Annotated in this window: 97 protein-coding genes, 12 pseudogenes and 2 riboswitches (1 of these 111 cut by a window edge); of the genes and pseudogenes, 49 read left to right on the top strand and 60 right to left on the bottom strand. The window is 58.5% G+C overall.

The genetic code is table 11. From position 1 onward, the window contains the following. From QO002_RS29150 to ehuR, 6 genes are all read right to left on the bottom strand, one after another. Positions 1-345 (bottom strand): aspartate/glutamate racemase family protein (locus QO002_RS29150; RefSeq protein WP_503128905.1); only part of this gene is annotated, 345 nt, incomplete at its 3' end. Beyond that, positions 342-1,004 (bottom strand): ectoine/hydroxyectoine ABC transporter permease subunit EhuD, encoded by a 663-nt coding sequence (ehuD, locus tag QO002_RS29145; protein WP_307236636.1) that lies wholly within the window; start codon positions 1,002-1,004, stop codon positions 342-344. The genes QO002_RS29150 and ehuD, both read right to left, overlap by 4 nt. A 2-nt stretch (positions 1,005-1,006) precedes the next feature. Continuing rightward, positions 1,007-1,666, bottom strand: a complete 660-nt coding sequence (gene ehuC, locus QO002_RS29140; protein ID WP_307236633.1) for an ectoine/hydroxyectoine ABC transporter permease subunit EhuC — start codon at positions 1,664-1,666, stop codon at positions 1,007-1,009. 268 nt (positions 1,667-1,934) lie between these two features. Then, on the bottom strand, positions 1,935-2,789 hold the full coding sequence (ehuB, locus tag QO002_RS29135; protein ID WP_307236629.1) for an ectoine/hydroxyectoine ABC transporter substrate-binding protein EhuB: 855 nt from the start codon (positions 2,787-2,789) through the stop codon (positions 1,935-1,937). A 61-nt stretch (positions 2,790-2,850) separates the two neighbouring features. Next, positions 2,851-3,636 carry an ectoine/hydroxyectoine ABC transporter ATP-binding protein EhuA gene (ehuA, locus tag QO002_RS29130; protein ID WP_307236625.1) on the bottom strand — a complete coding sequence of 262 codons (786 nt, stop codon included), beginning with the start codon at positions 3,634-3,636 and terminating at the stop codon, positions 2,851-2,853. A 122-nt stretch (positions 3,637-3,758) separates the two neighbouring features. Then, positions 3,759-5,144: a MocR-like ectoine utilization transcription factor EhuR gene (gene ehuR, locus QO002_RS29125; RefSeq protein WP_307236622.1), complete on the bottom strand. Its 1,386-nt coding sequence runs from the start codon at positions 5,142-5,144 to the stop codon at positions 3,759-3,761. A 106-nt stretch (positions 5,145-5,250) separates the two neighbouring features. On the opposite strand from ehuR, the gene QO002_RS29120 reads away from it, so the two are divergent. From QO002_RS29120 to QO002_RS29100, 5 genes and pseudogenes are all read left to right on the top strand, one after another. Continuing rightward, on the top strand, positions 5,251-5,745 hold the full coding sequence (locus QO002_RS29120) for an Lrp/AsnC family transcriptional regulator (protein ID WP_307236618.1): 495 nt from the start codon (positions 5,251-5,253) through the stop codon (positions 5,743-5,745). Between the two features lie 122 nt (positions 5,746-5,867). Further along, the gene (locus QO002_RS29115) at positions 5,868-7,364 is read left to right on the top strand and encodes an NAD-dependent succinate-semialdehyde dehydrogenase (RefSeq protein ID WP_307236615.1); all 1,497 of its coding nucleotides are present in this window, start codon (positions 5,868-5,870) and stop codon (positions 7,362-7,364) included. A gap of 42 nt (positions 7,365-7,406) precedes the next feature. Continuing rightward, on the top strand, positions 7,407-8,783 hold the full coding sequence (locus tag QO002_RS29110) for an aspartate aminotransferase family protein (RefSeq protein WP_307236612.1): 1,377 nt from the start codon (positions 7,407-7,409) through the stop codon (positions 8,781-8,783). Between the two features lie 16 nt (positions 8,784-8,799). Then, positions 8,800-9,298: pseudogene (locus QO002_RS29105) on the top strand (alcohol dehydrogenase catalytic domain-containing protein); the annotation flags it as partial. 449 nt (positions 9,299-9,747) lie between these two features. Continuing rightward, positions 9,748-10,233: a group III truncated hemoglobin gene (locus QO002_RS29100; RefSeq protein ID WP_370878624.1), complete on the top strand. Its 486-nt coding sequence runs from the start codon at positions 9,748-9,750 to the stop codon at positions 10,231-10,233. Between the two features lie 116 nt (positions 10,234-10,349). Here the strand turns inward: QO002_RS29100 and QO002_RS29095 are convergent, their stop codons facing one another. The 5 genes from QO002_RS29095 to QO002_RS29075 all read right to left on the bottom strand — a co-directional run bounded on the left by QO002_RS29095 (position 10,350) and on the right by QO002_RS29075 (position 15,922). Next, positions 10,350-10,958: a histidine phosphatase family protein gene (locus QO002_RS29095; protein WP_307236606.1), complete on the bottom strand. Its 609-nt coding sequence runs from the start codon at positions 10,956-10,958 to the stop codon at positions 10,350-10,352. Beyond that, the gene (locus tag QO002_RS29090) at positions 10,955-12,019 is read right to left on the bottom strand and encodes an ABC transporter ATP-binding protein (protein WP_307236603.1); all 1,065 of its coding nucleotides are present in this window, start codon (positions 12,017-12,019) and stop codon (positions 10,955-10,957) included. Before QO002_RS29090 ends, QO002_RS29095 begins: the two co-directional genes overlap by 4 nt. 10 nt (positions 12,020-12,029) lie before the next feature. Next, on the bottom strand, positions 12,030-13,775 hold the full coding sequence (locus tag QO002_RS29085) for an ABC transporter permease (protein ID WP_307236600.1): 1,746 nt from the start codon (positions 13,773-13,775) through the stop codon (positions 12,030-12,032). A 156-nt stretch (positions 13,776-13,931) separates the two neighbouring features. Next, entirely contained in the window at positions 13,932-15,050 is a 1,119-nt protein-coding gene (locus QO002_RS29080) for an ABC transporter substrate-binding protein (RefSeq protein WP_307236596.1), read from the bottom strand. 35 nt (positions 15,051-15,085) lie between these two features. After that, entirely contained in the window at positions 15,086-15,922 is an 837-nt protein-coding gene (locus QO002_RS29075; RefSeq protein ID WP_307236593.1) for a MurR/RpiR family transcriptional regulator, read from the bottom strand. Positions 15,923-16,026: 104 nt separating this feature from the next. Here QO002_RS29075 and QO002_RS29070 point away from each other — a divergent pair, with 104 nt between their 5' ends. The 3 genes from QO002_RS29070 to QO002_RS31060 are packed head-to-tail and all read left to right on the top strand — an operon-like array spanning position 16,027 to position 16,926. Further along, positions 16,027-16,368 carry a hypothetical protein gene (locus QO002_RS29070; protein ID WP_307236590.1) on the top strand — a complete coding sequence of 114 codons (342 nt, stop codon included), beginning with the start codon at positions 16,027-16,029 and terminating at the stop codon, positions 16,366-16,368. A gap of 14 nt (positions 16,369-16,382) precedes the next feature. Further along, positions 16,383-16,607, top strand: coding sequence for an ATP-binding protein (locus tag QO002_RS31065; protein WP_370878621.1), 225 nt, complete (start codon positions 16,383-16,385; stop codon positions 16,605-16,607). Further along, positions 16,582-16,926: an ATP-binding protein gene (locus tag QO002_RS31060; RefSeq protein ID WP_370878620.1), complete on the top strand. Its 345-nt coding sequence runs from the start codon at positions 16,582-16,584 to the stop codon at positions 16,924-16,926. Before QO002_RS31065 ends, QO002_RS31060 begins: the two co-directional genes overlap by 26 nt. Positions 16,927-16,930: 4 nt before the next feature. Here QO002_RS31060 and QO002_RS29060 read toward each other — a convergent pair. Both QO002_RS29060 and QO002_RS29055 read right to left on the bottom strand, forming a co-directional pair. Beyond that, positions 16,931-17,930 (bottom strand): annotated as a pseudogene (locus QO002_RS29060) (IS30 family transposase). A gap of 418 nt (positions 17,931-18,348) precedes the next feature. Further along, entirely contained in the window at positions 18,349-19,515 is a 1,167-nt protein-coding gene (locus QO002_RS29055; RefSeq protein ID WP_307236587.1) for a serine hydrolase domain-containing protein, read from the bottom strand. Positions 19,516-19,710: 195 nt separating this feature from the next. Here QO002_RS29055 and QO002_RS29050 point away from each other — a divergent pair. After that, positions 19,711-20,197 (top strand): annotated as a pseudogene (locus tag QO002_RS29050) (transposase); the annotation flags it as partial. Between the two features lie 58 nt (positions 20,198-20,255). On the opposite strand, the gene QO002_RS29045 reads toward QO002_RS29050, so the two are convergent. Then, positions 20,256-20,963, bottom strand: coding sequence for a GntR family transcriptional regulator (locus QO002_RS29045; protein WP_307236584.1), 708 nt, complete (start codon positions 20,961-20,963; stop codon positions 20,256-20,258). A gap of 174 nt (positions 20,964-21,137) precedes the next feature. Here QO002_RS29045 and QO002_RS29040 point away from each other — a divergent pair, with 174 nt between their 5' ends. The 14 genes and pseudogenes from QO002_RS29040 to purU all read left to right on the top strand — a co-directional run. After that, entirely contained in the window at positions 21,138-21,797 is a 660-nt protein-coding gene (locus QO002_RS29040; protein ID WP_307236581.1) for an aspartate/glutamate racemase family protein, read from the top strand. Continuing rightward, positions 21,797-23,173: a dihydroorotase gene (locus tag QO002_RS29035; protein WP_307236578.1), complete on the top strand. Its 1,377-nt coding sequence runs from the start codon at positions 21,797-21,799 to the stop codon at positions 23,171-23,173. The genes QO002_RS29040 and QO002_RS29035 overlap by 1 nt, the downstream gene beginning before the upstream one ends. Continuing rightward, complete coding sequence (locus QO002_RS29030; protein ID WP_307236576.1) at positions 23,170-23,568, top strand: VOC family protein; 399 nt, start codon at positions 23,170-23,172, stop codon at positions 23,566-23,568. Before QO002_RS29035 ends, QO002_RS29030 begins: the two co-directional genes overlap by 4 nt. Positions 23,569-23,613: 45 nt before the next feature. Continuing rightward, a complete protein-coding gene (locus QO002_RS29025; RefSeq protein WP_307236573.1) occupies positions 23,614-25,182 on the top strand; it encodes an ABC transporter substrate-binding protein in 1,569 nt (522 codons plus the stop codon). A gap of 75 nt (positions 25,183-25,257) precedes the next feature. After that, the gene (locus tag QO002_RS29020; protein WP_307236571.1) at positions 25,258-26,223 is read left to right on the top strand and encodes an ABC transporter permease; all 966 of its coding nucleotides are present in this window, start codon (positions 25,258-25,260) and stop codon (positions 26,221-26,223) included. A gap of 7 nt (positions 26,224-26,230) precedes the next feature. After that, on the top strand, positions 26,231-27,103 hold the full coding sequence (locus QO002_RS29015) for an ABC transporter permease (RefSeq protein ID WP_307236568.1): 873 nt from the start codon (positions 26,231-26,233) through the stop codon (positions 27,101-27,103). A gap of 21 nt (positions 27,104-27,124) precedes the next feature. Beyond that, positions 27,125-28,105 carry an ABC transporter ATP-binding protein gene (locus QO002_RS29010; protein ID WP_307236565.1) on the top strand — a complete coding sequence of 327 codons (981 nt, stop codon included), beginning with the start codon at positions 27,125-27,127 and terminating at the stop codon, positions 28,103-28,105. Continuing rightward, positions 28,102-29,130, top strand: a complete 1,029-nt coding sequence (locus QO002_RS29005; protein ID WP_307236563.1) for an ABC transporter ATP-binding protein — start codon at positions 28,102-28,104, stop codon at positions 29,128-29,130. The genes QO002_RS29010 and QO002_RS29005 overlap by 4 nt, the downstream gene beginning before the upstream one ends. Further along, positions 29,127-30,599: an ABC transporter substrate-binding protein gene (locus tag QO002_RS29000; protein ID WP_307236559.1), complete on the top strand. Its 1,473-nt coding sequence runs from the start codon at positions 29,127-29,129 to the stop codon at positions 30,597-30,599. Before QO002_RS29005 ends, QO002_RS29000 begins: the two co-directional genes overlap by 4 nt. Beyond that, complete coding sequence (locus QO002_RS28995; RefSeq protein WP_307236557.1) at positions 30,592-32,052, top strand: amidohydrolase family protein; 1,461 nt, start codon at positions 30,592-30,594, stop codon at positions 32,050-32,052. Before QO002_RS29000 ends, QO002_RS28995 begins: the two co-directional genes overlap by 8 nt. A gap of 8 nt (positions 32,053-32,060) precedes the next feature. Next, a complete protein-coding gene (locus QO002_RS28990) occupies positions 32,061-32,993 on the top strand; it encodes a dihydrodipicolinate synthase family protein (protein WP_307236553.1) in 933 nt (310 codons plus the stop codon). After that, a complete protein-coding gene (locus tag QO002_RS28985; RefSeq protein ID WP_307236550.1) occupies positions 32,990-33,772 on the top strand; it encodes an SDR family oxidoreductase in 783 nt (260 codons plus the stop codon). Before QO002_RS28990 ends, QO002_RS28985 begins: the two co-directional genes overlap by 4 nt. A gap of 71 nt (positions 33,773-33,843) precedes the next feature. Next, the gene (locus QO002_RS28980; RefSeq protein WP_307236547.1) at positions 33,844-34,635 is read left to right on the top strand and encodes a PhzF family phenazine biosynthesis protein; all 792 of its coding nucleotides are present in this window, start codon (positions 33,844-33,846) and stop codon (positions 34,633-34,635) included. A gap of 146 nt (positions 34,636-34,781) precedes the next feature. Further along, positions 34,782-34,958: pseudogene (gene purU, locus QO002_RS31055) on the top strand (formyltetrahydrofolate deformylase); the annotation flags it as partial. A gap of 344 nt (positions 34,959-35,302) precedes the next feature. Here purU and QO002_RS28970 read toward each other — a convergent pair. From QO002_RS28970 to QO002_RS28955, 4 genes are all read right to left on the bottom strand, one after another. Further along, positions 35,303-36,760 carry an amidohydrolase family protein gene (locus QO002_RS28970; protein WP_307236544.1) on the bottom strand — a complete coding sequence of 486 codons (1,458 nt, stop codon included), beginning with the start codon at positions 36,758-36,760 and terminating at the stop codon, positions 35,303-35,305. Next, the gene (locus QO002_RS28965; protein WP_307236540.1) at positions 36,753-37,847 is read right to left on the bottom strand and encodes an amino acid ABC transporter permease; all 1,095 of its coding nucleotides are present in this window, start codon (positions 37,845-37,847) and stop codon (positions 36,753-36,755) included. Before QO002_RS28965 ends, QO002_RS28970 begins: the two co-directional genes overlap by 8 nt. 3 nt (positions 37,848-37,850) lie before the next feature. Next, the gene (locus tag QO002_RS28960) at positions 37,851-38,999 is read right to left on the bottom strand and encodes an amino acid ABC transporter permease (RefSeq protein ID WP_307236538.1); all 1,149 of its coding nucleotides are present in this window, start codon (positions 38,997-38,999) and stop codon (positions 37,851-37,853) included. Between the two features lie 158 nt (positions 39,000-39,157). After that, positions 39,158-40,168 (bottom strand): amino acid ABC transporter substrate-binding protein, encoded by a 1,011-nt coding sequence (locus tag QO002_RS28955; protein WP_307236535.1) that lies wholly within the window; start codon positions 40,166-40,168, stop codon positions 39,158-39,160. A 287-nt stretch (positions 40,169-40,455) separates the two neighbouring features. Here QO002_RS28955 and QO002_RS28950 point away from each other — a divergent pair, with 287 nt between their 5' ends. Together QO002_RS28950 and QO002_RS28945 are read left to right on the top strand one after the other, a co-directional pair. After that, positions 40,456-41,148 (top strand): GntR family transcriptional regulator, encoded by a 693-nt coding sequence (locus tag QO002_RS28950; RefSeq protein ID WP_307236531.1) that lies wholly within the window; start codon positions 40,456-40,458, stop codon positions 41,146-41,148. Between the two features lie 177 nt (positions 41,149-41,325). Beyond that, positions 41,326-41,487, top strand: a pseudogene (locus tag QO002_RS28945) (class II aldolase/adducin family protein); the annotation flags it as partial. Here QO002_RS28945 and QO002_RS28940 read toward each other — a convergent pair. Next, positions 41,483-41,787: pseudogene (locus QO002_RS28940) on the bottom strand (PAS domain S-box protein); the annotation flags it as partial. The pseudogenes QO002_RS28945 and QO002_RS28940 overlap by 5 nt on opposite strands. Positions 41,788-42,063: 276 nt before the next feature. Between QO002_RS28940 and moaA the strand changes: the two are divergent. Next, positions 42,064-43,110, top strand: a complete 1,047-nt coding sequence (moaA, locus tag QO002_RS28935; RefSeq protein ID WP_307236527.1) for a GTP 3',8-cyclase MoaA — start codon at positions 42,064-42,066, stop codon at positions 43,108-43,110. 175 nt (positions 43,111-43,285) lie between these two features. On the opposite strand, the gene QO002_RS28930 is transcribed toward moaA, so the two are convergent. The 8 genes and pseudogenes from QO002_RS28930 to QO002_RS28895 form a co-directional block, all read right to left on the bottom strand. Continuing rightward, the gene (locus QO002_RS28930) at positions 43,286-43,999 is read right to left on the bottom strand and encodes a NapC/NirT family cytochrome c (protein WP_370878619.1); all 714 of its coding nucleotides are present in this window, start codon (positions 43,997-43,999) and stop codon (positions 43,286-43,288) included. Between the two features lie 4 nt (positions 44,000-44,003). After that, the gene (locus QO002_RS28925; protein WP_370878618.1) at positions 44,004-44,507 is read right to left on the bottom strand and encodes a nitrate reductase cytochrome c-type subunit; all 504 of its coding nucleotides are present in this window, start codon (positions 44,505-44,507) and stop codon (positions 44,004-44,006) included. Then, positions 44,474-46,981 (bottom strand): periplasmic nitrate reductase subunit alpha, encoded by a 2,508-nt coding sequence (napA, locus tag QO002_RS28920; RefSeq protein ID WP_307236525.1) that lies wholly within the window; start codon positions 46,979-46,981, stop codon positions 44,474-44,476. The genes QO002_RS28925 and napA overlap by 34 nt, the downstream gene beginning before the upstream one ends. After that, positions 46,959-47,235: pseudogene (locus tag QO002_RS28915) on the bottom strand (chaperone NapD); the annotation flags it as partial. The pseudogene QO002_RS28915 and the gene napA, both read right to left, overlap by 23 nt. Next, the gene (napF, locus tag QO002_RS28910) at positions 47,228-47,728 is read right to left on the bottom strand and encodes a ferredoxin-type protein NapF (RefSeq protein WP_307236519.1); all 501 of its coding nucleotides are present in this window, start codon (positions 47,726-47,728) and stop codon (positions 47,228-47,230) included. The pseudogene QO002_RS28915 and the gene napF, both read right to left, overlap by 8 nt. Positions 47,729-47,735: 7 nt before the next feature. Then, positions 47,736-47,927 carry a periplasmic nitrate reductase, NapE protein gene (gene napE / locus QO002_RS28905; protein WP_307236516.1) on the bottom strand — a complete coding sequence of 64 codons (192 nt, stop codon included), beginning with the start codon at positions 47,925-47,927 and terminating at the stop codon, positions 47,736-47,738. Positions 47,928-48,099: 172 nt separating this feature from the next. Then, positions 48,100-48,237, bottom strand: a pseudogene (locus QO002_RS28900) (NADP-specific glutamate dehydrogenase); the annotation flags it as partial. A 417-nt stretch (positions 48,238-48,654) separates the two neighbouring features. Next, the gene (locus QO002_RS28895; RefSeq protein WP_307236513.1) at positions 48,655-50,088 is read right to left on the bottom strand and encodes a CoA transferase; all 1,434 of its coding nucleotides are present in this window, start codon (positions 50,086-50,088) and stop codon (positions 48,655-48,657) included. 20 nt (positions 50,089-50,108) lie between these two features. Here QO002_RS28895 and QO002_RS28890 point away from each other — a divergent pair, with 20 nt between their 5' ends. The 4 genes and pseudogenes from QO002_RS28890 (at position 50,109) to ribB (ending at position 53,174) form a co-directional block, all read left to right on the top strand. Further along, positions 50,109-51,236: a citrate synthase gene (locus tag QO002_RS28890; RefSeq protein ID WP_307236511.1), complete on the top strand. Its 1,128-nt coding sequence runs from the start codon at positions 50,109-50,111 to the stop codon at positions 51,234-51,236. A gap of 58 nt (positions 51,237-51,294) precedes the next feature. Further along, a complete protein-coding gene (locus QO002_RS28885; RefSeq protein ID WP_370878617.1) occupies positions 51,295-51,729 on the top strand; it encodes an ATP-binding cassette domain-containing protein in 435 nt (144 codons plus the stop codon). 322 nt (positions 51,730-52,051) lie between these two features. Further along, positions 52,052-52,147: pseudogene (locus QO002_RS31050) on the top strand (cold-shock protein); the annotation flags it as partial. 122 nt (positions 52,148-52,269) lie between these two features. Further along, positions 52,270-52,416, top strand: a riboswitch (FMN riboswitch). Between the two features lie 113 nt (positions 52,417-52,529). After that, entirely contained in the window at positions 52,530-53,174 is a 645-nt protein-coding gene (gene ribB / locus QO002_RS28880; protein WP_307236508.1) for a 3,4-dihydroxy-2-butanone-4-phosphate synthase, read from the top strand. A 41-nt stretch (positions 53,175-53,215) separates the two neighbouring features. Here ribB and QO002_RS28875 read toward each other — a convergent pair whose 3' ends face one another. The 7 genes from QO002_RS28875 to QO002_RS28845 form a co-directional block, all read right to left on the bottom strand. Then, positions 53,216-54,196 carry an ABC transporter permease gene (locus QO002_RS28875; RefSeq protein WP_307236505.1) on the bottom strand — a complete coding sequence of 327 codons (981 nt, stop codon included), beginning with the start codon at positions 54,194-54,196 and terminating at the stop codon, positions 53,216-53,218. A 14-nt stretch (positions 54,197-54,210) separates the two neighbouring features. Continuing rightward, positions 54,211-55,698 (bottom strand): sugar ABC transporter ATP-binding protein, encoded by a 1,488-nt coding sequence (locus QO002_RS28870; RefSeq protein ID WP_307236502.1) that lies wholly within the window; start codon positions 55,696-55,698, stop codon positions 54,211-54,213. 50 nt (positions 55,699-55,748) lie between these two features. Then, entirely contained in the window at positions 55,749-56,777 is a 1,029-nt protein-coding gene (locus tag QO002_RS28865; protein WP_307236500.1) for a substrate-binding domain-containing protein, read from the bottom strand. 320 nt (positions 56,778-57,097) lie between these two features. Beyond that, positions 57,098-57,886 carry an SDR family oxidoreductase gene (locus QO002_RS28860; protein WP_307236497.1) on the bottom strand — a complete coding sequence of 263 codons (789 nt, stop codon included), beginning with the start codon at positions 57,884-57,886 and terminating at the stop codon, positions 57,098-57,100. A 16-nt stretch (positions 57,887-57,902) separates the two neighbouring features. Beyond that, a complete protein-coding gene (locus QO002_RS28855) occupies positions 57,903-59,390 on the bottom strand; it encodes a sugar ABC transporter ATP-binding protein (RefSeq protein WP_307236494.1) in 1,488 nt (495 codons plus the stop codon). Positions 59,391-59,420: 30 nt separating this feature from the next. Then, complete coding sequence (locus QO002_RS28850) at positions 59,421-60,359, bottom strand: substrate-binding domain-containing protein (protein ID WP_307236491.1); 939 nt, start codon at positions 60,357-60,359, stop codon at positions 59,421-59,423. A gap of 122 nt (positions 60,360-60,481) precedes the next feature. Further along, positions 60,482-61,459 carry an ABC transporter permease gene (locus tag QO002_RS28845; protein ID WP_307236487.1) on the bottom strand — a complete coding sequence of 326 codons (978 nt, stop codon included), beginning with the start codon at positions 61,457-61,459 and terminating at the stop codon, positions 60,482-60,484. Between the two features lie 201 nt (positions 61,460-61,660). On the opposite strand from QO002_RS28845, the gene QO002_RS28840 reads away from it, so the two are divergent. The 5 genes from QO002_RS28840 (at position 61,661) to QO002_RS28820 (ending at position 66,791) form a co-directional block, all read left to right on the top strand. After that, the gene (locus QO002_RS28840) at positions 61,661-62,470 is read left to right on the top strand and encodes a transketolase (protein WP_307236483.1); all 810 of its coding nucleotides are present in this window, start codon (positions 61,661-61,663) and stop codon (positions 62,468-62,470) included. Further along, positions 62,470-63,438: a transketolase family protein gene (locus tag QO002_RS28835; protein WP_307236479.1), complete on the top strand. Its 969-nt coding sequence runs from the start codon at positions 62,470-62,472 to the stop codon at positions 63,436-63,438. Before QO002_RS28840 ends, QO002_RS28835 begins: the two co-directional genes overlap by 1 nt. Before the next feature lie 79 nt (positions 63,439-63,517). Beyond that, a complete protein-coding gene (locus QO002_RS28830) occupies positions 63,518-64,987 on the top strand; it encodes an FGGY family carbohydrate kinase (protein WP_307236477.1) in 1,470 nt (489 codons plus the stop codon). A 22-nt stretch (positions 64,988-65,009) separates the two neighbouring features. Continuing rightward, a complete protein-coding gene (locus QO002_RS28825) occupies positions 65,010-65,960 on the top strand; it encodes a sugar-binding transcriptional regulator (protein WP_307236474.1) in 951 nt (316 codons plus the stop codon). A gap of 45 nt (positions 65,961-66,005) precedes the next feature. Continuing rightward, a complete protein-coding gene (locus QO002_RS28820; protein WP_307236470.1) occupies positions 66,006-66,791 on the top strand; it encodes an SDR family oxidoreductase in 786 nt (261 codons plus the stop codon). Between the two features lie 258 nt (positions 66,792-67,049). Here QO002_RS28820 and QO002_RS28815 read toward each other — a convergent pair whose 3' ends face one another. The 10 genes from QO002_RS28815 to QO002_RS28770 form a co-directional block, all read right to left on the bottom strand. Next, on the bottom strand, positions 67,050-67,232 hold the full coding sequence (locus QO002_RS28815) for a hypothetical protein (RefSeq protein WP_307236467.1): 183 nt from the start codon (positions 67,230-67,232) through the stop codon (positions 67,050-67,052). Between the two features lie 692 nt (positions 67,233-67,924). Continuing rightward, positions 67,925-68,152 carry a hypothetical protein gene (locus tag QO002_RS28810; RefSeq protein ID WP_307236464.1) on the bottom strand — a complete coding sequence of 76 codons (228 nt, stop codon included), beginning with the start codon at positions 68,150-68,152 and terminating at the stop codon, positions 67,925-67,927. Positions 68,153-68,255: 103 nt separating this feature from the next. Beyond that, positions 68,256-69,503, bottom strand: coding sequence for an enolase C-terminal domain-like protein (locus tag QO002_RS28805; RefSeq protein WP_307236461.1), 1,248 nt, complete (start codon positions 69,501-69,503; stop codon positions 68,256-68,258). Positions 69,504-69,554: 51 nt separating this feature from the next. Next, on the bottom strand, positions 69,555-70,289 hold the full coding sequence (locus QO002_RS28800) for an ATP-binding cassette domain-containing protein (protein WP_307236660.1): 735 nt from the start codon (positions 70,287-70,289) through the stop codon (positions 69,555-69,557). A 46-nt stretch (positions 70,290-70,335) separates the two neighbouring features. Continuing rightward, positions 70,336-71,307: an ABC transporter permease gene (locus QO002_RS28795; RefSeq protein ID WP_307236457.1), complete on the bottom strand. Its 972-nt coding sequence runs from the start codon at positions 71,305-71,307 to the stop codon at positions 70,336-70,338. Between the two features lie 59 nt (positions 71,308-71,366). Further along, entirely contained in the window at positions 71,367-72,347 is a 981-nt protein-coding gene (locus QO002_RS28790; protein WP_307236455.1) for a sugar ABC transporter substrate-binding protein, read from the bottom strand. 93 nt (positions 72,348-72,440) lie between these two features. Beyond that, positions 72,441-73,637 carry an AGE family epimerase/isomerase gene (locus QO002_RS28785; protein ID WP_307236453.1) on the bottom strand — a complete coding sequence of 399 codons (1,197 nt, stop codon included), beginning with the start codon at positions 73,635-73,637 and terminating at the stop codon, positions 72,441-72,443. A 13-nt stretch (positions 73,638-73,650) separates the two neighbouring features. After that, on the bottom strand, positions 73,651-74,436 hold the full coding sequence (locus tag QO002_RS28780) for an SDR family NAD(P)-dependent oxidoreductase (RefSeq protein WP_307236451.1): 786 nt from the start codon (positions 74,434-74,436) through the stop codon (positions 73,651-73,653). Beyond that, a complete protein-coding gene (locus tag QO002_RS28775) occupies positions 74,433-75,362 on the bottom strand; it encodes an SMP-30/gluconolactonase/LRE family protein (RefSeq protein WP_307236449.1) in 930 nt (309 codons plus the stop codon). Before QO002_RS28775 ends, QO002_RS28780 begins: the two co-directional genes overlap by 4 nt. After that, entirely contained in the window at positions 75,359-75,679 is a 321-nt protein-coding gene (locus QO002_RS28770) for a hypothetical protein (RefSeq protein WP_307236447.1), read from the bottom strand. Before QO002_RS28770 ends, QO002_RS28775 begins: the two co-directional genes overlap by 4 nt. A gap of 151 nt (positions 75,680-75,830) precedes the next feature. On the opposite strand from QO002_RS28770, the gene QO002_RS28765 reads away from it, so the two are divergent. Next, the gene (locus QO002_RS28765) at positions 75,831-76,523 is read left to right on the top strand and encodes a GntR family transcriptional regulator (protein WP_307236656.1); all 693 of its coding nucleotides are present in this window, start codon (positions 75,831-75,833) and stop codon (positions 76,521-76,523) included. An 882-nt stretch (positions 76,524-77,405) separates the two neighbouring features. On the opposite strand, the gene QO002_RS28760 is transcribed toward QO002_RS28765, so the two are convergent. Further along, positions 77,406-77,639, bottom strand: a complete 234-nt coding sequence (locus QO002_RS28760; protein WP_307236445.1) for a hypothetical protein — start codon at positions 77,637-77,639, stop codon at positions 77,406-77,408. A 296-nt stretch (positions 77,640-77,935) separates the two neighbouring features. Between QO002_RS28760 and QO002_RS28755 the strand changes: the two genes are divergently transcribed. The 3 genes and pseudogenes from QO002_RS28755 (at position 77,936) to QO002_RS31165 (ending at position 80,172) form a co-directional block, all read left to right on the top strand. Further along, positions 77,936-78,166, top strand: coding sequence for a hypothetical protein (locus tag QO002_RS28755; RefSeq protein ID WP_307236443.1), 231 nt, complete (start codon positions 77,936-77,938; stop codon positions 78,164-78,166). A gap of 425 nt (positions 78,167-78,591) precedes the next feature. Next, positions 78,592-78,758, top strand: a pseudogene (locus QO002_RS28750) (response regulator); the annotation flags it as partial. Between the two features lie 632 nt (positions 78,759-79,390). Next, positions 79,391-80,172, top strand: a pseudogene (locus QO002_RS31165) (IS5 family transposase). Here QO002_RS31165 and QO002_RS28735 read toward each other — a convergent pair. Genes QO002_RS28735 through QO002_RS28720 form a run of 4 tightly spaced genes read right to left on the bottom strand, consistent with a single transcriptional unit; the run spans position 80,169 to position 81,081 of the window. After that, positions 80,169-80,375, bottom strand: a complete 207-nt coding sequence (locus QO002_RS28735) for a hypothetical protein (protein WP_307236441.1) — start codon at positions 80,373-80,375, stop codon at positions 80,169-80,171. The pseudogene QO002_RS31165 and the gene QO002_RS28735 sit on opposite strands and share 4 nt — an antisense overlap. Next, complete coding sequence (locus QO002_RS28730) at positions 80,368-80,571, bottom strand: hypothetical protein (protein WP_307236439.1); 204 nt, start codon at positions 80,569-80,571, stop codon at positions 80,368-80,370. Before QO002_RS28730 ends, QO002_RS28735 begins: the two co-directional genes overlap by 8 nt. Positions 80,572-80,583: 12 nt before the next feature. Next, positions 80,584-80,892, bottom strand: coding sequence for a hypothetical protein (locus QO002_RS28725; RefSeq protein ID WP_307236437.1), 309 nt, complete (start codon positions 80,890-80,892; stop codon positions 80,584-80,586). Positions 80,893-80,928: 36 nt separating this feature from the next. Beyond that, positions 80,929-81,081, bottom strand: coding sequence for a hypothetical protein (locus tag QO002_RS28720; RefSeq protein ID WP_307236435.1), 153 nt, complete (start codon positions 81,079-81,081; stop codon positions 80,929-80,931). 511 nt (positions 81,082-81,592) lie between these two features. Here QO002_RS28720 and QO002_RS28715 point away from each other — a divergent pair. Further along, positions 81,593-83,368 (top strand): calcium-binding protein, encoded by a 1,776-nt coding sequence (locus tag QO002_RS28715; protein ID WP_307236433.1) that lies wholly within the window; start codon positions 81,593-81,595, stop codon positions 83,366-83,368. A 329-nt stretch (positions 83,369-83,697) separates the two neighbouring features. Here the strand turns inward: QO002_RS28715 and QO002_RS28710 are convergent, their stop codons facing one another. Then, positions 83,698-83,877, bottom strand: coding sequence for a hypothetical protein (locus QO002_RS28710; RefSeq protein WP_307236431.1), 180 nt, complete (start codon positions 83,875-83,877; stop codon positions 83,698-83,700). Positions 83,878-84,187: 310 nt separating this feature from the next. Beyond that, positions 84,188-84,463: a hypothetical protein gene (locus tag QO002_RS28705; RefSeq protein ID WP_307236429.1), complete on the bottom strand. Its 276-nt coding sequence runs from the start codon at positions 84,461-84,463 to the stop codon at positions 84,188-84,190. A gap of 44 nt (positions 84,464-84,507) precedes the next feature. Here QO002_RS28705 and QO002_RS28700 point away from each other — a divergent pair, with 44 nt between their 5' ends. The 5 genes from QO002_RS28700 (at position 84,508) to QO002_RS28680 (ending at position 91,885) form a co-directional block, all read left to right on the top strand. Beyond that, positions 84,508-86,202 carry a DUF6508 domain-containing protein gene (locus tag QO002_RS28700; protein ID WP_307236427.1) on the top strand — a complete coding sequence of 565 codons (1,695 nt, stop codon included), beginning with the start codon at positions 84,508-84,510 and terminating at the stop codon, positions 86,200-86,202. 427 nt (positions 86,203-86,629) lie between these two features. Next, positions 86,630-86,842, top strand: coding sequence for a phosphatase domain-containing protein (locus QO002_RS28695; RefSeq protein ID WP_307236426.1), 213 nt, complete (start codon positions 86,630-86,632; stop codon positions 86,840-86,842). Positions 86,843-86,859: 17 nt separating this feature from the next. Next, positions 86,860-87,873: a hypothetical protein gene (locus QO002_RS28690; protein WP_307236424.1), complete on the top strand. Its 1,014-nt coding sequence runs from the start codon at positions 86,860-86,862 to the stop codon at positions 87,871-87,873. 184 nt (positions 87,874-88,057) lie between these two features. After that, positions 88,058-88,160: riboswitch (SAM-I-IV-variant riboswitch) on the top strand. A gap of 231 nt (positions 88,161-88,391) precedes the next feature. Continuing rightward, on the top strand, positions 88,392-88,601 hold the full coding sequence (locus QO002_RS28685; protein WP_307236421.1) for a hypothetical protein: 210 nt from the start codon (positions 88,392-88,394) through the stop codon (positions 88,599-88,601). 419 nt (positions 88,602-89,020) lie between these two features. Beyond that, the gene (locus QO002_RS28680) at positions 89,021-91,885 is read left to right on the top strand and encodes a calcium-binding protein (protein WP_307236419.1); all 2,865 of its coding nucleotides are present in this window, start codon (positions 89,021-89,023) and stop codon (positions 91,883-91,885) included. A gap of 59 nt (positions 91,886-91,944) precedes the next feature. Here the strand turns inward: QO002_RS28680 and QO002_RS28675 are convergent. The 6 genes and pseudogenes from QO002_RS28675 to repA all read right to left on the bottom strand — a co-directional run. After that, positions 91,945-92,319 (bottom strand): annotated as a pseudogene (locus QO002_RS28675) (transposase); the annotation flags it as partial. Beyond that, positions 92,320-92,847 (bottom strand): hypothetical protein, encoded by a 528-nt coding sequence (locus QO002_RS28670; RefSeq protein WP_307236417.1) that lies wholly within the window; start codon positions 92,845-92,847, stop codon positions 92,320-92,322. 150 nt (positions 92,848-92,997) lie between these two features. Next, complete coding sequence (locus QO002_RS28665; protein WP_307236415.1) at positions 92,998-93,957, bottom strand: 3'-5' exonuclease; 960 nt, start codon at positions 93,955-93,957, stop codon at positions 92,998-93,000. Positions 93,958-94,003: 46 nt separating this feature from the next. Further along, the gene (gene repC, locus QO002_RS28660; RefSeq protein ID WP_307236413.1) at positions 94,004-95,218 is read right to left on the bottom strand and encodes a plasmid replication protein RepC; all 1,215 of its coding nucleotides are present in this window, start codon (positions 95,216-95,218) and stop codon (positions 94,004-94,006) included. 178 nt (positions 95,219-95,396) lie between these two features. After that, a complete protein-coding gene (gene repB, locus QO002_RS28655) occupies positions 95,397-96,398 on the bottom strand; it encodes a plasmid partitioning protein RepB (RefSeq protein ID WP_307236411.1) in 1,002 nt (333 codons plus the stop codon). Beyond that, the gene (gene repA / locus QO002_RS28650) at positions 96,380-97,597 is read right to left on the bottom strand and encodes a plasmid partitioning protein RepA (RefSeq protein ID WP_307236409.1); all 1,218 of its coding nucleotides are present in this window, start codon (positions 97,595-97,597) and stop codon (positions 96,380-96,382) included. The genes repB and repA overlap by 19 nt, the downstream gene beginning before the upstream one ends. 1,330 nt (positions 97,598-98,927) lie before the next feature. Between repA and QO002_RS28645 the strand changes: the two genes are divergently transcribed. The 4 genes from QO002_RS28645 (at position 98,928) to QO002_RS28630 (ending at position 101,255) form a co-directional block, all read left to right on the top strand. Further along, positions 98,928-99,134, top strand: coding sequence for a cold-shock protein (locus QO002_RS28645; RefSeq protein ID WP_307236406.1), 207 nt, complete (start codon positions 98,928-98,930; stop codon positions 99,132-99,134). A 319-nt stretch (positions 99,135-99,453) separates the two neighbouring features. Continuing rightward, positions 99,454-99,645, top strand: coding sequence for a hypothetical protein (locus QO002_RS28640; RefSeq protein ID WP_307236404.1), 192 nt, complete (start codon positions 99,454-99,456; stop codon positions 99,643-99,645). Between the two features lie 913 nt (positions 99,646-100,558). Then, the gene (locus QO002_RS28635; RefSeq protein ID WP_307236401.1) at positions 100,559-100,837 is read left to right on the top strand and encodes a type II toxin-antitoxin system Phd/YefM family antitoxin; all 279 of its coding nucleotides are present in this window, start codon (positions 100,559-100,561) and stop codon (positions 100,835-100,837) included. Next, positions 100,824-101,255 carry a plasmid maintenance toxin (PemK-like) gene (locus QO002_RS28630; RefSeq protein ID WP_307236399.1) on the top strand — a complete coding sequence of 144 codons (432 nt, stop codon included), beginning with the start codon at positions 100,824-100,826 and terminating at the stop codon, positions 101,253-101,255. The genes QO002_RS28635 and QO002_RS28630 overlap by 14 nt, the downstream gene beginning before the upstream one ends. A 292-nt stretch (positions 101,256-101,547) precedes the next feature. Here QO002_RS28630 and QO002_RS28625 read toward each other — a convergent pair whose 3' ends face one another. The 3 genes in view from QO002_RS28625 to QO002_RS28615 are tightly spaced (at most 35 nt apart) and all read right to left on the bottom strand, a layout consistent with a single transcriptional unit that may run on beyond the window. After that, positions 101,548-102,795 (bottom strand): hypothetical protein, encoded by a 1,248-nt coding sequence (locus tag QO002_RS28625; RefSeq protein WP_307236397.1) that lies wholly within the window; start codon positions 102,793-102,795, stop codon positions 101,548-101,550. A gap of 35 nt (positions 102,796-102,830) precedes the next feature. Then, positions 102,831-103,589, bottom strand: coding sequence for a histidine utilization transcriptional repressor HutC (hutC, locus tag QO002_RS28620; RefSeq protein ID WP_307236395.1), 759 nt, complete (start codon positions 103,587-103,589; stop codon positions 102,831-102,833). A gap of 29 nt (positions 103,590-103,618) precedes the next feature. After that, positions 103,619-103,815, bottom strand: the 3' portion of a protein-coding gene (locus QO002_RS28615) for a zinc-dependent alcohol dehydrogenase (RefSeq protein WP_307236393.1). The gene runs 832 nt beyond the window's last position; the window shows 197 of its 1,029 coding nt (coding positions 833-1,029); the start codon falls outside the window, past its right edge; it ends in the stop codon at positions 103,619-103,621.

Below are 103,815 nucleotides of genomic sequence, written 5' to 3'. Positions count from 1 at the left end.
GCTTGCCGCCTGCACCGACGCTTCGATACGCGCGTCGCCGATAACGACGGAAGCCGAGGTGCAGGAATACATGACCACGTCGAGGCTTTCATCGGGCAGGATCAGTTCTGCCGCCACAGTCAGCGACGGCTGCATCTTCATCAGGTTTTCCGGCGTGACCGGATTGGCATAGGAAATGCGCGTGACGTAGACGCCGATCCGCTCGCTCGCCACCAGACGCTGGAAATCGACTTCGGTCGTATGATCCGTCGCCAGGATGATCAGGCCAACCCGCTTGGCGAGCGGTCGATCATCGAGTTTTGGCGCACGCGTTGTCATGCCGATCCTGATATTTTTCCCGCTCATCGTTCGCCCACCTTGGCATAGCGTTCTTCGAGGAACCGCAGCGCCACCACGGAGATCAAGCTGATCACCAGGAAGAACACCCCAACCAGCGTCATCGGTTCGATATAGCGATAGCTGCTGTTGGCGACGCTCTTGGCCTGGTTCATCAGTTCCAGCACGGTGATGGCCGAGAGCAGCGGCGTTTCCTTGAACATGGCGATGAAATAGTTGGCGAGCGCCGGGATCATCGGCGGGATCGCCTGTGGCAGAACCACGTGGATCCAGGCCTGCCGGAGGCTGAGATTGGTGGCTCGCGCCGCCTCCCACTGGCCGCGCGGCACATTGTCGATGCCAGCGCGATAAACCTCGGCCGTATAGGTACCGTAATGGATGCCAAGCCCGATCACGCCGGCAACCAGCGGCGACAGGCGGATGCCGATATCAGGCAGTACATAAAAGATGAAATAAAGCTGGACCAGCAGCGGCGTGCCGCGAATGAAATCGGCGATGAAACCGACAGGTCGCGAAACCAGCTGGTTCGAAGATCGGCGGGTGATCGCCAGGACCAGGCCGACGACAGCGGCGACGATCGCGCCAAGTATGGTTGCGAGGATGGTAATCTTCAACCCTTCAAGAAGGGTCGGCATGATCTCCCGGACGAATGCCCAATCCCATTCCATGATTAGACCCTCAATCCGTCAAGACCGCGCGATGCACGGCGCTCCAGCCAGCGAACGACGGCGGTAATGGCCATAGCCATGGCGAAATAGAGAACCAGGATGATCGCGAATGGAATCAGTGTGCTGCCGGTCTGCGCCCGCACCACCTGCGCCTGGAAGGTCATGTCGGTCAGCGAAATCAGCGACACGACGGCGGTGCCTTTCAAAAGTTCGATGGCATTGTTGCCAAAGGTCGGCAACATCAGGGGCAGCGCCTGAGGCAGGATCACGTGCCGCATCCTGTGGTAGCGGCCGAGATTGAGAGCAACACAGGCCTCGTGCTGCTCACGGCCAATGGCCCGCACGGCGCCGCGCACCACCTCTGCGCCATAGGCACCAACATTCAATCCCAGCGCCAGAACACCAGCCTGCAGCGGCGTCAACGTGATGCCGGCGAAGGGCAGCACGAAATAGGCCCAGAACAACTGCACGAAGATCGAGGTGCCCCGAAAAAACTCGATATAGGTCGTCGCCAGCGCCCGAACCGCGACAAAGCGCGACAGGCGACCGAGACCGGCGGCAAAGGCCATGACCAGCGCCAGCGCCGAGCCCATGACGGTCAGCTCGATCGTCACCAGCGCGCCCTGCAATATCAGGCCTATATATCCGGACCAGTCGATCATCGTACTTTCTCTGTTGTTACCGCAGAAGCCTGGACACCGATTGAATCGTAGGGCGCCGCGCCTTACTCGTTCTCCGTCATCCTCGCCCGTTGGCGGGGATGCAGCAGCGGCGCGTCCGCGCCGCTAAAGGACTCGTCTCACGCGAAAGACGTCGCGTGGTTGGATTCCTGCGACATCCTCGGGTCAAGCCCGAGCACAGGAATGACGGAGGAGACTACGTGCTCCGTAAACAGGGAGAGCGGTGCACGCCGCTCTCCCTGTCCGCCTCTTACTTCGCAGCCGCGCAGAGCTTCTCGCGCGTCGTCGACATCGCGGCGGCCGCCGAGAAGCCGTAAGGTTCGATGATCTTGGCGAACTCGCCCGATTCCTTCAGCTTGGCCAGTTCGACGTCGAAGGCATCGCGCAGCGCCTCGTCGCCCTTCTTGAACGCCGCACCATCGCAATAGACCGGCGCGCCTTGGACCGGCGCAATCACCTCGAGTGTCGGGTCGTTGGCCTTCTTGACGAGATCATTGATCGACAGAACCGGCAGCGAATAGGCATCGATGCGGCCGTCCTGCAGCATCTTCAAACCGCTCTGGCCATCCGGCACGACGATGACTCGGTCGCGTGGCACGCCGGCTTCGAGCGCCAGCTTTTCTTCGGTGCCGCCACCCGGCGCCCCGATGGTTGCAGACTGGTCGTTGGCCACATCGGCATAGCTCTTGAAGCCCTTCGGATTGCCCTTCTTGACCAGCATGGCCTCGGCATCGCAGAGAACCGGCTCGGAATAGGCAACGGCCGCGCAGCGTTCCGGCTTCATAAACAGGCCGGCGGTGACGGCATCATGGCGGCCGGCCTGAAGGCCCGGGATCATCGCGCCATATTCGGAAATCGAGGCGACGACATCGGCAACGCCGAGGCGCTTGAAGATCTCGCGGGCAACGTCAGGCGCAGCCCCTGAAACCTTGCCATCGGCGCCGACAGCAGTGAACGGCGGCTCGTTGGCGATGGCGATGCGGGCGAAACCCTGCGCCTTCAGTTCGTCGAGTTTGGCATCGTCAGCGCTTGCCGACGCTGCAGCGAGTACCACCATCAGCGCCGTGGCGCCAGCTGCCATCGTCATGAAATACTTCAATGTCATCGTTCCAACTCCTCTGGATTTTTCCATTTTTATCGGAGGCATTGCCGGGTCGCTGCAGCGATCAGACGCGGTGCCCCGCCGCGATTATCTTGCGCAGGAAGCTCTGTGTGCGCTCCTGCCTGGGATTTCTGAAGATATCGTCCGGCTTGCCTTCCTCGATGATCCGTCCCTTGTCGAAGAACAGGACGCGATCGGCGAAGTCATGGGCAAAACCCATCTCGTGGGTGACCAGCAGCATGGTCATGTCGGTCTCGGCGGCGAGCTTGCGCATAACGTTCAGCACCTCTTCTACCAGTTCGGGGTCGAGCGCCGAGGTGACCTCGTCGAACAGCATGATCTTCGGCGACAGCGCCAATGCCCGGGCGATGGCCACGCGTTGCTTCTGTCCGCCGGATAACTGCGCGGGCATGCTTTTAGCCTTGTCGGCCATGCCCACCATGTGGAGAAGCTCCATCGCACGGGCCTCGGCCGCTGCCTTCGCCACGCCCTTGGTCAGCATCGGCGCCAGCGTGATGTTGTCGAGCACGCATTTGTGCGGAAAGAGATTGAAGTGCTGGAAGACCATGCCGATCTTCTCGCGCATCTTCTGCAGGTGCTTTTCATCGGCAGCGACAAGGCTGCCCGCCTTCTGCATGTGATAGAGCTGCTCACCGTCAACTTCGATATGTCCGCCATTAATCTTCTCGAGTGTCATCATGATGCGCAGGATGGTTGTCTTGCCGGAGCCGGACGGACCGATCAGCGCCAGTTTCTCGCCCGGCATGACATTCATCGACAGACCGTCGAGCACCGTTAGCGGCCCGTAGGTCTTCGTAATGTTGTCGATGCGAATGATCGGCGAAGGCATGCATGTCTCTCCCTGTTGAGACGAGCGATGCCCCAACGATGACCAGCTTCCGAAATCATGTCAATTATCAAAATAATATCATGACAATTATTCTGATTCTGCCCAAATGAAAGGCGAAATCATCAAATCGCGAGCAGAAGCGCTTCCGGGTTTCCCTGCGCCAGGGAGGCGACGATTCCGAGACCGGAACGCAATTCGGTCTCGGAGGTTGAGCCCAACGAAATACGCACGGCCGGCGCCCGGCCATGCTCGGCCGTCTGGAAGGATACCCCCGGCGCGATCGCTACGCCGCGCAACCGCGCCTGCGCCACGAAACCCTCCTCCGTATGCTGGGCGGTCAAGGGCAGCCACACATGCAGGCTCTGCGGGTGCGCATGGTAGGCAAGCCCCGAAAGGGTCTCGGCGGCGATCTCGTGACGACGGGCGAGCGCCTGCCTCTGCCAGTTGACCAGTTCCATCGCTGTCCCGTTGCTGACCCAGCGCGTGGCGATCTCGGCGATCGCCGGTGTCGCCATCCAGTTGGACACCAGATGGCGGTTGGCGACAGCCGCGACATAACGGTCAGGTGCCACGAGATAACCGATACGCAGACCCGGTACGGTGATCTTGGTGAAGCTGGTGACGTAGAGCGTACGTTCCGGCGCAAAGGCCTGCATCGGCGGTGGTCGATCTTCGACCAGTGGCCCCAGAATATCGTTCTCGATGATTGCGATATCGTGCTTTGCCGCCACGGCGGCCAGGTCCTGTCGGCGTTTCGCGCTCATCAGCGTGGCCGTGGGGTTGACCACCGACGGCTGGAGGAATACCGCCCGAACGGGGCCGTTGCGGCAGGCGGCGTCCAGGGCGTCCGGGATCATCCCATCAGCATCGATCGCCAGACCTTCCAGATGGATACCGAGATAGGTCGCGAGCGGCACCAGCGTATGATGGCTGATCGCCTCGGTCGCAACCGTCGATCCGGGTGGTGCGACGCTCATCAGTGCCACCGTCATGGCCGATGTGGCGCCATTGGTCAGGTTGATGTTGATCGGCGAGACATCCAGCCCGCACAGCGACAGCCATTCGGCCGCAACCGACCGATGGCGCGGGAAGACCATGTTCGGACGGAAGGACAGCGCCGAACTCGACGGCAGGTTTTCACCAAGCCAGGTGAAGGCTTCGCGCAGGCGGTCGAGATGGATCTGTTCACAGACCGGTTTCAGGATCGACAAGTCGATCACCTCGCCCAACCGTTCGGGCAAGTAGGGCGGTTCCGGCTCCTTCGGCCGTGTCTGAACGAAGGAACCGCGACCGATCTCGCCGGCGATCATGCCGCGCCGGATCAGTTCGTCATAGGCGCGGCTCACTGTCTGGATCGACAATTTTAGGTCTTCCGCCAACTTACGGTGCGTCGGCAACCGCGCGCCATTGGTGAGCTTGCCGTCGTGAATGGCACTGGCGATCTGCTCTGCGAGCGAGAGATAGGCCGGACGGCGAAGCTGATGCGGATCGGGGCGCCAATTTGTCATGATTTGACAGTGATAAAATTCAGGTCAATTGACAATGCAGAAATTGCATTCCGTCTGGCTTTTTCATAGTCTTTGACATGATTTCGATTTGGGGCACCCTTTCCGCATGAAACTGGACGCGATCGATCTGCGCATTCTCGAGTCTGTCCAGCGGGCTGGCCGCATCACCAAGGTGGCGCTCGCCGAAGAGGTCGGGCTGTCGCCGACGCCTTGCTGGATGCGCCTGCGCAAGCTGGAAAAGGCCGGAATCGTCTCGGGCTATCACGCCCGCGTCGCCGTGCGCCGCATCGCGAATGTCGCCATTGTCATGATGGAGGTTACCCTCGAAAACCACCGGCAGTCGGACTTCGACCGTTTCGAACGCGCGGTCGCCGCGATCCCGGAAATCGTCGCCTGCTGGTCGGTCGGCGGCGGCGTCGATTACATCCTCAAGATCATGGCAGCCGACATCGACGCCTATCAACGCCTGGTCGACGGACTGCTCGACCGGGAAATCGGCATCGCCCGCTACTTCACCTACATCGTCACCAAGACTGTGAAGGAGGAAACAGCGCTCCCGCTTTCGGTTCTGGTATCCAACCCGGAGACGCCGGGCAACTAGAGGATTCCTCTGCTGATGCCGCCATCTTTGGACCAATCCTCTCTTATCATCCGGCTCAACAGACCATTCCTCGCGTGAAAGCTGCCAGACTTCCGGCAACTTGCAAACACGAGGAGCCGGAGATGAACGCCGTATTCGCACGCCCCACCTGTCATGAGGCGCTGGAGCGCCTGAAGGACAAGCATCTCCTGAGATCGCTTGCCTATGTCGGTGGTCGCTGGATTGCCAATGGGGCGAACCGCACGATCGAGGTGCGCGATCCCGCCTCCGCCGCACCGCTCGCCTGGGTATCCGCCCTGGATGCGGACGAGACCACCACGGCCATCGGCGCGGCAGCGTCCGCGTTCCCGAAATGGCGGGCGCTGCTGCCGCAGGACCGTGCCAAAATTCTCCGCCGCTGGTACGAGTTGATGCTCGCCGCCAAGGATGACCTGGCGCTGATCATGACTCTGGAACAGGGAAAGCCGCTGACGGAATCCGAAGGCGAAATCGACTACGCCGCCTCCTTCGTCGAATGGTATGCCGAGGAAGGCAAGCGGCTGAATGCCGAGAGCGTCACCAGCCACCTGGCAGGAGCCGAAATGATCGTGCGCCGCGAGGCGCTCGGTGTCGTCGGCATCGTCACGCCCTGGAACTTTCCCTGCGCGATGATTACCCGCAAGGCAGCGGCGGCGCTGGCAGCCGGCTGCACGGTCGTCGTTCACCCCTCCTCCGAAACACCCTTGTCCGCGCTGGCACTGGCCGAGCTTGGCGAGCGGGCCGGCATTCCGGCCGGCGTGTTCAACGTCGCCACCGGCGACGCCGCAACCATCGTCGGCCGTATGAGCAGCGATGCCCGGGTACGTGCGATGAGCTTCACCGGGTCGACGGAGATCGGCAAGCTGATTGCCGGACAGTGCGCGCCGACACTGAAGCGGCTGGTGATGGAACTCGGCGGCCATGCGCCGCTGATCGTCTTTGCCGATGCCGATGTCGACAAGGCGGTGGATATCGCGGTCAATGCCAAGTTCGCGACCTCCGGCCAGGATTGCCTTGCCGCCAACCGCATCTATGTCGAGCGTCCTGCGCTGTCAGCCTTCAACGCCGCCTTCAAGACCCGTATCGAAGCCTTGAAAGTCGGCACGGGGCTGGAGGCAGGCATCGAGATCGGCCCATTGATGCATGAGCGGGCAATTGCCAAGGTCGAGGAACAGGTTTCCGACGCGCTTGCCCGCGGCGCCACACTCCTGACCGGCGGCGCGCGCCACAAGGCCGGGCCGTTGTTCTACACGCCGACACTTCTCGCCGACGTGCCCGCCGATGCGCTGATCATGCATGAGGAAACATTCGGGCCGGTCGCCGCAGTCACCGCCTTCGACAGCGAGGCCGAAGTCATCGCCCGCGCCAACGATACCGAATACGGCTTGGTCGCCTATGTCGTCACGGAGAATGGCGCGCGCCAGATGCGGCTCGGCCGGGCTCTCGAATATGGCATGGTGGCGATCAACCGGGTGAAGATCACCGGCGGCCCGATCCCCTTCGGCGGCTGGAAACAGTCCGGTATCGGCCGCGAAGGCTCCCGCCACGGCCTCGAGGCCTTCACCGAACTCAAATATCTCTGCATCGACACGGCCGCCTGAGGCTCGTCGACGCCCCCCGAACACCGAGCAAAGGAAAAGACCATGTCCGAACACAGCAACGAATTGACCGCCTGGGACCGCGACCACTTCTTCCACCCGTCCACCCACATGGGCATGCACGCGCGCGGCGAGACGCCGACGCGCATCATCGCCCGCGGCGAAGGTGTCTACATCACCGACACCAACGGCCGCACCAGCCTCGACGCTTTTGCGGGGCTCTACTGCGTCAATGTCGGCTACGGACGTCAGAAGATTTCGGACGCAATCGCCGCGCAGGCGAAAAACCTTGCTTATTATCACGCCTATGTCGGCCATGGCACGGAAGCCTCGATCACACTGTCGAATATGATTATCGACCGGGCGCCAAAGGGCATGTCCCGGGTCTATTTCGGTCTCTCCGGTTCGGACGCCAACGAGACCAACATCAAGCTGATCTGGTACTACAACAACATCCTCGGCCGCCCGGAAAAGAAGAAGATCATTTCGCGCTGGCGTGGCTACCACGGCTCCGGCGTCATGACCGGCTCGCTGACCGGGCTTGAACTCTTCCACAACCTGTTCGACCTGCCGCGCGCGCCGATCCTGCACACGGAAGCCCCTTATTATTTCCGCCGTCTGGACCGCTCGATGAGCGAGGAACAGTTCTCGCAATATTGTGCCGACAAGCTGGAGGAGATGATCCTGGCGGAAGGGCCGGACACGATAGCCGCTTTCATCGGCGAGCCGATCCTCGGCACCGGCGGCATCGTTCCGCCACCGGACGGCTACTGGCAGAAGATCCAGGCGGTGCTTGAAAAATACGACATCCTGCTGGTCGCCGACGAGGTCGTCACTGGTTTCGGCCGCCTTGGCTCGATGTTCGGCTCCGATCACTATGGCATCAAGCCGGACCTGATCACCATCGCCAAGGGCCTGACCTCGGCCTATGCGCCGCTGTCCGGTTCGATCGTCTCGCACAAAATGTGGCAGGTGCTGGTCGAAGGCTCCGACAAGATGGGCGCCATCGGCCATGGATGGACCTATTCCGCCCACCCGATCTGCGCTGCCGCCGGCGTGGCAAATCTGGAGCTGGTCGACGAACTTGGCCTTGTCGAGAATGCCGGCTCAACGGGCGCCTATTTCCGCGCCGAACTGACAAAGGCCGTGGCAGGTCACAGGCATGTCGGCGACGTGCGCGGCGACGGGTTGATGGCGGCCGTGGAATTTGTCGAGGACAAGGATGATCGCAGATTCTTCGATCCTTCCCGCAAGATCGGTCCCCAAGTCTCGGCGGCGCTTCTCGAGCGTGGCGTCATCGGCCGCGCCATGCCGCAGGGCGATATTCTCGGTTTCGCCCCGCCCCTTTGCCTGAGCCGGGAAGAGGCCGATATCGTCGTCAAGGCGGCGGCGGCGGCAATCGAATCGGTGCTCGGCAAATAAGCAAGAGGTGATCGTGATGAATGCTATCCCGGAAACGATGGCCGCCGTGCGGTTGATGGGTCACGGCGGCCTGGACAAGCTTGTCTATAGCCGCGATGTTCCGGTTCCACCGGTGGCTCCGGGCGAGGTCCTGATCAGGGTCACCGCCTGCGGCATGAACAGCACCGACGTCTGGGTGCGCCAGGGTGCCTATGGCACCGAGGACGATCCCTCCGCCATCTCCACATGGCGGCGGCAGGGCAACACGCTGGCCTTCCCGCGCATCCAGGGTACGGACACGGTCGGCCACATCGTTGCCGTCGGTGATGGCGTCGACAAGGCCCGGATCGGCTAGCGTGTCATGGTCGACTTTTCGATCTACAACCGTGAAGATGATAGTCTCGCCGACATCGACTACATCGGCCACGGTCGCGACGGTAGTTATGCGCAATACATGACGCTCCCGGCTGAAAACGCCCATGTCGTCTCAACCGACATGAGTGATCGAGCTTGCAACCTTCTGCTGCGCCTACCTTGAATACCGGATCAGACAGCCAGTCGGCGCCGATCTTGCGGATGAACGTTTCGATACGCCAGTTACCATGCAGCGCTTCGCCCTGCGCGGCACGCCGTCGTCGATTTTAATCGGTCGCGGTGGCTCCATAATGCATCAGACGTTCGGCGTAGAGGAAGACCTCGTGGTCGGGGCAAGGATTGCCATGGCGCTCTCCGCCCGCATACCGGAAGTCGCCACTGCCACGGCGGTGCAAGACCAGAACGAATGCGTCGACGGTCGATGCGAGGTACCTCGCGCGGCGGCACATTCATTTTGAAGGCCTTGGACCCCTGGCGAAGCCACTGGCTGCTGTTTATGGCCCGTTAACGGTCGAAGAATGGGCGCAGAGACGGAGCCGAAGATCGGCATGAACGAGAACCCGGCATTTAAGCGCTCGCCATTTAACTGTATAGCCTCAATAAACGCCCCATTCCTGACGGGACTGATAGGAGAGATGAATTGCAAAACCGAGCAGCGTCCGTTGCTGTAACGCCCGCGGGCGCGGGAACAGACATTAACGCAATGGCCATTGATGAGGCCTTCATCAGTAGGCTTGTAGAAACATTCTATAAACGGGCCTTAGCTCACCCCGAACTCGGGCCCCTCTTCGATGCCAAGCTGTCCGGGCGCTGGTCTGAGCATATGGAGAAGATGAAAAGCTTTTGGTCGGCCGTCGCATTTCGCAACGGCGCCTATGAGGGAAAGCCCGTGCAGGCACACCTTGGCGTCGCAAACATGACTCCACAACTCTTTTCAAATTGGCTGGAGCTTTTCGCCGCAACACTAAGCGACATCGCACCAAACAAAGACGTGGAGACATGGTTCATGACTACAGCCGAGCGCATCGCGCGAAGCCTGGCACTCTCCCTCTTCTACAACCCGGCGCTTGACGACCCCAAGTACAACAACCAATGACCCCATTTGCCTGCTCTTGAAACCGGTCCAACCGACGACCCGGGATTTCCTCGGCGAAAGGGATGATTTATGGAACCTGCCCTTTATCAAACCACTGTCGCACGGGGCGGCGGTACTTAATCAGGCGCGTCAAATTGTAGGTTGCCTGGGCTGTAGTTGAACAACTCGAGTTTTACTGGCTCCTCTTGTTTCGTTGAGAGCCGCAGAGCCGTCAGGCTGGCTGGACCGACCGGGATAATGTGGGCGGGTTGAAGTCCGATGTAGTGGTCGAGCAGCGCACGAATGACGCCGCCATGGCAGACGACAAGAAGATTGCGGCAATCGGGCTTGAGCCGCTCGTGCTCGATGACGGCGCGGGTGCGCGCGACGAATTGCACCCACGTTTCACCTTGCGGTGGCGTATGACTTCCCGCGCGCCAGCCGGAATAAAGTTGGGCGTCTTCGGCGATGATGTCCGGGATCGATCGACCAGTCCATTCTCCCACCGAAATCTCGCGGAGCCCTTCCAACGGCTCGGCGTCGGAAAAGCCCAGGATTGCGGCCGTGTGGCGCGCCCTGCGCAAATCAGAGGTAATGGTACGACAGGGGTTAATTGCGTCGATGACGGGCCGCAACGTCTCCGCTTGGCGAACTCCCTTCTCGGACAGGCCGATATCCGCCTGCCCTTGCAGCCTTTTTTCGGCATTCCACTCGGACTGGCCGTGTCGCACAAGTAGCACCCTCATGCCGGAATCCTCCGTCCCTGTGCATCGAACCAGCAGGCGGGTGCCGTGGGTAGTCGCATATGGACGCGTTCGGCGAGCCGCGCCTTTGGCGGCCTGTCGACGATTGCCGTCAATCGCAGCGCGCCGTCGCTTGCCGTTACCATGGTGCGACCGGCGATCACGGAAATCTCCACGAGTTCCATGGCAAACGAACCCGGGGTCATCTCGTCATGCACCGTCAGACATTCGGGCGGATACATGGCAAGGCTTGCCTGCGGCATCGGGGGGGCAAGATCGGTGACCTGGGTGTGGACTTTGTAGGCGGACCCGTGCCTCGTGATGGGCACGATATTATTCGGGGGCGTGCCGACAAAGGTCGCGACAAAAGCCGAGGCTGGCGAACGCACGAGATCCTCTGGCGATCCGAATTGCTCGATCCTGCCCCTGTTGATCACGGCCACATGGGTCGCCATTGTCATCGCCTCGATCTGGTCGTGCGTGACGTAGACGGATGTCGCGCCGATCGTGCGATGAAGCCGCATCAGTTCAGAGCGCATTTCCACTCTCAGCTTCGCATCGAGATTGGACAGCGGTTCGTCAAAGAGGAGCACCCCGGGCCGTGGCGCGATCGTTCGCGCGATGGCGACCCGTTGCTGCTGGCCACCGGAAATCTCGTTTGGATACCGGGCTTGCAGTTCACCGATACCGAGCAACGCCATCACCTCTTCGACGCGGCCTTTTCGTTCCGCCTTGCCCATCCCGGCGACCTTCAGCGGCCATTCGACATTGCCGCGGACGGTCATGTGCGGCCACAGTGCATACGATTGGAAGACCAGCCCGGAATTGCGATTAGCTGGATCGACGTTCCAGTTCCGGTCGCCATCGGACACCACCACGCCGTCGAACTCAATCTGTCCCGCAGTCGGCTGTTCGAGCCCCGCCAGCATACGGAGCAGCGTGGTCTTGCCACAACCGGACGGGCCGAGCAGGACCAGAAAGGCGCCATCCGGGACGGACAGGTTGATATCGTCGACGGCGGTAAAGGCGCCGAAACGTTTGGTGAGATTGCGGATATCGAGCATGGAACGGTCCTTAAACCTTCAGCCAGGGCTGTGACTTTGCCTGAAGCCGGTTGGCGGCAAGCGTCACCGCCACGGAAATCAGCAGAATGACGACGGTGATGGCGTTGGCGAATTGGGTGAAGCCTTCGGAGGCATAGCGGTAGGCAAGCACGGAGAGCACCGGCATCGTCGGTGTGAACAGAAGCATGACCAGTGAGAGATCGCGAATGATCTTGACGAAGATCAACAACGATCCAGCCGCCAGGCCACGGATTGCGAGCGGGATGAGGATCGCCGTCATGCGGCGCAGGAATCCAGCACCCGTGAGCCGCGCGCTCTCCTCCAGTTCGCCGCTGATCTGCTGGATCACCGCCCGCCCCGTCTGCACCGAGAAGGGCAGCAGATAGGCCGTGCCGGCAATCACCAGCAGGGCGAAGGTTCCGTAAAGCGCTGGCAGCGGTCCGATCGGCGCGCCGAGATAGGCGATATAGGCCGCGCCGAACGCGATGCCCGGGACAAGCAGGGGTAGATTGCTGACCTGTGTGATCACGGCACTTGCCCAGCCAGTGCGATACCGAGCCGCCGCGTAGGCGGTGAGCAGGCCGATGACGAGGCCCAGGGCCGCAACCGAGGTGCCAAGCCCGATGGTCACCACCATGGCGAACGAGATATCAGGATTGAGAAGAATGCCAGCGGTGCCCTGTGCGATGCGGGCGTCGGATGCACCGGACCAGTAGTGCAGCGTCCAGTTGGAAAAGAGGTCGGCCGAGGCCGGCGCCAGGCTGGAGGCGATCAGCACGAGAACGGGGATGATGGTGGACACCGCCATGATCAGCACGCAAACGGCGAAAAGCGGCCAGCGCGCCTGACGCAGATCGAAGCGTTTGGTCCGCCCGCCCTTCCCTGTCATCGTCGCGTAGGATCGGCGGCCCGACACCACCCGGTTGCCGAACCAGAGCAGGAGGGCCGAGACCAGTACCAGCAGGATACCGATGACATAACCGCGCGCCACCTGCCCAACTTCGATCATGCCGAAAAGCCGGGTGGAAAGGGTCTGCAACCGCACTGGAAGGCCAAGAAGTGCGGGGGCGGCGAAATTCGAGACCGCACCGGCAAAGCAGAGCGAACCTGCGGCCAGTAGCGCCGGGGTCGCCACTGGCAGAATGATGCCGCTGACGATCCTCCAACTCTTCGCCCCGGCGATCTGCGCAGCTTCGACCAAGTCTGAATTTACAGTGGCAAGTGCCGCCGCAATTATGGTGAAAGCGAGGGAGAAATAATGCAGGATCAGCACGATCAGGGTCGGCGTCATGCCCCATGCGAGCATATCTGGAATGTCGAGCCCCAACCCCTGGAAGTAACCGACCTGTCCGCCGACGCGGGCGTTTTTGAACAGCGCCTGCCAGGCGAGCGCATTGGCGAAACTCGGGATCATGAAGGGTAAGGTCGCCATCAACCCGATCGTTCGCCGGAACGGCACGTTGGTCATCACCACGAGCCAGGCAAGAAAACCGCCGAGGATAACGCAGCCGATGGCGACGCCCACGCCGAGGATCATCGTGTTGAACAGCGGCACATAGAATAGATTGCGCGACAGCCGCCCAACGAGAACATCCGACCACGCAGAAATCGTGTCCGGCTGCAAGGTAGATGTGACGGTCTTGGTCAAGGGCAGGACAATCAGGAAAGTCAGAAGCACAAGCACGACGGCCTTTAGCGACGTCCCTTGGGCAAAGTTCACGCGGCGCCCGGTTTTCAACAAAACGGCGTTGTTCATGGCAGTAATCCGTGGCTTTTGAACGTTTGGCCGTCATCACATGATGTCGAATGTCGTTCATATCATCAGGTTGTAGTACAAGCGTCGCGCATCTACAGAACGCGCAACGCCCTATGCAGTGGCGAGCGGGCCGGCTCGCTTTACCGTTTTACCGGGTCATTGCAACGTCAGGATCAGATCACCGACGTCGTTGCGTATCTTTGCGGTAGCGGCCGAATCGACGTGCCAGGCGGTGAGCTTGTCGAGGGCGACTGCATCCGGATGCGCCACGATATCCGTTCGTGTCGCGTAGTCGCCAGCAACGTAGAAGGGTTTGAAGCCTTCGCCGCCGGTGTTGCTATCGTCGCCCATGAAAAAGTCGATGGCGAGGCGCGCCGCGGCAGGGTTTTTGGAGCCTTTGACGATGCCCAGCACCACCGGAAAGAGGATGCCGGACGACGGCACCGTCTCGTTGGATACCTGCAGCGCCCAGCCCTCGTCTTTGTTGTCGCGACGATCCGAGTAGCTGGTGAAGCCGACGGGCGGGTTCTTTTGGCCAAGCTTGCCGATGGCGGCATTTACGTCATCGGTTGATTTGACCAGGATGAGATCGTTGGCGAACAGGTCGATGATGAACTTGCGGCCGGCATCTTCGGCATCGCCAAGCTCTATTGGTTTGCCGAATTGCGCCTCGTAAGCCTTGGCCATTGTGTCGGCCTGCAGCACAAACTCGGTCATTAGATCGAGATAGTCGCCGCGCTGCAGCGGATCGACCATGACGACGCGGCCCTTCCAGTCCGGCGTGGTCAACTGCCAGAGGTTCGTGATCGGCGAGCCATTCGGATTAGCCTCCTCATTGTACATCAGAACTTTTGTGGAAAGACGCTGCGCCAGGATAGGCGCCTTGTTCTCGGCCGACAGCCGCTCGGCAATACGGGGCGGTACATAGTTTTCGAGAATGCCCGGGGCGACGAGTTCGTTGAGGACAACCGGGGCGTCCGAAATATAGGCGAGGTCGGCATTAGCAACGCCCGCGCCGGCTTCGGCTTTCAACCGCGCGATCTGCTCTGTCGATGAGATGTCGTAGCCCTGCAAATCGATGCCCGGATAGGCCGCCTCGAATGCCTTTTCGAGCCGGGCGATGCGGCTGGTGAAGGAGTAAACCGTCACCTTACCCTCTGCTTTGGCCCTCTCCAGCAGTTCGCTTGCCGATAGTCCATCAAGATCGTTGGCGAGCACGGGCGTGAACAGCCCGAGAATGATGGCGGCAGTCGTTAGATATGTCTTGCGTTTCATAGTGTCTTCCTCCCTAGAAGCGATGTGGCCGGCGGTTACTCAAACCGCCTGATAAGCGTTCCGAGTCGGTCGAGCATGCGCAACGATTCCTCCTTGTGCTGCGCGCCGGCCGCCAGAACGATGGCATTACAGACCGTCATTGGAACAGTCAGAGTTTGAAAGGCGTCCTGCTCGCCCGAGCGTGGCACCCCAATCAGTCGGTCTGGAGACGGAGTTAAAAGCGCTCCCGATGCCCCCGAAATGACGATCGATTTGGCGCCCACCTCGCGGATGGACTCGATCAGCGGCGCATAACCACGGGGGGCGCGGCGAAAGGCGAAGATCAACACTACATCCCCGCGACCAAAGGACAGAGCTTGCTCGGCGAGCTCGCGCGGATCACCAGACAGTTGGCTGGTGTCGCGCCCGAAGCGCCGCAGCCGTTTTAACATCATCAGGGACAGGGTCTCGGCATTGCCGCGTCCAAACAGGAATATCCGCCGTGCGCCCATGAGTTCACGGGCGATGTCATTGATGACGCCCATGCCGATATTGTCCTCAATCATCGACAGGGCTGAGATTTCCTGGGTGACCAGCATTGACAAGAGTGAAACGTCGGATGCTCGGGCAAGTGAGTTGCCCATGCGGGTAGCGGGCTCTTGGCTTGGAATGAACTCCGACTGCATGGCGCTGCGAAAACTGGAATAGCTCTCGAAGCCGAGCTTTCTCACCAGACGCGAAACCGTCGCTTCATGAACATCAACACCATGGGCAAGATCCGCCGCCGTACCGAGGGCAACCGCCTTTGGCTTCTGGAAAATCGCCTCGACGACCTTTTTTTCTGCCCGCGTGAGCGTTGCGGCTAGTTCCTGGACTTTCTCGCTTATCGCCATTTCCGTTCTCCCTGCGCAATTCTTATTGCATAGTTTTCACATTATGCAAGACATATTGCAGAGATTTTGAGAGAGAAATGCGCGTTGGCTTGGCAGAGCCCTGATTGCCCTCGTCGACCGCGCGCGTCAGACAAATTGAGCCAGAGCGCTTTCGACGATGGGGCGCATCCATCGGGCCGCAGACCGAAGGACTAATCATCGCCATTCTCGCCAGCCGTCCGCATCCGGAACAGGGCTTTAGAACGTGCCTGGGGATTCTGCGCCTCTATCGCGATATCGGTCATGACCGCGCCGAGGCCGTATCAGCACGCGCTGTCGAGATCGGCGGCTTGAACAGCAAGACCATCGCCTCGCTCATCGCCACCTACAAAGGCAAAAAGCCTTCCACCGAACCTGCCGCCGTTATGGAACACGCCAACTTGCGTGGTCCCGGTTACTTTCATTGAGGAGACATTCCATCATGCTGACCAACCCCACCATCGACATGCTGCGCGATCTCGGCCTTTCCGGTCTGGCAAGCGCCTATCAGGAACTCGACACGCAACCGGAAGCCCGCAACCTCGAGCACGGTGAATGGCTCGCTCTTTTTCTTGAGCGAGAGACCACCTCACGTCGCCAGAAGCGTTTCGAGGCCAGGGCTCGGGCCGCAAACCTTCGCCATGACGCCCAGGGTGGAGAACATTGACTTTCGCGCCACCCGCGGCCTCGATCGCAATCTCTTCCTGAAGCTCGCCGGATGCGACTGGATCCGGCAGCGCCATAGCATACTGATGATCGGACCTGCCGGCGTCGGCAAGACGCTGGCTATCTTGCGCTCTTGGGCACAAGGCGTGCCGCGAGGACTTCGCTGTCGCCTATCATCGGCTTCCGAGGCTCTTCGCAGGCACCAAGCCGGGCGAGCGCATCCTTATTCAAACCAACCGACGATGGAGTGGGATCGGGGTTCATTGAGGTGCTTACTGGAGAAGCTAACCCAAGTGCATCATGCCTGTTTTGCAGGATAGGGGATCACCTATCTCCGCGCAAATGCGCCATAAACACTTCGGTAGGTGTCCTGTATGCGAGGCATTTGCGCGGTTGGTCGTTGATATGGCGCGTCAGTTGGAGAAGGTCGCGTTGCGACACAACTGCCAAGTCTGTGGTGCCCGGTAGGTAGCGTCGGATGCGCTTGTTGGTGTTCTCGACGGTTCCTTTTTGCCAGGGCGCGCTTGGGTCGCAAAACCAACTGTGCACCGATCCCTTCTTCCAAAGCCCTGAACCCAGCAAACTCGGTACCGCGGTCAAATGTGAAGCTTTGACGCGCGAATGCCGGCAGAGGCGAAAAAGCTCTGATGATCTTGTCCATGATCGGGCGCGAGTGCCGGCTGGGATTCTTGATGAGAACGGTATAGCGGCTCTTGCGCTCGACGAGGGAGGTGACATTGGCATGGCCGAATGGACGTTCGAAGATGAGGAGGTCGCCCTCCCAATGGCCAAACTGCGATCGATCTCCAATAAAATCGGGTCGTTGAGATATGCGGTGCGGGGCTGGAAACGCACCGTCTCGCGGCTTCCTGGAGCGCAGCGGACGACGTTTGCGGCGTGCTTCCGGTAGATACTGATAGAGACCAAGGCCATAATCTTCCTTGCTGTAGATAAAGCGATAGATTGTCTCCTTGCAAACGCGAACCCGACTGAGGCCGTCCGACAGCAGGCGTCCGGCAATCTGTTCGGGAGACCAGCGAGCCTCCAACTGCTTGATAATCTCTGTTCGCAAATTTGGGTGACGCCGGAGCTTTTTCAGCCGGCGACGTCGGTCCTGCGCAATGTCGTTCGCAACCGTGCTGTAGTAGCCGTCGTAGTCCGGCAACTCACGATCGCGAAACGTGTTGCGCTTGATCTCGCGATAGATCGTCGAGCGATGACGGCCAAGCCGACGTGCCATCTCATTTACCGGAACTTTTGCCGCCACCAGATGATGCAGGCATCGGCGATCGGCAAGGGTGATCTGGGTATAGCATCGAGACATGCCAAAATCTCCAAGTGAAGCCATTGTAATCATTGGCATGTCGCACTTGGAAATAGAATGTACCTTTATATCAAAATTGGCGGCATAACGACCAATTATGGAACTCCGAGGCGGTTATGAGAGTGTGGCCAGGACCGAGAAGCATTTGAACCAATTAGTCCCTGTATATTCCCGTAACGACCGGATCATTGGCGATAACCGCAATGCGGCCCAGCTCGGATGCATACCGACAACCAACAGTGATCCAGATCAACGAGGTGCGGGCGCTTCTAGTGTTCCACACCTGACGTAAGGTTCCCGCCCTTCCTAAGGTGCGCCCTTGCTGCCGAGACGAAGGTCCGAGGTCAGCTATGCGGACCTTCCGGCTGCCAGGTTGTCAGCGGAAACCTATGCTTCCACAAACTCCTTCGTCCCTTTGTTAGGCGTCGACCGCCGCGAGCGCGAGGTCGTTGATGCGTTGCACACGTTCGATATGGCGCAGCCCTTCAATGAAGCCGGCAGACAGGAAGATGACCGTGAGATCACGCTCGGGGTCGATCATCCATGCCGTGGAGGCACCACCGACCGCCGCGATACTTTGCGGTGATGCGGTGTGCCCGGTCGCGTTCAGGATGTGCCCCTTCCCGCGGACATAACCACCGAGCAAGGTGAAGTGCGCCGGGAAATCGTCGAGGCCGCGCTCTTCGACCTCGAAGACGGTCGCATCGTTAATCAAGCCTGTTGCGTGGTCTTGCCGGGCGTAGTCGAAGAGCGCGGGCGAGAGAACGCGCTGACCGTGCGCCGTCCCGCGCCCGCGGAAGACTTCTGTGAATCGAAAGACATCATTGATCGTAGAATACGCATTTCCGCTCGGCATTTCCGCTTCGCCGTCAAGGAATTCGTTAAAAAAGCGCAGAAGCATCGGTGTGGTAGGTCCCACGTTCGCTTCAGTAAACGACACTGGAACTCGCCGAGGATCGTCGATCGCGCACGCGAAGCTGCTGTCCGCCATGCCCAACGGTGCAAACAAATCCTCTTGGGCAATGTGATTGAAGCTGCGCTTTTTCGGATCGGTATTGACGAGGATCTGGCCAAGCAGATCGTAGCCCAAGCCGGAGGTATAGAGGCATCTGGTGCCGGGACTGTAGGCCGCAGGCAATGCACTCATCGCGGCGGCTTTGACGGCCAGGTTGCCGACCTTGTCTAGGCCCAACGGAGGGGGGACGAGACCGAACGGCAGTCCCGCGGTGTGCGCCAGCAACTGTCGCAGGGTCGCCCGCTGCTTGCCCAGTGCGCCAAAGCCGGGAACGAGGTCCGCGATGCGTGTATCGAGGCCGAAACGGCCTTCATCAATTGCTTTGAGGACGAGCGTTGCGGTGTATGCCTTCGACATCGACATGAGCAGGTATCGGTCGTCACCTGATGGAGCGCGACCCGGGGCCACCTTTCCGAAGCTCGCTTGATAAGCCACATGACCGTGGCGAGCGACAAGGATCGACGCACCAAAGTGCTTCCCGCTGTCGATGTCGGCCTGAATAGAGGCACCAAGCCGGGCGAGCGCATCCTTATTCAAACCAACCGACGATGGAGTGGGATCGGGGTTCATTGAGGTGCTTACCTTTGATTATTGCAGGCCATAACTGTTGATTTCACCCAGAACTGAGCCACCTCTGATTATAGATTTCGTCTCATGTTGAGGTCAAGGCTGGGTTTGTCTCCTTCTTTTTCTTGGCTGCTGACCTGAGACCCTGAACTTCCTCCAAATTTTGGTAGAGTCCGTTACTCTGAGGAGACGGACAGGATGAAGCATTCACGGTTCACGGATGAGCAGATCATCGGGATATTGAAAGAGCAGGAGAGCGGCATTCGGACGGCCGATGTCTGCCGCAGGCACGGAATATCCGAAGCGACCTTCTACAAATACAAGTCGAAGTTCGGCGGCATGGAGGTGTCCGATGCCCGCAAGCTGAAGGCTTTGGAGGACGAGAACGCCAAGCGGAAGAAGCTGCTGGCCGAGACCATGTTGGATAATGCCATTTTGAAGGATGTCGCCTCAAAAAAATGGTGACGCCCGAGGTGAAGCGGGACGCTGTGGCTCATGTCTGCAAGCAGCATGGGGTGAGCCACCGCGTCGGGCGTGCGAGGTTTTGTCCATTGATCGGTCGAGTATGCGATACCGCAGCATTCGACCGGATGACGCTGATATCCGTGAGGCAATGAAGCTGGTGGCATCCGTACGTCGCCGTTTCGGGTATCGACGCATTCATGTCATGCTGGATCGGCAGGGCATTTTGGAGCGCAGTCAGCGATTCAGCCAAAGGTCGTCGTTGTCTCGCTCTTAGGCCGTCAGATGCTCAGGTCGCTGACGTCACTCGATATCAGCGCCCTTAGCACGCCCTGGCGGGTATGCTCGTTGTGCTCGACCATCGCCGTCCTCGCCTTTTCGCTGTCTCTCAGGCGCAGCACGCCAACAATATGCCGATGATCGTTGTTCGTTTCGGGGTTCACGTCCCGACTGCGGGCACCCAGGTAAAAAAGCCGCGCGCATTCGTCGAGAAGCGTCGATACCATCGCGACCAGCCTTGGATTGACCGAGCCCCGCGCGATAGCCATATGGAATTCACCATTCGTCCTGACGAAAGTATGGATGGTTGGCCCCTCCGACGGCTCGTACCGTGCGTTTGCAAGCACGTCGAGATGATCGAGATCGTCGGCACTGAGATTGAGCGCAGCCATGCTAGCCGCCGTCCCCTCGGCCATAGACCTTATGGCAAAGAGGTCGTTGATGTCTTTTACTGTCACTGGCGTGACTCGGTAGCCGCGCCGGGGAAAGGCTTCGATCAAACCTTCCGCTGCCATTCTGCCAAGCGCTTCCCGAACGGGCGTCTTGCTCATCGCCAGCCGCTCTGCAAGCTCGAGCTCTGAAAACTCCGCCCCTGGCCGAAGCACACCCAGGACTATCTGTTCGCGGACGGACGCGTAGGCCGTCTCCGTCAGCGACTGTTTGCGGGGCTTGCGGGTCGCATCTTCGACATTCGCCAATGTACCCTCCAAATTCGTCTCCTACCAAGTTCGCGCCCGTGCGTTCAAACAGCACCCGTTGTCATTCCGTTGTGGTCGATGATTGGCAAACAATCAACCACATTGGCCTTTGACATGAAATATTTCGTAGTATACTACGTGAAATATCACAAAGGCCGAACCTTTCGTCCGGTCCCTGGAGGCAGCGTGGGCGACATTCTCGTTATCAATCCGAACAGCTCGGCAGCCGTCACGCAATCAATGGAGGCGTGCCTCGATCCGTTCTTCGACCAACGTCACACCATACGCTGTATCGAGCTCCCCAAATCTCCGCCGGGTATCGAAACCGACGCGCATGTGGCTGAAGTCATTCCACATCTCGTTGAAGCGGTGCGCGATGCGGCAGCCGACGCGATCGTCCTGAGCTGTTTCTCAGATCCGGGTATCGATGTGGTGCGTGCTGCATCACATGTTCCCGTGACCGGGATTGCGGAGGCCGCCTACCTTGCGGCTCTTGGCCTTGGTAATCGCTTCGGAATCGTTTCGCTCGGCCCGTCATCGATCGCAAGACATCGCCGCTACCTCGAAAAACTCAAGCTGGATGCGCGCCTTGCCGGTGACCGCTCTATCGACATGACGATCGTCGAACTTGTCGCAACCGATGTCGTCGAGCGCGTATCCTCGATCGCTGCGCAACTGCGCGACAAGGACGGTGCCGACGTTGTCATCCTCGGCTGCGCCGGTCTTGGCTCCTACCGTGAAGCACTGCAGGCCAGTCTCGGTCTGCCTGTAATCGATCCCGTCCAGGCTGGCGTCGCGCTTGCCTGCACCCACGCAGATCTTCGTTATGTCGGGAGGGCCCGCTAATGCTGGACCTTATCGTCCGCGGCCGTGTCGTTACGCCTGAAGGTATCCTTGAGGACGGGTGGGTTGCCGTCAGCGGTGGCCGCATCGACGCTGTCGGCACTGGCCAGGCGCCTGACGCTGCCCAAATCCATGATGCAGGCCAAAGCTACGTGATGCCCGGTGTGGTCGATGGGCAAACCCATGCCGGCAGTTATCTGGGCCTGCCGGGTATAGAGCCGACCACCCGTTCTGCAATTGCCGGCGGCGTCACGACGATCGTCGACATGCCCTATGACAATCCCGAGCCCCTGAGCACGCCGGCGCATCTAGCGGCCAAGGTTGAGGCGATCGGTCGGTACGCCCATGCCAATGTCGCCCTTTACGCCACCGTCATGCCAGGCCAGCCGCTGGACGACATCAAAGCGCTGGCGAATAGTGGCGTGGTCGCTTTCAAGATCTCCGCATTCGAAAGCAGCCCCACGCGGTTCCCGCGCATCAATGCCGCGCTCACGCTCGATCTTCTCGACGCGCTTTCCGACACGGACCTGCCGCTTGGCCTTCACAATGAAGACCAGGAGATCGTCAGGTCCCGTGTCGAGCGTGCGCGTGCCGCCGGCCTAGATGGTATAGCGGTTCATTCGCAGAGCCGCCCGCCAGCTGCCGAACTCGCCTCGACGGCTCATTTCCTCGAGCTTGCAGCCGCCGTGGGCACCCATGCCCACATCGTTCACATCAGCCTGCCGCGCGGGTTCCGGCTGGTCGAAAACTATCGCGATGACGGCTACAGGGCCACCGGCGAAACCTGCGTGCATTATTTCTGGTTCGACCCGGAGCGCGACGGCGCGGAACTCGGCGCGCGCATGAAGGTGAACCCACCGATCCGGCCGGGAATGATCGATGCCATGTGGAGGGAGGTCATGTCCGGCCGTGTCGCCTTCGTCAGCTCCGACCACTCGAGTTGGCCGATCGACAACAAGTTCACCGACACCATCTTTGATGCGGGAGCAGGCGTGCCCGGCATCGAAACGCTCCTGCCGGCCTTCTACACCGTCGCCAAGGCGAAGGGTGCAGACGCAATCCGGTTGACGGTCGAGCAGCTCTGCGAGCGGCCTGCCCGCTTCTTCGGCCTTTCGCCGCGCAAGGGTGCGATCGTTGCCGGCGCAGATGCGGACCTTACCATCTTCGAGGAGGCCGACGTCGTCTGGGATTCGGCGAACGCCGAGGATGGGCTGCGCTGGAGCCCCTATGACGGGCGCCGCTTCACCGGCCGGGTCGCCGGGACCTTTCTTGCCGGACGCCTCGCCTACGACGGCACCCGCGTCCTCAATCGACCGGGCGACGGGCACTATGCCGCGCGCGGTCCCATCAGCTGGTTTACCGGAGAAACGGACCAATGAGCACTGCAGATACCGCCCGCCCTGATAGCGGACAGGTCGAAAAGGCCATAACCTTTCTTTACTACAAGGACCTGCCGAGAGCCTTTGCTTTTTATACCGAGGTCATGGGGTTCCCGCTAGAGATCGACCAGGTCTGGTCTAAGATTTTGCGCATGGCCGAAAATGCCTATGTTGGGCTCGTGGATGAAACACGCGGCATGCACCGCGCCCATCCGGTCAAGCCAGTGCAGCTGTGCATCCGCGTGCCCGATGTCGACAAGTGGCACGCCTATCTCGCCAGCCACCAGGCGTCCTGCCTGACGGAACCTCGCGACAGCACATCGCTCGGCATCCGCGCCTTCGTCCTTGACGATCCGGAAGGTTACCAGATCGAGGTCCAGTCCGTCCTACGATAACCGCTCCGCACGCTTCTCATCACCAAACCAAAAAAGGGGAACACGATGATGAATCTACGCATGATAGCCACGAAAGGCACTCTGTTTGCAGGCGCGCTCTTTCTAGCCTCCACCGCCTTGACCGGTCTTGTCGACGCCAAGTCGCTGACGGTTGGGCTCACATCCGACGCGGTGAACCTCGATCCTCAGGCAGGCGAGGAATTGTCGAGCAACATCCTCTTCTACCACATCTACGACCCGCTCGTTCGCCGCAACGCGGATCTTTCGTTCGGTCCGGGTCTTGCCGAAAGCTGGGAGCTTGCGGACGACACGACTTGGGTCTTCAAGCTGCGCAAGGGTGTGAAATTCCACAACGGCGAGGAATTCAAGGCCTCCGACGTTGTCTTCACCCTGGATCGGCTGAAAAAGTCGCTGATGGCCAATCTCGGCGCCAACATCTCCTCGTTCAAGGCGATCGATGATTACACGGTCGAGATCAAGACACCCCGCCCCTACGCGGTTTTGCCGAACGATCTTGCCGCCGTTCTCATTCTTAACGAGAAGTACGTCAAGGAGGCCGGCGACGAGACTGCCGATCTGAAGCCGATCGGCACGGGACCCTACAAGCTTGTCGAATGGGTCAAGGAAGATCACATCGCGCTGGAGTCCAACAAGGACTACTATGCAGGTCCTGCCAAGCTCGATACCGTCACCTTCCGTCCGATTACCAACGGCGCAACCCGCACTGCCGCGCTCCTGACGGGCGAAGTCGATGTCGTCCAGGATCTTAACGTACGCGACGTCGATCGCGTGAAGGCCGATGGCCGCTACAAGGTTCTCGCTCAGCCGAGCCTGCTCAATGTCGTGCTTTCGATCGATCAGCGAGAAAAGAGCCCGACCGTCGACCTCGACAAGAACCCGATGGTCGATCACCGCGTACGCGAAGCGATGGTCCGCGCCATCGACGTCGGCGCCATCAACAAGGTCATCATGAACGGCCTTTCCACTCCGTCGGAGCAGTATGTGCCAGCCTCCCATACCGGTTATCTGGACGGGGCAAGCTTCCGAGACATGTATCCGTTCGACGTGGAAAAAGCGACGGCGCTGATGGCGGAGGCCGGCTATGCAGACGGTTTCACGGTAACGCTCGATGCCACCAACAACCGCTACGTTAACGATCAGCAGATCGTCCAAGCGCTGGCCAGTATGCTGGGCAAGATCAAGATCAATCTGAAGCTCAATCTGATGCCGAAGTCGAACTTCTTCGGATACATCCGGGTTCCGAGCGATAAGTCGAGCCTGATCATGAGCGGCTGGGACGTGCCATCCGGAGACGGCGGCTCGATGTACAGCGTCATGTTCTACACGCGCGACAAGAAGGAGGGCTACGGCCAGGTCAATCGCGGCAGCTACTCCAACCCTGAAGTGGATGCCCTTATCGATAAGGCAGACGCGACCGCCAAACTCGATCAACGCGACAAGTTTTTGCAGGACGTGACCAAGATCCTGATGGCGGATATTCCGATGATCCCGATTCACTACGAACAGGACCTCTACGCGGCCAAGACCAGTGTTGATATCACCCCGCGGGCCGACAAGTTCCTATGGGCCTACGATATCGACGTGAAAGAATAATACCGCAAATCCGCAAGGGTGCCGGGCGGACCCGGCACCCATTCCTGCAATCACCAACCTGACGGATCCTCGACCTTGCTCGGTTATACGATAAAACGGCTCCTCCAGATGGTGCTGGTCCTCTCTGTAGTGTCCGTCATCGTCTTCCTGATGATGAGCTTCACCGGGGATCCGGTTTTCATGGTCATTCCCATCGATTCCACCGCCGCCGAGATCGAGCAGGCGCGCCGCCTGCTTGGCCTGGACCAATCGCTATTTAGCCAATACTGGATTTTCCTGTCCAACCTGTTGCAGGGCGATTTCGGGCGGTCCTATGTCTTCCGCCAACCGGCCATAGACCTCATCCTCGAACGGTTGCCCGCGACGATGGAGATGGTGCTCGTTGCCATGGGGATCGCCACCATCATCGCCATTCCGTTGGGCGTTTACGCAGGCGCCAACCCAAACCGCGCCGCTTCCCGCGGCATCATGGCCGCCTCGCTCTTCGGCATTTCGCTGCCAGGGTTCTGGGTCGGGATGATGCTGATCTTCTTCTTCTCGGTCCGCTACCAGTTCCTGCCCTCGTCGGGGCGTGGCGAAACGATAGAAGTGCTGGGGCTGCGCCTGTCGATTTTCACAGCGGACGGCTGGTCGCACATGATCCTGCCCGCAGTTACGCTGGCGCTTGCCACGCTCGCTATCATCCTGCGCATCACCCGCGCCGGCATGATGGAAGTGATGCGGCAGGACTACATCAAGTTCGCCCGTGCGAAGGGCGCTTCGCGCCGACATATCCTCTTTGCGCACGGCCTGAAGAACGCCCTGATCCCGGTCATCACCATCTTCGGCCTGCAACTCGGTGACCTCATCGCCTTCGCGACGATCACAGAGACGATTTTCGCCTGGCCCGGGACAGGGAAACTGCTGATCGATTCCATCTATCGCGGCGACCGGCCCGTCATCGTCGTCTACCTGATGTTAACCGCCTTCATCTTTGTCGCGATCAATTTCCTAGTCGATATCGCCTACACGCTGATCGACCCTCGTATAACAGTCAAGTGAGGACAAGATGGACCGCCTGCTTTCATCCGAGCTCGTCTATAACTACCGCCGAAACATCCCTGCCGTGCTCGGCAGCGTGCTTGTGCTCGCCTTTGCGCTCCTCGCCATCATCGGACCGTTTCTCGTTTGGCAGGATCCCTACGACGTGTCGCAGCTCGAATTGATGGACAGCTTCAAACCTCCGGTCTGGCTGGAAGGCGGCGATCCGCGTTACGTTATGGGCACCGACGGCCAAGGCCGCGATGTGCTCGCCTCGATCATCTACGGCGCGCGCATCTCCGCCTTTATCGGTCTTGCGGCGATGATCTGTTCGTGCGTGATCGGCACGACCCTCGGCCTGATTTCCGGTTACTATGGCGGCTTGCTGGATGCCGTCATCATGCGGATCGCCGATATCCAGCTCTCCTTTCCCTCGATGCTGATTGCTCTGTTCCTAATGTCGGCGTTCGGCAATGGCATTGGCATGATCCTGATTGCGCTGACCGCGGTTGGTTGGGTCGTCTATGCACGCACCGTGCGCGGCTCGACGCTGGGCGAAATCCAGAAGGAATATATCCAGGCGGCACGCGTTGCCGGCCTCAGCGATGCCCAGATCATCCGACGCCATGTGCTGCCGAACGTCCTCACACCGCTGATCGTAGTTTCGACGATTCAGGTCGGTACTTTTATTCTGATCGAAGCGTCGCTGAGTTTTCTTGGCGTCGGCGTGCCTATCACCGAGCCGTCGCTCGGGCTTCTTGTCAAGGAAGGTTTCGACGTTCTCTTCTCCGGGATCTGGTGGACGTCGGCCTTTCCCGGACTATTCATCATGTTCCTCGTCTTCGGCATCAACCTGTTCGGCGATTTTCTGCGCGACGAACTCAATCCGCGGCTGCGTTAAGTCATGAGGGAGGACGCGCGCATGGCAGAACCTTTGCTCGACATTCGGGGCCTGCAAACCCATTTCCACACCTTTGGCGGACTGGTGAAGGCTGTCGACGGCGTCAGTTTCGACGTCGGGGCCGGCGAGATCGTCGGTCTTGTCGGGGAGTCCGGCGGCGGCAAGTCAGTGATCGGCTTCTCGATCCTCGGCCTTATCGATCCACCCGGGAAAATCGTCGGCGGCGAGATCCATTTCGATGGCCGTGACATTGGCAAGCTCGACGAACGCGCGATGCGCAGCGTGCGCGGGCGCCAGATCGCCATGGTCTTCCAGGACCCGATGACCTCGCTCAATCCGGTCTATACCGTCGGCCGGCAGATGGACGAGGTGCTGCGCCTGCACACCGATCTCGATCGGGCCGCTCGGCGCGCGCGCTGCATTCGCGTGCTGGAGGATGTCGGAATATCCGAGGCCGACAAGAGGTTGGACGCCTATCCGCATCAGTTTTCCGGCGGTATGCGCCAGCGTGTCGTGATCGCCATCGCGCTTCTTGCTGGGTCGCGTCTGATCATTGCTGACGAGCCGACGACAGCCCTTGACGTAACTGTCCAGTCGCAAATCCTGAAGCTCATGCGGCGCCAGGTCGAGGACACCGGTGCGGCCATGATCCTCGTCACGCACGATCTCGCGGTGGTGTCGGAAATGGCAGACCGCGTCGTGGTGCTCTATTGCGGCAGGGTAGTCGAACGTGGGTTGACCCACGAGATCATTGCAAATCCGGCACATCCCTATACCCGCGGATTGCTGGACAGCATTCCCCGCATTTCGGACCGGCAGCATCGCTTGCGGCAAATCCCAGGAACCGTTCCGGATATCCGTGCGATCGGCGTCGGCTGTTCGTTCCGCGGGCGTTGCCCCCGCGCCCAGCCCGTGTGCACCGAACGCTCACCAGATCTTGCCCACGTCCGCGGATCGCTCGACGCCGCCTGTCATTTTCCACTTGAAGAGGCGGCACGATGATGCAACCCGTGCTTGAGGTCCGCAACCTCGTGAAAGCTTTCCCCATCAGCGACGGTTTTTTCGATCGCCTGCAGATCGGCGGTGGGAAGCTGCTTGCACCCCAAAAAGTGTTGAACGCGGTCAACGGTGTGTCGCTGTCGATTGCGCCCGGCGAAGTGCTGGCGCTCGTGGGGGAATCCGGCTGTGGAAAATCGACCGTCGCAAAGACCATAGCGCGCATACACGCCCCGACATCCGGCGAAATCAATATCGACGGAACAGAGGTTTCCAGCCTCGGCCAGAAGGAACTGCGGCCATTCCGGCGTAAACTCCAGATGATCTTCCAGGATCCTTACGCGTCTCTCAACCCGCGGCAGCGCATCAAGGACATCGTCATCGAACCGATGCGCGCGCATTCGGACAGGAAAATGAGCGGCCGGGAACTCGAGGCGGAGGCGATCAGGTTGCTCGGACGTGTTGGTCTCAACGCCGAACAGGCAAACCGCTATCCCCATCAATTCTCCGGCGGCCAGCGCCAGCGCATTGGGATCGCGCGCGCATTGTCGGTGCGGCCCAAGTTGATCATAGCCGACGAGCCGGTGTCTGCGCTCGACGTCTCGATCCAAGCGCAGATCCTCAACCTCATGATGGATCTGCGCGACGAGTTCGGGCTGTCCTATCTTTTCGTATCCCATGACCTGTCGGTGGTTCACCATATCGCCGACCGGATTGCCGTCATGTATCTCGGCTTCATGGTCGAGACGGCCTCGCGCGACCAGCTCTTTACCAATCCGCGACATCCCTACACGCAAGCCTTGCTCTCCGCAGCGCCGAGCGTCGACAAGTCGCTGCGAAAGCCTGACGTGGAAATCGCCGGCGAGGTGCCGAGCGCATTGAACCTGCCCTCGGGCTGCTGCTTCAGAACCCGCTGTCCCCTCGCCTTCTCGCGATGCGCGGTGGAGCGCCCGGCGCTTCGCCCGCAGCCCGGCGGCGGCAGCGTTGCCTGCCATCTGCACGATCCCGCCCCGGAGGCTTTCCCGTCATGAACACAGCGACAATCGCCCAACCGCGGCTGCGGCTTGAAGACCCGCACGACTGCACGGACGCAAACGACGTGCTATGCGTCTTCGACGCCTTCTTCGATGGCCTCGTGCGGTATGGCCAAGACGGCAGCTACATTCCTGCACTCGCTGAGCGTTGGCACGTGTCAGACGATGCCCGGACATGGACATTCCGCCTGCGCGAGGCCCTGACCTTCCACGACGGGACCACCTGCAATGCCGATGCAGTCATCCTTTCGCTGCGCCGGATGTCACGCGCAGACAAGGGGTACACGCTGGGTGCACCCGGCGTTTGGTACCAATATCTCGGCGATGCGCTGATCACTGCCCTAGATGCCAGGACGGTCGAAATCGCCCTCGCTCGTCCCATGGCCGATCTTCTTGACGTCCTTGTTTACGGCTATGTCATCGCGCCCGGTGCACTCGACCGCTACGAAGGCGGCGATGTCTCGGTACCGGTCGGCACAGGTCCCTACCGTTTCGAGAATTTCCGCGACGGCCACGACATCACCGGCCGCCGTTTCGACGGCTGGCATGGCAAGCAACCTGCAAACGAGCAGATCCGTTTTGTTTTCGAACCGGATGCAGACCGACGTCAGGATATGCTTGTTGCTGGCCAAGCGCAGGTCGCAAATAGCCTCGATTTCCAGCAGTCCCATGCGCTTGATCGCAGCGATGGCTTTACCCGCGCCGTCTCGTTGGTTCCTGTCTCGATCATCTACCTCTTCAACAGCACCAGCGGACCGTTCGCCGATCAGCGCGTTCGGCGCGCAGCCAATCTCGCGCTCGACCGGCAGGCGTTGGTCGACACGGTCGTCGCTGGTGCCGCTCGGCCACTGACCGGTTTTGTGAGCCCCGCACATTTCGGCGTCACGGATGCCACCGGCGGTCTGGAACGCGATCTCTCCGAAGCAAAGCTCCTGCTGGCGGCGGCGGGCCATGCCGATGGTCTCGTCATCGAGGTAGACTGCCCGACACATCTGCCGGACGAAGCGGAAACGCTGACCGCTGCCGTTGAGCGGCAACTCTTGGAAATCGGCATATCCTTCCGCGTCCATCGCCACGAAGACCGCGAGGCGTATGCTCATGGGGTGCGCTTGAAACAGGTGCGTGACATGTGTGTCTTCGATTCCAGTCCGCTCAGCACGTTCCGCGTGCTAGCCGAAAAGATCGACGCACGTGCTCGCGGCTCCTGGTGGCTCGGTTATGACAACAGCGAGGTGGAGCAGCTGATCGACGCGGGACGGCGCACCACGAGCGGCACCACGCGCGGGGCGATTTACCAAAACGCCTATCGGTTGCTGCAAACGAATCCGCCTTGGCTCTATCTCTATAACCCCTTACGTGTCACGGGATTGGCCGGCGACCATCCGGACTGGCGCATGCGCCCAGACGCCGTCCTCGACGTCACGGCGCTGCCCGGTTTTGGCCAGGAAGGGAAAAGTCGTGATTGATATCGACCTGCTGTTTTCCGGCGGAACCGTCATCACCATGGATGCCAGCCGCCAGGTGATCGACTATGGCGCTGTCGCGGTGCTCGCCGACCGGATTATCGACGTCGGCTCCGCAGATGTGTTGGCATCGCGCTATCGTGCCGGCCGCACCATCGATACCTCCGGCAAGGTTGTCATGCCCGGCCTGATCGACGTCCACGCCCATGCCGGCCACGGCCTGATCAAGACGATGGGCATGGAACAGGCCGGTTGCTGGGAAGAGATTGTCAACACGGCCTATACCGTCGGCGCGACGCCAGAATTCTGGTATGCCGAAGCGCAGCTTGCCGCCCTGGAACGGCTTCGCTTTGGCGTGACCTGCGGCGTATCGCTGCTCGGTGGCGGCGACACGATCATGCGTACCGACGATCCTGTCTATGGTCATGCCCATTGCGAGGCCGTGGCCGCCATCGGTACACGTTCCGTGGTTGCGGTCGGTTCTACGCGCCCGCCCCATCCGCGCACCTATGCACGTTGGGATGGAAGCAAGCGCCATGAAAAAGCTGTCACATTCCAGGATCAGTTCACAGTCTCGCGCTCGCTGCTGGAAAGCTGGCACGGCAAGGGGCGCATGCGCATTGCCCTACTGACACCCGTGCTTCGCGACGAGCACGCCGAAACGCTCTCCGCCAGCGACTATGAAGCTGCCGTTTCCCAGACGCGGACGATGCGGGCTCTGTCGCGTGACGCCGGTGTCATCTTCACCCAGGACGGCCATTGGCGTGGCTCGGTTGCGCGGGCGAAGGATATCGGCATGCTGGGTCCGGATGCGCTACTGTCGCATGCGATCGACCTCAGCGCAGAAGAAATCCAGATCGTTGCGGATACCGGCACGCGCATTGCGCACAATCCCAGCGCGATCGCCTCGATTCTCGGTCGATGCCCGGCAATCGAACTGATCGAAGCCGGCGCAGTCGTAGCGCTCGGCTCTGACGCCACGGCACCGGATCGCTCTTCCGACATGTTCCGCCACATGCAGCAATGCATGCATTATCACCGGACATTCTTCCGCGACCCTTCCGTCCTGCCACCCGGCAAAGTCCTTGAAATGGCAACCATCGATGCCGCAAAGGCACTTGGCCTCGATGGGGAGATCGGCTCACTCGAGGCCGGCAAGAGGGCCGACGTCGTCGTCATCGACATGGACCGTCCTCATCTGGCGCCGTTCCAGATGCCGGTTTTCCGCACCGTTTATTTTGCCAACGGCAACGATGTCGATATGGTTGTGATCGATGGCGAAGTGCTGTTGGAGGCCGGTCGACCGGCGAAGGCAGACGCAACTGCAATCCTCGCCGCCGCCAATCGCGAAGCGGACGCGCTTGTTGCGCGCATGAACCTGAAATCGATGATCGGCCTGCCCGAAGGCTTCTTCGGCGCGGCCCGCTATCCGAACGCAACCCCTTCCGTCGAATGAGGACTCCCATGGCAAGACTGACAGAGGACGCAAACGGCGTCTATATTATCGCGCTGACACCGTTCACCGACACCGGCGCGCTCGATCTCGACAGCACCGATCGGATGATCGATTTTTACCTGGACCGTGGCGCCACCGGATTGACTGTGCTCGGAATGATGGGCGAGGCCCAGAAGCTGACGACGGAGGAATCGCAAACTTACGTGAGGCGCACCCTGAAGCGCGTTGATGGCCGCGTGCCGGTGATCGCAGGCGTTTCGTCCGGGGGTTTCGCTCCGATGAAGACGCTGACCGACATGATAATGGGTGAGGGTGCGGCCGGCGTGATGATTGCCCCGCCGCCGACGCTTCGAAACGACCAGCAAATCGTCGGCTATTACCAGCAGGCAGCCGATTTTCTTGGCGACGTTCCCTTCGTTCTTCAGGATTTTCCGCTCGTCACCTCCGTGACGATCCCGGTTTCGGTAATTCAAACCATCATCGACCAGGTGCCCACCTGCGTTTGCCTCAAGCATGAAGACTGGCCGGGCCTTAGCAAGATCACCGCCTTACGCAAAGCTGCGGAAACGCACGGCAAGCGCCGTATCTCGATCCTTTGCGGCAATGGCGGCATGTTCCTGCCGGAAGAAATGGCGCGCGGCGCCGATGGCGCGATGACCGGCTTTGCCTATCCCGAAATGATGCGGGACGTCGTGCGTTTCCAGCGCGAAGGCGACCTTGCCCGGGCACAGGATATCTTCGACGCCTATCTGCCGCTGGCGCGTTACGAGCAGCAGCCCGGTCTCGGACTTTCGATCCGCAAATATATCATGGCTAAGCGCGGCGCGATCGCGTCCGCTGCTCTGCGCAAACCCGGTGCCAGCCTTTCGAAGGACGACATCTACGAAATCGAACGGCTCATCGAACGACAGACCGAACGACTGCAGGAGCTTGGCCAATGAAACTCGGACTTGAGAACAAGACAGCCCTCGTGCTCGGCGCAAGCCGCGGCCTGGGCGCTGCTATCGCTGCCGGCCTCGCGCAGGAAGGCGCAACCGTCTTTGCGGCGGCAAGGTCAGTCGACAAGATAGAAACCTGGGCCAACGCTTTGCCGCAGGGCGCTGGTCCGGTCATGCCTACGCAGCTTGATCTCGGCGATCTCGCGAGCATCGATGACCTTTGTGACCGCCTTCTGGCAAAGGGTGGCGTCGATATCCTGATCAATAACACCGGTGGCCCGCCTCCGGCCGCCGCTCTTGACGCTTCGCGGACCGACTGGCTTGCTCAGTTCGAGACAATGGCCGCAAACCTCTTTCATCTGACCGGCCGGCTGCTGCCTCCGATGCGGACAAAAAATTGGGGCCGGATCATCACCCTGACATCCTCCGGCGTGGAACAACCGATCCCGCGGCTGGCACTCTCAAACGGGATCCGCTCGGCCATCGTCGGTTGGTCGAAAACGCTCGCAGAAGAAGTCGCCGCCGACGGCGTCACCGTGAACGTCCTCCTGCCCGGGCGTATTCACACACAGCGCGTCGACGAGCTTGACGCAAACGCTGCAAAACGATCCGAGCGAAGCGTTGCCGATGTGGCTGCCGCATCTGCCGCGGGCATCCCTGTCGGCCGTTACGGACGCCCGGAAGAGTTTGCGGATGTTGCCGTGTTTCTGGCATCTGAGCGCGCATCCTATGTGACTGGATCGAAAATCAGGGTCGATGGTGGCGCAATTCGCGGAGTTTAACGCCATAAGATGCAGCGTCAGGCCTGACTTTGTGCAAAAGTCAGGCCTGACGCTGCTTTGGAAGTCATAAGATGCAAGTACCATTTTTTCAGATCGATGCGTTTACCACGACCCGTTTCAAGGGAAACCCGGCGGCCGTCATGGTCTTGCCCAGCTTCCCGAGCGACGAGGTCTTGCAAACGATCGCAGCAGAGAACAATCTCCCGGAAACGGCTTTCCTGGTTCCCAGGGAGAAGGACTATCACCTTCGTTGGTTCACGCCTGCCGTGGAGGTGCCGCTGTGCGGCCACGCTACTCTTGCAAGTGCGGCCGTCGTGCTGGAGCGTCTCGACGTAAAAGGCGACACCGTGTCGTTCAGCACGGCGAGCGGTATCTTGAATGTTTGGCGCAACGACGGCAGGTACGTCCTGGATTTTCCATCCAGGCAGTCTGAAAAGGTGATGATCCCTGCGGCCATGGCTTCCGCGCTGAACGCAACGCCTGTCGAAGTTTACAGCAGCCAATACAACTATCTCGTGTTGCTGGACAATGCCAAGACAGTGCGTGAACTTAGACCGGATTTCGCGGCAATCTCAGGTTTTGATCGTCCGGGCTTGATCGTTACCGCCCAAGGCGACGAAGGTTTTGATTTCGTGAGCCGGTACTTCGCTCCCGCGAAGGGGATCCCGGAAGATCCGGTGACAGGTGCCGCGCACTGCATGCTGGCACCATACTGGGCAGCCAAGACCGGCAAATCGGCATTCCGCGCCTACCAGGCTTCGCAACGCGGTGGCGAAGTGACATGTCGTCTCTCCGGCGACCGTGTCGAACTGGAAGGCAGCTGCATATTTTTCATCGAAGGTCATGCGGAAATAGAACTTTAGACGGAATGCTATCGGCTTCGCTTCCAACGACGGTCCTGGCTGAGAGCGGCGGTGCAAAGTCGGCCACGGTAACGGCGCGATAATCTCGCCGTAGGGGCGGAGTAAAATCCGGCCACCTATCTTCCTTCTGCATCGACGCAGGAGGGACAAGGGATTTACACCGTGGAACTTTATCTGCACGTGCGACTGGCTGTCTCGGAAGGGATGAGCTGGCATCAGAAAGCCAGGTTCTGGCGCGTGCCGCGCATACCCATATCCACCACCGCTCCGTCGTCTTCCCGGCAAGCCCAGGCTCCTATGCATTTGAACGTATGGGCGGATAAAAAGGCCGTGCAACGAGAGGAGACGGTGAATGAAAGCCTTGCCGCCGGCACGTGTGAGATTGAGCGCCAGCAGAGTTCGTACGCTGCTCGCTCCGCTCACGCTGTTGAATTTCTCCGAGCCGAAAAGTTGTCCCTTGGGGGCCAAGACCTTCTGCACTCTTCGCAGCCGCCGGCATTGCCAGCCAATCAGCACCAAATATTGTAGACAAAAGTTGCGCATCCCCACGCAGCGTCAACGGCATCCAGGACCGGATTTTGCTAATGAACTGCTCGTTGGCCCACTGCCGACCTGAGCCCAAACCCCGGAAAATTCCTGCTGCTGCCACCCCAAGATCGGGCGCACGTCACAACACGCGGCTTCCGCTGGCCACCGGCAGAGATTTTGGGGCTAGCGCAGCGATTTTGCGACGCTGTGGGTCGTTGGCTTCGGCCTTTCGGCAGCAATACGCCTGAGCGTCCTTCAAGGCTGCAACCGCCCCGTCATAGTCAAGCAACGTCGGACGACCACCCTCGACAACGCGTGCGCCATCAACATAGACCGCTTCCACCGCCCGTTCGGCAGCACAATGGATCAGGTTGCGCAGCGGATCATAGACTGGCTGCATGGTGTGGTGGTTGAGGTCAATGAGGGAGAAATCGGCCTTGGCCCCCTTGGCGATACGACCGAGATCCCCTCTTCCAAGGGCCTTAGCCCCGGCAAGAGTTGCGACCTCAAGGATGCCAGCGGTATCTATGTCAAACACCGATTTGCCGGCGACGCGCGAACAGATCAGGGCTCGCCGCATTTCCTCGAGCATGTTGAAAGGATAACTATCGGTCCCGAGCGCGACATTGACCCCATTGCGCCGATAACGCCCAACGGACTCCAAAGTCATGCCGCTGCGCGAAAAGGTCACCGGGCAATGGGCAACGGTTGCTTTACGCTCGGCAAGCAGCTTGAGATCGAGATCGGTACGCTGCCGCGTCCAGGAATGGCTGTCGACAAAGATGCAGTGTCCGATGATGAGGTTCGGGCCTAGAATGCCCAGGCGTTCCATATACTGCACCGCTGTCAGACCCGTTCGACGCAACAGTTCTTCATGTTCGGTCATTGTCTGGGCGGCGTGAATGGTTATCGGAATACCGCGTTTGTGCGCCTCCTGTGTCGCATCAATCAGTAGTTCTGGAGAGCAGGTCTCGATTTGTGATGGTGCAACGATGCCGCCGAGCCGGCCACAGGCGTGAGCCCGTGCTTCATCGACCAGTTCAAGCGCACGGGCGAAGGCATCGCGACCCCTGGCCTTGTCCCAGTTGAAGTCGAGGCGATGACTGTCGACAACGCGCCACTGGGCTTCGCGGAACCCCGGTGCGACATAGGCGCGCGCGCCGCTCTTTGCCAGCGTTGGCAGCCATTTGGCGTGTGGAGCGGCGATATCCAAAAGTGTGGTCACGCCACTGCGCATCAGATCGCCGACCATCACCGTCAGGGCTGCCTCAAGCGAAGTATCATCGATATCCAGGAGCGCCGAATACTCGTACAAAGCATTACCCCAGAGCGCTTGTGTGCCCTGGTCGTCGAAGATGCCTTTGGCCACGGGTTCGTCGCCCGAATGGCAATGCACATTCACCAGCCCCGGCATCACCATGCGGTTGCGACCAGAGATTTCGTTCGCGGCGGGACCATCATAGTTGCCCCCCACATGCACAATGCCGGTTTCATCAAACGCGACGTCGGCGTCATGCATATAGACATGGGTAGCCGTGGCGGCATCGAATGCCACAACGGTATGGGCCTTGCGGATAGCGGTGACGGTCTTATTCATGGGTCGTCCTGAAGTGCTGTTCGAGAAAGCGGCTGTAGATGCCCATCAGCGCGCTGAAAAGGAAATAGACTGCTGCGGCAAACAAGTAGCCTTCAATAACGGCGATGCCTTGCCATTCCGGCGAGCGGAGCGCGGAGCGCATGGTATCGAGAAAATCGAGGAGACCAATGATCGTCACCAGCGTGGTATCCTGGAAGAAGCCGATGAACAGGGCCACCAACGGCGGAATCACTTTGCGCAACGCCTGAGGCAGTACGATCATGAACATAGACTGCCAGTAGTGCAGACCGAGCGATTGTCCGGCTTCGATTTGACCTCTCGGCACACTCTGCAAGCCGCCGCGCACAATTTCTGCGATATAAGCGGCGGCAAAAATGCTGATCGCTAGTTGAGCACGAAGGAGTTTATCGATGGTCATGCCATCCGGCATGAACAACGGCAGCATGACGGTCGCCATGAACAGTATGCTGATCAGGGGAACTCCGCGCACCATCTCAATGATGCTCACACCGAGAATTCGGATGACCGGAAGGCTTGAGGCTCTTGCGAGTGCAAGTGCGATACCGAGAGGCAAGCCGGTAGACAGTCCGATGAATGACAACATGAAGGAGAGCGGCAAGCCGCCCCATTGCGCCGTCGGCACGGGTGTCAGACCGAAGAAACCGCCGGCCATCACAATATAGAGTGCCGGCAATACAAGGAGGAACCATGCCATAAGAAGGCTGCGGCTCCATAAACGCGGTACCATCGAAATGCCGCAGGAGACAAGAAACAGCAGAACGGCCATGAATGGCCGCCACTGCTGGTCGAATGGGTAGAAGCCGAACAGGATGAAACGCAGTTTTTCCCGCAGAAAGGGCCAGCATGCACCGCTGGCAAGCTTGCAATCCGCGGGGGTGCCGGCAAACACCGCATTCAGAACCAGCCATGCGAAGGCGAGCTTGATCAGGGCGGCGATTGCAACAAGACTGGCAATCGTGATCAGCGCGTTTCCGGGCGTACCAAAATAGGCGGAGAGCTTGTGCGGAAAGCGGGATTCGGCAGGATTGAGCTGTGAGCCTGTCGCAAGAGCGTCAATGTCGGCCATAGATCAGCGCTCCTTTAGGGCGACGCGCGCATTGTACCAGTTCATTAGCAGAGCGATCAGGATCGACAATGAGAGATAGACGCCCATGAAAATGGCAATAGTCTCAATCGCCTGCCCTGTCTGGTTCATGACGGTGTTCGATACCATCACAAGATCGGGATAGCCGACAGCGATCGCCAACGAACTGTTCTTGAATACGGTGAGATAGGTATTGGTCAGCGGCGGAATGATAAGCCGCAAGGCCTGCGGCAGTATGATGAGCCGCATCGTGCGGGAACGGGGAAGCCCGAGCGCTGTGGCCGCTTCCCATTGACCCTTGCCAACCGCCTGAATGCCGGCGCGAACGGTTTCGGCGACGGCAGCCGATACACTTAGTGTCAATCCGAACAGAAGAGCGACAAACTCCGGCCGAATTTGATAGCCGCCCGCCAGCCGGAACTTTCCGACCATCGGAATGTCCCATACGATGGTGATGTTCGACACCAGCGCAACCGCGATCAGCGGTAGTGCGAACGCAACGAGCGACAGCAGAAGGATCGGACGCTCCTGCCCCGTCTCGCGGTGGCGCCGCAGCAGGAAAATTCTTGTGGCAATCGCTGCAACAATGCTTGTTACCGACGCTACGGCCAGCGGTTCGAAGCCGGATTCGAACGCGACCGATGGCATCGCAAGTCCGCTGTTGGACAGAAAGAAACCGGGAAAAAACTGGATTGCCTGCTTGACGGGTGGAAATACCGATATGATGAGCGCGTACCAGAGAAATAGATAGAGCAGCAGCGGAACGTTGCGCAGTAGCTCGACATAAGTCAGCATCAGACGCGACAGAACGGGATTGTGCGATAGCCGGCCAATGCCGACGAGCAAGCCCACTATCGTTCCGAAGATCGCAGCAAGCAGCGAAACTTTGACGGTATTGATAATGCCGACAAAAATGGCCCTGCCAACCGTATCGGTTGGGCCGTAGGCGATCGAGGTTTCCGAAATGACGAAGCCGGCTTGCCGCCATAGAAAGTCGAAGCCGGTCGCTATTCCCTGTTTTGCCAGATTGTCCGAGGCGGTACTGAACATGATCGATGCAATCAACAGCACCGCGACAATTGCAACCGACTGGTAAAAGAGCGCACGAATGCGCGTGTCATAGAAAAAAGACATGACTGCACGCTACGGAGGTGGCGCAGGGGCCGGAGTCGCATTTCGCGACATTGGCTCGGGCGCGTTTCGGTTTGACGCTGCGCGCCAGAAATCGCGCACAGAAATCAGTCGCCTCAGCGGGGCCTCCGTCCCAACAGGAATGAGGCCCCCTTTAGACATTAACGGAACGGCGGAGCGTAGAGCAAACCACCGGCGTTCCAGAGCGTGTTTGGCCCACGCGTCAAGCCAATACCGGTAAGACTGCGATCGAACACTTCGCCATAGTTGCCGACACTCTTGATGATGTTGTAGCCCCATTTGGTGTCGAGGTTTAGCATCTTGCCCAGATCCTCGTTAACGCCGAGCATGCGCTGGATTTCGGGATCTTCGCTTTTCAGCATTTCATCGACATTGGCCTGCGTAATGCCCTTTTCTTCGGCGGCCATCAGCATCCAGGAAGACCAGGCAACGATATCGCGCCAATTGGAATCGTTCTGACGCACTGCGGGCGCCAACGGCTCCTTGGAAATCGTTTCCGGCAGAATGACGTAGTCATCCGGGTTGTTGGCAACGGCGCGGATCGCAGCCAGATCCGAGCGGTCGGAGGAAAGTGCCTCGCAACGGCCTGAGAAAAATGCTGCGCGGTTTTCATCCGGGCTTTCAAACACCACCATTTCGAACTTGCCACCGATGGTGCGGAAAAAATCAGTCAGATTCTGCGCGGTCGTGGTTCCTGGCAATGTACAGATCGCCGCATCCGTCAGGTCCTTGGCGCTGGTTACACCCAGCGTCTTCGGCACCATCAGGCCTTGGCCGTCGTAAAGGACGGTCGGGCCGAAATCGATGCCGAGGGAAGTTTCGCGGGAGAATGTCTGCGTTGACTGGCGAGAAAGGATGTCGATTTCGCCGGATTGGACCGCCTGGAACCGTGTGTTGATGTTGGTGACGACGAAATCCACCTTTTCCGCATCGCCAAATACTGCGGCCGCGACTGCACGACAGATATCAACGTCAAAGCCATGCATGCGTCCCTTGTCGTCAGGATAGGCAATCCCAGGGGTGCTGGTCGACACGCCGCAGATCAGCTTTCCGCGTTCCCGGACTGTATCAAGCGTTGTTGCAGCGTGCGCCGTTGTTGCCGCAAGGCCGATCGCAGCAGCCGTGCACAGGTGCAGAATTGTATGTTTCATTTTCCTCTCCCATTAATCGCAGCAATTACCATTTCACTGGTCGTCTGATTTGATCAGACGCTCCTCCCAGATCACACACGCCCCGGTGAAGGGGAACTGGATAACTGTGTGCAGTTATTGTATACGATGAATAGGAGATTTGCGCAAATGTATTGTATGCACTTGAGCATGCATAAAATCTCATAGATAGATGGACAATCGGGATCAATTGTGAACACACAAGGCGCCCTGTAAGTAGATATTTTGAATCAGAGTTTTGTCGTCGCCGACGATTGAGGAGGTCTGCCTTGTCTGAACGATCGAGCCGCGCCGATCATGTCTATCGGCTGCTTCGCCAGGCTATAATTGAGCAGGCATTGAAACCCGGCGTGAAATTGTCAGAGGATACGATTGCCGATCAATTCAAGGTTAGCAGGACGAGCGTACGTGGGGCCCTTGTCCGTCTCAATGCCGAGGGTCTCGTCGATCTCAAGGCCAACAAGGGAGCCAGCGTAGCAGAGCCGACAATCGAGGAGGCCAAGGATATTTTCTCCTTGCGGTTCATGCTCGAAACCGAAGTTGTCCGTCGGCTTGTGACCTGTTTTGATGAGATCCACGCTACTCGGCTAGAGGCCCACGTCAGAGAAGAAGAAGGAGCGCTAAAGAGCGACGGTCCGACCTCGATCCGACTGGCCGGTGAGTTCCATATCCTACTTGCCGAATTGACGGGATCACTGGCTCTGACTCGGTTCGTGCGCGAAGTCGTATCCCGCTCATCATTGATCCTCGCGCGCTTTGCCCGATTGCACTCACCCGAGTGCGCTGTTGAGGAGCACGTCCAAATCATTCGCGCGTTGCGATCCGGCAAAGTCGCTGAGGCTGAGAATATTATGCTCGAACACTTGCATGCGGTGGAACTGCGGGCGGAACTGGGATTCCAGACATCCGACCCTGACACTGCAGCGATCCTCCGCCACTATGCCGGTTCGAACCGTCATTGATCGGCAGTAGGGCACAGCCGTTGCGCTGGTCGAACCTCGGTATTCGAGGGTTTCCGGATTTTGATGATGGCACACAGTTTCGTATCGCCCTGAGAGAATACACACGGGGGCCTCCACAGTCTGGGAGTTCAAACACCTTTGGATTGCTCCTGCCATCCGACAGCCGTCACCACCGCCATCCAATGCCTCCGGCAGAGTGGCGCGCTGGTGGCCGTCGGCCTCGGCTGCTCCATGCCGGGCGATCCCGAGATGGGCGCCGCGCTTTGTGGCCTTGCGGGAAAACGCAGCGCTGTGCTTCTGGCTAATCACGGCCCAATCGTCGCTGGAAAGGATCTGGATCGCGGATGACATCAATCACAACGTGAGCCCAAAAGGGCGCGCCATCCTTTCGGACGCGCCAGCCCTCAGCCTCAAATCGGCCTTCGGCCGCCGCAGTTCCAGGACCTCTTGCGGCATGCCGGCCTGCCGATCCTCAGGTGTATAGAAGCGCGAGAAGTGCTCGCCCAGGATCTCGGCCTCTGTGTAACCCTTGAACCGTTTGGCACCTGAGTTCCAGCTACTGACGTGTCCATCAGGATCGAGCATATAGCCGGCATAGGCTGTGATGGCATCGACCAGCAACCGATAGCGGCCGTCCAGCCCATCGGTCTGAAGAGTGGTGACGTCTCCTCTTGGCGCGTCCCGGTCTAGACCACTCGGTAGCAGACTGACGGCTTCCAGAAGGCCAAGCGCGTGAGGTGAACGACCGCAACGGGGGCGCGAAGAGGAAATAATTTCCGTTTCCCCTGGTGGCAACTACGTGGCCGGGATGGTTATACAAGATAGCGGACCCGCGAGAGCTGGCAGCACAGAAGCATTCACAATCGGTTTGGTGCATATTGAGCCTCTGTGGTCCGTGCATCGGGTGAGACTTATATGAACGCCGCCTTCCCTCCATACCAGCAAGTCATCGACAAGGTCGCCTCGCAGGCCGCACCGATGATCGATCCCTTCGGGAGGGCTGTGAGCTACCTGAGGGTTTCCGTCACGGACAGATGCGATTTCCGCTGCACCTACTGCATGGCTGAAAACATGCAGTTCTTGCCGAGGAAGGACCTTCTGACCCTGGAGGAGCTCGAGCGTGTGTGCTCCGTCTTCATCGATAAGGGTGTGCGCAAGATCAGGCTCACGGGCGGCGAACCCCTCGTCCGCAAGAATGTCATGGTACTGGTGCGGCAACTGGGCAAGAGGATCGGTTCCGGGCTGGACGAACTCACGATAACGACAAACGGCTCGCAACTCGCCCGCCATGCCGACGAGCTATATGACTGCGGCGTGCGGCGGATCAACGTTTCACTCGACACCCTCGATCCGGACAAGTTCACCAAGATCACCCGCTGGGGCGATCTTGGGAAGGTGATGGAGGGGATCGATTGCGCCTTGAGGGCGGGCATCCACGTCAAGCTGAACGCGGTCGCTCTGAAGGACTTCAACGACGTCGAAATCCCCGACCTGCTGCGCTTTGCTCATAGCCGCAGAATGGATCTTACTCTGATCGAAACGATGCCCATGGGGGAAATCGATGAGGACCGCACGAACCGGTATCTGCCTTTGTCCAGGCTTCGCGCCGATCTCGAAAAGGATTTCACGCTGACCGATATCGGACATCGCACAGGAGGCCCTGCCCGCTACGTCCGTGTCGAGGAGACGGGCGGCCGCCTTGGCTTCATAACCCCGATGACGCACAATTTCTGTGAGAGCTGCAACCGCGTTCGCCTGACATGCACCGGAACCCTCTACATGTGCCTCGGACAGAACGACGCGGCGGATCTCAGAGCCGCCCTGCGCGCCAGCCCTGACGATGGAATTCTTTCAGCGGCGATCGACGAAGCGATTTTCCGAAAGCCCAAGGGCCATGACTTCGTCATCGACCGGACGGGCAGGCCAGCCGTGGCCCGGCACATGAGTGTGACAGGCGGATAGTGAACCCATCACCACGTCATTTCCCGCTGTCGCTGAAGCCCTGCATGAACTTTAGGGGCTTGAAGGGGGCCAGGCGGCTGGCGATGTCGCCTATCCGAGCCAGCCGAACTGGCCCGCTAGCGGAACTATGAGCGACGTCGGCACAATGTCCGACTGGAAATGGCCTAACTAAATGTCAGAAAGCCGCGGCATGAGCTTCGGCCAAAGCGCGTCGAAGATCCTCGACCGGAGTGCTACCATCCGGAGTCCCGTCGGCCATCTTTTTTCCCTCGAGTTCTTTCGGCATTTTCCAGCCAGGATCGATGCCTTCCATGTTCGGCAGCTCGTGGGCTATGCCCTTGTGGCAATCGATGCAGGTGGCTTTTCCCGAAAGGAGATATCGCGTGTGGATTTCAGCCGCCCTCTGGGTCTGCTTCTGCAAATCCATCGCGACCGAAGAGTGGCAGTTGCGGCATTCCAGACTGTCGTTGGCCTTCATGCGCGCCCATTCGTGCTGAGCCAGCTCAAGACGGTGCTCGAGAAATTTCGACCGCGTATTGATCGTCCCGAACAGCTTGCCCCACACTTCCTTGGACGCCTGCATCTTGCGGGCGATCTTGTCCGTCCACTGGTGCGGCACATGACAATCGGGACAGCTTGCGCGCACTCCCGAACGGTTCGAGAAGTGGATGGTGCGCGTCAGCTCCTCGTAGACGTTCGCCTTCATCTCGTGGCATCCGGTGCAGAACTTCTCGGTATTGGTCACTTCGAGGGCCGTGTTGAAAGCGCCCCAGAACATGACGCCGCCGATGAAGCCGCCGAGCGTCAGGAACCCAAGCCCAAGTGTCACGGCGGGCGTGATCATGATACTCCATGCCCACAACACGACTTTCCGGATCCAGGCGATCATGGTCTCACTCGCTTCCCGCTGGCTTGAACCCAAGTTCGCTCATGTCTTTGAAGGTGCTGGGAACCAGCGGCTGGACGTCCGCCTGGGGGACGTGGCACGCCGTACAGAAGTACCGCCGCGGCGAAACGTCCGCGATCATCTGTCCCTCGCGCGTCATGTAGTGCGTCACGCTGATCATCGGCGCGCCCGAGTCCTGTGTGAATTCGCGCTTGTGACAGGTGAGGCAACGGTTGGCGTTGACCGACAGTTCGTAGCCCTCGATCGAGTGGGGGATGATCGGAGGCTGGTCCGGATAGGCGCGCATCTTGCGCTTGTCGTCGATCACCCATTTCGGAAGGACGGTGGCCGCTCCCGATTCCATGGCCTGAGTCTGGCCCTGAAGCTGCGGGACGTTCTGCGTCGCCACCTGGCCGATCGCCGCGGTCGCGATGAAGACGAAAATCCCGCCGGCGATTGCAGTCCATTCGGGGCGCATCAGACGACGACCGGGAGAATCTTGACCGCGCATTTTTTGAAATCCGTCTGTTTGGAGATGGGATCGGTGGCGTCGAGTGTTACCTTGTTAATCAGCTGGCTTGCGTCGAACCATGGAATGAAGATGACGCCCGTGGGCATTCGGTTTCGACCGCGGATGTCGATGCGGGTGCGCATTTCGCCGCGCCGCGAAACGATGCGGACTTCCGCCCCCTGGTTGATCCCGCGTTTCCGGGCATCGTCGGCGTTCATGAAACAACGAGCGCCAGGAAACGCCTTGTAGAGCTCCGGAACCCGCATCGTCATCGATCCGGAATGCCAGTGCTCGAGAACCCGCCCCGTCACGAGCCAGAAATCGAACTCCTCATCGGGCGATTCTGCCGGTGGCTCGTACGGCACGGCCAGGATAACCGCCCTACCATCCTTCTGACCGTAGAAATTCACGCCCTCTCCCGGCTTCACGTAGGGATCGTACCCCTCCCGATACCGCCACTTCGTTTCCTGCCCATCCACGACCGGCCAGCGCAGCCCACGCACTTCGTGGTAGGCGTCATAGGGCGCAAGATCGTGGCCGTGGCCCCGCCCGAACGATGCGTACTCCTCGAACAGGCCTTTCTGGACGTAGAAGCCGAAGTCCTTCGACTCGTTGTTGTCGTATTCGCCGTTGATCTCGCTGAGCGGGTACCGATCGACCTCGCCGTTGCGGAACAGCACGTCGAAAAGGGTCTTGCCCCGATAGGTCGGATTGGCGTCGAGCATCTCCGCCGGCCAGACGTCTTCCGTGGTGAAGCGCTTCGAGAACTCCATCATCTGCCAGAGATCAGAACGTGCATCACCAGACGCTTGGACGAGCTGATGCCAGACGTGGGTCCTGCGTTCTGCGTTGCCGTAAGCGCCTTCTTTTTCCACCCACATGGCGGCTGGCAGAATGAGATCAGCACTCATCGCGGTGATTGTCGGATAGGCGTCGGAGACGACGATGAAGTTCTCAGGATTACGATAGCCCTGATAGGTCTCGTTGCTGGTGTTGGGTGCTGCCTGGACGTTGTTGTTACACTGTACCCAATAGAAATTGAGCTTGCCGTCCTTCAGCATCCGGTCCTGCTGAACGGCATGGTATCCCGGCTTCTCGGGAATGATGCCGTGGGGAATGCGCCAGATTTCCTCCGCATGCTTGCGATGCTCGGGATTGGTTACAACCATGTCTGCCGGCAGACGGTGGGCGAACGTTCCGACCTCCCGCGCCGTGCCGCAGGCCGAGGGCTGGCCCGTCAGCGAGAAAGGACTGTTGCCGGGTTCGGATATCTTCCCCGTCAGCAAGTGAATGTTGTAGACCATCTGGTTTGCCCAGACGCCGCGGACATGCTGGTTGAACCCCATTGTCCAGAGCGACATTACCTTGGTCTTCGGGTCGGCGTAGAGCTCTGCCAGTTGTTCCAGAAACTCCGGCTCGACCCCCGTCAACTCGGCCGTCTTCTCCAGTGTGTATTCAGCGACAAACTCCTTGAAAGCCGCGAAATCCATCGGCTCTGTCTTACCCGGATCGGCCGAATTGGCGGCGTTCACTTCTTTCGGATCGTCAGGCCGCAGTCCGTATCCAATGTCGGTCACGCCACGGGCAAACTTGGTGTGCTTCTCTACGAACGCCGTATTGACGCGATCGGTCTGGATGATGTGGTTGGCGATGTAGTTGAGGATTGCAAGATCGGTTCCCGGCTTGAAGATGATCGGAACGTCGGCCAGGTCCATACTACGGTGAGTAAAGGTTGACAGGACCGCGACGCGAACATGGTCGTGGCCAAGTCGGCGATCGGCAACCCGCGTCCAAAGGATCGGGTGCATCTCGGCCATGTTCGATCCCCAGAGCACGAAGGCATCCGCGTTCTCGAAATCGTCGTAGCAGCCCATCGGCTCGTCCATGCCGAAGGTCCGCATGAAAGCGACGGCAGCCGACGCCATGCAGTGGCGGGCGTTTGGATCGAGATTGTTCGATCGGAATCCGGCCCGCATCAGCTTGGTTGCTGCATAGCCCTCGAAGATCGTCCACTGGCCGGAGCCGAACATGCCGACGGCTGTTGGCCCTTTCTCCTTCAGCACTTTCTTGCACTGCTGCGCCATCGCGTCGAAGGCTTCGTCCCAGCCGACGGGTTCGAATTCGCCATCCTTGGCGTAGACGCCGTTGCGTTTGCGAAGCAGCGGTGTCTTCAACCGGTCCTCGCCGTACATGATCTTGGAAAGGAAATAGCCCTTGATGCAGTTCAGGCCGCGGTTGACCTCCGCCTGCATGTCGCCGTGGGTTGCTACGACCTGACCTTGCTTGACGCCGACCATCACGCCGCACCCGGTGCCACAGAAGCGACAGGGAGCCTTAGACCATTTGATCTCCAGCGCCCCTACCCCGCCGGGAACTGGCTGGGCTGCGGCGGGAAGTGAAATGCCAGCCGTAGCCGCGGCGATGCCAGCGGCATGTGCTTTCAAAACCTGGCGTCGCGTCAGTGCTTCGGTCATCTGTCTGCGCTCTCCGTTTCGACATGTTCGAAAACCATGTTCGCGGCGATCACTCCCTCAAGAAGTGAAATGGCCGTCAGGCACTGCCCCATCACCCCGGTGCTCGTTCCCTCAATGACGATGATGATCTTCCCGTTTGCGTGAGCATGGATTTCGACATTTTCCATCTTGGCGATCTCTGCAAGAACGTCGCCCGTCCTTGCAGGCAGCGTCGCAACGACCGCGCTTGAAATGTGATACGTCGCCTCAGACATGGGCCGGCTCCAGTGCACGAGGCTTCGTCCCGATCGCTCCGACAGGACAAACCTGCATGCAAGCGCCGCAGCCAGTGCAAATCTGCTCGTTGAATTCAGGAACAAACGGGCCGCCCAGACGTGGCCGAAAACGGATAGCCTGTTCGGGACAGCTTTCGCCGCAGGACTGGCAAGCAACATCCTGTTTTGCCAGGCAACCAGAGGCGATCACGGCAACGTGGGGAAACCGAACGGCAGCATCCGGTTCGAAGACCGGTTCCGGGCAAGCCGCCCTGCATTCGCCGCAGAACGTACATTCGCCCAAGGAGAAATCGACCGACGGCAGGCTATCGACCAGAACGATTATTCCGGTGGGACAGTGTTCGGCGCACAGATTGCAGCCCGTGCAGGCAGACAGTCCCAGGGCGGATGCTCCCGGTGGATAAATCCCACTGGCTCTTCTGGAAGAGGGACCACGGAACAAGTCACGACGTGAGATGGATTTTGTAAACATCGCCGCCTCAATGTCCGGGAGGGCCTGGCGGACCGAAAACGATCTGCCACATCCAGACGGCAAAACCGAAGCCGCCAACAATGCCGACCGCAATGATCGGCCATATGCCGAAGGCAAGGGCGATAAATGTGAGAAGCTCCGCGCGCCGCCGTGGAAGCGGCTGCGCATTGGTCACACTACCAGGAGACGGCTCCGACATCCCAACTCTCCTTCAGCTTGAAGTGCATAGTATCAAGACAATTGATTAAATAAAGGGCGAAATACTGCATTTTTGTAGTCAAGTTATTCAATATTACCTTCTCCTAAAATATTGCATCCACAGCAAAAATCCCAACGAGAATCGGGGTGGAATTTGCTTCGTCCCTCGGGAGGTAGCGGGGATGCTTGGCTATGACGCGTCCCAGGCTCTCCAGCACCTCTCGCACGGCTTGGTGAAATTCCTGTTCACCAGCGTTGCGTCTCAAGACCTCCTGAAAGATGGGCTCGATCTTCTCATCGACATTGACCATTTCGCATCTCCATTGGGCAATTGCACAGAAATCGTGCTTTTCTCGCCCTGCGTTAGCGAAAAAGGGCGAATGTCGATGCGACATTTGTTGAGTTTTTGTGCGACGAGCCGTAGGCGCAGGTCTTCGTGAGGGACAGTCGTCGCAACCCGGTTCGGACGCGGCACTTCAATTGCGCCCAATATCCAAAGCTTGGCGGAGACCTCATTGAGGGTGATCAAGTCAGCCGACAATACTGCGGCCTGTCTGACCTCATAGAAAGTCTTCAGAAGCCGAGGATCATTTCTGCAATAATGCCCGCTAAGGCGATTTTGTGTGTGACGGGAAACATGTGTTTTCGGTCATGATAGAAGCTGCAGGCAGCATGAGCGCTTCGCCAAACCGGACCTTGCAAGAATGGCATCAGGGGACACCATTCACTCAACCAAGCCAGACCGCCTCGTTTGAACCGAGTTTTATTGCTGGCCGTGTCCAGTTCATCGGAGTGCCAGCAATGTTGACCGGTGGAAGCAAGCGCAGCGCCGGTCCCCAATCTGTTTGTTCAACGGTGGTGCCGAAGTCTTCATCCATCAACGGTTGAAATCTGGCGTTGGATGGGCTGCCTTTGTGATCAACTAGGAGCTTTGCTGTGCGTGCCAGAGACAGCCGCGCACTTATTGGGCCTGCGCCTGTCGATTTTGCGATCACACCCCGAACTGCGGCAGCCGCCAGGAGATAGCCTGTAGCATGATCGAGTGCTTGAACGGGAAGCGAGAACGGCGCGTCTGCGCTGCGCCAATCCATGCCCGTTCCAGCAATCCCGGACGAAAACTGGACGAGGCTGTCAAAGCCGCGCCGCCGCGCCCAGGGTCCGCTATGGCCATAAGCATCGAGGGATATGTCGATCAGGCCAGGGCGAACGGCCTGTCGCGCTGCGGTGCCGAACCCGATTTCTTCGAGTGCGTCGCTGCGATAGCCATGAACCAATATGTCCGCCTTGTTGAGCAACTCACTAAAGACATTACGCCCAGATGGCGTCTTGAGGTCGAGCCTTGCGCAACGCTTACCCAATGTGACTTCGGGGATGACGCCGGGTTCATCCCATCCGGGTGGATCGATACGCAAGACATCCGCGCCAAATCCAGCAAGAAATCGCGTCGCCACAGGCCCCGCAAGAACGCGGGTGAGATCGAGCACACGCAGCCCCGAAAGCGGGCGAGCGGGAGAGGGCTGCCATTCGTTTGCCATCCTCTTGCCGGGTGTATCCCAAAGTATCAATTTTTCTGCCGAAACAGCTTCGCCTTGCGGATGGGCAGCCCAATCTTCGACAGACCGCAAGCGTGCGGCGCAGCCACCAGCAGCGACAATCGCTTCTTCAAGCTCGTCTCCACACCATGTCTTGACAATGTCCGCAACAGCCTCGCGGCTTGGTTCGCAACCAAGCACTGATAGCGCCGCTGCGCGGTGATGCGGGGCATTGGTATGGAGTTTGATCCATCCATTCCGTGTCTTGTAGTCGCCCGCCAGGCCGTCCCAAGGGTTCAGCATTTCCCAACCTTGAGGCCGAATTGACCAGGTGAACCAGAGCGACGCCAACCTATAGGAGACCGAGACTGGTGGGACAGTCGAGTACAGGCCGACCAGTTCGGAAACCGCTGTGGCAGCAGCGCCTATCGAGGCGGCGGCGAGCTCCGAAACAGGAAAACAGGAAGGTAAGCTATCGCTACCGTCAAAGGTCACGCGTGATGCGGTATCGCCAGACAGGTCAAGCGCGGCCAGCATGTCGGTGAGCATGGAATACGTAATATTGTCGGACATAATGGCCTCATCCTGATCAGATGAGTTGCATTTTTGCTTGATTGCCGATTCAATCAATCTTGATACATATAATCAATATGACGAATTTGATTGATCGCGATACGGCGCTCTTGAGGCTGGGCATTAAGGCGCAAACGCTCTACGCCTATGCGAGCCGAGGCCGTATCCGCATGCAGCCTGATCCCGCCGACAGTCGCCGAAGCCTCTACAACGCCGATGACATCGTAGAAGTCTCGGTGCGCAAGGCCCGAGGACGAAAGCCAGCAACGATTGCAGCTAGTTCAATGAACTGGGGCGAACCGGCGATCCAAACCAGCCTGTCTGCCGTTCATCGCGGCAAGCTATATTATTGTGGACAGGATGCCGTGGGGTTGGCTCACAGTTCGACGCTCGAAGAAGCTGCTGCCCTCCTTTGGGATGTGCGGCGTTTGCCCATCTTTTCGGGCGATGCTATCGAAGCCAGCCAAGATGCGTTTTTGGTCCTTGCCACCCATGCGTCGCAAGGTCAGCCAATCCTGGGGCGTAGCGGCAATCATCTTGCACATGATGCGGCCATGATTGTCGGCAAACTGGCTTCGGTCTGTGGGGCCGTAGACGGCTCCGGCCCGATCCATGAGCGACTTGCCATTGGTTGGAATTGCAACGCGCAAATTGCTGACAGGTTACGGCAGGCTTTGGTCGCAATGGCCGATCACGATCTCAACGCGTCAACATTTGCTGCTCGGGTCGCTGCATCAACCGGAGCATCGTTACCCGCCTGCCTGCTTGCCGGATTGTGCGCCCTATCCGGCCCGCGACATGGCGGTGCTGGCGAAGCCTTGCGATCTCTTGCCGCAGATGCTCGGCGGCAAGGTGCGAAGAAAGCTGTTCGGCAATGGCTGGAGCGAGATCGAATGCTGCCGGGATTTGGCCATAACCTCTATCCCGATGGTGATCCTCGTGCGGGTCTGATGCTAGCAGGTATCAAGGTGCCGGATGACCTGCTGGCGCTGGCTGCCAGCGTTTTCGACCTCACGGGACTGCTTCCCAATTGTGATTATGCACTTGCGGTGATGGTCGATGCACTGGGGTTGCCCGAAGATGGGCCATTCCGCATTTTTCTGATTGCCCGGGCTGTGGGCTGGTGCGCGCACGTAATGGAGCAAAATCAAAAGGGAACATTGATCAGGCCGCGCGGTCACTATGATGGTGCGTTACCCGACTGAGTGAAGACTAATTGCAATTCCCCCTAAACGCTGCTCCCTCCCGTTGCACGACAATCAAGTGTTTTCGGCACTGGACCGTCGCAGGGTGAAGTTGCCAACGTTGAATGGCAGTTTTGTGCGCGACAAACCATGGGTAAGATTTCGCTGCACAAGGCCGGCAAGCAAATATGGCACTGTCAAGATCATCAGGGATCTCGACCTGGAGATCGCCGACGGCGAGTTCGTGGTCATCGTCGGTCCTTCCGGCTGCGGCAAGCCCACCTTGTTGCGGATGATCGCAGGGTTGGAGGCGACGACCCCCGGCCAGATCGTCATCGACGGACACGACGTGACCGCGGCCTTGCCCGTTGAGCGCAAGCTCGCCATGGTGTTCCAGACCTCTGCGCTCTATCCGCACATGACGGTTCGCCAGAACATGGGTTTTGGCTTGAAACTCGCCAAGCTCTCGAGCGGCGCGATCAAGGCCAAGGTGGATGCGCAGCCGATACGTTGAAATTGACCCCGCGGCTCGACCGCTACCGGAAGGAACTTTCCAGCGGTGATTGCGCGCCGCCAAAAGGCGCTGCAAAGACAGCCGGCGGCAGAGTAAAGTGTCGATCAAATCGTCTAAAAGCCGGAGGGGCGGGTACCATCCGCCCCGATCTGATCTTGCAAGCGGGATCAGCCACTCAGATCGGGGCTGGTCCTCGTGCCGCAGAAGGCCGACCGGACACTTTAACTTTGCATAAAGGCGGACATTTCTACTTCGCCGCCACAAACTTGGGAGGCGTAAGGCGATTTATGGAACTGGGTATTCCATAATACGAAGGCACCCGTTCCGCCATCAAAGTTGCCTTAGCTTTCAACAGGTGAATTACGACGTCGGCCAGGATCGCAAGACGGGTAAATCCAAAGCCGAAAATCGCCTGTAACTGATTGAGGAGTGAATGTGCGTCTTCACACCTCCCCGGCCTCATTGAGGGTCGAGGCGCGCGCCTGACAATGTTAGGGAAACTCGACCCTTGAAGATTCTAAGTTGAGTACTTAATATTGGTGGTGTTCTCAGGGCGGGGTGCAATTCCCCACCGGCGGTATCAAGGCAACTTGGAGCCCGCGAGCGCCTCCACCGTGCGGTGGGGGGTCAGCAGATCTGGTGAGATGCCAGAGCCGACGGTCATAGTCCGGATGGAAGAGAACATGCTATTGGGGTCGCCGCGACGACCAACGATATGCTTGTTCGCCCAAGGGATAGTGGCGGCTTCACCCGAAGCCGCGAAAGTCGCACATGCGACCAACCCTTGAAAGGCTAGTACTTTGGCAGTATCGAAAATCGAAGACGCAATCGCCGCAATTGCGCGTGGTGAAATCATTGTCGTCGTTGACGACCGTGACCGTGAAAACGAGGGCGACCTTGTTATTGCATCCAATGCCGTAACACCGTCAGCAATTGCCTTCATGATGAATTACGCCCGTGGCCTGATTTGCGTGGCGATGGACGCCGACCGACTGGATCAGTTGGATATTCCGCTAATGGTTCAACAGAACACCGAGTACCACCGAACTGCTTTTACTGTTTCCGTCGACCATATTGCGAGCACGAGTACGGGCATATCAGCAGCTGACCGTGCCTCTACAATACAAGCGTTGATGAACCCAAGTTCCCGCGGCGAAGACTTCGCGCGGCCGGGTCATATTTTCCCACTTCGTGCGCATCGGGATGGGGTTATTGGTCGTCCCGGTCACACGGAAGCAGCTGTCGATCTCGCCAGACTTGCTGGCAAATCACCGTCTGGCGTCATCTGTGAAGTCGCAAACGACGATGGCACCATGGCGCGCCTTCCCGATCTCGAAAAGTTTGCCGCCCGTCACAACTTGCATTTGATCACGATCGAAGATCTCATCGCCTATAGGCTTGATCGGGAAGCTTTATCGTCTTCATTGTATGCCGTTGCCAGTTAACGTCCCCGCTGGTGCCCCGATAATCCGCGGGGCGCCAGCTTTCAACGCCGTCTCAATAGATCGACAAGAATTGCGATCAGCACGACCACACCGACGATAACACGTTCCCAGTATCCGGAGACATTCATCAAGACGATGCCGTTGGCGAGGACTGCCATGAGCAGCGCCCCCAGAATGGTACCGATGATCGTGCCCTGCCCGCCTTTGAGGCTCGTTCCGCCGATGATCGCCGCTGTAATCGCGCCCATCAGCCAGCCTTCCCCAACCGACGGCTGACCAGAATCCATCCGACTGGCGTAGAGAATACCGGCCAGCGCAGCGAACATGCCCGCAAGACCAAAGACGAGAAGCTCGACGCGCCAACTCCGTATCCCCACGAGTTCCGCTGCCTCGCGATTACCGCCTATGGCATAGATGTTGCGGCCGAATTTGGTGCGCGCCAGCATAAAGGTGAGGATGGCGCCGGAGCCTAGGAAAATGAGCACCGGTACCGGCACGCCGAAAACGGCACCTTGGCCAAAGACGCGGAACGTTTCCCCGAGCGGCCGAATGGGATATCCTTTCGTGATGACGAGCGTCAGACCGGCGAAAACTTCCCACGATGCCAGCGTGACGATAAACGGATTGAGCCTCAAGACGGCGACGAAAAATCCATTGATGCAGCCAAGGCACATGCCGAACAGCGCGGTCAGCGGCAGAACAGCATAGGGGTGGATTCCGGTTTGCGTCAGAAGTAGCGAACCCACGATCGTTGAAAGTGCGGCTGCCGCGCCAACGGACAGGTCAATGCCGCCTATGAGGAGCACCAGGGTCTGACCGAGCGCGACAAGGCCAACGAACGATGCCTGGCGCGCCACCACACTAAGATTGTATTGGGAGAAGAACGCTGGCGCAGCGATGGTCAGCACAATGACCAACGCCAGTAGCGCCACCAGCACTCCGCTTGCATCCCATTTCCGAAACCGTGTCAGCGCGGACCGGTTGCCTGAACGGCCCTGGGCCGATGTTTGAACGATCGTCATTTTCCAGGTTCCTTCTAAGACATCGCGATTGCAAGCAGGCTTTCCTGCGTCGCTTCGGCAGCGTTAACCGTGCCGCGGATGCGGCCCTCATGCATGACGACGATGCGGTCGGAAACATCGATGACCTCCTGCAGTTCGGAGGAGATATAAATGATGGACAGACCACTCCCGGTAAGATCACGCAGGACGCCCTGGATTTCGGCCTTGGCGTTTACATCGATGCCGCGGGTCGGCTCGTCGAGAATGAGAACGCGGCTGTTTTTCAAGAGCCACCGCGCGATGATGACCTTCTGCTGGTTGCCGCCGCTTAAAGTCGTTATTGCGTCTTCAGGGCGGCCGATCTTGATCTTCAGCCGGTCGACGAAAGTCTCGACCTCGCGCAGCATATCGGGAAACCGAAGGCCAAAAAAACCGCGAAAACGGTCAAAGACGGAAATAGTCATGTTCTCGCTGATGCTGAGCAGGGCGAAGATGCCCTCCTGCTTGCGCTCTTCCGGCAGGTAGACAAGGCCCTTGGCGATCGCATCGGCCGGATGCCGGAGCCGAACGCGTTCACCGAACACGGTGACGTCGCCCGAATCCGCGACTTTCAATCCGAAGAGGCATTTGCCAAGTTCCGTACGGCCTGAGCCGATGAGACCGGCGATGCCCACTATCTCGCCGCGCCGGAGGTCAAAGCTGATATCGGCAAACTCGCCCTTGCGCGTCAGCCGTTTAACATCAAGTACCGTTTCCTGCGGCAGGCTTCCGGGCGGGCGATGCGGCGCCGGTTTCACGATGCGCCCGGCCATGTGCCGGACCATCTCATCCTTGGTTGTGGAAGCTGTATCAAGTTCGGCGACGAGACACCCGTCGCGCAAGCACGTAATGCGCTGCGACAGAGCGAGTATTTCCTCGAGGCGATGGGAAATGTAAAAGATAGAATTGCCGTTTTCGCGGAACCTGCGGATGAAGGCAAAAAGCCGTTCGGTCTCACGGGCGGTAAGCGCAGCCGTCGGTTCGTCGAAGATCAGGATTTCGGCCGAGGTGGAGACAGCCCGAGCAATCTGAACAAGTTGCTGCTCGGCCTTACTGAGTTGTCCCGCTTTGCAATCGGGATCAATGCTATCGTCAATCTGGTGCAAGATAGAGATAGCTGCCTCGCGGGTCCTGCGCCAGTTGATCAACCCGAGACCACCGCCCGCTTGAGCACCGAGCGCGATATTCTCGAAAATACTCAGGCCCGGAACGAGATTGATCTCTTGCGGCGCGATTGCGATGCCCTGGCGTTGTGCATCGCGCGGGTTGGCGAAGGTGACAGCCGATCCCTTGCGCAAAAGGGTGCCTCTGTCTGGCGCAAGTTTCCCGGAGACGATGTTCATCAACGTGCTCTTGCCAGCACCGTTCTCGCCGATAACGGCATGCACTTCACCCGCGCGCAAAGAAAGGCTGACATCGGCCAGCGCATGCACGCCCGCAAAACTCTTGTCGATGTTCTGAACTTCAAGGATGACGTCGTTCACGAATAGGTCTCCAGATGAGGGGAGCGCAAGCGCCCCCCTTTCGGAAGTTTCTAGTTTCCAAGAAGCTCCTTCGTCAGGATCTGGGACCCAGTGGCATGTTCATGGGGGATTGTGTGGTTCTGATTCTTGGCGACAAGATATCTTACGGCCCAGTAGCCGATCTCCCACTGGCGCTGCGCCTTCACGCCTGCGATGACGCCGTCCTTGATAAACTGGAGCGTTTCGGGCAGGTCGTCCATGCCAACGATGGTGATGGCTCCTGCTTTACCGGCGTTCTGCACAGCACGTGCCGCACCAATGGGGTTAGAGGCATTGGCGCCGAAGATGCCCTTCAGATTCGGATTCGCCTGAAGTGCGTTTTCGGTCAGGTTCACAGCCTTTTCGAGATCATCATCGTCGGGCTGTTCAAAAACGACTTTGATGTTCGGGTGCTTGGCAATGGTCTCCTTGAACCCTTTGACGCGCGCTGCATGATTGGTTGCAGTCAAACTGCCGGCCAGAATACCGACTTCGCCTTCATCGCCAATCTTCTCGGCCAGGAACTCCGCCAGGTCGGAACCGTCCTGATAGTCGCCCTTGTGGCCGACGAAATCGAAATCTTCCGCGCAGAATGTGTCGAATGTGATGAGGTTGACGCCGGCTTTCACGGCTTCGCCGAGAAGCTGGACATTCGTTCCCGGATCGAGACAGGAAACGGCAAGACCGTCTGGATGGCGGCCGATATTGGTCTCGATTCGGCGGTTGTGATCAGCGACGTCGGCTTGCGGCGGTGAGTCCCACACGACATCGACGGTGATACCTTCGACTTTGAGCTCCTCAGCGGCCTTAGTGGCGCCGGCTGCGACCACTTCGTACCAAGGATGCACTACCTTCGGAATAAATACGATACTGAGGGTCTTGCCGACGGGTTTGATCAGGTCGCCCTGATCGAAGGCAAAAGCGGTGGATGTAGCAAGAGCCGAAGCAAGAACAAATCCGGCCAGTACATGGTTGAATTTCATTTTCTCTCTCCCTTTGATTGTCCGGCGGCCGCTCCCCGATCGCCGGCATTTCACCGCATGTCTCCCGTTGCCGGCCATGCGATACTGCGTGCCGATGCAATCCCAGCGATCCCGATTGGAGAGGCCAGATGCCGCGGCGGAAACTTGCAGAGGCGTTCAGCGCGGACCCCTTACGCCGGAACTCAATGCCGCTTTGGTGATTTCTGCGGGTATGCAAGGCCCTCCAGAGACTATTCCGTTGCAACTGTTATCTTGCGCGAGACAAACATCAGTAGTGACGGTGAGAATTGACGTTGGATATTTATGCAAATCGCGATTAATATGCATGTTAATTAACGCCCCCATCAAGTCCAGCTTCCTCGCTAATTCGCCCGGCGGAAATTTGCGATCTTATCGGCTCACCAGCAGCAGAATCCGCCATCGACCAGGAGGTCGACCCCGGTAACGAAACTTGCGGCGTTCGACAGAAGGAACACCGCTGGACCAACCATCTCGTCCACGGAGGCCATGCGCTGCATCGGGGTCTGCTCCTCGAAGAGCTTTGTCTGGTGGATCATTTCCGGGCGGGTGTTCATCGGCGTAGCGGTATAGCCCGGGCTGATGGTGTTTACCCGAATTCCGCGGCCGACCCACTCCATCGCCATAGATTTCGACATGTGGATGACGCCGGCTTTCGAGGCGTTGTAGTGGCATTGGTTGAGGCCGCGATTGACGATGACACCGGACATCGAGGCGATGTTGACGATCGCACCGCGGCCGTTTTTCAACATCGCGCGGGATTCGGCCTGGCAGGAAAGGAACACGCCTTTCAGGTTGATGTCGATCATCGTCTGGAACTGACTTTCCTCCATCTCCTCGGCCGGGTTGGCGTTGGCGATGCCGGCTGCGTTGACCGCGAGGGTCAAGGTGCCGAGTTCCGCTTCGGTGCGGGCGACTGCATCGTTGAGCGCTGCGCTGCTGGTCACGTCTGCAGCAATCTGGATACTGCGTCGGCCCGCCTTGGCGATGAAATCAGCAGTATTGGCCAGCCCGTCATCGGTGCGCCGATCAAGTAGGGCGACATCGGCCCCGCATTGCGCCAGCCCTATGGCAATGCGCTGGCCGATGCCGCTACCACCACCTGTCACGAGTGCGACACTACCGGAAAGATCGAATAATTTTGGCGCCTGGAGAGCGATATCAGACATTCGGTATATTCCCTGTTCAGATGGTTGCCAGTTCCATGACCGAGACGTCGTTTGCGTCCTTGCGGTCTAGAATGCCGGCCTGCTTGCCCTGTGCCATGACCATGATGCGGCTGGAGACCCCTAGTACTTCCTCGAGATCCGAACTGACCACGACTACGGCGACGCCTTCGCGGGCCAAATCAATGATCAGATCATAGATCGACGATCGGGCACCAACATCGATGCCGCGCGTGGGTTCGTCCAGCACTACGACCCGCGGCTTGCGGGCCAGCCATTTGGCCAGCACCACTTTCTGCTGGTTGCCGCCGCTGAGTTCACCGGCCTTCTGTTCGCCGCGCCCCTTGACGCCGAACCTCCTGATATATTCATCGGCGAACTGACGGAGCCGCCGTGACGAGATCCAGCCCTTGCGGGAGATTCTGCCGAGATTGGCGTAAGCGATGTTTTCCGCAATCGAGTGATCGAGCACCACGCCCTGGAGCTTTCTATCTTCCGGCACCAACACGATGCCGTTGCGGATCGCGTCTATGGGCGAGCGCGGCGTGACGGGCTTGCCGTGCAGCAGCACCTCGCCAGCGGAAATTGGGTCGGCCCCGGTAATGGCGCGAACAAGTTCCGTACGGCCGGCGCCCATCAGGCCGGCTATCCCAAAAATCTCGCCCTTGCGAACCGTAAAACTGATGTTGCGAAATGAATTGGACGGTGATGTCAGATCGCGAACTTCAAGCGTTACCTCGTCGGCCGCCGCCGGTAATGCGGGAAACATGCGCTCCAGGGGGCGCCCGACCATTGCCTCAACGATAGTGCGAACAGGTACGTCGCCGTTGGCGAATTCCTTTACTTTTGCACCATCGCGCATCACGACGATGCGGTCGGCAATCAGCCGGATCTCTTCAAGCCGATGCGAGATGTAAACGATACCCACGCCCTCCAACTTGAGACGCTGGATCTGTTGGAACAGAAGCTGGGTTTCATCGCCGCCAAGTGCGGCAGTAGGCTCGTCGAGGATCAGCAGCCGGGCGTTAAGGGTCAACGCCTTGGCAATCTCGATCAACTGTTGTCTTCCGGTCGACAATCCTTCGACAAGTCGATCGGGCGAAATATCAAGACCGAGCCTGTGCAAGCCAGCGCGCGCGCGCTCTTCCATGGCCCTTCTGTCGATCCGACCGCCTTTCATCGGATAGCGGCCGAGGAAGATGTTCTCCGCAATCGATAATTTCGGCAGAAGTTTCAGTTCCTGGTGGATCATGCCGACGCCCGAGTCCATAGCAGCGCGGGGCGTGGCGGGTGCGTATGCCGCCCCAAGCCACGTCATATCTCCGGCCGAGGGCTGGACGGTGCCGGAAATAATGTTCGACAGGGTCGATTTTCCAGCACCGTTTTCGCCCAGCAGCGCCACGACTTCTCCGGGACGAACATCGAAATCGATGCCGTGTAACACCTTGACCGGACCGTAGGATTTCTGGATGCCACGGAGCGACAGGATGGACGAGTAAGTTGTCATTGCGCTACTGCCTTTCGCTATCAAGACAGGTTACGGATGGCTCTTCACGAATTCCGGCGCATTGTCGCAGGTCGTCAGAACGGCATTCGGGGTCTGACGCGCTTCGACCTTCTGGCCTGCGGCCACGGCCAGAGCCGATTCAACCGCGAGGACCCCCATCTTCTGCGTGCTCTGAGTAGCAGTCGCGATGAACGGACCCTTGCACTTTGCAAGGTATTCGAGAGCAGAAACATCGCCATCATAACCGCCGATGATCACCTTGTCGGAGAGGTTAGCGACGTCCATGGCCTTCGCCGCCCCCATGGCCAAACCGTCGGCCTGTCCAAAGATGATCGTGATGTCGGGGTTCGCCTGGAGCATGTTCTGGGCGATCGAGAAGCCCTCGTCGGCCGACCACATCTGGCTCCACTGCTGGTCGACAAGTTCCACGCCCTTGTTTTCGTCGATGGCGCGCTTGCAACCCGTGAAGCGGTCTACCTCCGGCGTTGTGCCCTTCTGGCCGTGGATGATGGCCATCTTGCCCTTGCCCCCAGCCTTCTCGATGATGTGCTTGCATACGGCGTAGGCGGATTCGACGCTTTCCCCGGCGATGAAGGTGTCGCCCGGCGCACCGTCGGGAACACGGTCGACGTTGATCACCGGAATGCCGGCTTCACGTGCAAGGCGGGTCGGTACCGCCGCTGCAGCCGCCCCAGCCGGGATATAGATAAACGCGTCAATTCCCTGGGTCATCAAGTCCTGAACTTGGCTGACCTGGGTCGCGGTGTCGTTCTTCGCGTCAACGACAATTACTTCGAGACCTTTTTCTTTGGCATACTTTTCGACGCCGAGTTTGATCTGGTTGAAGAAGTCCGCCTGAAGGTTCGGCACAGCGAGCCCGATCTTTTTGACCTCCGCGGCGGAAGCGCCGAGCGGGGACATCAGAAATGTAGCCGCGGTGGCTGCCATTATCAGCTTGGACAGTTTCATGGTTTTTCCTCCGAGTTGAACGTGTCGGTTTCCTGCCATTGCCGGAGACCTCTCTTGCCGGCCCGCACTATTGCTTGCCATTTTCAGAACCCGGGGCGTCCTCGCCCCGGATGAAAATTTGGTTACTTCCGTTTGCGATAGGTTTCGGCAGTGACGGCGAGGACAATGACCGCGCCAATGATCACCTGCTGTAAGAAAGGCGAAACGCTAAGGAGGTTAAGGCCGTTGCGCAGCACGCCAATGATGAGCACGCCGATAATAGTGCCGCCGATACCGCCTGTGCCGCCGGACAGCGAGGTGCCACCGATGACGACGGCCGCGATGGCGTCCAGCTCGTAGGATACACCGGATGAGGGCTGCACCGAGTCGAGGCGCGCTGCGAGAACCATGCCCGACAAACCAGCCAGAAAACTGCAGACGACGTAAACAAGCACGGTGGCCAGCTGCACGTTTATTCCCGCCAGCCGCGCCACTTCCGCGTTGCCGCCGATGGCATAGAGAATGCGGCCTCCATGGCGGTAGCGCTGGTAGAGCAGGCCAATCAGGAACACGACAAACATCACCGCAACTGTCAACGTCAGGAAGCCGCCGAAGCGCACGATGGCCATCATGTTAAACCATGCGGGAAATCCGATGATCTGCTGTCCGTCGGTAATCATATTGGCAATGCCGCGAGAGATCGACATCATGGCTAGGGTGGCAATGAACGCAGGCACGTTGAACCGCGTGATAAGAAGCCCGGCGATAAGGCCGTTCAGCGACGCCACCAGCAGCGCTGCGGGGATGGCAATGCCCATCGGGACCCCGACAACGACGTTCAGGTAGCCGACGACCATCATTGCCAGCGCCATGACCGACCCCACGGCCAGGTCGATGCCGCCGATGAGGATAACCATGGTCATGCCCACGGCCATTACACCCAGCACCGTGATTTGATCCAAGACGTTGAGAAAGTTGCGGATCGAAAGAAATTTGTCGGTTGCAAAGGTCAGAAAAAGACACAGGAGAAGCAAGCCGATAAGCGGTCCTGTTGCCCCGCGCAGCGAGGCAAAAATCTGGCCAGCAGCGATACCGTGCCTCTCCTTCGTAGCTGCAAGCATAGCATCCTCCTCGAAACCAGCCCATAAAAGACGCGTGCATAAATATGCATGTCTGTCTGTAAATTCCTATAGTATCGATTGCATCTCTGTCAACCTGGATTTTCGGTCTATATTTTTACCTCAAATGTGAATTGCGCTTGACTTAAAGGCCAATCTTGCAATTATATAAACGAATGAATATTTATGCACTAAGAGGGATTCATGCAGCCGAACGATCTCGACAGCATCGCCCGGCAGATTCGCCTTCGCGATCTGCAGGCGGTTTTTGAAGCCGGCGCAGGCCATATCGGCGGTGAGATGTCGGCCATCGACATTCTGACCGCGTTGTATTTCCGCGTACTGCGGATCTGGCCGGATCAACCGAAACATCCAGAGCGCGATCGCTTCATCCTCTCGAAGGGTCATGTCGCCCTTGCTCTATACGTGACTCTGGCCAAGCGCGGGTTCATTTCTGAAGAAGAGATCAGCACTTTCCTGAAGCCGCATTCGCGTCTGAATGGACATCCGAACTGCAACAAAGTTCCAGGCGTCGAGACCAACACCGGCCCGCTTGGACACGGCCTGCCCGTTGCCGTCGGGATGGCCAAGGCAGCCAAGTTAACCGGCGCCAACTACCACACCTATGTGATGACCGGTGATGGCGAGATGCAGGAAGGATCGAACTGGGAGGCAATTTCATCAGCAGCACAGTTCCGCCTGGACAACCTGACGCTGATCATCGACCACAACCGTTTCCAACAGGGTGCCTCCCTGAAGGATACCAACAATATGGCCCCGTTCCCCGCCAAGCTGGAAGCGTTCGGATGGTCCGTGTCCGAGATCAACGGCAATGACATGGCGGACATCATCTCCGCGCTCGAACGGCGCGGCGATCGTCCGCACTGCATCGTCGCCCATACCAACAAGGGACACGGTATCTCGTTTATGCAGGACACGGTGGACTGGCACCACAAGGTTCCCAACGCCGAGCAGTACAAGATCGCGGTCGCTGAGCTTTCGGAGGCAATGTGATGAATGCTTTGACAACTCCCCCCAAGCTTCACGACTGCCGGGATGCTTTTGTTTCCACGCTGGAACGTCTCGCGGCCGACAACGCCAAAATCGTTGCGGTGTGCAATGACTCGGTAGGCTCGTCCAAACTGGGCGGATTCAAGGGTAGATGGCCGGAGCGGCTGGTAAACGTTGGCATCGCCGAACAGAACATGGTGGGCGTCGGTGCTGGCCTTGCCAATGGCGGCCTCCTGCCCTTCGTCTGCGGCGCCGCCTGCTTTCTGACCGGTCGATCCCTGGAACAGGTCAAGGCCGACATCGCCTATTCGAACGCCAATGTGAAGTTGGTCGGCATTTCGTCGGGCATGGCCTATGGCGAGCTTGGGCCGACGCACCACTCCATTGAAGACTTTGCCTGGCTTCGGGTTTTGCCGAACCTGCCGGTGATCGCGCCCTGCGATTCGATCGAGACAGCCGCGGCCGTGGAATGGGCAGCAGCCTATGAGGGGCCGGTCTTCCTGCGCCTATCGCGCGTCGGGGTGCCGGACCTGCTGCCGGCTGGGCATACATTCGAACTCGGCAAGGCCAATCTGCTGCGGGACGGCGATGCAGTCACGCTCATCGCTAACGGCACGCTCACGCATCGCATTCTAACGGCGGCCAAGCTTCTCGCCGAAAAAGGCATCGAGGCGCGCGTATTGAACATGGCAACCGTCCGGCCTATTGATGTCGAGGCAGTGGTGGCCGCAGCTCAAGATACCGGCGCCATTCTGACGGCCGAAGAACATTCCACCTTTGGTGGTCTCGGCTCCGCCATCGCTGAAGTCGTGGTGGCCGAGGCGCCTGTGCCGATGAAAATCCTCGGTGTTCCCGGCATCTTCGCGCCGACAGGATCGGCAGAATTCCTGCTAGACGAATTCGGGATGTCCCCGTCCGCCATCGCCGAGGCGGCCATCACGTTGATAGCACGCAAGTCTTGCCGCAGCTGATATCGCGGATGAGATGACGTGCCGGGCGTGGCGAGCCTCCCTGATGCCGCGCCTGCAATTCTTGCCTGTCGGAGCAGCTATGACGACCGCCATTCTCGCCATTGATCAGGGCACCACAAATTCCAAAGCGGTGCTTGTATCGACGACCGGAGAAATCTTGTCGCGCGGGTCGTCTTCCGTCGGCATCGAACACCCGCAGCCCGGCTGGGTAGAACAAAGCCCCCTGCGTATCTGGGCATCCGTGCAGGAGGCAATTGCCATTTGCCTGCAAGCAGTACCAGAGGCCGATATCCTCGGGATCGCAATTTCAAACCAGCGCGAATCGGTCACCGTCTGGGACGCAGTCACCGGCGAGCCGCTTGGCCCGGTGGTCAGCTGGCAATGCCGTCGGAGCGCACCCGCCTGCGCCGCGTTCATTGCCGCAGGCCATGCCTCACGCGTACAAGCCCTGACCGGTCTGCCCATCGACCCGATGTTTCCAGGTCCAAAGATGAAATGGCTTTTGGATCGCGTGCCCTCCGGGCGCCAAGCGCGGCTTGGCACAATCGATGCCTGGCTGATCCACTGCCTGACGGATGGTATGGTCCATGCGTGTGACGCCTCCAACGCGGCTCGCAGCCAGCTTTTCGACCTCAACCGACAGGCATGGAGTGACGAACTCTGCGCGCTGTTCGGTGTGCCGAAATCATCCCTGCCGCAGGTACGCGACAGCGCGGCCCGGTTTGGCGAAACCAAAAAAGTACCGGGATTGCGCGACGGTATACCGATCTGCGCGGCGATCGGCGACAGCCATGCCGCACTGTTCGGGCACGGTGCCTTCAATCCTGGTGACGGCAAAGTTACGTTCGGTACGGGTTCCTCCATCATGACGACGTTGCCGCGATTCATCGCGCCCCAGCATGGGATTACGACGACGATCGCCTGGTCGATCAATGATCAACCCACCTATGCTTTCGAAGGAAATATTCTTGTCTCCGCCGCGGCGTTGCCATGGATGGCCGAGATGCTGGGTCTGCCCGATGTACAGGCGTTGACAGATCTCGCGGCCACGGCCGAGCCCATGGGTCCGGGCTTCGTGCCTGCCTTTGTCGGACTTGGCGCGCCATATTGGCACGCAGACGCGCGGGCCCTATTTTCAGGCATCACCTTCAACACCAGCCGCGCCCAGATGGCACGCGCCGTGACGGATTCAATAGCTTTCCAGGTTCATGACGTGTTCGAGGCGATGTCGGCGCAATCGCCAGCACCGCTAGGTCGACTCTACGTCGATGGCGCACCGAGCAAGAACGATTTCCTCATGCAATGCGTCGCGGATACGGTCAATCATGCAATCATCCAGTGCGATGCCCCTGAAGCTTCCGCACTCGGCTCCGCCTATCTCGCGGGTCTTTCGCTCGATATCTGGCCCGACCTCGCCGCAATCGCCGCTTTGCCCCATCCCGGAAAAACCTTGCCGCCACGTTCGTCGGATTCGGAAGCTCGGCTTCTCACCTGGAAGGACGCAATCTACCGCTCGACCATGACCACTCCTTCATTTAAGGGTGAATAAAAATTCACACCTGGAGACGCCTATGGGCCGCATGAATGAGCTACGATTGATCGCCCGCATTGCTCAGATGTATCACGTCGAAGGCAAACGGCAGGGGGACATCGCCGAAATCATGCATATGTCGCAGGCGACCGTTTCGCGCATGCTGAAACGGGCGGAGCAGGAAGATATTGTCCGAACCACCGTCATCCCTCCACCCGGGACTTTTGCCGAACTCGAAACGGCGCTTCGGGAACGCTATAGCCTGACAGAGGCGATCGTCATCGATTGTTCAGAAGATCGCGATGGCGCAATCATGGCCCGCATCGGCGAGGCGGCCGCCCACTTTCTGGAGGTTACACTTCAGCAGGACGAGATTATCGGTGTCTCAAGCTGGAGCCAGACAATCCTGCGCATGGTGGATAACATCCACCCCTTCAAAAACGCCAAGGCCAAATATATCGCGCAGATCCTCGGCGGTATGGGCGACGCTTCCGTCCAGACCCATGCCACACAGCTAACAGCGCGCCTTGCGCGGCTCACCGGCGGAGAGCCGCGCCTGCTCCTCGTCCAGGGCATCACCTCGTCGCGCGAGGCAAAACTCGTCATGTTGTCCGACCCAGTCGTGCGCGGAACGCTGGACCTCTTCGGCCGCTTGACCCTCGCAATTGTTGGCATCGGAGCGGTAGAGCCATCCGAGTTGCTCGCCCGTTCTGGCAACACTTTCTCCCGCCAGGAAATGGCAATGCTTCACGAAGCGGGTGCTGTCGGCGAGATATCATACCGGTTCTATGACAAGGACGGTAAGCCGGTCGAAACACCGTTGAACGAGCGCGTGATCGGCATCTCGCTAGAGGACCTGAAAAAAGCCGGCCGCGTCATCGCACTGGCTGGTGGCGAATCAAAGACCCAAGCTATTGCGGGTGCCCTGAAACTGGGCGTCATCGACGTGCTTGTAACTGACAAATTCACTGCAGCGAGGCTGACGGCCTGAGTCCGAGAATGCCGTTTGGCGTGCTGCGTATCATGAGGAAAGACTATGAAACGTTTTGCAAATCAGACGGTCTTCGTAACAGGCGGCAACAAAGGCATCGGCCGCGGTATAGCCAAGCGCTTCGCCGAGGAAGGTGCAAAGGTCGCAATCGCGGCCATCGAAAAAAACACAGCTGACGTAGCCGTTGAACTCGCACAGGAAGCCGGCGGAGATATTCTTGGTTTCACCTTGGACGTGACTGACGCCAAGGCCGTGCAAAACGCTTATGGTGAGGCCGAGGCGAAACTCGGTCCTATCTCTGTATCGGTGCAGAACGCAGGGGTCATCACCATTGCAAAGATTCAGGATCTGACAGAGCGCGAGTGGGATCTTAATCTGGACGTCAACACAAAGGGGGTCTTCCTGTGCTGCCAGGAAGCTATTCGCCGCTTCCGCGCAAGCGGCACGAAGGGCCGCCTGATTAACACGGCCTCCGGACAAGCCCGCCAAGGGTTTATCTATACACCACACTACGCAGCCTCGAAATTTGGTGTCGTGGGTCTAACGCAGAGCTTGGCTAAGGAACTAGCGCGAGAAGGCATAACCGCCAACGCCATATGCCCCGGCATTATCCACACCGAGATGTGGGACTACAATGACAGAGTCTGGGGGCAGATGCTCGGCGAATACGCACCCGGAGAATTGATGGCGGAATGGGTTGAAGGCATTCCCATGGGTCGGGCAGGGACTCCCGCCGAGGTCGCTGCCCTTGTTGCTTTCCTTGCTTCTCCGGACGCGGCCTACATCACCGGCCAAACCATCAACGTCGACGGCGGATTGATTATGTCATGATGTTTTTGTGAGCGACGGCCGCTGGAGACAAATTTAAGCCGCGTATCTCCAGCGGCGCGATTTTTCACATCTCTGCTGGTAACCTTGCTGAAACAGGACCCGTCGACCCTCTGCTCATTGATTTCGACAAACAATCCCGCCTTCGGGTGAATGGGACGGCATACATCGAAATCTCTAGACCGCGTGACGGGGCAAGTTTTCGTTCGAGTGCAAGCAACCGATATTCATCCGAATTGTCCACGACAGATGCACAAGAGGTCACGCTTTTAGCCCGCTCATGGGAGGGATAGGTAGATCAGTCAGCACCTTCACACGCATCTGGCCGTAATCCTCCGCCTCCTTCCGCGTCGCGAAGCCGTGATGCTCGATCGCTTCACCATGAAAAATCTTAGCCACCCAAACCCCTTGAAATTTTTTGATTTTCACACTTAGCTCGCCCAAAACACAAATCCCCCATTGATGGCGATGCAACTATAACGCACGCAAATGTACGCCACATCACCTATTCGGGTGACGTCCGTAAAAGATTCACACACGGGTGGTACAAGTGTGGCTCAGACTTGAGCATCACGGCGCTAGACCGCCATCCCCGGCCGCCATTGGTGCGCCGCCCCCCCCCGGTAAAACCCAAGCAAACGCCCCCGATAGTAAGCCCAAACATTATCGGCCGTGAGGATTACGCACATTTGTTCGATTGGTAATATTGAAGGCAAGCAGTCGTTTATCCAAAAATCAGATAAAAAATCGCGGCCCAAAAAACAGCACAGAAGATGAGCACCGCGGTCAGCGTGTTGAAACGCGGTGCGGATGGAAGTCGATACCAGTCCTGGCCCGTTCTGTGAATATCTCGGATTCGACTCACGGTCATTGTCCTCGGCACGGTCCTTTTTTTGTCCTGCTTTTGCTCCGTTTTTCGACATCCCGAGTGCAACCGGGAGGGTGCAGAACGTGTCGGCGTGTTCTTGAAATCTCGCCCGTTCCGGCTTCATTTTTAGGCGGCCTGTCCTTCTCGTTCCGCAGGCCGTTTTTGTCTGCGTAACTCAACGCGCAAAAAATATGCATACGTCAGTTACTCGAAGGTTGAGGAAGCAGCCGCTTGATGAGATGGGTCTCCGTTACGCGGTTCCTTCGACCTAATGCGTATCGTCGATCACACTCGAATTAAGGGACAGAATTTTATCGTTCGGGTCGGCGTCTATCGTTGCCGCGAACGTCACGCAGAAGTCATGGGCCGCCGTGGCCGCCGCATACTCATCCCTAAATGGGCCGAGGACTGTGACAAAGCCCCCAACATCGACAGCAATTGTTTTGAACTTCGGATCGAAGATAAAAGTCCCGCTCAACGGAGCTGTACCGCTCATTATCATCGGAAACCTCCAGGTTTTCTCTGATGGGGTCGTGCCTCTAGTTACTGTTGCACGGCATTTGATAGACGAGTCGCCCACACACTGCGTTCACCTCGTCCTAGTAGTTGACGATCCGGGTATCGTTCGGATCGGCCCATTTGGTGTTTGGGACGACCGAGAACCATCCCGCCCGGGACGGGTCGCGATCATAGGGATAACCGCCGAGCGACTTGTGGAGGTCGGCATATTGCCCGAGCTTGTCGCGATCGAGTTCGACGCCGAGACCCGGCGCCGTCGGCACCCGGATCGCCCCGTTCTCGTAGCGCATCGGTCCACCGACGATGATGTCATCGGTGAGCTGGTGGTAGTGCGCATCAGCGTGAAACACGAGGTTGGGGACGACCGCGCCGAGATGCAGCATGGTCGCCAGCTGGATACCGAGCTCGCCGGACGAATGGACCGCAATCCCGAGCTGGAACGTCTCACAAACACCTGCCGCCTTGATACATGGCCGGATGCCGCCCCAGAACGTGGTGTCGAGCAGGATGACGTCCACGGCGGGATTGAGGATGTTGGCGGCGAGCTGCTCGAAGTTCACCACCACCGTGTTGGTGGCAAGCGGCATGGTGGTGTTTTCGCGTACCCGGCGCATCCCGTTCAGTCCCCAGGTAGGGTCTTCGTAATAATCGTTGTTGAGATCCTCAATGCCCTTGGCGAAGCGGATTGCCTCCTCGACGCTGAAAGCCGCGTTGGGGTCATAACGCACACTGTCTGGCCCAAGGGCCTTGGCCCACGCGCGAAACACTTCCAATTCGTAACCCGGAGGGAAGACACCGCTTTTCAACTTGTGGGTTGTGAAGCCGCATCGCTTCTTCAGCGCCAAGGTCTGCTCGATGAGTTGATCGGCGGTGCGCGTCTCGCCTTCTCCGGTGTCCTTGTTGGGTAGGCGGAAGAACATGTAGCTGGCGAAGGGTACCGTATCGCGCATCTTGCCACCGAGAATGTCATAGACCGGCACACCGAGGTACTTGCCCATGATGTCGAGACAGGCGAACTCGATCGCCGCATGCATCTGGGTACGGTTGTTGTAAAGGCTGGCTGTCGGGTTGCAGATCATGAAGCGGAGGTTTTCCAGCTCGAAGGGATCATGACCCACGAGGTAGGGCTTCAACGCCCGGAACGCCGCTTCGGCGCTTTCGCCGCCGCCACCCATTTCACCGAGGCCAATGATGCCCACATCGGTCTCGACCTCGACGATTGTGCGTACGAACCGCCCCCAATGCGCGCCGTTGGAATGACGCAGCGGTGCCTCCAGCGGTACTGTAACGGTGGTCGCGCGGATATCGGTAATTTTGGGTCGCTTCATGGAAAACTCCAATGCGGTCTGTCGGTTGGCAATGGCCGGGCGCACTGCCGGCTAGCTGATCATCCGGGTCATCTCGTCGACGCTGATCTCGCCCGCCGGGAGATCTGCAATTTTCTCTCCACGCGCCATCGCGACGATACGGTCGGAAATCGGATGGATGTGGTGAAGATTGTGGCTGATGAAAATCGACGTAACGCCGAGCCCCTTGAGCTCGACGACATGGTCGAGCACCTTGTTGGTCTCCTTGACCGACAGGTGATTGGTCGGTTCGTCGAGGATCAGGACTTTCGAACGGAAATGCATGGCACGCGCTATCGCGACGCCTTGGCGCTGGCCCCCCGACAATGCTTTGACGGGCGTGTCGGGGCCGCGCAGGTGCAGGCCCACTCCACGTAGACCCTCCATGGCCTCGCGGGCCATCTTCTCTCGATCGACAATGCCGAAGCCGGGGCGGCCGAACTTCAATGGCTCGCGCCCAATGAAGAAGTTCTGCGCGATCGACATTTCCGGCACCATGGCCGTGTACTGGTAGATCGTCTCGATACCGAGACCCATTGCCACCTCCGGGCCGGTGATGGAAACGCTCCGCCCCTCGATGAAGATCTCACCTTGGTCCTGCGGATGGACGCCGGACAGGATCTTGATCAGCGTCGATTTTCCGGCTCCGTTGTCGCCGACAAGACCGATCACCTCGCCGCGACTGGCGTGGAAATCGACATTCTTCAAGGCATGCACGGCGCCGTACCACTTCTGCAGGCCGACGCATTTAATGATCGGCTCGACGATGGCCGGGGCCGGATTGACGGTAGGATTGGCAGCGTTGTCCATAGCCTTACCCCTTCATGCCTTCGGCTTTCAGCCGGGTTTGCGTGTTGAGGACGACCGCCACCACGATCATGGCGCCGACGGCGAACATGAACCAGTTGGCGTTGACGCCGCTGAGGATGAGGATGTTCTCGATCATTGCTATCAGCAGCGTACCGACCACCGCGCCCAAAATTGAGCCGACGCCACCGGTGAGTGCGACACCGCCGATGACGGCCGCTGCGATCGCTTGCATTTCCAAGCCCGTGCCGAGGTTCGGCACAATCACCTTGACGCGAAAACTCTGGATGATGCCGGCGAGACCCGCCAGCGTGGCGCAGAGCATGAAACAGGCCATCTTCACCCGCTCGGTCTTGATGCCCATGTCGCGAGCCGCCTGCGGATGGCCGCCCGTTGCGAATATCCAGTGGCCGAAATCCATACGGCGCAGCACGAAGCCGAGCACCAGCGCGATGGCGACCATGTAGAGGAGCGAGATGCGCGGCGTGACGAGCCAGAGATCAAGCCGCCCGACCAGCCAGGAGACATCAAGTTCGCGCGGAAAGACCGGTGGGAAACCGCCGGCGAGCACGACCGCAAGGCTGCGCGCCATGAACAACATGCCGAGGGTCGCGATGAAGGACGGTATCTTGAGCTTCAGCGTGATAAGGCCGTTGGCGAAGCCGATGAGCGCGGCGATCAGCAGACCGATCAGGATGGCCACCGCGATCGGCCATCCGTTCTGCATCAAGAGCACCGTCACCATCGGCGACAGGCCGAACACGGACCCGACGGAGAGGTCGAACTCGCCGGCGATGATCAGGATGGTGATGCCCATCGCGACAATCGCGATCTCTGGGATCGGTTGCAGGTAGACGGTCATGTTGCCGGTCGTAAAGAACCTGTCGTTGAGGACGCTGAAGACGACAAGCAGCGCGAGGAAGATCAGCAGCGCTGCCATTTCCGGTCGCGCCATCAGGTTGCGGACACTCGGTCTCATTTTTTCTGGCTCCAAGAGTGCCTCCCGCCGCGGGACGGGAGGCGAGATAAGGGACTGACCTAGCGCACGCCCAGGGACATGAACTTCTCGACTTGCTCCAGGTCCTTGGGTTCAACCACGGCCTTGCCTGTGTTGACGTCGAAGGCGCTGAGCCCGAACTTCTTCATCATCGCCAGCTGGAGGATCGGCAGATAACCCTGGTAGTAGGGTTGCTGGTCGATGGTGATGTCGACGTATCCCTTCTTCATCTCATCGATCACGACGGGCACCAGGTCGAACATCGCCATATGCAGCTGGCCCGGTTTGATGCCGAGGTCACGAAGGCATTCGCCGGCGCCCGCGCCCCAGAAGCCTGCATCGACATAGGCATTGGTTTCAGGCTTGCCTTGCAGGTATTGGCAAATACGCGATGCGGTCACGGAAATATCGTTGGACGAGTCGATCACCTCGTAGTCAATTTGCCGGGTGGGCTCGGCCGCTTTCGCCTCTTCGAGGAATTTTTTGGCGCCGCCGATACGCATCTCCGCCCAGCTTTCGCCCGGCCGCGAAAGACCGAGAAGCGCATGCACCGGCTGGTCCGCCGGGATCTTGGCGTAGAGCCCTTTCATCAGGACATAACCGGCCTCGAATAGGTTCTGCCCGACGAAGGCGTTGCGCGCATTGCCGGCAGCCCCCTGGCTGTCGTCGACGTTAGCTGTGATGACCGGGATTCCCTTGTCGATCGCCTTCTTCACCGCCTCGTCGTATAGATCGTCATTGACGATGACGGTGACGATGCCGTCGACGCCCTGCTCCACCACGGTGTCGAGGTTCTGCAGATGCTTTTGCAGGTCCCCATTCGGCGTGGTGAAGATGAGCTGGCAGTCCGCCTCGAACTGGGTGCAGGCGTCGTCCATGCCCTTTTTAATCGACTGCCAGAAGCTGTTGTCGATGCCCGTCTGGGTTAGGTAGACAAATTTTGGCTTTTCCTGAGCCAAGGTGGTGCCTGCCGCCAAGCACGCTATCCCAAGGGCCAGTGCGGCCAGCGATTTCTTCACCATTTCAATTCCTCCCAGGTTCCGATGGAGGCGCTCTCGAAGTGTTGTCCGCAGCGGAGCGCGTGGCGCGGTGGACAGGTCCCTATATGGATCGCGCTAGCGCGCCTCCCCCAGCACCCGGAGGATTTCGTAGCATGCACCGAAAGGATGGTAGTCGGTCTTGCCCGGCGGGCTCTTGATGTCGCTCTGCTTCAAACCGTCGGGCGAAAGGACGCGGAACCAGCAACCGTACTGATGGTCTATCAGGTGACGCCAGCTGTAGCGCCAGAGCCGGTCATAGTCCTGCCAATAGCGCTCCTTGCCCGTGCGTTGTGCAAGGCCCGCCGCAGCGGCGATGGTTTCGCAATGAACCCAGTGATACTTGTCGAGGTCGTACAACGTCCCGTCAGGGCCATAGCTGTAGTGCATACCGCCGAATTCAAGATCAGCGCTCTTTGCCAAGGCCGTCTCGTAGAGCAGGATCGCCTGCGGAAGAATCCAGTCCCGCGGGCGATACCGTTCGAGGATGAGCAGCAGCTTCGTCCATTCCGTCATGTGGCCCGGCAAGTAGCCATATGGGCGAAAGAGGTGCTTGGGGTCGTCCTTGTTGTAGTCCCAGTCGACGGACCAATCCTCGCCGAAGTGCTCCCAGACGACGTCCTGCGCGCTCGCGGCAAGCTCGACACAGATGCGCCGGGCGAGCGTCTCGGCGCGGTCGAGATAGCGCACCTCGCCTGTCGCCTCGTAGGCCGCCAGCATCGCCTCGGTCATGTGCATGTTAGCGTTCTGGCCACGATAGCGCGAAACCTTCTGCCAATCGCGGCTGATCTCGTCCTTATAAAGTTCGTGTTCCGGCTCCCAGAAGCGGCTTTCGAGCAGATCCCACGTTTCCGAAACCTTGTCCGACATGCCAGGAATTCCGCATTTCATCGCTGCGGCATAGGCGAGCAAGACGAAGGCGTGGCCGTAGCAATGCTTCGTCGTGTCGGCCATCTCGCGTCCATGCATGAGCCAGAAGTAGCCGCCGTGCTCGGGGTCGCGATGGACCTCGTCGAGATATTTGACGCCGTGGGCCGCCACCTCCGCGCAGTTCGGTCGCTGTAGCAGGACGGCGGCCGTCGCGTAATTGAAGATGAAGCGGGTGGTGGACACAAGATGCTGCGTTTTGCGATCGGTGACGAAGCCGTCGTCGCGGTATTCGTTGTAGTAGCCACCATCTTCCATGTTCAGGCACGTTGGATTGTAGAAGTCTATGATCTTACGCATGTGGCAGAGTAGGAAGGTTTTCGAGTGGAAGTTGGGAAACGGTTTCATGACAGACGTCCGATCAATCTGGAATGATGATGCCGAGCTTGGAAAGAACGCCACCGTCGATCTTGACGTCGGCGCCCGTGATGAAACGGGCCTTGTCACTTGCGAGGAAGGCGACGAGCTCGGCGACTTCCGAAGCCTTGCCAACGCGCCCGAGCGGATGACCCCTGCCCCAGGCGTCGAGCGTCGCCTCGAGCGTACCCTCGCCCTTCCAAAGGTCGGCCGCCCACCGGAGCATCGGGGTATCGATCGAGGCAGGGCAGACGGCATTGACGGTGATGTTGTCTCCGGCGTGATCGAGCGCCATGGCGCGCACCAACGCATTGATCGCGCCTTTGCTTGCAGTATAGGCGGCGACACCCGTCTGTGAGGCATAGGCCTGAACGGAGGAGATCGCGACGATCGCCCCGCCGCCTCGCTTCTTCATCTCGGGAATGGCGAATTTTGAAGCGAGGAAGATGCCCTTCAGGTTGATGTCAAGCACGTCGTCCCAAACGTCCGCCGGCGTATCGACCACGGTCCCGTAGCGCTGGATACCGGCGCAGCAGGCGAGTACGTCCACGCCACCATGGCGCAAAACTGCGGTCGCGACCGCCTCTTGGATGTCGACCTCATTGCGCACATCGCCCACGAAACCAATCGCATTGGCGCCGATCGCGGCCACGGCCTCGTCGACCGACACCTTGTCGTTTGCCACGATCGTCACTTTACCGCCACCCGCGACGAACCGCTCGGCACAGGCACGGCCCATCCCCAGACTGCCGCCCGTCACCACGATGCTCTTACCGGTGAATTCATTCATCGTGCGTTCCCCCGAACCATTTCAGGTGCCGCTCCAAACTTTCGCTCGGCTACGCCCTGCCCCACGCCCTCAACCGCGAAAAGGCCGCCTTCCAATGGGTGTGCCGCAAGATGGGCATCCTCCATGGTGAAGCGGGCGGAGGTCACGTAGAGGGTGGACAGGGTCTCGCCGCCGAATGTGCAACTTGTCGGCCAGCTTGCCGGCAGTTCGATCAGATCGAACAGGTGGCCATCGCCATCGAAGCCTGCAACAGCCGCGCCTCCGGCGACGCGGCAGTTCCACAACCGATCGTTCTCATCGAGGCATGAACCGTCCGGCAGGCCACGCCCGAATCCGGAAACGATGGTCCGCCGGTCGCCGATCCAAGGCGTGGCCCGATTGTAGTCGAACAGGTAGATCTCGTTCGCCAGCGTATCAGCGAAGAAGAACCGGTTGTCCTGCGTCCAGCCCATGGTATTCGTGATGCCGTATTCGTTTGGTGTCAGCTGCATGACGCTGCCCTCCGGGCCGATGCGATAGATCGCGCCCGAATTGCGATCCATGGCTTTCGGCGTGCCGTCCGCATGGAGATTACTCTGCATCGTCGCGACCCAGAAGCCACCGTCCGGCGCGACGTGGCCTTCGTTCAGCCGGTTCTCCGGCAGGTCGGGCTCCGGCACAACAAATTCCTCGAAGGCGCCACCGGGCGTCCAAAGGCAGACGGCGCGGCTCAAGCCGACAATAAAGCCGCCATCAGCGCGCATACCGATCGATGTCACGAAGTCGGGTGTCGGCCAAATGTCGTGGCGCCCGTTTGCAGGTTCGAGCCGATGGATGCGCTTGCCGACGATATCAACCCAGTAAAGCGCCTTCTCCTCGTGCGCCCAGATGATGCTTTCGCCGACAATGTCCTTCACATCAACGATGAGAGAAACGTCGCGGCTCATGGCTGCACCACTGTATTGAGCGATGAGGCGTGCTGACTGGCATTCGTCGACGCGGCCGCCGTCTCGTCTAGGCTGTCCCAGTGCGCCATGGCCGATTTCAGGTTTTCCAGGCTACGTGCCGCCCGTCGGATCAAAAAGGCAAGATAATGGGAGACGCCCTGCATCGACGGTTGACCCGTCATTGCCGGCCCGAACTCGAGTGATGATGCCGTCGTCGGACGGATGTCCGCACACCCGAAACCGCCATGTCGGCGGCTACATGAGAAGGTGCTGGGCACCGCATTCGGCGTCCCGATGGGCTCGATGTCGGTTTCCACCTAACGATACCTCCTAACTCTTCTTGCATTCTTGTATGCAAGATTAGCGATCCGGTCAAGCCGCAACGTCGGCCTAGTGGAAAACGGATATTTTATAAGCTATTGTCACTTCAGGGTTGGTTGCATGCAAGAACACAAGAGGCTGAAATTTATGGCTCGTGATATGAAAATCTCGGCGGCGGAGCATTGCTACCGCACCCTTTCGCGGAAAATCATCGGGCTCGAACTGAAACCGAACGAACCAATCAGCGAGCACGCCATGGCCGACCTCCTGGGGGTGAGCCGCACGCCCGTCCGTGAAGCGCTCTCGAGGTTGAGCGCGGAAGGCCTCGTTGACCTGCGCTCCCGAGCAGGTGTCGTGGTTTCCCCCATTCGCATTCATGCGGTTCAAACGGCGCAGTTCGTTCGCGAGCAACTGGAACTGGCCGTCGTCACGGAAGCGGCACAACATTCGAACCGGCGCATCCTGCTTAGCATCCGCCAGTCAATTGAAGAACAGGAGCTCGCCATTCTCGAAGACAATTCGGAGCTATTTTTCGAATGCGACGAGCAGATGCACGCGCTGTTCTGCACACTTGCAGGCCGTGACGGGGTCTGGAGCTTCATCTCCGATGCGAAGAAACACATGGACCGCGTTCGTCGCCTGTCGTTGCAGGCCGGCCAGCTGGATCAACTGGTGCAGGACCATCAAAATGTCTTGAAAGCTGTGACGAGCCACGACCCGGCCAGGGCCCGAGAAGTAATGCAACTACATTTGAGGCGCGTTATGCTCGACCTGAGCGAACTTTCCAGGCGGTTCTCCTCATATTTCGAGCGCCCCTTGGAAAACGCGCCGGTTGAGTGATCCCGTGGCCACGGAACCTACAGGTGATTAGCGTGGGATTTTCGTGTTGCCTCTGACGAGCTTGCGCGATTTTGCGCGCCGGTAGATTTGTTGGCTCTCATCAGTTTCTGACTAAGGCGTTGTCATGGAAAAATACACGTTATAGCCATTCGATCCGGCTGGCTACGGTGACTTCAAGTTCTTTTATGAAGGCACAAGGCTTTCCGTGGCTTTCGAGTATTGCGTAAATGGAAGCGATCGCTGGGGTCTTCTACAATTCTTTGCCTTGAGTTCCGCATGAGCGGAAACCTCGATGGGCAGATATTATTGGATTACGACACGGTGTACCGTTCGGACGAGCGAATCTACAGGGTCTTCAAACTGAAGGATTTCGCGTTCATGCTAAGCGGCAGTGACTTTCAGTTCTTCGTTACGGCGGACGATTGCGTATTCATTCCCAACGGGGCGAGGCTAGCGTAGAGATAGAAGAGCGACTGGGAGCTCTCGGGCAAACATTGTCACCGCCGGGCGGATTGCATTCCAACGGGCTTCTGCGGTGTAGCTGGCATGTTTTGCATCGGGTCAGCCCACGTTGCAAAGTGAGCAACGAGCGTCACCAAAAGTATCCCGGGCCAAATGACGGCGAGTAGGATTGCCAGAATTCTGGCTGACGACCAGCCTTGTCGTGGAGCTGATTGCGCTTCCAGACAGAGACAACCTATAAATATGATGGCCACGACGAAATACGCGCTGACCGCGATCAGCATTGCGAACCTCCCTTCGCCACTGAAAAAGCAGGCGCTTAAAATCGCCCGCAGTTATGTGCATGCTCGAGGGATGCAGCCCTCAAACTCCGGTCGATGGAAAAGGTTCCCACTCCTTACTACTAAAATTTGAGGGCTTTCACGCCCCTACTCCCCCGACCTTCGTCCAACTAAGCGACCACTCGTCATCGCCCCCAAGATTGTGGGTGTAACTGCCGTGGACGGAGTTCCATGCCTCCAGTGTGCCACAATCGGGCGGCGCTACGCCCGGTAGATCGAGCACGCGCAAGACGTCATGCATCTCCTCGATCGTGGTGACCTTCCGAATGGTCTGTCGGCCCTTTACTTCGATAGTCCAAGCATAGGGGATCATTTATGGTTCTCCCGTCCTAAATCCTGAAAATGGAGAAAGCGCGAATCGGTTCCCTGTGGTATTGATTTGCCGTTGAGGCGGCGGACCTGAGCCACCCTGCCGTCAGTGACGCGGGGTGGTTCTCCCGTCCCAATAGTCGGCAGCCAGAGTGTTCCTGGCATCTCCACTCGGTTGAGCCCCGGCCGCGCTCCCTCCCGAATGATCCCATGTCTTGCAGCCATCATGGCCGCACCAGTGCTCTCCTGCAAACCGGAACTTTTCGTTTGTGGTAAGGTTCTTGCGGAAAGGAGGACCCCATGCAAGTCGATGCCCCAAAATTCCCAACAAGCCATCCAGATCGCGCTCTGCAATGCCAGGCGAACATCGAGCCTGTGATGCAGGAAATTATTGCGGCCGCCAATGCGAAAGGCTGGGGAACGGTCGAGACGATGAGCGCGATGGAGGACGTATTGTGCAATCTGCTGGTGGCGTACGAGGAAGATCCTGATCCGGAGGAAGACCCCGATGAGAACTCCGCTCTCAAATGACCGGCTGCTGCCGCACGTGCGTTACCGATGGAAGATCGAGCACAAGTCGCGCGAAAGCATTCAGCGCGTGTCCAACTTAGACGAGCTCCAGCAGACGTTGTGCGTTCTCGACCTGCCAGGTCGACGACCTCCTGCATGGATCATCTATGCAGCCCGAGCCGCCGAGCGCGATGGAATGACCGAGTATATTCATAACGAGGGTGGGCGGGACGAATGGCGATTGACGTGGCGCAGGGTTCAGGGTCGTGATTGGCCGTGACGCGCGGGTCTTGTTGGCAATCAGATCGAATCAAGTATAGTGCCAGTGTCCATAGTGCGAAGGATACTTGGAGGCGGGGGCTTCTTGTTGACCTTAACGTGCATCCCCGTGGTCGCTACAGCAAACGCCCTTTTCATCCGACATCTTTGCTCCCTCGTAGTCCGTTGTGACGCATCAGCCGACCTACTGTCATTATCATGACGATCAAAGCGTCTGTGAAGCCCTCAAGGGGCTGTTCGAGTCGATGGGCCTAAGTGCTGAGACACACGGCGCCGTGAGAGAGTTCATTCCGCAGACGATCCCGAAAAAGCCGGATGTATAGTCCTCGACATTTTGTGCAGATCGGTGATGGCACCAAGGGCTGGCCGGGCTCGACGATCCGGCATTTACGGCCTTCTTTTATCGTTCTGCCGACAACCGCGTCACATTTGCTGGGGTGGGGCAAACCACGGCACATCGAAGTTCCATCTGCCCGCGCTGCGACTGCCAACAGACTGGGAAGCGTAACGCGACTGAGCGGTTATACAGGAACAGGGGCAATTAACCGCACGCCCCGTCTTCACCACAAAACGATTGATAATGTTGGCTTATCGTTCGTTTGTCTCATGATAGAGCAACGGGCCATTTTGAGCGGGCAGATGCCCGGAAACCGAGCCGGTAGCGCTCACATCCTGCAGCTAAACAGGCCGGCGCCTCCGCAGGATTTCGCGCCTCTCGTTTTGTCACACGCAATTACATAAGAAACCGTCAACGCGCGCTCACCTCGATCAAGGCCCGCCCCCGAGTTGCCGGCAATCAAACCAATTTTGGTGATGCAGTTCTCGCGGCGGCCGCGCCGTGTCAAAACAGACTGGTTGCTTGATCGGCGCACTGTCAGTGGTAGGCAATCGCCCTAGGTCCTGTTGACAAAGTGGGTTTGCAAATCACCTGAAGCATGATTCAACGCTGTCTTTTAGGAGGCTGCTTTGGCTCGTGGCGATCTTTCGGATGTCGAATGGCGGATTATTGAAGGGCTTTTGCCTGCGGAGCGCGGACGAAAATCCCGTCCTGCCCATGATAATCGGCGCTTTCTAAACGGGATGCTGCACGTTCTGCGCGTCGGATGCCCTTGGCGGGATATGCACGAACGATACGGCAAATGGAATTCGGTCTATGTCCGTTTCCGGCGATGGGCTGAGCACGGCGTTTGGGATGCCCTTCTGGAAACATTGGTCGGCCTTGGCCTGACTGACGACTGGCAGCACATGATCGATAGCACCACAGTTCGCGGCCATTCGCAGGCAGCGGGCGCTAAAGGGGGACTCATAAGGAGGCTTTTGGTCGATCACGCGGCGGCTTTACGACAAAAATCCATGCCAGAGCGGACGGTCAGGGACGCCCTCTTGGCTTTATCCTGACGGGTGGCGAGACCTCGGACTACAATGCCGTTCCGGCTCTGTTGGCCATGCCAGTCAACAAGCCCAGGCTATTCCTGGCAGATAAGGGGTATGACGGCGACTCTATCCGGGAAGAGCTTTTGATGCGCGGCATCCGTCCCGTTATTCCGCCAAAAGCGAACCGGAAGAACCCGCCTGCCTGTGACTACCGAGCATACAAGGATCGCAATCGTATCGAGCGGATGTTTAATCGTCTCAAGCAGTTTCGCAGGATCGCCACCAGATACGATAAGACCAGAGCTTCCTTTGAAGCCTTCCTCGCGTTGGCTGCCGCAAAGATTTGGCTACCCTACTTTGTCAACAGAACCTAAGACGAAGGCTTCCTCAGCCATACGAACCGGATAAACGTCACGAACAGAGCAGTGCTGATTAGCGCTACAATGAGCCAGGCGGCTGTGTCGTGCTGGGCTTGCCGTTCGGCATCCAGCTTGAGTGCGGCTTGCCATTGCTCTTCCCTGGTTGCGACCTGATAGGTCGCCCCCTCATTCAATTGGTAAATCTTGCCGTCACTCAATGCGTCGTCCCTTGCGGCGGTTGATATATTCGAGGTTCAGGAGGTCAACGAGGTCGTTGGCTTCGTCCATCTCGCAGGCAGTCAGCCACGTTCCATTCATCTCGGCCGGCTCCCCCGTGAAGATGTCATAGACGGTCCAGAACTCGTCGCCCTCGTTCTTGCGCGTTTTGTAGCGGTTCTCCGGTCGGCTCGTCATCGATCGAATTCCTCATTCCCCCCTCAAAACCTGATCCTTCGCATCCAACGCGATCTTGAGGCTTCGGATCATATCGGCGCTCAAGAGCAGTGCTGATCGTACATCCCCGGTTGATCGACGATCAAGGGTTGCTGAGGTGATCCTGATGCGATCCGCAGCGTCCGCCAGTCCCTTGCCCGGCACCATCCCTGCCTTGTCGCGCAAATCGTAGATCGTGCGCATCGCCCGCTCAAGCAGCCGCCTCTTCTCGAATGCTGTGATCTTCTCCACCTCGTTCGCCGCTCGAAACAATTCAGCGATGAAATCGGTGGTGTGGGTCATGGCAGTTCGATGCTCCCTCTCATGCATACGATCCACTCACCTATGTTTCGGCTGCAGCGCCTGTTCCAGCAGGTCATTTACCTGGGCAAGATCCTCAAGCACCTTGATCCGCAGCTGGTCGTTATGGGGCGTCGAAAAATACAAAATCACACCCTCGCTCGTGTCGTGATAGTAGGCGACCTGCGCCATGTTCACTCTCAATACGAGCCCACCTGATTTGGTCAGACTTACTCACGGTTCACCCCCCGGCAGGTTGCAATTCATATCGCGTGGACAGCCGAGTGTGACGGGATGGGCGCACGTGTCAAGGTTTGAGACGGAAGATGGGGCGGCACGCACAGTGAGAATAGCGCATCCAACGATGTTCAAGCAGCGCCAAGGCTTGGCCGGTTTGAGATCGATGGAGCGACAGGGCTGAGCCTGGACAACTGAGTACGATTATCAGCCAAAAGGCGTAGCACACCTGTTCGCATAGAACAGCCTGCCCGTCGCGATTCTCGGCCCACGCTAGCCATCTCGCCATTGCCGTGCTCCAGGCTATGCACCTCTTCGGTACTGGCCTTTGTCACGCAGATGCCGGAATATGCTGGTGGACCGGAAAGTCGCAGCCCGCAATGCGGACAGCATAACCGAGGCGGGTGTCGACGGAATGACTGGCGCGCCGGGCTGGCAATGACACGATCAAACGAGGGAGTTTGAAATGGCTATCGTCCAGTGTCTCGAAGCGACCAACATGGATCACATCCAGAATCTGGCCAATCCGCTAGTGAATGCAGCCACAACCTCCACGTTCGATATCCAGTCCCTTGACGTCAAGACCTGGTTGTCGGCGGTCGGCATCTTCAACAGTGAAATCGGCGGGGCCAACTACGCGGGGCATATTTCCGCGATCGCGGTCGACAGTGTCGACTACGGCCTGTTCCCGAACCTTTACATCACCACGTCGATAGAAATGACCCCCGGAGCATGGACGCTGTTCAAGGACGGGAAGTTCGCGACCATCATGGTTCTGGTGCTCTTTGGCGATGACATTTTGGCCGGTTCTGCCGGAGCGGACCGCCTGCTAGGCTTTGATGGCAGCGATGTGTTCATGACCAGCGCTGGAGCCGACACATTCGACGGCGGAGGCGGAACCAATACTGTCAACTATGCAGCAGGAGGTCCTGGCCTTGTCGTGGAACTCGAAGCGCCCGGCTACAACAAGGGTGCGGCCGTCGGGGACGTCTATATCAAAATCCAGAACGTCATCGGCTCGAACTTTGCCGACTATCTGTATGGCAATGGCTTCGCGAACAAGTTGGAGGGCGGCGCTGGCAACGATACCTTGGTCGGCAAGACCGGCGGTGACACGCTCGACGGTGGTGCCGGCAGTGACACCGCGTCCTACGATGCAAGCGCATCCGGTGTGACCGCCAGCCTGCTCAATCCGTCCATCAACACGTTCGAAGCGAGCCTGGACACCTATATCTCGATCGAGAACCTTGCGGGCGGCAGCTTCGACGACATCCTGCAAGGCAACAACCTTGCCAACACGATCGAGGGCAACGACTATCCCGAATTCGCCTCGGTCGTCGACAATGACCGGCTGTTCGGCTTCGGCGGCAATGACCGGCTGTTCGGCTATCGCGGCAACGACACCCTCACCGGCGGCCTCGGCACCGACATTCTCGACGGTGGCCTCGGCAACGATGTCTATGTGCTCGAAGACGGCTCAGACACGGTCATCGATGCCGGTGGTATCGACAGCGCTACATCGACGATCAGCCGTTCGCTCGCCGTCGGTGGCCTTGTTGCAGTCGAGAACCTGACGCTGGTCAATGTCGCGACCGCGCTCAGCGGCACGGGCAACAACCTCAACAATGTTCTCACGGGCAACACCTTCAACAATGCTCTGTCCGGCGGCAACGGCAACGACACCCTCGTCGGCGGCCGTGGTGCCGACGCTCTCAATGGCGGAAGCGGCACAGATCGTGCGTCCTATTCTACAGCGACGGCGGGCGTCGTTGCCAACCTGACATCTCCGTCTATCAATACTGGCGATGCGAAGGGCGACACCTACGTGTCGGTCGAGAACCTTTCCGGTTCAAACTTCACTGACACCCTCTACGGCAGCGCTGGTGCCAACGCGATCAGCGGAGGCAATGGCAACGACATCCTCATCGGCTATGGCGGCAATGATACTCTGACTGGCGGCGCCGGCGCGGACCGGTTTGACTTCAGATCGACCCTGAGCGCGACCACGAATGTCGACAGGATCAGTGATTTCAATGTCGCCGCCGACACGATGCGACTGGAGAACGCCATTTTCACGGCACTGGCTGCGGTGGGGACGCTTACATCCGGTGCCTTCGCGTCGAATTCGACCGGTCTTGCCGGCGACAGCAGCGACCGCATCATCTACGAAAAGGACACTGGCGAGCTCTACTATGATGCCAACGGCAGCGGCGCTGGTGGGGCATCCACTTCGCCACCTTGAGCGCCAATCTGACACTCACCAACGCTGATTTCTTCGTGATCTAGTGATGGGGTAGCCGACGCGAGTGTTCGTATTCCGTAGAGTGAGCCAGTGGTGTTGGGGCAGCCACTGGCTCGCTTCCGCGGCTGAAATATAGCCTGAAAGCAGCGGCGTCGAAGGATCGGCACCACAATTAGTAAACTCTAATACAGGGCGTTAGTTCCACGAGAAATGCCAGCCATCCTCCAAGGAACTGGCGGGCTGTTGTCGGGCGGGACCTTGCTGATTGCTTCGATACCCAACGAGGGATGTCTCGACCTCGCCAACATGCTCCCGTGTACATGGCCTGTCTACTCAGCGGGCAATCGTCCTTTGGCTCTCATCAACAAATCGAGATCGATTTTCGATGGCCCGAACTTGATAAACAGCTCGCGAGCTTCATTCCAACTCAAACCATAGTGCTGACGGAATTCGTCCAAGCCATACGGCTGGCCTCGTTGCTGTCGTACCTTAGTCCCGGTGTCGGTCATGCGTGCATGTCCTAAGCGTGCAATTGTTCTGCGTAATGAACGGGTAACGCGGGCCGTTGTTCCGCACATCCTTCGTCTTCCCGACCACCTAACGACTATCTTCCCGTATGGCCCGTGACTATTCGCCAACACGCTGAAACCGTCTCGTGATGTTTTTGCTTTTCATCTCTAGCTTTTCCGGGTGTTGATGGGAGACGGCGCGTCCCCGGCCTCCCCTGCTAGTGCCTCGAGGCATCTCATTTGGCTTGTCCTACCATGTGAAATCCCGAAGCTCGGGAGCTGCAACTTGACTGAAAGCTCCGTCATCTCTCTATGTCGATTTCTGGCCGACGTCTGCGATAATGACGTCGGTATGATCGATTTCGGGACCAACATGCACCAGGTCGCCAAGGGCCAAACCGCCCCGGCCTTCGATCCTGCGCCGGCATGACAGGCGGCGCGTGAATTCCCAGCGGAAACCAAGGAAGAGGTGCGTCTTGGCGAACACCAGCTTGGAGTATTCGGCACGCGACGTACCGACCGGTCTTCGAGTTATCTGATCGCTGGCAAGAGGTTCGAGCTTGCCAATATCTGTGTCTAGCGTCAATCTGCCCCGAAGTGCCGGTCATCCGGCCGGTGGCGGATCAAGAAATGATCACTTTCAACGCAATCCTCCGGGCCGAGACCATCGATCCCAATACGGTACTACTCGTTCGCCATCATGATGGGCGAGCGAAAAGCGGCGACCGCACACCGTACAGCCTTTGGCGAACTGATCCGGAGGGGTTGGAACTTTACCAGAGAATCCAAAGCAGAGATCTTTTCCCGATAGGATCACGGCTCGCCAGTTTCGTCGCTACTCCTTCCGGCGAGACGCTGTTCACCGGCCTCTATCTGGTTGTTGATCGCGGTGTCGTACCACGCGGCACGATCGATCCGGTTTCGGCTGAGAACGTCGACGGTCTGCTTTTGTACACGCTCGATCGCGATGAGCGCCTTGATGCCTACAGTGGCCTTCTGTTTGTCGATTGGGGGTTGGGGTTCCGATCATGGGTTCAAAAGGCCCAACGCCAGGACAAACCGATCGTGGAACTCCGCCGCAGGGTTCCGTCTCCGGATTTTGGAGCGATAGCCCCGTTTGCGGAGAAATTCGGCGCCCCCGGATTTATATTCGGTGAGTGGGGCGGGGGGCCGAATGCGGACGGCGAATATCAGATGCCGTTTTTTGACATGTCGGACGAGGTTCAAGCTTTCCTGGAGGCGGCGTATGAGGGCCACTGGGTCCTGGACGCTGATTTCACTTGGTTTGAATGGAAAGGGGGCAAAGAAGCGCGTCGTCTGTTCGATGAGCCCGGCCAGATTGAGAAGGCCACTGTGCGGCAACTGGCGCAAATGTTGACAGTCGTGATCAGGGCGGACCGTTTTTCGGAGGGAGCACTGGATTCTGCGTTTGAGAGTGGCCTTTTGCCGAGAATACTCAGGCGTGCTTCGGTCCTAGCTGCTGCCCGACAGGCTGGCGGTAGTCGTCATCGAGATGACCCGTCTGGCGGCTCAGACACGTGGACTCCTCCTCCTCCCATAGAAGGAGATAACACGCGGCCCACGGAAATTACCATTCCTCCGTCGCAGAATACCACCCTCCCTGAAGGCAACCTAGTGGGGCGCGATGCTGACCCCGTTGCCCTGCCCTCGCCCGCATCGGCGAGCGACACCCTGGAGGCCGAGGCTATCTGCCGCAAAATTTATGAAGAAACACGCAGCCGGTATGCTGAACTTGCGCCAGGCCTCGGATCGGCGGCATTGGGCTTCCGAATTCTCTATGGGCCGCCCGTAGTTCGCGCGCCCTACATGTTCATCGGGTTTCAGCCCGGGGGGTGGAAGGATGAAAGTTATGAAGGTCAGCATGACAGTTGGCCAGATCAATCATGGCATGCGAATGCGAAGGCGCCATTGGCGAAAAAACTTCAACACGTGTTCGCGATACAGTCGGTCGAGCATACGGGGCTCAATATGATCTTTTTTCGCGCCCCGACTATGGAAGCATGGCATTCTGTCCCGCCGGGGTTAAGGCGCGAACTGGAGAAATTTAGTTTCGAAAGAGTGCAGAGGATTATTGCAGTACTGCGGCCCCAGCACTTGGTCGTGATCGGGCTAGCAACCTTCAAACAGCTCACTAAAACAAAAGGCCAAACCGCCTTGCTCGGGCAGAAAGGCAATCGCCTGGCTGTGGAAGGAGAGTTCGGTGGATACAGGGCATCGGGCATTGTCCATCTGACCGGAGTCCACGTCAGCAAACATGACCTGGAACGACTCAAAGCGTTCTTCAATCAACCAATTTCAACCTGACTCACCGCGCAGGGCGTCAGGCAACCTCCCCTGGCAGTAAGGATCAGCGATACCACCCTAACTAGAGCGAATAGCGGAGAAGGTGCGCATCGAATGAAAAGAACATCTTTGACGCATCCATTGCAGATCGCCGCTGTGTCTGCAGGTCCGACGTTCGGACGTGTGGGCATCACTTTCTGTCCGGGGAAATACGACCGGCAAGCCATGAGCGGCTATTGGGATCGTGATCTGAATATCGATCTCGATGCGATCCGCGACTGGGGAGCCGCCGCGGTCGTTACTTTGGTGGAGCAGAAGGAGTTGGTTCTCCTTCGGGTGGAACACCTTGGCGAAGAGGTCCTTCGCAGAAGAATGCTGTGGTTCCACCTGCCGATTGGCGACGTATTGACGCCGGACGCAGAGTTCGAGCGGCAATGGGACGTTGCCGGTGACCAGATCCGCACTGGTTCGCAGCGGACGCGATGTTGTGGTTCACTGCCGCGGCGGCCTCGGACGGGCCGGTACGATCGGAGCCCGTCTTCTCATCGAACTCGGCATGGAGCCGGCGACCGCGATCAGGCAAGTACGCGCCGTTCGTCCGGGGGCAATCGAGACGTCGGATCAAGAAGACTACGTCCTGGGCATTCGCTCGAAGACCTAACAAGAAGGGGGGAACGGATGATGGATTGGTTCGAACAGCTCACAGGGTTCCCCGAGACTGGCTACCAGGAAACCCGTGCCCGGCTTGAGGTCGTTGACGGCCGATTACGCTCGAAGGTCAATGGTGCCAGCTATGCGGCTGGCAAGCTTGAACTGATTTCCCTCCAAGATCTGCGCGAGAGGGCAGCCTCTCGCCGCGGCTTGCCGGGTCGGCTTCGGACAAGGGTCGTGACCGGCGATGTACGGAGCATGCATCGGGCCCCGGAAAATGCCGGCGCATTGTTTCAAGTTGCGTCACAGTTTAATCTACTTGAAATGACGGGGCCAGAGGTGACGCCCGAGGATGGCGTGACCCGATATCAACACGACCATACCCAAGGGCCGGCTTGCGCGATCGCAGCGGGCGCTGCGACCATTTACCGGAACTACTTCGTTCCAATCGACGGGGGCGAGGGCCAGACCGCCAACAGGCAACTCGACGGGCTCGCTGCCCTTGGCGCGGCATTGAGTGCTGGGACCAAACTTCCCGTCAGCGATCTTTGGACGATGAAGAACGGCTATGCGTTGTGCAGTGAACGGGGCCTCGATGCAGTCACTCGACATCTCCGAAGTCTTGCGCCAGACGAGATCGATACCCTGCGTGGAAAGCTGCGCATCGGGGTACATAGCGGTGTGGAAGCCACTGAAGCCGTTGGACCGAACCGACCACAAGTTTCACAAGCGCTCTGCTCGGCGCTCCCGGTTGCCTACGGCGTACGATCTCCTTTTTGGGAATTGTTCGCGTCACTGGTCCTGGAGGCTGCATACGAGGCTACTTTGTGGGCTGCGGTTCTGAACGCGCACCGCGACGGATCGAAGGTCGTTTTCCTGACGTTTCTCGGCGGAGGCGTTTTCGGCAACTCCGAAAGTTGGATTCACGGCGCCATGCGGCGAGCCTTCAGATTGACGGAGACCTTCGACCTTGACGTGAAGCTTGTAAGTTACGGAACGCCCTCGAAGGAAATTCTAGCGACCGCTGAAGAGTTTCCCTGACGGTCACACGGCCCGACCGCCTGATACTGTCTTCCCTCGACGGGTGTTCGGCCGCCCGCCACACCTTTGCGGATCGTCGTAACATCATGACAGCGGCGAGTGCGGACAGTGCTCAACCAGGGAAGGAGTTCACGCACGGCCCCGAGGTCCGGATTGACAATTCTACCCCGTTGAATATGTTCAGGGCCAGCATCAAGAGCGGGGCGAAAGCCCTCGCCAACCTGCCCGCCCGGGCAAGGTGGTGACCCGCAAGGGGATGTGGCCAGACGGCAACCAAACGGGCTGATCCTGCACCACCGTCCCTTGCCCTCGCTCCTGATGAACCGGAACAGGGAGACGACGATGGCCAAATCCACATTCAAGATCCCCACCAATGCCCCCGACATTCCTCGCGTTGTCAGTTTCTCAGGAAATCGGATTTCCAGGTCGCCCATGCTGGACGGATTGTTCACATCAGAGTCGGCACTTTGCGCTGCTTCCGAGTGATTGAAGAAAGGAACAAGCGAATGGCGAGGATAATGCCCGGACAGAGAGGCTACGATCCGGATTGGGACAGCCCGGAAGCGATCGCGAAGCATATCGTGCGGGGGATCTACAACGTACCCCGGAGGGCGGAAGCCTATCACCGGGAGAAAGCCCGGCTGGAGGCGGAAGACGAGGCGTTCAGAATTGGCACGGCGAGGCCGCTGAACGCGAGGACGAAATCGAAGCCGCCATGGACCAATTAGCTGCCGATTTGTCGAAAAGGACGGGGCGCGGAGAGGAGGACAAGAAAATATAGGCAGGATAAGGCGACGACAGTTGCTCGCGTTGTCAACGGCGGGCGGCTCACCGTCCGATTGCTCTTGTTAGGAGTAGGCGGAGCCCTGATCGGCAGCAAAGAGCAATCAATTGGCGACGATGAGCAAGCTCGCTCGCCGCAGCGAGTCTATCTTACGTTTCTGCCAGACGCGCGCGAAGGCGTGTGGTTTTAGCTGTCAGAAAATGCCACTACCAATTTGAGCCGACTTGAAGGATATCTGTCTTCGGGTGGGGACCCCACACAACCCGTCGAGCCACACAGTCGCAACCTTGGAGACGAGGAGCGACAGATGACGTCGCCGTGAGCGTTTCAAGAATAACCGTTTAGTCAACGAAATGGAAGAATATGAGTTCCAATGAGCAACTGGCCGATGGTTCTAGCGGCACAAATACCTTTCTCTATCTGACAAACGGCGCGCCTGCCACAGGAACAATAGAATCCGTTTTGGACTTCGATGCATTCGGTGTTTATCTAGTTGCTGGTATCGAGTATCATTTCTACCTAAACGGTAATCATTTTCCATCTGGAATATCAAACGAAGATGCGTTTTTCAGATTGTATTCCCCAAGCGGGGAAAACCTTCTAGGAACTTCGGTTACAGTCCCCGTAACTGGAGACACTGTTGAGTCGCTGTTCTACACTCCAAGCACTTCTGGTCTGCACTTCGTCCAGGTTGCTGGCGGAGGTAACGTAGGATCTTACTACCTCCAGAGCGAACTCTCTTACGCATCGGGTGTTCCGGACGACTATTCGGCGAATTGGGCTACGGCACCCTCACTTTCATACAACACGATTGTAACGGGTCAGCTGGAAATAGCTGGTGACGAAGACGGGTTTCTCGTCTCCACTGTGGCTGGGCAGCGCTACTACTACGAATACCAGTCCGCGGTTCCAGACTTGTTCGCGCAACTAAAGGGCGCCAACTATGACACCCTCTCTTATGAGGTCTTGCCTAGCGGTGAGAGTGGAACCTTCGTTGCCGCCGATAGCAGCACGGTGATGTTTACCGTCTCTAGCAATAGCTTTGTTGAAACGGGATCGTATTATTTCTTGTTTGCCCCCACCTATTCGAACACTGCGAATTTAGTGGTGGGCACCGCGCTGAATGACAGCCTTGTTGGTACTGCTGATCAAGACGAGATACATGGCAGTTGGGGGAGCGACTCGCTGTCTGGCCTCGGCGGAAATGACTTTTTATTTGGTGGGCCTGACGCTTCAAACGACGTGCTGAGTGGGGGAACTGGATCCGATAGACTTGATGGGGGCGACGGCAATGACACCTACGTCCTCGACAACGAAGCCTCCGGTATCGACCTAATCATTGATAGCTCGGGGACCGCTGACTCCATTACATCAACAATTTCACGTTCGCTCGCTTCGTTTTCAGGTATCGAGAATCTGACCTTGACTGGCTCTGCCGATATCAACGGCACCGGCAATGCACTTAGCAACGTGCTCATCGGCAATGCCGGGATCAACGTGCTCAACGGCGGCGTTGGCGCCGACAACATGCGCGGGCTGGCTGGAAACGATGTTTATGTCGTCGACAATGCATCTGACATCGTCAATGAGAGCATCGCCGGATCGACTGGCAGCGACACCGTCCAGTCGTCAATCAGCTTCAGCCTTGCCGATACGGCCCATGTTCTGGGCTCGGTCGAGAACTTGACCTTGCTCGGTTCCGGCAACATCAACGGCACCGGCAACGCCCTCAACAACGTGCTCACCGGAAATGCCGGGATCAACGTGCTCAACGGCGGCGCTGGCGCCGACAACATGCGCGGGCTGGCTGGAAACGATGTTTATGTCGTCGACAATGCATCTGACATCGTCAATGAGAGCATCGCCGGATCGACTGGCAGCGACACCGTCCAGTCGTCAATCAGCTTCAGCCTTGCCGATACGGCCCATGTTCTGGGCTCGGTCGAGAACTTGACCTTGCTCGGTTCCGGCAACATCAACGGCACCGGCAATGCACTTAGCAACGTGCTCATCGGCAATGCCGGGATCAACGTGCTCAACGGCGGCGTTGGCGCCGACAACATGCGCGGGCTGGCTGGAAACGATGTTTATGTCGTCGACAATGCATCTGACATCGTCAATGAGAGCATCGCCGGATCGACTGGCAGCGACACCGTCCAGTCGTCAATCAGCTTCAGCCTTGCCGATACGGCCCATGTTCTGGGCTCGGTCGAGAACTTGACCTTGCTCGGTTCCGGCAACATCAACGGCACCGGCAACGCCCTCAACAACGTGCTCACCGGAAATGCCGGGATCAACGTGCTCAACGGCGGCGCTGGCGCCGACAACATGCGCGGGCTGGCTGGAAACGATGTTTATGTCGTCGACAATGCATCTGACATCGTCAATGAGAGCATCGCCGGATCGACTGGCAGCGACACCGTCCAGTCGTCAATCAGCTTCAGCCTTGCCGATACGGCCCATGTTCTGGGCTCGGTCGAGAACTTGACCTTGCTCGGTTCCGGCAACATCAACGGCACCGGCAATGCACTTAGCAACGTGCTCATCGGCAATGCCGGGATCAACGTGCTCAACGGCGGCGTTGGCGCCGACAACATGCGCGGGCTGGCTGGAAACGATGTTTATGTCGTCGACAATGCATCTGACATCGTCAATGAGAGCATCGCCGGATCGACTGGCAGCGACACTGTCCAGTCGTCAATCAACTTCAGCCTTGCCGATACGGCCCATGTTCTGGGCTCGGTCGAGAACTTGACCTTGCTCGGTTCCGGCAACATCAACAGCACCGGCAATGCACTTAGCAACGTGCTCATCGGCAATGCCGCGATCAACGTGCTCAACGGCGGCGCTGGCAATGACACCCTGAGTGGCGGGACTGGGAACGACACGCTCATCGGAGGCGCTGGTAGCGACAACTTCGTCTTCAACACCGCGCTCAACGCTACCACAAACGTTGATCGGATCAGTGATTTCAACGCTGCTGCTGACACGATGCGACTGGAGAACGCCATCTTCACGACGCTGACTGCTCTGGGCACGCTCGCAGCAGGTGCCTTCGCGTCGAATTTGACCGGCCTTGCCGGCGATAGCAACGACCGCATCATTTACGAGAAGGACACAGGCAAACTCTACTATGACGCCAACGGCAGCAAAGCCGGCGGGGGCATACACTTCGCGACGCTGAGCTCCGACTTGTCGCTGACAAACGCGGATTTCTTTATTGTGTGATGAAGGGAGTTGCCCTGCGGGCCCTCGGATCTCGTGCGCCTGGCTAAAGCGTGTCGCATTTATTCCGCCTCATATCCTGCTGCCTTGAAGAGGTTTCGACATTCAGCGACCGAGAAGAGGCTGATGATGCCGCCGATCGCCTGTGTGATGGTGTCGAAGCTTCTTGCGGCTCGCTTTCGCAGAAGCGCCTTGAGTTTTGAGAAGGCCATTTCGATCGGATTCAGGTCCGGCGAATAGGGTGGCAGGAAGAGAAGCCAGCCCCCTTTTGCCTTGACGAGTTGCTCGGCCCGCTCGCTTTTGTGGAAGCCGACATTGTCGAGGATAACGACGTCGCCGGGCGATAGTGTCGGCACAAGTTGTGTTTCGATCCATGCTTCGAAGATGCGGCTATTCATAGGCGCATTGACGATCCATGGCGCGGTCAGGCGGCCGATTTACTGTGGAAGACCGCCAATTTCGCGGTGGTTCTCCTTGATACGTTTTGCTTCGGCCTCAAGAATCGAACCGAAAGATGACGGCAAATAAGTACCCCGACGCGTTTCAATGGAGCCGTGGAAAGTGAACCAGAAACCATAAATAGTCGGTTCGAAACTCTGATAGTTGTCGATCGTGCAGAACAATCTCCGATGACATTTGATCAGATCTTCGGCTGCCTCAACGCCACTGACGATTTTGCCGAACAACCCTTGTGTTTCGACCAGTTTCTCGACCGCAACATCAAATCTGGCCCGATCATTTGCCAAAATCGCCGACTTCATTTCCGGCGTTCCAATGTCGCCAATTGCGATCATCGGGATCACCTGGCCATAGAAGCGATCGATCAACTCGCCTTTCATGTGTTCAAGAGTAAGCACACCCAAATAGACCTGCACAGCCAACAGCACAACCGCGAGCATATAGACTATTTTCACGCCCAAACCGAGAAAATAGCGCACGGGAGCTGAGTAAGATCGAGTTGTCATGTTACTACACCGGTATCCATCGCGTTCACAGCACGTATCCGACGGTATATCCCCGGGGTGTTGATGAAAACTGCGTTTGTTGTCGACCGCCCGGTGGCGCCTCAAAGTACCGCAGACGGCTGCCCTGCTAAACGCCGAGGAGGCGTAGTCTCACGCCTTGAATCGATCGAACGCCGAGAGCCTCCGCATCAGCGGATTGGCGTCGTACCTGTAGATCTCGGTCTGTAGCCAGGTCAGTTCGTCATCGGCAAGATGCTCGTCAACCTCGATCCACCAGGATTTCGGGCGACCATCGCTGCCATCCGACCAGCGATATCCCCTGCCCTTCAGATGATCCTTGAGATCAAACGGACTGTTCTCGGCGTAGATGCGAACGCGAGATTTCTGGCTTGCGCGATAGAGTTCGCTGAACGGCGTGACGGATGAACCTTCAACCTTCTGGTCGAGCACCTCCAAAAGCGCGTGGCAATCATCGACGGCACGATGCCCCTCATGAAAATATCCCGCCTGGCCGACGAGATAGCCAAGTTTCGTGCCCTCGAAGCCGCGACCGGCCCAATCGACCTCGGAAACCGAACAGGCCCAGGCTTTGTCGGCAAAGATCGGTGAAAAGGCTTCGCAGAACGGCCTGTCAAACCCGGCATTGTGGGCAATGATCAGGTCCGCAGGTCCGACGAGTGCCTTCACCTGAGCCATATTGATCATCTGGCCCGCGACGTCAGCATCGGTAATTCCGGTCAACCGTGTAATCTCGGCTGGTAACGGACCTGACGGCTCCTGTAGCCCGCCATAAACAGTGTGAACCTCACCCACCTGGCCAACCGCGTTGAAGCTGAATGCCACCAGACCGATTTCGATGATTTCGTCCTTTCGGGCATTGAGACCTGTCGTCTCGGTATCGAGAACAATTCCACGTAGCGGAAATGCATCATCGACGCCGGTGACGATACGCCGGGGTTCAAGCTTGCTGAGAATGCGATAGCGACCGGTTGCCTGGAGGTAGCGAACCATATCGTCTTCCGACATGCCGACCGGCCGGCGCGGTCCGGGACGATTTTCCGTTGGCGCCGGGCGCTGTTCGATCTCAAACATATCGTACTGTGAGCTCATTCTGTTCGTCCTCAACCGAAACTATTGAAGTCTGCGTCCGCCGTCCTTAGCCGGTTTTCTGCTGCACCGATCCGTTGAGCCGCAGCAACGCCATCAGCATCGGTCCAATGGAAAACTCCCCTCGCCGCGCGCGCGCCGTGAGATCCCGCAGATAGCCGCCGGCCGAGTTGATGTGCCCGGCCCGCTCGAGAATGCAAGCAATCGCGACCGCGGCATTCTCGGCCCCGAGCGCTTCGCAGGCCTCCTCGTAGGCCGACGGGCTGACGCCAAGCATCGATCGCACCACCACGGCAGCGGTGCGCATGTCGCGCCAGTTCTCGATCTTGCCCCCCTGCCCGTAAGCGGACATCTCCGGGCAGGCCCGCAACACCAGTCCCAACGGAAACACCTGCGGCGTCTCCCGCTTCGGCTGGTTGTGTGGCACGGCCGGTTCGCCCTGCTCGTTTTCAGAGCGAGGTTCAAGTTCATAGCTGGATTCGGTTTTTGAATTCTGTATGTGCTGACGGTATTCGCCATCAATGGTGACGGTTTTTTCTGAAATCAGCTGAAGTTCCAGCAGGTTGATCACTTCTTCATGCAGAAGGTCGAGTTCCTCGGCACATCCGGACAGTTCCTCACCGGATTTTGCCTTCGAAAGACGCCCCACAGCAGCGATGTAGTGGCCTTCAACCATGCCCCAGTCACCGGAAGCCCCCTCCTCCATGGCGGCAGAGATCAGCTTGCGGATATCTCTACGGCGCAATGAAATCCGTTCTTTCAGGATTTTGAGGCGCCGTCGCTCTTCGGCGACATCCTGCGCCATCAGCGCAAACTCTTCGGCGCGGGCAAGAAGCGGTGCCAGGCTGAAGCCATAGGCGGTTTCGATCGCCCCGTCCCTGCCCTTGCGGGCATAACGCTTGCCGTTCGGGCTGTCGTTTCGGTGGATCAGGCCGGCATCGACCAGCAGTGCCAGGTTCTCGCGAAGTGTCGTGCCGGCAATACCGTTGGCGCGTGCTGTCAGCTGCGCATTCGACGGGAACACCACGAGGTTTTCGTCGTCGCTCAGTTCGGTCTCCGGATAAAACGTCAGCAAGGCGTTGAGAACCGCCAGGGCACGGTCCCGCAGGCCCAGAATGGTGCGGGCATCGCAGGCGTCACGGTAGATTTTCCATTTGTCGACCGACCTGTCGTGCTTGGCGCCCGCTGTCTCCAGCTGCCCCCTGATCAAGGCAAGCGTCATTGGCCGCCGCCCAAAGGGCGTCGTCACACTTCCACTCTGCATTTCCTTCACCTTTCAAAAGGCAAAAGAAATCCGCTCACCAAAACGATGCCAAAGACTCTTGACTGTGATTCGGGGAAATGCGATTCTCTGTCTGCTAGAACTTCGAGAAGGGCTTCCACGACGGCAACGTTTGGGGGCCTTTTTCTTTTGCGATTACTCCTATTATTCGGGCACTAGTTCAGTTGCTTTCCTGATCCAGGAAGGCCTGATACATGTCGGGTAGACGTGCAACGAGGTATGCTCCAAACTCCGGAGCAACTTTTTGATCGACGATCAGCTTCGTCTTTGTTGGGCTCATCAATGCCTGTGCAAATACCTTACCATTCCGTCCCACGAGCTCTATCGGCTCGTCTTTGGTTTTGGTGATGGTCGTTGCACGCAAAACAATTTCAAATCTCTCGTCGCTCGAGCGGCCAGAGAAGGACTTATCACGTAGAACGGATGTCCAATCGCTCCCGCCCTGCTCTAAATTTGCAGCTAGACTTTCCCATCGGGGCCTGCCGATTTTGGGAGCCGCTCCAATTGCAGTCACAAGTTCTTCTGGCAACCGTCGTACGAGTGAGATCATTGTCGAAAGATTACCCTTATGGCTCGATAGGGCTGCCAGGATGACATCGCGGCCAACGCCCCGATCCTCTAGTCGGGCTGCGAATAGGCCGCGCTCAATAAAAGACAGGTCTTTTCGTTCGAGATTCTCTTTGCCCTGTGCAACGATCAGGTCGTTGTCCGACAGTTTGCGCACTATTGCCTTGACCGGAATCCCTAGCTGGCGGGTCGCTTCGACGCGACGATGGCCGAACGCTATCTGGTATTGGCCTGGTTTCTCCGGACTGGGTCGAACCAGGATTGGCAAGAGTTGCCCATGTTCGGATATACTGTTCTTGAGGTCGTTGAAGTCTTCCGACTCAAAACCGTCGAGACGATCACGGATGAATGACGGCTCGATATCAGCAGCATTTAGATCGACGATGGAGTGCCCCGACGCCAACTGCTCGCGTAGCACACCAGCTTCCTCCGCGTCATGAGACAAACTCTCGAAAGCGAGGTTCATGGATTTAAGCGCGCCTGATTGAACGACTGGCTTCAGCACAGGGCGTTGTTCCGCCGTTGGCATCCCCACGATAGGAGCCATCATTTCCTTCATTGCGTCACGACGTTTACTCATGGTGTACGACCCCATGCTTTTCTCACGAGACCTTCGATCTCTCCATTGACACCGTCGATTGCTTCCATCGCGCGATCGTAGGTCGATCGCGTGAAATTCTCTCTTCCGACTTCGTAAAGTGTCTGCTTCGTCAGCCCGGCATCGGAGATTGCAGCCGACTTTAAAAGTGCGTTGGTCAATACCCTTTCTCCAAAAAGGCTCTTTAGGAGACCGACGATCTGCCCTTGGGGGCCGTCACTCGGTTCGTAGCGCGTGACCACGTAGCGGAAGAAATCATAGCTGGCGTTCCCCCCTGCCCTCTCGACAACCTCAAAAAGGCCGGCCGTCATGTGAAGAAATTGTGACATCGACGCTACATCCAACATCTGGGGATGGATTGTCACCAAAACGCTTCGGGCGGCACAGAGTGCCGATAGCGTGAGGTAGCCGAGCGAGGGTGGGCAATCGAGCACCACGATATCATATTGATCGGCGACGGAGTCCAGGCTCATAGACACCCGTGCAAAAAACATCCTTTCCTGGTTGCGACCCCGCTCGCTCAATATCCGCGGAGTGTCATGTTCGAACTCTTGAAGTTCGAGATTGCCAGGAACAATATCGAGATTAGCAAAATATGTTCTGCGGATAATCTCATTGAGGGGGCGCTGTTGATCGTCGTAGCGAATAGCACCGTAGAGAGTTTCGTTCGGTCCGAGGTCAAACTCTGGCTGAATACCGAAAAGCGCTGACAGCGAGGCTTGTGGATCGAGATCGACGGCGAGCGTGCGATAGCCACGCAAGGCGAAATACTGTGCGAGATGTGCGGCGGTTGTAGTCTTGCCGGAGCCACCTTTGAAGTTCGTAACCGCTATAACCTGCAAAGCTTCGTTTTTGCGACGTTCAGGTGAGTATTCCCTTTTGGTTGCTGCAAGCATTCGGCGGATGTCGTGGATCTGTTCGAGAGAATACAATCGTCTCCCGGCACCATTTTTTTCGGCCTCCGGAACAGCGCCCTCCAAGGAAAGCCGGCGAAGATAAGCGTCACTGATTCCGATCAGTTTGGCGGCCTCGCCCGGCATAAATTTTCGAAGTTGCTTTTCTGCTGTCGGGGGAAACGCTCTTGCCCTAAGCTGCTGCAATTGCGCACTCAGAAGATCAGCGTCGGCAGAGACGAGCGCCGTCAGCGAATCTCCCGCGTCTTCACGCTGATGTATCGTATTTGCGCTTGTTGGCATGATAAACGCTCACTGCTCGTTATGTCTGGTTCGAGCGTGAATTTGTCGTGAGTCTCTCAATCCGTCAAGGAGAAATGGGTTAACAAAACCTTAACGTCCAATGGTTTATCCGCTCGGATCGCATTCCACGATGGGGTATACCTCAAGAGTCTTCGCGTCTGCTAGCGTCAATCCTGAGGGTTCGCCGCTCGCCCAGTCCACGGTTGGCAATAAAAGTGCCCGTTGCGGTGCTTGAGTTCTCAGCTGAGAACTCCGGGGCTACGTGTCCCACTCGCTGCATCGGCCCTCCCCTAGCTTCGTCTGGACTAGCAAAGCCTGCCACGCTCAAAGCACATCAAGTTCTCAGCTGAGAACGGCCTCGGCATCCTTCCAACATGACTAACGCTTCCGGCCGTCCATCGAAAGTAAAGGGCTTGCAATTCATAGGCTGTCGCGTTCCTAGCGTCCTAAAGTGGCTGCGGACTGCGGTCCACCTTATCGCGGCGAGGCACCTTTTTTGTGCAATACGGTGGGCAAGAACCTAACGCTCTTGTGCCCCATTTCGCAGAAAGCAGACACGATCATCGGCGCGTCATCACCGGAGGCACAGTGCTTTCGGTGCTGCGAGCACGAACAATCAGTTTATTAGGCGATAGCGCCGATAACGACGCGCGGGCTGATCGCCTCATCCCGTGTTTGTGGCATACTGCGAGGCGGCATCCTGCAGTCCAAGTGCGACCAACTACGCGACAGACGTAATGGCGCGCGGGACACCGCCGCGTGCAACTGGTGAGCTGGAGATAGTGCGGAAAATACTAGCCACTTCGCGCTGGCTTGGAGAGCATCGCCGTCCCAACTTTCATTCAATCAAGGCTCAGAATCGAGTCCGTCAGAAAGAGAAACCGTGTTCTACGAGCCGCCAAATAGTCGGATGCAATATTCGCTGCCCAAAACACTAGAACCCACGAGAGTGGCCGTCTCCACGTACATGGAGATCCGATCAGCTATCGTTTAAACTAGGACGGCCGTTATCGGTTCGATGGCTGCGTTCTCTGCGACCCTACGATGGCTATGACAACTAGCCAGCAGCACTACCTTCCGACTTCTGCTTCTCACGGAATACTTGCCTCGACGTCACGACGCAGCGTTACCACAGCATCCAAAGCGTTGTGTTCTCGCGTAGTCCCAAAGCCTGCTTCTCCCGTTGGGCTGTCGCCTGCGTCGACCGCGCCAAGTACAAAACTGATGAGAGGATTAGCTCGCGGCTTTGCCATTTCCCCATTCAACACCTAAGTTCACAGTGACGAGCCAAAGTGCCTTCGTCTGATGAGAGCAATGGGAGAAAACCGAAATGGCAACTGGTACGGTAAAATGGTTCAACGCAACGAAGGGGTTTGGTTTCATCCAGCCAGATGACGGCAGTGCAGATGTCTTCGTGCATGTTTCCGCGGTGGAGCGGGCTGGCATGCGTGGTCTGGCTGATGGCCAGAAAATTACCTACGAGCTAACGAAAGATCGCAAGTCAGGAAAGATGTCGGCGGACAATCTTACGGCTTAGGCCTGACCCCTCAAAAAACGACATTGTGGAGGGTCGGGGCTTAACCCGGCCTTCTTCGTCTTGGGAGCTATAATCGCAGGCGCCAGTGTCGACTTGGCTCCTCGACCTGCTAATCTCTAGCGTATCGGAAACGGTTCACCTCCTCCGAGAAGCTCTCCTCCTCACAAGCTGTCGGTCATTTGTCGAAACCTGCCTCGCCTCCTCCCGCACCGAAATATACGTTTCGCTGACCGCGATCACGGTGCGAACCGGGATGCATCCATCTTTTGCCATTCTTGTCGTTCACCGCTCGAGCTCCAGGACATTGTGAGGAGGAACCATGGAAATCAGTGTGAACGATCGTGAGATGATCATGGTCATGAAGTGCTATTTCCAAACAAAGGTCGAACTGGCCGAATTGAAGGCCAGCTGGAAGCGGCGCGGCAAGCAACCGGCGCGGATATCGGCACCTTTTACGATCTCCGCACCAACGCCGAACGTGCGGACGACCTCCGACGAACGCACATTTTGAAGCATGAGTTGGCTTCGCTGATGGACCGCGCTGAAGCTTGGGGCAGGGCAGAAATTGCCGCTGACCGGGGTTCGTTGAGTGGAAGCAATATCGCCAGAGTAAGATCCGTTTCACTGGATCAATACACCCGATGGCGTGCTCAGCGCTCAGACATTCACTCGTGCCGCCGGACCCATCTTACGCTCTGTGGTGTTACAATAGTCGGCCGCCTGGGCAATCGTTCGATGAAGGCGATTGCTGCTTGCCCACCAACATTCAGCAATCGCGGTTGGCGGGTTTGATCAGATAGCTCGACCGCAGGCCGTGGTAGAGTATGCGATGGGGCGAGATCTGCCTGGCAACGGGGGAATTCAGGATCAGATTGATAGACACTGCGGCGGCCCTGCAAGTCGTTCCACAATTCCCCATTGATCGATGCTCGGGACGATAGGCTCATTCTCGATGCCGGCCTCGTTCAAAGTTTCAGAGGGAATACCGGCAGGGCGATCACGACGACATTCTCGTTTAGGTTGTCGCCACTGGTGGTCCTGGTGCAGCCGAGATGGATGGGGTGCCACGGCAGGGGAGGGGGTTGCCCAACGGGATCGGCGTGAACCGGTTCCCCGACAATCAAGTCCTCTGTACGACGATTTTGCCATCTCCTAGCGCCGTCGGCAGCCAAAGACAAAGGCCATCAGCAGGGCCTAGTGGCGGACATCGACCAGGCTGTCGTCCGCTCAGGCCGAAAGCACTTACGCTATGAAGTCGTTTTCGAGGGGGCAGGAATTCGGCCAGCGTCTCGCGCTCCATCGGCGGCACGGCAGCGATCGTGTCGATTTTTTAACACGCCTGGAAACTTCGTGTTCGCCTGGTCCAACCCGTGTTTGCAGATGTCACGGAAATCCCGTATATTACGGAACAAAGGAGCTTGACCATGGCATCAACTGTAACCGCGGCGGCGGTTTCCAAGAATTTCGGAGCCTACCAGGATGCGGCCGTACGTGAACCGGTAATTATCACCAAGAATGGCCGACCGCGCACTGTTTTGATCGCCTATGAGGATTATCTGCGTCTGGCGAAACGCGATCGTCGCGTTGACCTGACAACAACACTTGGCGACGAGGACCTTGCCGGCATCGAAGCGTCGACTATGGAGCCAGGTCTCGACCATCTCAACGTCGAACTGCTGAACGACAAGCATGCTGCCGACTGAACCGAAGGTCGGATGGGTTTTCCGATATTCGTATCTCTGGCATTGGCAGCATCTCGAAGGTCGTGAAGAGGGTGACAAGGATCGCCCGGCGCTCGTGTTGGCTATCGTCGCAACCTTGGAGGATGGAACCCCTGCCGTGCGGGTTCTACCCATCACGCATTCGCCACCCTCTGATCCAGGAGATGCCATCGAGATTCCACCAGCGACGAAACGTCGTCTCGGACTGGACGACGAGCGATCCTGGATTGTTTTGACAGAGAGCAATCGATTTGTCTGGCCGGGGCCAGATGTAAGGCCTGTCGATACCGAGACCGGCTACTATGGCCCCCTACCGCCGGCACTGTTCGATGAGATCAAACGCCGCTTCGTCGAATTGGCGCGCGGACAAGGTCATAGGGCAACCGCACGCAGTGACTAATAAATGCCGTGCTGCGCTCAAGCATGTTGGCGGGGCGCTGCACCGGCCTAAACCGAGGCAACTGCGGCAGGGAAGGGGGTAAAGCGCTGTCTTTGCCTCCCAGTTACTGCTAGATCTTACGATGCGCCGCTCAAGAAATAAACAGTTAATAAGCCAACCTTATCGGTCGTTATAACATTGCGACGGGATGTGCGGTTTCAGCCATAATTTGATGGAAACTGCACTTCATCTCACCGCACACGGTGTCGCTTTCTACGAGAATCCGCCGATATCTCCACTCGACCCGGTTTGATCAGGCCGGATCAATGCGATCCAGAAACCGTGACATCAAGTCGTCTTCAGTCTCCGGTTCGCTACCCACCATCACGGCGATGGCGATGGCGATGAGCGAAGAGGTCGGATTGTGAGTCGACGCCCCGGCCCTGATGTTCATGACAAGGGTCGGGCACAGAAAATGCGCAAGGCGAATGACGCGACGCCAATCCGCAGGAAGCATGCCACGCGCATCCAACGCGCTTAGAAGAGGCCGCCACAAATTGTCAGCCTTCACATCCAATAATTTGCGTCGCACCGCGCTCAAATCCCAATCGGTTTCCAAGAAAAGCGTTCCGGCCTCGTAGCGGGCAAGTCCCGAATATCGTTTCTCAGCTTCCGCGGCATCATAGAGCCACAGCGGGTGCGCGAAAACATTATGGAAGGTCGTCTTAACCTCAGCCAGAAGGGTCGGAACGTTCTGCCCAGCAAAAGCCGGATCGAAATAGGTCAGCTGCGCCCGGTCATCCGTCTCCGTGTACCAGACATTCGCATTGTGCGCATCGCCGTGCGCGACGACGCCACCGGCGTCGGCAAGCCGGTCGGGCCTCAACCGAATACTCGCAAGGTAGAAGAGTTCGCCGAAGCTGTGACGATATCGCCGGCCATTGATCACGATCCGGGCCTTAGAGAAAGCCTCCCAATCGAGATCGACGCCCGGGAAAAGAAACCGCTCGCCAACGTAAAAGGTTTTGTAGCGTCCGCCGGGAATGGCGCCGGATTGCGGATCGACCAGCCGGTCATAGAACAGTCTATGGATCGGCTCGGCCGCCACCTCCTGCGGCGTTACGACATGCAGGCTTTCCAGGTATACGGAAAGCACCCTGGCGGAAAGCTCCTTCTCGGCAGCAACGGCCTTCGATTCCACCACCGGATCGGGGTTGAGATCCAGCGCCCGCAGCACATCGGAAAAGCGCGGATCGCTGCGCCGACGGTAGATGAGTATCTGTTCTCCGGGCAGAACCGACATATAGACCGGCTGATCCACCGGAAGCCCGGCGCGGGCAAGGATGTCGGCGCGATAATATTCGCCGGACATCGCCTCTTCACCGTCCTCCTGATGAAACTTGAAGAAAAATGACTGGCCATCAGCGTCAAAAAAGCCGTTCAACGAATTCAGGCTGTACTGATCGCGGTTGATGCGGATCGACTCCGCCTTCAGCGAAAACAGATCCAGAAGCAGGCTGCCGAGAAGTGCCGTCGCCGTCGGCTCGTCAGTTCGTGCCATCCGGCGAATGTCCGATGTCCTGCTGTTGTTTTCAGTCATCTTTCATCTTCCAGTTTTTGACGGTATTTCAGCGATGACGGCGCATAACGGCTGCCGAGGGAATAGCGGTCGCCGGCATAGGTAAGCCGGTTGACCGTCGCGACATTTGGACCGGACCAGGTCCGTCGGTGAAGAAGCAGGCAGGGAGCCCCTTCTTCCAGCTTCAGCATCCGTGCGGTTTCGGCATCCGCTCCAATGGCGGAAATGACGTGTTCCACTTCGGTCATCGGCGTCGAGCGCTGCAGATAGTCGTAGGTCGTCATAGCGACGAAGTCCTGCCGCTCGTAGTCCGGCACGAGCTCCGAGTTGACGAAGCGCTCTTCGACCTGGACAGGAATGCCGTTGTCGAAATGGACGACGATCGAATGGGCAACGCGGATCTGTCCACCGGCCTCGAAGGCTGCCAAAAGTTCGATTTCCGGCCGTATGGTTTCGATGAGAATGACCTCGGCGCGATGTTGTCCGCCGCGCCCACTTATCTCGGTGGCAATGTTGGCGACCTCGATCAGGGTCGATTGCGGCTTAGGCGGCGCGACGAATGTTCCCACCCCCTGGATACGCAGGAGATAACCTTCCGACGTCAATTCCCGCAGCGCTCTGTGAACGGTCATGCGCGAAACGCCGAGCGTCGCCACCAGATCGTGCTCGGACGGCAGCTTGCGGTTCCTGTCCCATTCGCCGCTGCCGATATGCGTGAGGACGTAGTCCTTGACCTTCTCGTAAAGGGGGCTCGCATGGTCGGACAGGGTAGTCATCGCGGCCGGCTTTCCGTCGGAGGATTGGGTCAAGGGCGGCACTCGTTTCGGGCAAATCGGACAATCGTCTTGAGACGCGTCGCGTTGCCGGCAAGGAGTCGTTCATAGGTTTGCGGCAAGGCCTCGATTGCTATTTCCCGGTCGATCAGTTTGGCAAGAGCGTCCGCCAGTCCGGGCAGCATGGCGACGGCTTCCGGCAACTCGCTGGAAAAGGCATGGCAGCCGA

The organism is Pararhizobium capsulatum DSM 1112, from assembly GCF_030814475.1.
Taxonomy (GTDB): Bacteria; Pseudomonadota; Alphaproteobacteria; order Rhizobiales; family Rhizobiaceae; genus Pararhizobium; species Pararhizobium capsulatum.
The sequence above is the reverse complement of the archived record's forward strand: the minus strand, read 5'-3'. Positions and strand labels throughout refer to the sequence as shown.

Bases quoted from the DNA above. Each gene is read 5' to 3' on its own strand.
- ehuD (WP_307236636.1), bottom strand. From the start codon at position 1,004: ATGGAATGGGATTGGGCATTCGTCCGGGAGATCATGCCGACCCTTCTT.
- ehuC (WP_307236633.1), bottom strand. From the start codon at position 1,666: ATGATCGACTGGTCCGGATATATAGGCCTGATATTGCAGGGCGCGCTG.
- ehuB (WP_307236629.1), bottom strand. From the start codon at position 2,789: ATGACATTGAAGTATTTCATGACGATGGCAGCTGGCGCCACGGCGCTG.
- ehuA (WP_307236625.1), bottom strand. From the start codon at position 3,636: ATGCCTTCGCCGATCATTCGCATCGACAACATTACGAAGACCTACGGG.
- ehuR (WP_307236622.1), bottom strand. From the start codon at position 5,144: ATGACAAATTGGCGCCCCGATCCGCATCAGCTTCGCCGTCCGGCCTAT.
- QO002_RS29120 (WP_307236618.1), top strand. From the start codon at position 5,251: ATGAAACTGGACGCGATCGATCTGCGCATTCTCGAGTCTGTCCAGCGG.
- QO002_RS29115 (WP_307236615.1), top strand. From the start codon at position 5,868: ATGAACGCCGTATTCGCACGCCCCACCTGTCATGAGGCGCTGGAGCGC.
- QO002_RS29110 (WP_307236612.1), top strand. From the start codon at position 7,407: ATGTCCGAACACAGCAACGAATTGACCGCCTGGGACCGCGACCACTTC.
- QO002_RS29095 (WP_307236606.1), bottom strand. From the start codon at position 10,958: ATGAGGGTGCTACTTGTGCGACACGGCCAGTCCGAGTGGAATGCCGAA.
- QO002_RS29090 (WP_307236603.1), bottom strand. From the start codon at position 12,019: ATGCTCGATATCCGCAATCTCACCAAACGTTTCGGCGCCTTTACCGCC.
- QO002_RS29085 (WP_307236600.1), bottom strand. From the start codon at position 13,775: ATGAACAACGCCGTTTTGTTGAAAACCGGGCGCCGCGTGAACTTTGCC.
- QO002_RS29080 (WP_307236596.1), bottom strand. From the start codon at position 15,050: ATGAAACGCAAGACATATCTAACGACTGCCGCCATCATTCTCGGGCTG.
- QO002_RS29075 (WP_307236593.1), bottom strand. From the start codon at position 15,922: ATGGCGATAAGCGAGAAAGTCCAGGAACTAGCCGCAACGCTCACGCGG.
- QO002_RS31065 (WP_370878621.1), top strand. From the start codon at position 16,383: ATGCTGACCAACCCCACCATCGACATGCTGCGCGATCTCGGCCTTTCC.
- QO002_RS31060 (WP_370878620.1), top strand. From the start codon at position 16,582: ATGACGCCCAGGGTGGAGAACATTGACTTTCGCGCCACCCGCGGCCTC.
- QO002_RS29055 (WP_307236587.1), bottom strand. From the start codon at position 19,515: ATGAACCCCGATCCCACTCCATCGTCGGTTGGTTTGAATAAGGATGCG.
- QO002_RS29035 (WP_307236578.1), top strand. From the start codon at position 21,797: ATGCTGGACCTTATCGTCCGCGGCCGTGTCGTTACGCCTGAAGGTATC.
- QO002_RS29030 (WP_307236576.1), top strand. From the start codon at position 23,170: ATGAGCACTGCAGATACCGCCCGCCCTGATAGCGGACAGGTCGAAAAG.
- QO002_RS29025 (WP_307236573.1), top strand. From the start codon at position 23,614: ATGATGAATCTACGCATGATAGCCACGAAAGGCACTCTGTTTGCAGGC.
- QO002_RS29015 (WP_307236568.1), top strand. From the start codon at position 26,231: ATGGACCGCCTGCTTTCATCCGAGCTCGTCTATAACTACCGCCGAAAC.
- QO002_RS29010 (WP_307236565.1), top strand. From the start codon at position 27,125: ATGGCAGAACCTTTGCTCGACATTCGGGGCCTGCAAACCCATTTCCAC.
- QO002_RS29005 (WP_307236563.1), top strand. From the start codon at position 28,102: ATGATGCAACCCGTGCTTGAGGTCCGCAACCTCGTGAAAGCTTTCCCC.
- QO002_RS29000 (WP_307236559.1), top strand. From the start codon at position 29,127: ATGAACACAGCGACAATCGCCCAACCGCGGCTGCGGCTTGAAGACCCG.
- QO002_RS28990 (WP_307236553.1), top strand. From the start codon at position 32,061: ATGGCAAGACTGACAGAGGACGCAAACGGCGTCTATATTATCGCGCTG.
- QO002_RS28985 (WP_307236550.1), top strand. From the start codon at position 32,990: ATGAAACTCGGACTTGAGAACAAGACAGCCCTCGTGCTCGGCGCAAGC.
- QO002_RS28980 (WP_307236547.1), top strand. From the start codon at position 33,844: ATGCAAGTACCATTTTTTCAGATCGATGCGTTTACCACGACCCGTTTC.
- QO002_RS28970 (WP_307236544.1), bottom strand. From the start codon at position 36,760: ATGAATAAGACCGTCACCGCTATCCGCAAGGCCCATACCGTTGTGGCA.
- QO002_RS28965 (WP_307236540.1), bottom strand. From the start codon at position 37,847: ATGGCCGACATTGACGCTCTTGCGACAGGCTCACAGCTCAATCCTGCC.
- QO002_RS28960 (WP_307236538.1), bottom strand. From the start codon at position 38,999: ATGTCTTTTTTCTATGACACGCGCATTCGTGCGCTCTTTTACCAGTCG.
- QO002_RS28955 (WP_307236535.1), bottom strand. From the start codon at position 40,168: ATGAAACATACAATTCTGCACCTGTGCACGGCTGCTGCGATCGGCCTT.
- moaA (WP_307236527.1), top strand. From the start codon at position 42,064: ATGAACGCCGCCTTCCCTCCATACCAGCAAGTCATCGACAAGGTCGCC.
- QO002_RS28930 (WP_370878619.1), bottom strand. From the start codon at position 43,999: ATGATCGCCTGGATCCGGAAAGTCGTGTTGTGGGCATGGAGTATCATG.
- QO002_RS28925 (WP_370878618.1), bottom strand. From the start codon at position 44,507: ATGCGCGGTCAAGATTCTCCCGGTCGTCGTCTGATGCGCCCCGAATGG.
- napA (WP_307236525.1), bottom strand. From the start codon at position 46,981: ATGACCGAAGCACTGACGCGACGCCAGGTTTTGAAAGCACATGCCGCT.
- napF (WP_307236519.1), bottom strand. From the start codon at position 47,728: ATGTTTACAAAATCCATCTCACGTCGTGACTTGTTCCGTGGTCCCTCT.
- napE (WP_307236516.1), bottom strand. From the start codon at position 47,927: ATGTCGGAGCCGTCTCCTGGTAGTGTGACCAATGCGCAGCCGCTTCCA.
- QO002_RS28890 (WP_307236511.1), top strand. From the start codon at position 50,109: ATGACGAATTTGATTGATCGCGATACGGCGCTCTTGAGGCTGGGCATT.
- QO002_RS28875 (WP_307236505.1), bottom strand. From the start codon at position 54,196: ATGACGATCGTTCAAACATCGGCCCAGGGCCGTTCAGGCAACCGGTCC.
- QO002_RS28865 (WP_307236500.1), bottom strand. From the start codon at position 56,777: ATGGCCGGCAACGGGAGACATGCGGTGAAATGCCGGCGATCGGGGAGC.
- QO002_RS28860 (WP_307236497.1), bottom strand. From the start codon at position 57,886: ATGTCTGATATCGCTCTCCAGGCGCCAAAATTATTCGATCTTTCCGGT.
- QO002_RS28855 (WP_307236494.1), bottom strand. From the start codon at position 59,390: ATGACAACTTACTCGTCCATCCTGTCGCTCCGTGGCATCCAGAAATCC.
- QO002_RS28850 (WP_307236491.1), bottom strand. From the start codon at position 60,359: ATGAAACTGTCCAAGCTGATAATGGCAGCCACCGCGGCTACATTTCTG.
- QO002_RS28845 (WP_307236487.1), bottom strand. From the start codon at position 61,459: ATGCTTGCAGCTACGAAGGAGAGGCACGGTATCGCTGCTGGCCAGATT.
- QO002_RS28840 (WP_307236483.1), top strand. From the start codon at position 61,661: ATGCAGCCGAACGATCTCGACAGCATCGCCCGGCAGATTCGCCTTCGC.
- QO002_RS28835 (WP_307236479.1), top strand. From the start codon at position 62,470: ATGAATGCTTTGACAACTCCCCCCAAGCTTCACGACTGCCGGGATGCT.
- QO002_RS28830 (WP_307236477.1), top strand. From the start codon at position 63,518: ATGACGACCGCCATTCTCGCCATTGATCAGGGCACCACAAATTCCAAA.
- QO002_RS28825 (WP_307236474.1), top strand. From the start codon at position 65,010: ATGGGCCGCATGAATGAGCTACGATTGATCGCCCGCATTGCTCAGATG.
- QO002_RS28820 (WP_307236470.1), top strand. From the start codon at position 66,006: ATGAAACGTTTTGCAAATCAGACGGTCTTCGTAACAGGCGGCAACAAA.
- QO002_RS28810 (WP_307236464.1), bottom strand. From the start codon at position 68,152: ATGAGCGGTACAGCTCCGTTGAGCGGGACTTTTATCTTCGATCCGAAG.
- QO002_RS28805 (WP_307236461.1), bottom strand. From the start codon at position 69,503: ATGAAGCGACCCAAAATTACCGATATCCGCGCGACCACCGTTACAGTA.
- QO002_RS28795 (WP_307236457.1), bottom strand. From the start codon at position 71,307: ATGAGACCGAGTGTCCGCAACCTGATGGCGCGACCGGAAATGGCAGCG.
- QO002_RS28790 (WP_307236455.1), bottom strand. From the start codon at position 72,347: ATGGTGAAGAAATCGCTGGCCGCACTGGCCCTTGGGATAGCGTGCTTG.
- QO002_RS28785 (WP_307236453.1), bottom strand. From the start codon at position 73,637: ATGAAACCGTTTCCCAACTTCCACTCGAAAACCTTCCTACTCTGCCAC.
- QO002_RS28780 (WP_307236451.1), bottom strand. From the start codon at position 74,436: ATGAATGAATTCACCGGTAAGAGCATCGTGGTGACGGGCGGCAGTCTG.
- QO002_RS28775 (WP_307236449.1), bottom strand. From the start codon at position 75,362: ATGAGCCGCGACGTTTCTCTCATCGTTGATGTGAAGGACATTGTCGGC.
- QO002_RS28765 (WP_307236656.1), top strand. From the start codon at position 75,831: ATGGCTCGTGATATGAAAATCTCGGCGGCGGAGCATTGCTACCGCACC.
- QO002_RS28760 (WP_307236445.1), bottom strand. From the start codon at position 77,639: ATGATCCCCTATGCTTGGACTATCGAAGTAAAGGGCCGACAGACCATT.
- QO002_RS28755 (WP_307236443.1), top strand. From the start codon at position 77,936: ATGCAAGTCGATGCCCCAAAATTCCCAACAAGCCATCCAGATCGCGCT.
- QO002_RS28730 (WP_307236439.1), bottom strand. From the start codon at position 80,571: ATGACGAGCCGACCGGAGAACCGCTACAAAACGCGCAAGAACGAGGGC.
- QO002_RS28725 (WP_307236437.1), bottom strand. From the start codon at position 80,892: ATGACCCACACCACCGATTTCATCGCTGAATTGTTTCGAGCGGCGAAC.
- QO002_RS28720 (WP_307236435.1), bottom strand. From the start codon at position 81,081: ATGGCGCAGGTCGCCTACTATCACGACACGAGCGAGGGTGTGATTTTG.
- QO002_RS28715 (WP_307236433.1), top strand. From the start codon at position 81,593: ATGGCTATCGTCCAGTGTCTCGAAGCGACCAACATGGATCACATCCAG.
- QO002_RS28710 (WP_307236431.1), bottom strand. From the start codon at position 83,877: ATGACCGACACCGGGACTAAGGTACGACAGCAACGAGGCCAGCCGTAT.
- QO002_RS28700 (WP_307236427.1), top strand. From the start codon at position 84,508: ATGATCACTTTCAACGCAATCCTCCGGGCCGAGACCATCGATCCCAAT.
- QO002_RS28690 (WP_307236424.1), top strand. From the start codon at position 86,860: ATGATGGATTGGTTCGAACAGCTCACAGGGTTCCCCGAGACTGGCTAC.
- QO002_RS28685 (WP_307236421.1), top strand. From the start codon at position 88,392: ATGCCCGGACAGAGAGGCTACGATCCGGATTGGGACAGCCCGGAAGCG.
- QO002_RS28680 (WP_307236419.1), top strand. From the start codon at position 89,021: ATGAGTTCCAATGAGCAACTGGCCGATGGTTCTAGCGGCACAAATACC.
- QO002_RS28670 (WP_307236417.1), bottom strand. From the start codon at position 92,847: ATGACAACTCGATCTTACTCAGCTCCCGTGCGCTATTTTCTCGGTTTG.
- QO002_RS28665 (WP_307236415.1), bottom strand. From the start codon at position 93,957: ATGAGCTCACAGTACGATATGTTTGAGATCGAACAGCGCCCGGCGCCA.
- repC (WP_307236413.1), bottom strand. From the start codon at position 95,218: ATGCAGAGTGGAAGTGTGACGACGCCCTTTGGGCGGCGGCCAATGACG.
- repB (WP_307236411.1), bottom strand. From the start codon at position 96,398: ATGGGGTCGTACACCATGAGTAAACGTCGTGACGCAATGAAGGAAATG.
- repA (WP_307236409.1), bottom strand. From the start codon at position 97,597: ATGCCAACAAGCGCAAATACGATACATCAGCGTGAAGACGCGGGAGAT.
- QO002_RS28645 (WP_307236406.1), top strand. From the start codon at position 98,928: ATGGCAACTGGTACGGTAAAATGGTTCAACGCAACGAAGGGGTTTGGT.
- QO002_RS28640 (WP_307236404.1), top strand. From the start codon at position 99,454: ATGGAAATCAGTGTGAACGATCGTGAGATGATCATGGTCATGAAGTGC.
- QO002_RS28635 (WP_307236401.1), top strand. From the start codon at position 100,559: ATGGCATCAACTGTAACCGCGGCGGCGGTTTCCAAGAATTTCGGAGCC.
- QO002_RS28630 (WP_307236399.1), top strand. From the start codon at position 100,824: ATGCTGCCGACTGAACCGAAGGTCGGATGGGTTTTCCGATATTCGTAT.
- QO002_RS28625 (WP_307236397.1), bottom strand. From the start codon at position 102,795: ATGGCACGAACTGACGAGCCGACGGCGACGGCACTTCTCGGCAGCCTG.
- hutC (WP_307236395.1), bottom strand. From the start codon at position 103,589: ATGACTACCCTGTCCGACCATGCGAGCCCCCTTTACGAGAAGGTCAAG.